The organism is Parajatrophihabitans canadensis, assembly GCF_053764775.1.
Genome location: NZ_CM132445.1, coordinates 171,936 through 285,912, shown reverse-complemented (window position 1 = coordinate 285,912; position 113,977 = coordinate 171,936). Strand labels below are relative to the sequence as shown.

The window sequence follows — 113,977 nt, the reverse complement described above, 5'->3', positions numbered from 1 at the left end:
CTGACGATCGCTCGAGCCGCCCATGCAGCCACTCCGTCGCCCGCACGCCCACCCGATCTACTTCTCGATGGCCTGACACTTGTGATTACGGACGGCTATGCCGCCGGCGCGCCGCTCTTGAAGCGTGCGGTGAACGCTTTCCGCACCGGAAAGCTGCCTACGGATGAGGCCATTCGGTGGCTATGGTTCGCCACTCACGCAGCCCACGATCTATGGGACGACGAGAGCTGGGAGCTGTTGTGCACCCGGCACGTCCGGCTCGCACGACAAGCGGGTGCGCTGGCAGTGCTCCCTCTCGCCCTCAGTGCACGGATCGGCCTGCACTTATTCGCGGGCGAACTCGCCTCGGCGAGTTCTCTGGTCGAGGAGGTCGCCGCGGTCACGGATGCCACCGGGAGCCTTCTCCCACCCTATGGCGCCATCGCCCTCGCGGCTTGGCAAGGTGATGAATCCACGGCCTCCCGGCTGATCGAGACCGCCATCGACGAGGTGGCAAGCCGAGGCGAAGGCATGGGCCTGACCCTTATCCAGCACGCAAAAGCATTGCTGTGCAACGCCCTCGGACAATTTCAGGAGGCGCTCGTTGCGGCAGAAGAAGGGGCCGCGTACGCGTCCGAACTCGCGTTCTACAACTGGTCGCTGGTCGAACTTGTCGAAGCAGCCAGTCGCAGCGGCCAGCCCGCCCGGGCTGCGCATGCGCTGCAGCAGCTAGTGCAAACCACGGGCCCCAGTGGCACCGACTGGGCGCTCGGAAGCGAGGCGCGCTCTCGCGCACTGCTAAGCACTGGGGACACCGCCGAAGGCTTCTACCGCGAAGCGATCCACTACCTCAGCCGCACACGCGTTCGAACAGAGCTCGCCCGTGCCCACCTCGTCTACGGCGAATGGCTGCGCCGCGAGAGCCGACGAACCGACGCGCGCGAACAACTTCGAACCGCCCACCAAATGTTTACGGCCATGGGCACCAACGCATTCGCCGCCCGCGCAGCCCGCGAGCTGCGAGCTACCGGCGAGATCGCGCGGAAGCGCAGCGTCGAGACCACCGCCGATTTGACCGCCCAGGAATCCCAAATCGCTCTGTGCGCACGCGACGGGATGTCTAACCCCGAGATCGGTGCTCACCTGTTCCTAAGCCCCCGCACGGTCGAGTGGCATCTGACCAATGTCTTCGCCAAACTGGGTATCGCCTCTAGAAGAGAACTCCGTGGTGTCCGGACGAATTTCGGACCAGACGCCGCATCGACGTAGCGGCGACGGCTTAGGCACCCACCGCTGCCGCCTGGCGACGTGGCTCCGAATACCCAATACTTGCCGGACCAATCCATCTGCACCCGTGCGGCAGATCGTCGCTTCCTACCGTCCCGTATGCAGCAAGGGCACCCATCCGCAGCTCAGGACGCAGGTGCTGCGGGCGGTTCCCACAATTCGATCGCATTGCCTTCGGGGTCATGTATCCGCGCGAAGCGTCCGACCTCGGGCGAGTCCCATTCGGGCTTGACGATCGCCGCGATGCCGTTGGCACTCAATTGTTCGAGCAGTCCGTCCAAATCTCTGACACGGAGGTTGAGCATGAACTGCTTGTCCACCGCCCAGTAATCGGTCTCCGTCTTGAAGGGCGCGAAGACGAGAGGGCCGCCCTGCACGTTCCAGGACCATTCGCCGGCTGGCCCGGTGCCCTCGGCGGCGCAGCCGGCGCCGACGCCAAGCTGCTCGCGATACCAGGCATTGAGAGCGTCCGGATCCTGAGCGCGAAAGAAAATTCCGCCGACTCCCAGCACTGGCATCGTCAATCTCCTCCCAAAGCATTTCGGCCAAGCAATGTTGGCCGCCGACCTGAGACTAATCGCGTGAACGGACCTGATGTTCAGGCTGTGTCGGTGTGAACGCACAAGGCGGTTGGCGCACGATCTGCAACTCGCTACCGTCCATCAGCGACTCAGGATCAGGTCGGCGACAGCAGTTGGCTGGGACAAAAAAGGGTGGTGCCCGGTGTTCAGCTCTACGACGCTTTGCGCACGACGGGCGAAGTCGCGCTGCGCGCCGGCAGGGGTGCCTCTGTCTCCGGTGCAGACGAGGTAGGTCGTCGGGACGTTCTGCCAGGCAGACGCCCGAACTGGCTGCTGCGTCACCGACAGGCTCTGCCGAGCCAGATGGCCCATCGCCGCCTGGCCGATCTCGGTCGAGCAGTCCTGCAGGAACGTGTCGATAAGGGCAGTAGGACGAACGGTGAAGGTGCCTCCCTCTGCATCGACATCGAGGAAGGGGGCCGGGGTGCCGTCTCCGAAGGAGGACAGACTCTGGCCAACCTCAGGCAGGTAGCTAGAGATCAACACAAGATGTTGCACCGTGTCTATGCCCGCCGCTGCCTCCGCGGCCACGATTCCACCGTAGCTATGCACGACAAGCACCGTTGACTCATCGCTACTTTGCAGCAACTGCCGAACCTCGGCGACGTCGTCGCTCAGGCCCGGGCCCTGTGCACCGGCCGATCTGCCGGTCTCACCACAACTCGGTAAGGCCGTAGCCACACTCGCAACGCCCCGCTCCTGCAGCACCTCGGCTGTGCGATGCCACCACCACGTGCCGTCCCGCACGCATGCCCCGTGCACGAATACCACTCGCATCTCCGGCCTCCTCAACCTCGAATCATCGTCGATCTTGACCGTAGACGTAGCGATCGAAGTTCTCAGACAGCCCGTCGCCGCCGCGAATACAGCCTGCTACCTTCGCCTTTGCTAACGAACCGATTCAGCTAACGAACCGATTCAGGAGAAGCCACATGATGTTGTTTCGCGCCCGGCGGCTTCGCCCGGCTACAACGACTGCAATCGCGTGGCTGGTCTTGATCGCTGCCTGCAGTGGCCCTCACGACGCCTCGAAGGCCGCTGCGACTGCTGCCCCAACGCCAGCGGCGAAGGTACCGCAATCGGCGACGACGCCGGCGAACGACCTTGCCCTTGGCGCAACCTCCACCGAAGTGGCGGCCGCGTTCGGTTGCATCATCGACCGTCCTGTAGTGAACTCTTTGTTCGGACTGGTCGGGCTGGTGCCGAGCCACGAAGCTCTGTGCCGGTTTGCCGATCACATGGTCTACATTTCAACGTGGCCTAGCGAAGCTGCTTTGGTCGGAGCGCAACGGTACCTGGCAGGACTCTTTGGCGGAGCCTCCCCCACACACGTTTACACGGCTACTGGGGATGGCTGGCTCGCACAGCCTCAAATTGGCCCAACAGAAGACATCGCGATTCAACTGCAGCTCGCTCAGCACATCGCGAGTCAGACTGGCGGCCACGTCGTCAAATACTGAGGCAGCCAGGTGAGGAAACGGAAAGCTGAGCTGTCCGCGTCAAATGGTCGCTGCCGCCGGCTCCGCCGCGGGGCGTCCGGACCAAGCCCGACGAGCGATGAACTTGCCGAGTTCCCACAGCACGAGCAGGGCGACCGCCGGAACGAGGGCCCATCCGAACTGCTGCAGATTCAGCTCGGTGGTGTTGAGGATTCGATTCAGGACCTCCACCTGCGTGACCAGCACCGCGAGCACGAACTCGCCCAACGTGACCCAGTTCATTTGCTTGCTGTCAAACGTGGACGGCGTCAGCACGCTTTCCGTTTCGCTGCGGCATTCGGCAGCAGCGACGATCAGACACAGCGCGAACGCCGTGAACGCGATCGACTGGCCGATCTGGAGGCTGCCAAAATGGCTAACGCCGAGTTCGATCAACAACAGCAGGCCAATGGTGACCACCAGCCCAACGAGACCGACCGTCAGAAGGAGCGGTTTCGTGAGCACGGACCCCCCTCGTGGTCGCGGCTTTCGGGCCATCAAGCCGCTGATCGCCTTATCGAAACCGAGCGCAAAGCCGAACGGTGCGTTGACCACGAAGTGGATCCAGAGGACCTGTGCGGGCGTGAATGGCTCGCTGTTCGCGATGTTGAACACTGTGGCGCCGAGGAAGGTCAGCACGAAGACGACGAGAAGGACGAGCACGAATCGGATGTACTTCGTGAGGTTGTCGTAGATCTTTCGTCCCTGTTCGACCGCGAACACGATCGTCGCGAAATTGTCGTCGGACAGGACCATTCGGCCGGCATTCTTTGCGACTTCGGTTCCGCTCCCCATCGCGATGCCGATGTCGGCAGCCTTGATCGCTGGAGCGTCATTGACTCCGTCGCCGGTCATGGCAACGACATCACCCTTCTGCTTCAGCGTGTTTGCAAGCAGCACCTTGTGCTCGGGGGCCACCCGGCCCACGACGCCGATGGTGTCGATGCGGGCGAGGCGGTCTTCCTCGGAGAGCGCGGCGAAGTCCGCGCCGAGGATCGCCTCACCCGGAATCTCGAGTTGCCTGGCGATGGCCGCGCCCGTGATCACGTCGTCGCCGGTAACCATCCGTACCCGGATGTGTGCTGCGTGGGCGCTTGCGATCGCCGCCTTCGATTCCTCACGTGGCGGATCGACCATGCCGACCAGGCTCGTCATTTGCAGATCCACGACATAGCCGAGAAGGTCACCGTTCGGATCGAACGACGCCGGGTCCAGATCTCGCATCGCCGCGGCCATCACTCGTTCGCCGGCGCGCTCCATTCGTTCCATATGCTCCCGGCCGCGCTCCGCGAGCGCGCTATCCCACGCCGTGGTCTCGCCGTCACGTAGGGCGGTCGCGGCTCGCGACATCACCGCTGGCGCCGCACCCTTGACAAAACACCGCACTACCGGCCGGCCAGCCGCGTCGACCGCGTCGTTGAAGGTCGCCATCAGTTTGTAAGTAGGGTCAAATGGCAACGTCGCCAACCGAGGCAACCTGTCACGGCTGGAATCGATATCCAGGCCGGCCTTCGAACACAGGACGAGTAACGCCCCTTCTGTCGGATCGCCTACGACCTTGCCATCGACGAGCTGAGCGTCGTTGGCGATCAGGTACGGCAGGATCGCGGACTCAATATCACCGGAAGAGCCGACAGCGTGATGGACCTTGCCTTCAAGGCCATACCCGATCCCGGAAATGGTGTACCGGTCCCCCGGGTCGACCACCTCGACCGCCGTCATCTGGTTCATGGTCAGAGTGCCGGTCTTGTCGGAGTTGATCGCCGAGGTAAATCCCAATGTCTCCACCGACGGCAGGTCCTTGACGATGGCGTTTCGCTTGGCGAGGTCGACCCCGCCAAGGGAGAGGATCGTCTGGCTGACGGTTGGCAACGCCTCGGGGATCGCGGCGATGGCTAGCGACACGGCGCTGACGAACAGCGCGTCCCATGCTTCACCACGGGCACGACCCAGCGCGAACATCACGATCATGGTGAGCCCGGCAGCAGCCGCGATCCATAAGGTCAACCGGTCGAGTTCCCTCGTCAGAGGCGACGCCTCTCGTGCCGTAGCCGACAGCATCCCGGAGATCTTGCCCAGTTCGGTGTCGTCGCCCGTACCGGTGACGATCATCGTCGCACTGCCGTGGGTAACGGGGGTGTTCATGAAAGCCATGTTCGTCTGGTCGCCTGGCCCTAGCTCAAGGGTTTCTCCCGTTTGGCCAACGGATATGGTCTCGGCGTCCTTGGCCGCCGGCACACTCTCCCCGGTCAGCGCCGACTCGTCGATCTGCAGAGCGTTGGCGGAGATGATGCGGCCGTCGGCGGGTACCTCATCACCGGCTGCGAGCAACACCACGTCACCGACCACCACCTCTTCGGCGGGTATCTCTGATTCTGTTCCGTCGCGACGCACCCGCGCTGTCGCCTTCATCATCGACTTGAGCGCGTTCATCGCGCTCTCAGCCTTGCCCTCCTGTCTCAGACCGACGACGGCGTTGAGGAGAGTTAGCACGACGAGGACGACCGCAGTCCCCCACTCCTTGATGAACAGCGAGACGATCGCCGCCACGACCAGGATTATCTGCATATAGCTGCGGTACTGCTCAAGAAAGCGGCGCCATTCCGGTTTCGGCTTCTCCTCCGGCAGCGCGTTCGGGCCATTTCGGCTCAGCGCCGCAGCGGCTGCCGCCGCGTTGAGACCGACTTCCGGGTCCACCGCAAGCTCTGATGCCACTTCACGCGGCGAGCGGGTGTACCAAACGACAGTAGGTGCGGCCGGGCGCTGCGGCCCAGCGTTGGTTTGGATCGCCATTTGCGGCCTCTAGGGGACACACTTGACCGCAGCTCGTGAGAGCCCGTATTCGAATCGTGTATCCCAATCGCCAAATACGCAAGGGATATCGTCTACGAGGCCCGCGTCCATCCTCGGCTCATCCGCTCCGGATGATGGGCGATGACCAAACGTCGGCAATCATCGAAGTGCGAGGTCAACGACTGTCGGATGGGCCGACCACCGCGACAACGACTAGGCGCTGACGAATGACCGAAAGGTGACGCACCATGTTCAAGGGTGAAGGCTGGCGGTTATTCGCTGGCACAATGCTCGGGATTGCCGGAATCATGCGTATCTTCGATGCCATCTGGGCATTTGCTTACAACGGCACGCTGCCGAGCAACCTCGAAGGCGCGATCTTCGGGCACAGCCTGACCACTTACGGCTGGGTGTACCTCATCGTGGCCATCATTTTGATAGTCAGTTCCATCGCAGTGGTCATGGGATCAGATGTAGGTCGCTGGGTGGGTATCGTCGCGGCCGCAATCGCTGCGGTCAGCGCGATCTGGTGGATGCCCTACTACCCAGTCTGGTCTCTGGCCTACGTCGGGATCAGCGTATTGGTGATCTATGCGCTGGCTGCCTACGGCGGACGCGAAGCGTTCGACGCCGCCGAGGCGGCGTACTAGCGCTAGCACATGTCCCGGCTATGTCCCGGCTAGCACATGTCCCGGCTAGTCCAGATTCCCCGGCGCCACATAACTAAACGACGGAACGGTTGTCGCGGATGGAAGGCGTAGCAGCTTTTCCGATCGGTTGAGAGCACAATCAAAGCAGCCTCAACCGCAGGAGGTCCGTGATGGCGACTGAACATTGCACCTTCGAGGGCGCCGAGACTCCCGTGGCACGAGCACTACATTGGCACGTCGTCGGCCAACGTGCCCGCCCACTCCACGAGCAATTGGCAGCGCTACGCAAAGCGATCGTGTGGACAGCGATAACCGGACAGCACCAGACTTCTTCGAGTCGATGCTCGCCTCGGAACACGCGGCCGAACTTCGCGGTCGCCTGTGTTGTACAGGATGCCTATGCCGTGCTGGTGATATCGGGAACGTTCGACGCCTCCGCACTGGTGCTGATTAGACAACATTTGCACGGCATACTTCGCAACGGAGCGGCGTGCATCGTCCTCGACCTGCAAGGACTCACCTCCTGCGACGGCAGGCTCAGTGGCTTGCTAGCTCAGGTCGAACGTCGCGCCCGAGCTTTCGGCTGCGAGTTCGTCCTCGCGAATGTTCCGACTGAGTTCGTCTCGGAATTCGACATTGGGAACTTGGGTGCCTCATTCGTGTCGCGCGCGACGGCAGCCACACCACCCCCTGCAACTGAACAGGCGTCAGATGGAGACGTGGCAGGTACGGTCTCACGACTGGATACAGCTGGTCCAGGCGCCGCGCGGCCGAGCAGCGCCGCAGGTCGAGATCGGTCGCGGTAGAAGGGGGTGTCGGCGAACATCCAGGGAGCGGCAATTCAAGCCGGGCCGAACGACAAGACGAAGGCAAATGCGCCGGTAGCTGTACTCCGGACCTGGCGTCCGACGGGGTCGCGGGTCTTGTCGCTGCTCGCAAATGCGGTCATTGCCGCAGGCGTTGTATGGGTTGTGCTATTGATCGCTCCCGGTATCACGACGACCAGCGATCTATCGATATTGGTCACGACCGTCGTATTGGCGGCGGTGTCGACACTGCTTCGGCCACTACTAGTGGCGATGGCTGCTCTGATGTCCCCGGTGGGCGCAATGCTGATCGGGTTGTTTGCGCAAGCCGCACTCACTTACCTGGCAATCTCGATCGCTCCCGGCGTGTCCGTATCTAGTTTCTGGTGGGCCTTGTTCGCTGCCTGGCTGACCGCGACCCTCACCGCGCTCATCGCCTGGGTCGGTGACGCTGACGAGGCGGACGCCCTAATCGCCCTGACGTTGCGGTCTTCGGCACGTGAACGGAACCTGCCCCGACCGGACGCCCGTCCCGGCGTTTTGATTGTGCAGATTGACGGGTTGTCAGCGCCGCTGCTGAACTGGTTGATCGTTGCCGGCAACCTGCCGACGTTGAGCCGATGGGTCCGCGATGGCAGCCATCGACTCGTCGAGTGGCACACCGGAATACCGTCAACCACACCGGCGAGCCAGGCCGGCATCTTGCACGGCGGCGCGCGACATGTTCCCGCATTTCGGTGGTACGAGAAACAATCCGGACGTCTCGTCGTGACCAATCGGCCAGCCGACGCGGCCTATGTCGAGACGTTGTTGAGCGATGGTGCCGGCCTGCTCAGTGGCGGTGGGGCAAGTATCAGCAATGTGTTCTCCGGAGACGCCGAATCAGCGGCACTCACGTTCAGTCGAGTGTCTCGCCGGAACAAGGCGTCTCGCGGATCCGCAATCTTCTTGGTGAGTCCCAATGGATTCTCCCGCGCCCTCGTCTTGACGCTCGGCGAGATGGTCAAGGAACTGTTCCAGGCGCGTAAGCAGCGACGCCGAGACATCCAGCCTCGCATTTCGCGGGCCGGTTCGTATGTCGCACTGCGAGCGGCCACCAATGTCCTCCTGCGCGAGCTGAACACGGTTCTGATCGCCGAGCAGATGGGACGCGGCGCCCCGGTCATCTATTGCGATTACGTGGACTATGACGAGATTGCGCACCACGCCGGTCCGACGCGACCGGAGTCGCTAGCTGCTCTCACCGGCCTCGATCGCGTCATCGGTCGGTTGGAGCGGCTTGCAAGAGAAGGACCAAATCCGTACGAGATCGTGCTGATCTCCGATCATGGGCAGAGTCAGGGCGCAACCTTCAGGCAACGCTATGGTGCATCGCTGGATGACGTCGCACGCGGTCTGATGTCGGGCCCGATTTCATCGTCCACCCATGACGAACGTGTCGAGGAGTGGGGACCGATCAACGCCCTGCTCACGGAGTTCACCGCGCAGAACGGCGTCGGATCTGCGATGGCCCGGCGGGGTCTTCGTGACCGTTGGCCGGCCGAGGATGTCAACAATGGCTCGAGCGATGGGCACAGCCCAGCCGACGTCGAGGCACGTCCGGATCTGCTTGTCGTCGCGTCGGGCAATCTCGCGATGCTGTATCTGCCTCGTTTTCCTGGCCGACTGACTCTTGAGCGTATGACCGAACTACATCCCGATCTAGTCGCCGGGCTCGCGAAGCACCCTGGAATCGGTTTTGTCGTCGTCGAGACCAATACCCGAGGACCGGTAGCCATCGGCATTGCGGGGCTCCGGACGCTGCGTGACAACACTGTGATCGGGCATGATCCACTGGCGCCCTACGGCGAACAGATCGCGGCGGATTTGCTGGAGCACTCTGGGCGTGACCACGTTGGAGACATCGTTGTGTGTAGTTTGCTCGAGGACGGCACGGACGAGGTCGCGGCGTTCGAGGAGCTCGTCGGTTGCCACGGTGGCGCTGGCGGTGCCCAAACCCAGGCGGTCTTGCTTCATCCCGCTTCTTGGGCATTGTCGGATCCTCAGCTGACCTCATCGGACCAGCTGCACCGGCAGTTGGTCCGTTGGCTGGAGATCTACGGCCGCCGCTCATCCGCAAAGGATGATTCCTGACCGGTTGAAAGGCGCGACGATCGTTTAGTTCGACTCCAAAGGTGCATGATATTGGTGCAAGAAAGCCGGTGAACGATGGTCAAAGGAGAGGGCTGGTGGATCTTTGCCGGCACGATGATAGGGATCGCCGGAATAATGCGCTTGTTCGACGCGATCTGGGCTTTCCGGTACGACGGGGTGCTCCCGAGCAACCTCGAAGGCGCGATCTTCGGCCATAGCCTCAACACCTACGGCTGGGTCTACCTGATCGTCGCCATCGTCTTGGGAATCGGTTCCGTAGCGATCTTCATGGGCTCCGCAGTCGGGCGCTGGATCGGGGTCATCGCGGCCGCGCTGCTGGCCATCAGCGCAGTGTGGTGGATGCCCTACTACCCGGTGTGGTCCTTGACCTACGTCTTCATCGCCCTGCTCGTCGTGTACGCGCTCGTCGTTTACGGCGGACGGGAAGCCGTCGAATCTCAGCACGCCGCCAAACAGCCGAGTCACACGCCCGCCGCGAGCTAAGAAGTGGCTGCAGATAGCTCAACAGGTCGGCCGTCCCCTGCACTGCGAAAAGTGCTCCTGCCGCTGGCGCTCGCCCAGTTCATCTGCAGCTTCGCCGGCTCGAACATGAACGTCATGATCAACGACATCAGCAAGGACCTTGACACGACGGTGCAAGGCGTCCAGGTCGCCATCACGATCTTCCTGTTGGTCATGGCAGCGCTGATGATTCCCGGCGGCAAGCTGACCAATCGCTACGGACGGGTGCGCCTGTTCAAGCTCGGCCTTGCCGTATATGGCGTCGGCGCAGTGTTGAGCGCCGTGGCGCCTGGCTTGGGTGTGCTTATCCTGGGAAACTCGATCCTCGAGGGCGTCGGCACCGCGATGCTCATCCCACCCGTCTACATTCTCGCGACCCTGTTCTTCACCGAATTCACCTCCCGCGCCCGTGCGTTCGGAGTCATCAGTGCGATGGGTGGTATCGGCGCGGCTGCCGGCCCGCTCATCGGCGGCCTCATCACCTCAGCGATCAGCTGGCGAGCAGCTTTCATCTTTCAGGCACTGATCATCGTCGTGATCGTCTTCATGAGCCGGACGATGAAGGATCCGCTACCGCCAGACCCGACGAGCTCATTCGACACCTTGGGCGCTGTGCTGTCCGCGGTCGGTCTGATATTGCTTGTCACCGGCATTTTGGCCGCCGATAACAACGGATGGTTGACGGTGGCGCTCATCGCCGCCGGAGTCGTCGTACTCGTCTGGTTCTTTCAGACGCAGCGGCAGAAGGAACGCGCCGGAAAGGAGCCGTTGCTGCCCACGGTGCTGTTCCGCAACCGGACGTCCAACCTCGGCCTCATTACCCAGAACATTCAATGGCTTCTGCTCCTCGGCGTGTCATTCACTGTTTCGGCGTATCTGCAGGTGGTGCGTGGCTATGACGCGATCCAGACCGGCGTCATCTTCACCGCAGCGACTGCTGGTTTGCTCATTTCTTCATTTGGTGCGGAACGATTCGCCAAGCGGCGAGCGCAGCGCACCCTCATTGTCGCCGGTTTCGTCATCACAATCGCCGGTGTCTTGCTGCTGATCGCCATGGCGCACGGCTCGCCCAGTGCGTGGGCGTTTGCACCCGGCCTGTTACTAATCGGATTCGGGCTCGGCGGGATGCTGACACCCTCGGTCAATATCGTGCAGTCGAGCTTTGGTGAGGCATTGCAGGGAGAGATTTCCGGCCTATCACGCTGCGTCTCGAACCTCGGCTCATCCCTCGGCACCGCAGTAGCCGGCACGATCCTGGTCGCAGGCCTGAGCAACGCTGCCTACGGGGCCGCGCTGATCACGATCGCCGCCCTCGGGCTTGTCGGCCTGGTGGCCGCGTTTCTCCTCCCGCGCGGCTCCGTTCCGGTCGCCACGGCCTCGCCCGCCCAACAACCCGCAGAGAGGTAGCACGCACCAAGGCACGCCCGCGGAACGGGCTTCGCGCGACGTCGCGCGCTCCAGACGCTAGGCCGCGGTTCGTGACGGACGGACGCTGCGGTCAGACCGGTGTCATCCCGGAGGGATGATGCACTTCACCACTCGGCGGGTCATCCTCGTAGACGATGCGGGCGGCGTCTCAGCCCAAGCCCGCAAGTCGTGACACCCGATGCCGGAAGGGCTCCACGATGACCACAGCGCCTGCTCACGTTGCCCGCCCCAGTGTTGATGAATTGCGGGCGCGCGGCAAACTTGCGCGAACGCACGCAGCCCAGGACAGCCACTCCGGATGGACGCCGAGCCCGGACCGACCCGATCCCATTGGACTGCTCAAGGAGCAGAATGCGAGCCGGGAACCCGACTTGATTCCGGTGCGGCACGGGCGGATGAGCGTGTCACCGTTCACGTTCTACCGCGGCACAGCCAAGATCATGGCTAGCGACCTGAACGGCACCCCTACGGCCGGTCTGAACGTTCAGCTGTGCGGTGATGCTCACCTGTCCAATTTCGGGGCGTTCGCCTCACCCGAACGGACTTTGCTGTTTGATCTCAACGATTTCGATGAGACGTTGCCTGGCCCGTTCGAGTATGACGTCAAACGGCTGGCCGCCAGCTTCACGATCGCGGCCCGCAACAACGGCTTCGGCAAGTCCGACGCGCGTGCGGCGACGATGTCGTCGGTGGCTGCCTACCGGCAGGCGATGGCCGAGTTCGCCGAACGTGGAGTGCTGGAGATCTGGTACGCGCGAATGTCGGACGACGATCTTCTCAATCTTGGCCTCGCTGCCACTGCCGGGAGCAGGAAGCAGAAAACTCTCCTAGCGGGTGCTCAGAGGCAGCTGGCGAAAGCCCGCACCCACGACAACCTGCAGGCGCTTTCAAAGCTCGCCGAGCACGTCGACGGCCGGTACCGCATCGTGAGTCAGCCTCCGATCGTCATCCCGGCGAGGGAATTGACTGAGGTCTTCGGCCCACGAGATCAGATCATGGAACGCATCGAGGGCCAGCTGCGCGCCTACCGAACCACCCTGCAGGATGACCGAAATCGACTGCTCGAAAACTACGAACTCGTCGATATCGCTCGCAAGGTTGTCGGTGTGGGCAGCGTGGGAACCAGGGCGTGGATCGGCCTGCTCGAGGGCCGCGATGAACACGATCCGCTGTTCCTGCAGGTCAAGGAAGCAACCGCGTCGGTGTTGGAGGACCACCTGCCCAAGAGCCGCTACCGCAACCACGGGCGCCGCGTCGTCGAGGGTCAGCGGATGATGCAAGCCGCCAGTGACATCTTCCTCGGCTGGACCGAAGGTGTCGACGTGAGCCGCAACTACTACTGGCGCCAATTACGCGATATGAAAGGCTCCGCCGAAGTCGAGGCGATGACCCCCATCGGCATGATGACCTACGCTCAGGCCTGCGGATGGACGTTGGCGCGGGCACACGCCCGTTCCGGTGACCGGGTCGCGATCGCCGCGTACCTCGGCAAGAGCGACAAGTTCGACCGTTCGGTCACGGACTTCTCCCAGCGTTACGCCGATCAGAACGAACGAGACTACGAGCAATTCGCGAAGGCCATCCGGACTGGCGAACTGGAGGCAATCCAAGGTGTCTGAGCTGTCCCAGCTGGCTACTAATCCGCCCCAACGCCTTCGCCCCCCAGACAACCTCGGCATCTGCCGCGTGGCCTGGTGGCAGGTACAGCAATCATCCGGTTAGGACGAGGAGCTAATGGCCTCGATTGATGGATCGTGATTGTGCCAGTTCAAGGGGGCCACCGCATGCCGTACGCGGATCAGATTCATCCCGGAGGCGACGCGCCGTCGCCTCACGCCAGCGAGTCGCGGCCGCGATTGGCGATCGGCATATCATTTTCCGGACGAACGGGACGTCAGTGACCCGATATAGTCCGAGCGATGCGGACCCGGGTGGTCCGCCGAGGCTTGAGGTTCGTTGGATCCGAGCCGGACAACCCAGCGCAGGAGTGCTGCAGTGGTTCGAGCGGTTTCCCACTCTGATGGAATCGCGCGATGACGACTATCTGATCAGCCCAGACCTGGTGGGGCTTTCGGTCAAGATCCGGGGCGGCGGGGCCCTGGAGGTGAAGGTGTACCAAGGGAGCCCGGGGCCGTTCGAGGTGCCCGGACGTGCGCAGGGTGTCATGGAGTTCTGGCAACGATGGTCGTTCCCAGTCACCTCAGCCGTGCGCAGCGCAGCAGGCTCATCGGGTTGGAAGCAGGTGCGCAAAGTCAGGCGGACAACATTTCTCGCGCTCGCCGGGGGGAGGCTATCTGCGTCAGTGACTCGGCCAGAGCTTGTCACCGTGTGCGCTGTCGAGCTCGCCCAGCTCGAGGTGGACGCTACGGCATGGTGGAGCCTTGGGTTCGAGGTCATGGGTGTGACGGACGAGCTCCAACCGCTCATCCACGAAAGCGCGGCGCTGCTGTTCCAACATCTACCGGCCGACAACGGGCAGTTCCTGTGGCAGGAAAGCGGTTCGTATCAAGGGTGGCTTCGCACGCAATTCGACGGTAACGGACCGGGCTCCAGCGAGGCTCGGCCGATGGGGTAGCTCCGCCCCGACACAATCCGCGCGGCACCTTGGTGTTTCTGAATTGGCTCGTCCGCCCAGCGGCTGCCCGTGACCTTAGCCCCAAGCGTCATTGTCGAAGGAAAAACGTAGGTCAGCGTTGATCAGTTCGTTCACGCGCTTGCGCATGTGACCTGCTTCAGTTGGCCAATCGTCGCCATCCTCCGGCTCGGTTGTTGGCGATGACTGCACGAAACAGCTCCAGCATCGCCCCCTCGTTGATCTCGTCGTCCAGACGGATCTGGACTGCTTTCGCCGTCGCGTTGTCGTGACCTTGATTGATGACCCCATGCGGGTCTGAAACGGTGGGGTCGTAAATGAAGACATTGACATGAGTTTTCGCAGCAAGCAGCGCGCAGATGTTGCCGTCGAGCACGAAATAGGGCTGGACGGATCGTTTGATGGTTTCTTCAACCGCGTCGTCTGCTGAGTGGACAATCGCTCGAATCCTCTGACATACCGCTTGCTGCCAATCAGGAAGGTTGGCGATGTAGTCATCAACCCGGGAGTCACGACGGGCGCTCATGTTGCCGAGTTCGTGTGGCCGGTCGAGCTCGCCTCTGGCGGGGTCGTGAATTCGCTGGGCTGAACGAGTACGCCGCGGCTTTGCAGCGTGAACAGCAAGGCGAAGGCCGGTCCGACGAGCGCCACGATCAAACCGAATAGGACGACGAGTGCCACGAGGGTGGCATGCGGCGCGCCGGCGTCCGACACGGTCACGGTCGTGCCAGGCAACAGCGTCGGGTACTGGGCGACGCCCCAGCCCCACACGACGGCCGCTACGCCGAGCGCGGCTATGAGCCGCACGCCCGTGCGACGTCCGATCGTCAGCAGCACCACCACAGCCAGCCCGCAACCCGCGGCGAGCACGACAAGCGGAACCGCGCGTCCGGTCAGTCGGTCGTAGAGCATTCGGTTCGAGCTGTGCAACTCGGCGAGCGTCGCCAGTGAGAGCGCCCCGGCCACGAGGGCGGAGAACTGGGCGCGGCGGGTGAAGTAAACGCGCAGCCGCCGGTCGTCGCGGCGGTCGGCTTCCCCCACGAGGTAAACCGCGGCGAGGTAGCCACAGGCGGCGACGAACAGAAACCCGATGAGTAACGAGGTTGCACTGGTCCACGCGGACAGGCTGGCATGGGTACCGTCGGCAGGCACGTGGCCAGTCGCGATAGCGCCGATGACGGTGCCCATGAAGAACGGTGTGATCAGTGAGGAGAAGGCGAACGTCGCGCCAGCGAGACGCTGCTGGCCGGGCGAGGTCAGCTCCTTGCGGAAGGCGAAGCCGGCGCCGCGCAGCACGATTCCGCCGACGGCGAGCCACAGCGGCACCGCCGCCACGCTCATGACCGGGGCGAAGGCGTCCGGGAACGCAGTCCAGAAGATCACCAGGACGAGAACCAGCCAGACGTGATTGGCCTCCCACACTGGGGTGATCGACTCGTCGATCAGGGCCCGCGGTGCCCGTCCCCACCGGGTGGTGCCGGCCAGTAGATCCCACAGGCCCCCACCGAAATCGGCACCACCGAGGATGGCGTACAGACTGACCCCCGCGAGCAGAATGCCCCCGACCGTGTCGGCGATCATCACACACCCACCGAGGTTTCGTCGGGCTTCGGCGTATCCGGCGTCGGTCCGTACGGGACGTCCACCTGATCGGCGTCGCCACGTCGCCAGCGCGCACTCAACATCCGAAGGACGAGGATGGTCGCGACCCCCAGCACCGCATAGCCGACGATGATCAGGGTCAGGGTTGTCACGACCCCGCCGTTTTTCGTAGCTGCGTCGGCCGTGGTCAGCAGCCGGTAGACGGCCCAGGGCTGCCGACCAACCTCAGTGACCACCCAGCCGGCCTCCATGGCAACGATCGCGGCCAGGCCGCTCACGGCACCGAGCAGCCAGAACAGCCGTTGTGATGGCAACTGCCGGTGCCGCCACCAGCTGTAGGCAGCCCAAAGCCCGACAAGTAACAGCAGGGAGCCCAGTCCGACCATGACGTCGAAAGAAAGGTGAATGAGCCATGCCGCTGGGGGCCGCTCAGCTGCGGGTACGGTCTCCCACCCGATCACCCTGGTGTTGGGGCTGAAGCCGACCAGCAGTGAATCCATATCGGGGATCCGGATACCGCCGTAGACATGGCCGTTGACGTAGACACCGCCGAGCCATTCGGGAACGTGCGTGGATGTCTTCGGCACATACTCCATCGCCGCAAACTTGATCGGCTGGTCGTGCGCGATCGCGCGGGCAGCGGTATCACCAACGAAGATCTGAAACGGAGTGAGAATTGCCGCCGGGACAAATCCAAGCGCGAATCCGGTGTAGTGGTAGGCATTCCGATGGCCGCGGAGAATGCCGGTCGCATACACCCCGGCGACGAGGAATCCGGCCACCATGTACGCAGCAAGGATCATGTGCGGCATCTCGTAGGCGGCCGCGCGGTTGAAGAACACCCGCCATGGATTGACCGACGTGATCTGTCCGTCCGCTTCGGTGAACCCACCGGGCTGGTTCATCCATGAATTCACAGCAACAACCGACATCGCGCCGAACACACCGCTGACCGCGATGGGCACACCGGACCAGAAATGAGCCCAACCGCGCAACCGCCCCCACCCATACAGATAGATGGCCGTGAACACGGCCTCGAGGAAGAAGAACAAACCTTCGACACCGAACGGCAGACCGAGCACCGCGCCGTATCGACGCATCAGCCCCGGCCACAGCAGGCCCATCTCGAACGACAACACCGTTCCGGTCACGGCGCCAACAGCCACCAGCACACCCATCGCTTGCGACCAGCGGCGCGCCAGGGTCATGGCGACCTCGTTGGAATGACGCAGACCGATGTACTCAGCAAGAAGCACGAACGTTGGTAAGGCGATCCCAAGGCACGCCAAGATGATGTGAAAACCCAACGTTGACGCCATCTGAGCCCGCGCCGGAACAACATCGCCACTCGCGGGGGCAGCTAGCAGACTGACAGCGTTGACGACCGTCATCTCACGCCCGCGGGCTGTCCAGCCGACGAGCTTTGGCGCCAGTTCGCGAACAGGCGCCGAGTTTGCCACAGTTCATGGCAGCGCCTCCTCGCTGAGCGTGCGACCGCCAATGGCACGGATCGTATAGCGCCTGACCGGCGACCGCGACCCTGACCAACTTGCTTAGACCGATCACCGGCATCACACGGTTAGACGAGCGCCGGCCGCGCGGTCGGTTGACGGCCGTAGCGCGATCAGTCGAGTCCACAGACGGACGTGCTTATTGTGGCTGGGTTGTATGGCGGTCGGGTGCTGCGTGCCGGGAAAGCACTTCTGCGCTCGTCTGTCGGCGCGGCGGCTGAGGCCTGCGGCACAAGGCTCTCGGGGTCGACCGTGGGACGGCGCCGACGTCAGCTGATGTCGATGTAAATGACTTCCACGGCATTGTTGCCGTAACCAAGTCGGTTCCACGGTGGAACGTCCGGTTGGACGTTGCCGGCAGCGTCGGTCGCCCGGGCGCGAAGTGTGTGCCTCCCGACCGCGGTGGCGTCCCAGTCGTAGGACCAGTCCTGCCACTGGTACGGGCCGCGGGGCGGCTGGAGCTGCGCCTCGTTCCAGTCGCCCTCGCCGGTGAGGCTGACCTCCACTCGGGTCACCGGCCCGGTTCCGGACCACGCCTTGCCACGCACGATGCAGGTGCCGGCGCGGATGATCGATCCTGCGGCGGGTTCGGTGATCCGCGCGCGCACCCTCATGTGGGCGACCGTCTCCGGAGGCCGGTCGGCCCATTGGTACATGTAGTGCCCAGTCTGGAACTCGCCAGAGAACGGCTCGGTCAGGACGTCGATCCGCTTGAGCCATTTCACCGAGGCGACGCCGTAGTAGTGCGGGACGACGATCCGGAAGGGTGCGCCGTGGTCGGGGCCCAGCTGTTCGCCGTTCATCTCATAGGCGAGCAGGATCTCGGCGCCCGGATTGGTTACGTGCGCCAGCGGAAGCGAACGGACGAAGGTTACGTCGGTCCGGCTGGTCTCCGGCAGGACTGGGGTCAGGTGGTACGCGCCGTGGTCGGCGCCCTCGAACCGGACTTCGACGCCGTCCGCTGACGGGTGCGCCTGAGCCAGGACCTCGTGTAGAAGTACACCGCCCCACCGCGCGGTGGATACTGCGTAGTCACCCCACGGCTCGCCCGTGGGCAGTGGACGCATCGCCAGGCGCCCGTTGCCGGCGCATTCGAGCGTGACCACGCGCTCGACCTTCGGCATGGCCCGGAGGTCGTCGACCGTCAGCGTTAGCGGACGTTCGACCGCGCCGCCGACCTCGACGACCCCGTCGTGCTCGGGCACGACGAAGTTGCTCCGCACGTAGTGCATCCCCGTGGGCGTGAGCTCACCGCTCAGCGCCTCCGGTGGCGCTTCGGCGTTGTACGGCGCCGGGTTGATCATCTGCAGTGCCGCGCGTCGCCGTTGGAGATCGTCGAGGACTGTCACGTCCGTGCCTTTCGTCGTCAGGTGTCGAGTTCGTTGTAGCGTGTCGGAAAGTTCTTGCCCGTCATCGGGGCGGACCGCGTGCTTGACGGGCTGCACGACGGTCGGGGATTGCTCGCGATCTTCTGGGCGATGGGATCGGCCGGGGCCCGCGGCCCGGAGATGTGATTGGACATCGTCCTCGGTCCGGGCTCGGCCGCTAGTCCGCTGTCGCCATCGCTTCTCCTCGGACTCCTCAACCAAACGAGATACGCGGCCAAACGCCCAATGCACCAGATCAGGACTACTTCGAGCATCACCGACACGCGGTCCGCCGTCCTCATCCACTGTGAATGATTGGAAACCTCGGTCGCAGCACGTCCGTGGCGCCTCCGCGCGGCTATGTTGAGTGGCCGTCGCCAGGGACCGCTGTCAGAGCGGCAAAGCTCGTGCCGAGCCGGTCGGCGATGCTGGACGAGGTGAAGGAGGCGCGTTTACCTGCGCTCAGAAGCACCCGGTTGGGCCTGGCATCACGGATGGAATGCCCGGGCCGAACCACGTTTCAGGGCGCTGAAGCGCACTTCATTCTGTTTGGGCGAGGTCGGCGGATGTTTTGCGGGAGTTAGCTCGGTGTATGCCTAACCGTGCTGCTCGCCGAACGTGGGTCTGCCGCCACTGCCGAGAACAGTGCGGCACTCAGCCGGCCGCAATCGAGGACAGCTCAGGGCGCCGTCTCGCTTTCACGGGAACCGGGTGTTTCATGCCGTACCGAAAGATCGCCGACAACTTCGCCACGCTCGGCCGCGAACTCGGCAGACAACCCACCCCGGATTCCACGCTCACCGCCGTAGTGGACTACGCGGTCGCCGCCATCGAGGGTGCCCAAGAAGCCAGCATCACGGTCAAGGCTCCGAACGGGCGTTTCCGGACCATCGCAACCACCGGCGACCTGCCCATGCAGGTCGACGCGATCCAGTACGAGGTAGGCGAAGGACCCTGTGTCGATGCCCAGCAGGTCCACCACGTGTTCCGTTCCGACGATCTCAGCACCGATGAACGGTGGCCCCTGTTCGGGCCGAAAGCCGTGGCCAGCACCGAAGTGCTCAGCATGATGGCCCACCGGCTGTATCTAGAAGACGACGACACCCTCGGAACACTCAACCTCTACTCACGACAACTCGCCGCGTTCGCATCCCTCGATCTGACCACCCTCGACCTGCTCGCCACTCTGTCAGCCATCGCCCTGGCCAAGGCAGCCGCACAGGATCAGACCGCGAACCTCCAGGAAGCGCTCGCCACCAACCGCGACATCGGCGTCGCGATCGGCATCGTCATGAAGGGCCTTCTCATCCCCAAAGACCAAGCCTTCGACCTACTCCGCGTCGTCAGCCAACGCAGCAACCGAAAACTCCGCGACGTCGCACTCGACGTCATCGACCGCGGAGAGCTGGAGGATGGACCGGCCGCCAGCACCATGCTGAATGAGATCGACTTGGTGCTACATCGACGTCCACGACTGGGGAGCCCCGTCCTCGGGGTAGCGAACCTGCGCGCTCACCTGAACGGGCAACCGATGCATACCCTCGGCGCATCGACGCTGACGGCGGCCGAATTACGCATCCTTCCGCTGCTGTCCACGCACCTGACGTTGTCTCAGGTAGCCGCCCGGCTTAACCTATCTCGTAGCACTATCAAGAGTCACGTGGAGTCCATTTATCGCAAGCTCCACGTGCACTCACGTGCTGAGGCTGTTGCCGGCGCGCAAGAACTTGGGCTGATCGGCGAGTCGAGCAGCGGACAGTGATGGCCGCAAGTGCGGACGAGGGTGAGGTGCGCGAGTTGATGCATTCACCTCCCGGCCGGCCGCTGGTTTGGGTACCGCCGAAGCCTGGCACCCTCCGACGGCTACTGGCACGAACTGCCGAGCCACTTTCGCCTTACGCAGCAAAGGCAAACCTCGCTGTCAGTCCCTTCAGTTCTCTAACGTATGCTGAGGTCGAGCCGTCGGGATCTTGCATCACGATGCAGACACCATTGATCGCATCGCTCGCGGGGTCCTAGATTCGTGTTCGTGCAGTTCGAGCGGATGATGGTGGGCACCAGGCAGCTATCGGTCGTGGCGGAGACTGCCGGCCAGCGGGATGGGTGGCCGGTGTTGTTGTTGCATGGCTTTCCCTACGATCCGTGGTCTTATGCGGCCGTCGCGGACGGACTCGCGGCTGCGGGCGGCCGGGTTGTCGCGCCCTATCTGCGCGGCTTCGGCCCGACCCGGTTTTTGCCGGAGGTGGTATCTCGGACTGGTCAGCAGGCGGCGATCGGGCAGGATGCGATCGAGGTGATCGATGGGCTCGGGCTCGACGGTGCTGTCGTGGTCGGTTTCGATTGGGGTGGCAGGGCAGCGTGCATTGCTGCGGCGCTGTGGCCTGAGCGGATCGGCGGCCTGGTCGCTATCGGCGGTTACGGGATCCAGGACATTGCGGGCTTCGCCGAGCCATCGGTGCCACTGGAGGAAAGCCGCGCCTGGTATCAGTACTACTTTCATGGCGAGCGGGGCCGCGCGGGTCTGGCGCGATACCGGCGTGAACTGACGGCGCAACTATGGCGCGAATGGGCTCCAGGCCGTCCGTTCCCAGTCGAGGATTTCGATCGCGCCGCGCTGTCCTTCGGTAACCCGGACTTCGTGGATGTGGTGATCCACTCTTATCGGCATCGGTATGGTCTGGCGCCTGGCGATCCGATGTATGACGGGATCGAGCGACAGTTGGCGGCCCAGCCGCAGGTCACTGTTCCGACAATCGTTCTGGACCCGACGGAGGATCCGATGGTGATGCCACGGAGCGTCCAGGCCCACCGCGAGCGGTTCACTCGGCTGATTGATCACCGACTTGTCTCAAGCGGGCACGACATGCCACACGACAATCCGGACGCTGTTGTGAAGGCGGTACTTGATCTTCACGAGCTGTCATAGGGCAGCGCCGATGGCGAGCCAGCTGCGCACGTACGCGGGCAGCGATTCCACGTACGCCTCGACCTCGACAAGATCGGCTCGCCGACGCTCGTCATCGCCGGTGACCAGTTCCGGAGGCCCGTCGAACACGTCCTTGTCCGTTGACGCCGATTCAACCAAGATCCGAGGATCGGTATGACCGGATCTAGGGGCGCCGAGCCCTGGTCCTCGCCGCTATACGAGCATCAGGGCGCCTAGCGCTGGGAGAATTCGACATCACCCGCCCGGGGGGTCAACCAACGGCAAGGCCCCAGCGCCCAGCCGGCCAGGGCCGCTCAAGCGCCCATGGCACGGGCTCTGCCGCCCATCTGAGAGAATGTCCGTCTGAGGGATTCGGATCTGGTTGCCCCTAGGGTTTTGCCCGAGGGTTTGGCCAACGATTTTCCGCATCCCCGGGGCCTCTAGCTCAATGGCAGAGCTGCGGACTTTTAATCCGTAGGTTGTGGGTTCGAGTCCCACGGGGCCCACATTTGTGGTGTCTTTCGTCGGCTGACGCCGGCGGGTGGGCCTTCGGTGATGTCGGCCGGTGTTTCGGGTGATGGGTTACAGATACTTCGGTTGATACGTGACAGTCGTGTTCCTGAGCGAGCTGTCTGGTTAAGCAGCTTGGAATCCCGCCGCCGTCGTGACCGATGATCTGGTGTGAGCTGATGGAACTTGAGGTGGTAGCAGCAACCCTCCTCGGGCACGCGAATTCCCTTGTGACTACCGGACATTCCCCGCCTCAGACCGTTCAACTTGCGACGTCAAGCAACGCCGATCGCGGGCGCGCGCGATCGAGGTCGCTTCGACGTCCTCAGCCTGCCCGGCCAGCCGTGGCCGCCTTACGCGACAGTTTTAGATTCTTCGAATCAGACCAAGTCTTGCTTCGACGGGGGGCCCCGGGGTCAACAGGCGAAGGAACCTGATCATAGATCTATTACCTGATCTAGCACGCTCAAACATGACTTCGACGAATGAACCGAGGTCACAAGTAAAGAGGAACTAGACTGGGTCTATATACCTGAGAGCGAGACCTGTGCGCCCACCTTGAACCGCGGCCACTAGAATCGCTGTAAAGTACCGTTCGGCCTCTTGGTCGTCTGGCGAAGATAGGAGGCCCGGTCGTGGATCAGCTGAAGCGCACGCCTCGGTCGGCGCCCGCCGCCAAGGATGCGAAAGTTGGGCCGAAGCGGTCCCAACTCGTACAGGAACGCTCCCGAGACACCCGGCAAAGCATCATCAAGGCCGCACTCGAGCTCTGGAGCGAGCGCGGCTATGAAACCGGATTCGACGACACCAGGGCAGACGAGATCGCGGCCCGCGCCGGGGTAGCAAAAGCCACGTTCTACTTCCACTTCGCGCGAAAAGACGACATCCTCCTCGAGGCCGGTTGGATCACGGCGAAGCGCTCATACGAGGACGCACTCACCACGCTTGCCCGCGGTGGCGTGACGGACGAGGTCATCGATGAATTGCTGATCAACCTCAGCTACCGCGTCGAAAAGAGCCCACGCATCGCGGTACGACGGATGGTTCAGGCTCAGGCGATGGCGGATCCGAACACCCCACGCGATCAAGACCATTTCGGCTTCCAGCGCGCGTTTTTGATCATCTTCATTCACGCCCAAGAGGTTGGCGAACTGCCGAAAACGGTTAGCGCGCAGAGCATTGCATCAATGCTCGAAGCACTGGCCTACGCGGCGATCCGCGAATGGGCCTACGTGGACGACGTTGATCTGCTGGGCCTGCTACGAGAACGAAGCAGCCTGGTCCTCGCCGGCGCACGCCATGTATCGACCGACAATCCCCCGGCAAAGTCACCTTCGAAGCGCAAAACCGGCTGACGCCTTGTCGCCAAAGCTAAACCGGCGGCGGCCAGGGCGCACCAACGGCCGTCCTGGCACGCATGTGACCCGCCTCGATCAGCCGAACACCGACGTCGGTCAAGAACGAGAGCAGATCCGCACGCTCGTCCTCGCTCACGTCCTGCCACGGGCGGGCCGCAAGCTCGTCCGTCCTCGTCTCGATACCGTCGCGCAATGCTCGACCACTCGAAGTCAGCGCACCTGACTCGTCCAGCACACCGCGTCTTGCGAGTCGCTGAACGGCAGCCCCCCAAACTTCGTCCGTGAGCTGTCGCGAGGCACGGAGCATCTCGGTGTCGATGTGGTCCGCGCCCCAGATCGCCGTCAGCGTTAGCGCCTCGCGAGCATCGAGGTCCGCTCCGAGCAACACGGCAATGTGACCGTCACCACGGTATTCGCGAAGTGTGTTGCAGGCCCGCCAGAATCTCGCCCACGGCTCTGCAGGAGCATCGACTGCTTGGTTTGCCGCCGCCAGCGGACGACCAGCGGTATCGAGATCTGCGACGACCGCAGTCAGCACATCAGCCAGCTGGCGAAGCCGATCGGTGTCGACCGTGCCATTGAGGGTTCTCGCCGCCGTCAGCGGTACAGACTCCCCGTGCACCCTGATCACAGCCGAGGGTGAAGCGTCCTTCCACAACGAGTCCCACGTCTGTGCCACGTACCCATGCGGCAGGCCGTGAAATGCTGCAGTGACGACGGCGCTGTCGGCACGTCCTAGCGGTGCCCCACGAACAGCGAAGAACGTGGCTGACGATGGCAGCCCAAGTGCCACGATTTCCGCGCGAATCTCGCGGGAAAACATCATGCTCAACGTGAACGGCTCGGCTGCCGCCCAGAACGAGCGCGACCATGCGACACGATGATCAACCGGCTGCAGCGGTACGTCCACGACTGGCCTCCAGAAGCTCAGTATTCGTCAAACAAGCGTGATTCGTGGCACTGAACGCTGACCGCTCGCCCGGTGACAGGTCATTGTGGCAGTAATTGAGTACGAGCGACGCAGCCGATTCGATGCGACGCTACGGCAACACGAACTGAGGGGTCATGTCCGAAGATATCGAGAATTCCGAACCATCTGCGCCCGGACCGAATTTGCTTGACCTGCTCGCGCTGACTGAGGTCGGGCAGGACCGTTACGTCGCCGAGCACTCGGTAGCCGCCCCGCAGACTGGTCTTTACGGCGGGCAGATCACCGCTCAGGCGCTGCTAGCGGCCGCACGCACCGTCACCGCCGATCGGGCAGCGCATTCCCTGCACCTCAACTTTCTTCGCCCGGGAGACTCGCAGCAGCGGGTTTCATTTGAGGTACAACGCGAACGCGACGGTCGTTCGTACTCCGCGCGTCGAGTCATCGCACGGCAAGGCGACCGGGTCATGTTCAACATGTCGGTGTCGTTCCAGGTTCCTGAGGACGGCCCGGATTTGCAGTCGGTGGAGATGCCCGCCGTCGCCAAGCCTGCTGATTCCGAGCCGATCACCACACATCTGTACGGGATCGAGGTTCGTGACCCCGAACCCGAAGCAAACCTGCATCACCCCAGCCGTGTCTGGCTTCGGTGCCAGAGCGAGATCGGCGCCGACGGCAACCGCAATGCAGCCGCGATGGCATACGTTTCCGACTTGTACAGCGGGATTCCGACGTTCGTTGACCTCAGCCCGAACATCACATTCACCAGCCTTGACCATTCGCTGTGGGTCCATCGTCGCGCGCGGATGGATCAGTGGGTGCTGATGGATCTCATCGGCGTATCTTTCGCATCGAATCGCGGCTGGTACACCGGTCATCTGTACGACGAGACCGGTGTCGTCGTCGGCGGGCTCGCCCAAGAAGTTTTGATCCGGCCGTTGGCATCATCTAGCTGAGGGCGAGACCGTCTGCGCCAGTCAGGCAGCGCGGCCAGCACCTACGCCTGCAGGAAGCTTTCGATCAGCGCGGCCAGCTTTGCCGGCTGCGCGGTCTGTACAGCGTGACCAGCCCCGGGCACGACCTCGGTCCGGGCCCCGGGACGCCTCCGCAGGAACTCCTCGACGTCTTTGTCGCTGACGAACTTGCTGTCACCGCCGCGGACGAGCGTGACGGGAATGTTCAATGATTCGAGGTCCTCCCACAACGGGTTCCAGTCCTTGGGATCGCGGGCGCGCATGCCGCCGGCCTGCATTCCAGCGATGTCGTAACGCCACCGCCAGCGGCCGTCCGGGAGCTGGCGGGCGTTGTTGAGTACGCCACGTCGAACGGCCTCGACAGTCCGACCGGGCGAGGCCTGCGCCGTGATCTCGACCATCTTGTCCAGGCTCGGGAAGAATTCCGACCCGGCCGTGAGGGCAGTCGTGCCACGATCCTCGGTCGTCATTTTGGCGGTATTCGTCAGCACACCTGGCGTCACATCAACGATCAAGGCCCGCTGCACCAGGTCGGGTCGTTTGGCGGCAAGTCGTATCGTCGTCAACCCGCCAAGCGACATGCCCACAACGGCCGCGCCGGCGGGCGCAACCACCTCGAAGGCCGACGAAATGGCCTCGGCGTTCTGGAACGGCGAATAGTCGTTGTCCTCGCGCCAGTCCGAATGGCCGTGACCGGGCAGATCCAGGGCTACCGCAGGACGGCCGAGCGTGACCGCGACAACGTCCCAGGTATGCGCGTTCTGGCCGCCACCGTGCAGAAAGACGATCTCAGGGTCGCCGGTGCCCCAGAAGATGCCACTCACCTTCTGCCCGTTCGACACCTCGATGTCGCGCCGGGCTACCGACGGAGCCTCACTCGGCGGCACTCCGAGATCTGCAAAGAGGTCGGGCAACGTGGCCCATTCGTCGTGCTCGGCAACAACACTGTCCGTCATCAGGGGCCTCCAGGCGCGATCGACACAGCAGACTTCAACGTCGAGTTGGATTCTGCTCCGCGCTCGGCCTGAGCGGGCTGAGGTGTGAGGTGTAGAACGCCGGAGGGCCGTCGGCCTCGCCGCCGGCTTGGCATCCGGCGCGGTGACTGAGCGCCGTCTCAGATAACCGTTCGTCCAGCATCTACCCGTAACGTCGCGCCGTTGATCGACTTCGCACGATCGGAGGCCAGAAAGCTGACCGCGTCGGCCACGTCCTCAGGCATGGCGAACCGGCCCATTGGCACGTGTGACAGCGCCGCCCGCCGAAACGATTCATCAGATAGTTCGGCCCGATTCAAGTCGGTCTCGATCATGCCGGGAGACACAGCGTTTGTGCGCACACCGAGCGGGCCGAGTTCGAGAGCCATCTGCTTGGTCAACATCGCCACACCGCCCTTCGCCGAGGCATACGCAGTGCAATCCGCGCTGGTGATCACATCGTTCGTGGACGAGATTTGGACGATCGAACCGCCTGCTCGCTCGATCATGATTCGGGCAATCACTTGGGACACGATGAAGTATCCGGTTAGGTTCGTAGCCAACGTGGCTTGCCAGTCAGCATCCGTGATGTCCAGAAAAGTGGCCCTGCGCATGATGCCGGCGCAATTCACCAGTACGTCGATCACGCCGAACTCACCAACCACCGCCCCCGCGGCGCGCTCAACCTCAGCCCGCCGGGTTACATCAACCTGTGCAGTCACAACATGGCCGCCCGCGTGGGTTATCGCCTTGCCAACGAGACGGGCGGCGTCGGAATCGCTGTGGTACCAGAGGACCGTCGTGGCGCCATCACCGGCCAATCGGCTCGCGATGGCTGCGCCCAGACCCCTGCTCGCCCCGGTGATCACGGCAACCCTGCCGGTGAGCGGCCCCGTTCCGGGCTTGGGGCCGCTCACCGGCAAGGAACTCATGGCAGCAACCTCACGAGAGGTTCAGCGCCGCCGTGGCCTTGTCCCACGACGTGATGTCGAACCATTGGCTCAGCGGGGGCGCGGTGGTGATCGCACCAACCTCCTTCGCGAGATCCTCTTGCTGCTGCGCGGATGCCGTCGAGAACACGTCCTTCTCAGCTGGGAAGGTATTGGCCGACTTCAGCTGGGTGTAGAGGTCTTGAGCTTCCTTTTCGGTTCCGCCACCGTAAGCGACCGAAGCCTTTACCCACTGGGCCTCGTCGGTGTTGAAGATCTGCGCCGCCTTGATCCACGCTTCGTCGACGGCCACCGCCAGATCAGGGTGGCTGCTGTACCACTTCGGCGAGGCCGAGAGGTAGGAGTCAGCAAGTTCAGGTGCAGCGTCCGACATCTTCGCCAGGTCGTTGAAGCCCGCGGAGGTCAGCTTCGGCACATCACCGACGTGCACGAAGGTCGCGTCGATGTGGTGGGTGAGCATCGCGCCAACCCGAACCGACGCGCCACCGGCAACGGTGACCTTCACCTGGGACGGCTGGATGTTGTTCTTCTTCAACAGGTCGGCAAACATCAGCGCTTCCACGCCGTGGATGTTCGAGGTGCCATAGATCTTGCCCGGAAGGTCGTTGATTGATTTCAGTGAAGGCGCACCGATGAAGTGGTAGTCCAGCCGAGGCTGGCTCGGACCGAAGATCTTCAAGCCTGAATTGATCGCGCCTGATACCGCGAAACTACCGAGATCAGCATCGCCGGCCAACACAACCCGCACCCCCGCCGGGTCACCGGTCTGGTTGATGATCTTCGTCTTTGCACCCCAGCCATCGAGGATCGTGGCCATCAACGCAATTCTGGAATCCTGCTGCTCCGGCGCGGCACCAACGGCAATGCGGATGCTCTGCCCGGTCAGGTTCGGCGTACCGTCGGCGTTGGTCTTTGCGGCGGCAGGCGCGGCGGAGGTACTGCTACCTGAACACGCAGCCAGCAGACTGACGGCGGCGGCAGCAGCGACGACAGCGCCACCAAGTCGCTTGGCGCCGCGTATGTGCGGTTTGATACCGTGCATCTCGAGTAACCCTTCATTGTCATGGCTCGTGGTGGCTAAAACCCGATAACGCATAAGGGCGATCGGGCCTATCGGAGGCGAGCTGGCAGCTGACCGCGGAGATCAGGCGAGCTCGAGAACGATCTGCAATACGTGGTCGCGGATCTTCGCGACTTCTGGATTACCCAACAAATCGGCATGGGTGCGCGGCTTGTTGAATGGCACCTCGACCGTTTCGCGGACGCGACCGGGCGACGTGCCCATGACGATGATTCGATCGGAGAAGAAGACCGCTTCGTCGACGTCATGAGTAACCAAGACTGTGGTGGCGCCGATCGAACCCAGGATTCCGGCGATGTCTTGCTGCAACCGCCTGCGGGTAAACGCATCCAGGGCTGATAGCGGCTCGTCCATGAAGAGCACGTCCGGGTCGCAAGCCAGCGCGCGAGCCAGACCAGCTCGTTGTTGCATACCGCCGGACAGTGCGTACGGGTAATAGTCCGCGAAATCCAGCAGATTCGTGAGGCGCAGCTTCTCTTCGATGATCGCCTTGCGATCAGCAGACGGCAGCTTCTTGTGCTCGAGTGCAAAATCAAGGTTGTCACGGACGGACCGCCAGGGCAGCAATGCCGGCTCCTGAAAGACAAAACCGATCGCGGGCGGGACACCGTTCACAGTCTGACCATTGACCTTGATATAGCCGGTATCGCCCTCGATTAGTCCGGACATCATTCTCAGCAACGTCGTCTTGCCGCAGCCCGAGGCGCCGATCAGCGAGACGAACTCGCCACGCTGCACGGTCAGGTTCACCGCGGCGAGCGCTGTGAACATCTCGCCTTTGCGTCCCTGGTGCCGGTAGGTCTTGGACACGTCGGAGACCTCGATGGCCGCCGTATTCGTGAATGTCATTGTTTCCTCTGTGATCTGGATCGGTCAGACGCGGGTGTGGGTATGGCCACCGGTGGACCACGGCGCAAGCTTGCGGCGCAGGACCTCGAGGACTATGGTGCCGATGACGCCGACCAGCGAGGAGCTGACAATCGCAGCAAGCAATGGCGCCGTTTGGAATGCGTCGCCGTAGTTGATGATCAGACCGCCAAGCCCCTTCAGGCTGATGTCCATCTCACCGATGATCACACCAATCAGCGCCTTCGCGAGCGCGATCCGCAGACCGGCGAAGATGTACGGAACCGCATTCGGCACCGCGACGTTGCGGACCACCGACCGTTCTTTCGCGTGATAAATCTTCGCCATATCAAGGAGAATCGGGGGCGTGTTCCGGGTACCTTCTGCGGTGTTGATGATTACCGACCACACCGATAGCAAGAAGGTGATCGTCACCTCCGCCTTGAACCCGATGCCTGTCCAGATCACGACCAGCGGGGTGAGTGCAATCAACGGCGTGGCCTGAAAGAAACTCACGTAGGGGTTAAGAATTCGCCACGCTATCTTCGACCGGCCCATCAGCACCCCGACGGCGATGCCGACGATCGCCGCCAGGCCGAACCCGACAACGAGCACTTCCATCGCCCGTAAGAACGCCGTGCCGAGCTCGCCGGACTTCAGGATGTCCCAGAAGGCCTTGGCGACATCGTCTGGTGTCGCTAGCAGGATCGGGTTGATGTGCGATCCGATGATCTGCCAGGCGCCCAGAAAGATGACGACAGAGATGATCGGAAGAACCGGTGGTAACAACAGGAACTTCAATACCGGGTTACGCGCCTTCTTGCGTACCGGCTTTTCCGCCGACGGAGCCTGCGCTTTGCTGTGCTTGTCGACCCGTTCTCGATCGGTAAGTGCCACGACGCCTCCTCGGACGAATGTCGGCTGGGTTGTCTATCAGTCGATCGTTGAGTTCCGAGCTACCGTAGCTTCGGCAGCACTTCGGTCCCGAGCAACTCGATTTGCTCGAACCACCGGTCGAACTTGAAGCGGAAATCGAACACGAGATGTTCGACGCCGAGGTCGGCAAACTTCTTTACCTCGGCAACCGCCTCGTCGGGGCTACCGGCAATGAGCTGGCCCTCGAGGTCTTCGACCGTTTCGAACGAGCCCGACGGTGGCTTGACTGCGAACTTTGCCTTGTTGGCCCAGGCGAGCAGGCCGGGGATGTTCACGTCGCGCAGGGCCTCTTCACGTGTCGCTTCGATCGAGGTCGGCGGGATGACGGCCAGAGTCGGCATCGCCTTGCCCTGCTCGGCCGACAGCTCGCGCATCGTGTCAATACGCTTGGCCATCGTGCCGAGTGAAATCCGGCCGGGCATCCAGCCATCGCAGAATTCCACGGCCAGCCGAGCCGAACGAGGCGTCGCACCGCAGTACCAGAAAGGAACACGGCCGCCGACCGGCTTCGGCTCGATGCTGATATCTGTAAAGCTGAAAATGTCATCTGAGTAGGTGACGTTGTTCTCGGTGAAGACTCGCTTGAGAATCTCGGCGTTCGACCGGACCATCTCGACTCGATCCTTGTCGCCCCAGCCAATTGCGTCGAACTCGTGATCGAAAGTGCCGGCGCCGAAACCGAGGATCAACCGCGGTCCGACCAGTTGGGTGATCGTGCCGGCCATCAGCGCCGTCAGCAGCGGGTGGCGGAACGGGATCAGCGAGCCCGTTCCGAGCTCGATGCGACTGGTCACGGCACCGATGGCGGTGAGGGTCGTCAGTGCGTCGTAGAAGGACTTGTTCGGCGCTTCCATCTCACCGTGCGGTTCGAAGGCCAGATGGTCACGTACCCAGACCGAATCGAACCCGAGCTCCTCGGCGCGCTGGGACCCGCGGAGCAGGTTGTCCTTGGAAGCGTGCTCGCCGAAGTGTGGAAGTAACAAGCCGAATTTCATTCGTGTTTCCTCATCTATGAGATCGTGCGGTGCAGCGTTGTTCAGTAGGGCCGGTCGCCAGCTTGTCGTGCAGTCGGTCAGCGCGTTACCGCGAGCCGTCCTTGGCCCGGTACCCCGACGACCTTGCCGTCTTGAAGAACGGCTTCACCGCGGACGTAGGTGTGTTCGATGTTGGCGTTGATCGTGCGCCCGTCGTACGGAGTCCAACCGCAGCGTGACAACACCCCATCGTTGGTGATTGTCCAGGGCGAGTCGAGGTTTGCGACCACGATGTCGGCATCGCGACCGACCTCGAGAGCTCCCTTGCTGGTGCCAAGACCGAACTTCGCCGCCGGCCGGTACGCAACGAGGTCGGTGACCCGGTCCAGGGTCAGCTGGCCTTTCGTCACTGCATCAAGCAAAAGCGGGTAGTAGTACTGGATCCCAGGAGTGCCGGTATGCGCGCTCCACATCTTGGTCCAGCCGACCTCTTTCTCCTCGCGCGTGTGCGGCGCGTGGTCTGAAGAACACATGTCGATCGTTCCATCGCGCATGCCCTCCCAGATCGCCGCGCGCCCCTCGTCCGGCACCCAGTAGGAAAGCGCGTACGGGCCGAGTCGCTCGACGTCGTCCCAGGTCGACAGGAACGGTCCCCAGTGGTTGACCTCGCACGTCACATCGATGCCACGCGCCTTGGCCCGACGGACGGATTCGAGCGAGCGACGCGTCTGCATGTGGGCGATGTGCACCGGGCAGCCTGAGGCCTCGGCCAGGCGCAGTACCACGTCGATGGCGGTGTCCCAGATGACGCCGTTGCGCTCGGCGTAGGCCTTGGCGTAGCCCTGCGGGGTGTTTTCGCCGCGCTCCCAGTACTGCTTTTCGATGTAGTCCATCAGAGCCTGATCGTGCGGGTGGATGATGAAACGCTTACCAGTGGTGGCGATCTGGTCCATCATGCGTAGCAGGTCACCGTGATCGTGCATACCGGTCCCTGCTGGGTGCGGATACTCGCGGCCGGTGTCGACGACCATGTAGACCTTGTACGCCTGGATACCGCGTTCGGCCATGGCCGCGATCTCGCCGGCCTGTGTCGCGGCCGGGTTGTGGTTGTAGTCGACGATCGATTTCTCTGCATACATAGCGAGAACATCATCGAGTGTCTGTGCGGTAGTCGTTGCCGGCTTGAGGTTCGGCATACCGAAGATCGTGGTCACCCCGCCGACGGCAGCTTGCTCGGTGGTGGTCCGGATGTCTTCCTTGTGCTCGTAGCCGGGCTCCCGGGTGTGCACGTGAACATCGACCATCCCCGGCAGCACATGGCGATCGGTGGCGTCCAGGGTCGCGTTCGCCTCAGCCGGCACCGAGCCGTCGACGAGGCCGACGATTCGGCCGCCATCAACGAGCACGTCGGCTCGAATGGTGCCCGTCGGGGTGGCGACAAGTCCGCCGCTGATCCGAAGATCGATGCTCACTGCGATACCTCCAAGTTTTCACTGCGGATTTCGACATCAACTGGCCTCACGTACCGGTCGAACCACTCGACCAGCCTCGGCGTAACTTCGGTCCAGTACCGGTCGTACGCGGCATAGTGTGTCGTTTTACGTTGCATGACAAGGGTTTTCGGTCCGACGGCGGCGTCGTACAGGCGCTGTGCATGATCGGTGGGCGTGGTCGCATCACCCTCGACACCGATCACCATCAACGGCGTCCGCAGGCCAGTCGCTGCATCTATCGGCCGGTACTCGAGAATCTCCTCGGCCGAACCCAACGTAACGGCGGTGGGGATCCGCTCGTCAACGTCGGATTTCACGGTGGTCGTGCGTCGTTCCGGCGTCGGGATCATGATCTGCTCCCGTGGGTGCACCAGACGCCCCTTGCCGGTGAGCACTCGATCGCGTCCGTCCTGTTCGAGATCGGCCAGGTACGCAAGCCATTCGTGCTCCTGTCGCATCCGATGCAGCCAGTCCCGACCGTCGGCCACCGGGACCTGGCTGACTGCGGCACGAATCCGGTCGTCGGCGGCGGCAAGCAAGATTGCGTTGCCGCCGCCGGTACCGCCGGTTCCGAAGACACCGATGGCATCTGCGACCACGTCATCACGCGTGGTCAGGTAGGTGACGGCGTTGCGCAGGTCCTGTAGCTGGCCTGACGGCGAGAGAACGCCCTGGTCACCTTCGGAGTCGCCGAAGCCGCGGTAATCGAACACGAGCACGCCGAAGCCTGCCTCGGTCAACGCCTCGTGATAGCGCACGTAGAGCTTTGCGTCCTTCAGGCCAAGCCAGCCGGGACCCTGAACGATCGCACGCACCGGGCCTACACTCGCATCGGGCGTTCGCCACAGGCCGCTGACCCGATACCCGTTGCTATAGAAGGAGATTGGTTCGGTCTTCAATGAGAGATCCTAAGTTTCATAGATAACCGCTTGACTACGGTATCCAATGTGCAAGGCGCGTATAGCCTCCGGCCGGGGCCGACAAGAGCTATCCGATATTTAGCTGTGGTCGTTACGCCGCCGAAACTCTAGGCCTCGGTGTTTACTTCAACGAAACGTGAGTTCCTGATTTTCCCCCATGACCGCTAGGGATTTCGTCTCAGCATGAGACGGAAAGGTCAGGCCTTCTGTCGCTTCGCGGGCACGACCGCGTTCTGGGCAACCATTTCTTCAAGCCCTTGGCGCACTTGTTCCAGATGCGCCAGCAGCAACTTCGTGGCCGCCTTGACGTCACCGTTGGCCACTTCGTCCACCAGTTCGGCGTGACTGTGATCGTGCGTCTGGGCAATTCGCCAGCCGAGCAGATATCGCCCGACCGAGCCGCGAAGGTCCTCGATGATCTTTACCAATTGCGGGTTGTTCTCGTTGTCATAGAGCTCGCGGTAGAACTCGATCCGCATCTCCAAGAATTCAGAGCCCTCGTGTTCCTTGTCGAGCTTCGCGGCGAATTCACGCAGCCGTTCGATCCGATCGACGGTCATCGACTTCATCGACTTGCGAAGGGCGTGTGGCTCGAGAACCTCACGGAGCTCGTAGATCTCGCGTAGCTGCTCGATGCTCAGCGAACGGACGACCGCACCGCGACGTGGATGGAAATTGACCAGTCCTTCGGCTTCCAGCTGCAGTAGCGCCGATCGCACTGGAATCCGGGAGACGCCGATGGCCGTGGCGAGCGCCTCTTGCCGCAGGCGCTCCCCGGGCGCGAAGACGCCGGCCACGATCGCTTCCCTGATGACCTCGTACACCATCTCGCCAATTGTCTTGTAACCGACGGTAAGACGGGCCGCGAGTTCTTCGAGGTGGGGCCTGCTGCGTTCGGTGGCGTCAATTGTCATATTTGGCCTCAGCTTCGACGTTGCGGTAGAGGTTCGAGGGTAGCGGTTGGCACCCCCGTAGTCCGGGCGGCTCACAGAAATCCTGCGACCCGACCTCGGTGGACGTAGTGTTCCCACATCTTCCCGGGTCGATGACCCAAACCGTTGTAGCTCTCGGCGATGCTCGCGATCTCCTCGGGCGTGAGCGGAAGCAGCTTGCCGCCAAGTTGCGTCGCCAGCAACTGGGTCCGCGCGTTCTCCTCGATGTCCAGGCAATCCATGAAGAGCACGTCGATCCGGGTCCCTACGACCACAGTGCCGTGTGAGCGCAATAGACAAGCGCTGGCATCGCCAAGGGTGGCCGCGACCGCATCACCCTGCTCGCGGCTTCGAATATGAGTGGTGTCGGGATGCACGACCAGACCGCTGGGGAACTTATAGGCGAAATGACGCATCGGCAGCAACGGGCGGTCGGTCATCGAGAACGTCGTGGACATCGACGGGTGCCCGTGGCAGACCAACGAGACGTCAGGCCTGGCGCGGTACACGCCGGTGTGAATTGCCGTTTCCGCCGGTGGCGGAATCTCACCTTCCACCAGGTTCCCGTCCAGATCGACGACTAGTAAATCCTTCGCCGACAACGCTGCCCGACTCTGATCGCGCGGCTGGATCAGGACGTGATCGGTGCCGGGTATTCGCGCACTGAGGTGACCGCTGTAGTCGAGAACGCCATGGTGAACCAGCAGCCGGGTGCAGGTGACCAGATCATCGCGCAGCTGCGCGATATCCGAGACAGGCATATTGACGGGTTCCATTCTCTGATAGAAACTTTTGGATACCGTATCCTTCTATACCAGCCTGGGCAAGATCTGAATCGGGGAATCGCGATGCCAAATCGTTCTTGGGAATACCTGCTCACCGACGAAGACAGAGTCGTCATCGAGAATTCAGGCTATGGCGGCCGGGGCGGTTTCGGCAGCCGTGTCGCACTGTTGATCATCGATGTCACTGTCGGATTCTGTGGCGATCAGAACGAAGACATCGCGGAGTCGATGAAGAAGTGGCGTAACAGCTGCGGCAAGGCGGCGTGGGCGGCGATACCTGTTATCAACGACCTGGCGAGCACTGCCCGCAGGCATCGCGTGCCAGTCTTCTATTCAACGGGCACCCCCCACACCCGCGCCGCTGGCGATGCATTCCGGGCGGTGGCTGTCCAAGAACACCCGCCGCTCTGAGGATTCGAGAGCCGATCAGACCCGCCGCTACGACATAGTCGAGCCGTTGACACCGCAGCCGTCTGATGTGGTCATCCAGAAGACGAAGCCCAGTGCCTTCTTCGGCACGCCGCTGTTGCCGTACCTGATCGATCTCGGCGTGGACACCCTGATCTGTTGCGGGACCTCGACGAGCGGTTGCGTCCGCTCTACGGTGGTCGACGCTTTCTCCAATAATTTAAGGGTCATCGTCGTCGAGGACGCGACCTTCGATCGGGTCCAGACCTCGCACCAGCTGAACCTGTTCGACATGGACCAGAAATACGCCGACGTGATGCCGTTTGCCGAGGTTCGAGATCATCTCGATGGCGTTACAGCGATGGGAACCGCCAGATGATCCTCTCCGCCGACGAGACCGGCCCGTTGCTGCTGAGCAATGCCGATGTCATGTCCGTCCTCGATATGCGCGACGCCGTGCAGGCACTGCGGATTGGCTATGACGACCTGCGCGACGGTATGGCTACGTACGTCCCACGAATCGATACCTTCGCTCCGACCAAGGATCCAGAATGGTTCTATCAATTCGGCAGCATGGCCGGTGTCTGCCGGTCACTCGGCTACTTCGCGATCCGAATGAAATCTGACGTCGTCTCCTGGCCAAAGGGCGAGCGCCAACAGAAATACGCAGTACGACCAGGCCTCTTCTGCGGTCTGATCATGATGTTCGAGATCGACAGCGGCGCCCCGGCGGCAATCATCCAGGACGGCTATCTACAACATCTACGGGTTGGCGCAGCGGCCAGCGTCGGCACCGATCTGCTCGCCAGAGCCGATGCCTGCGTGCTCGGATTGCTCGGCTCGGGCGGCATGGCCGAGACCTATCTGCAGGGCATCGCCGAAGCTCGCACCCTGAGCGAGGTGCGTGTCTACAGTCCGACCGCGGCCAATCGCGAGCGGTTCGCGGCCGCCCAGACCGCAGCCCTCGGCATCCCGGTACGCGCTTACGACAGCGCCGAGGCTGTAGTGCGGGGAGCCGATATCGTCGCCACTGCAACCGATTCGATGAAGCCGACCTTCGACCCCGATTGGCTGATGCCCGGTACCCACGTGGTGTGCGTGACCAGGCGCGAACTCAGCGCGGAGCTGCTCGAGCGGAGCAACGTGATCGTTCAACTGGGCTACGAATCCATACCCCGCGGCGTTGACATCCCCTTCTTGGATTGGAAGGCAGGCGGGATGGCCGCCTACGTAACCGGAACGGCCGAGCAGCGCGCCAAGATTCCCGCTGGGACGGCGGCCGAACGCGGTAGCTACCCGACGTTGCTCGAGGTGAACGCCGGCACGGCCGCAGGCCGCACCGACGACTCGCAGATAAGCCTTTTCGTCAATACCGGAACTCAGGGGCTGCAGTTCGCCGCGGTGGGTGCGCGCGCCCTCGAACTCTGCCGAGCGAAAACCTCGGGCGCGCGCTACCACTGGATTGGTTCGTCGAAGATATCCGCGACTGATGCTTCTCGCACCGCTCAGCGGTCAGCCGTCAGCGGAGCCGCGGCAGAATCTCTTTTCCGTACAACCGCAAAAAGCGCTCCTGGTCCGGCCCCGGTGCGTGAAAGACCAGGTGGTTGAAGCCTAAGTCGATGTAACGCTGGATCGCGGCCACATGCTCGTCAGGATCGCTGGACACGATGAACCGGCTTGCGGCTCGCTCGATGGGCAGTTCGTCGGCCAGTCGTTGCATCTCGACCGGATCTTCGACGCCAGTCTTCTCATCGGGAGACAGCGCCAGTGCGCCCCAGAAGCGGGTGTCGGTGAGCGCTCGATCAGCATCTGGGTCGAAGGAGACCTTGACCTCGATGAGCAGGTCCAGATCCTCGATGTTTCGGCCGGCCTTCTCGGCACCTTCGTGCACCGCAGGCAGCAGAGTGTCGGTGTAGAGCGTCTGCGGCTTACCGCTTGTAGTGATGAAGCCGTCGCCTTGACGGCCTGCGAGTCGGGTCGCCGCGGGGCCGGAGCCGGCAATGTAGAGCGGCACCGGCACCTCGGGTCGGTCATAGATCGTGGCGCGCTCGACGCGGTAATACGTCCCGTCGAAATCGACTCGTTCTTCAGCCCAGAGCAGCTTGATGAGCTCGATCGCCTCCTTGAAGCGGGCGAAGCGTTCTTTCGCGTCTGGCCACTCGATGCCGAGCGGAACTTCGTTCATCGATTCACCAGAGCCGATACCGAGAACGACCCGGCCCGGGAACAGGCAGCCGAGAGTGGCGAAAGCCTGCGCAACTACGGCCGGGTGGTAGCGAAAGGTAGGCGTGAGCACGCTGGTGCCAATGATCAACCGCTCGGTCGCGGCGCCAAGGGCGCCCAGCCAGGGCAACGCCGCCGGCGCATGACCGCCATCGTGCCGCCAAGGCTGGAGATGATCGCTGACGAACACAGAGTCGAAGCCAAGTTCTTCGGCGAGTACGCCGTATTCCAACAGTTCGCGGGGGGCAAACTGCTCCGCCGAGGCCTTGAAGCCGAGCTTGAGCACAGGGTGATCCTTTACACGAGAGCATTATTGGATACGGGATACGATAATCCATCGAGTGGTCATGTCAAGCAACTGAAGCCTGCAATGCCAGACCGCCGCACGCCAACGAGGCGTACGGCGGTTTGGCATTGCGGCTGTTCCGAAACGAGCGCGTTGTCTAGGGGGGCCCTATGACGTTGCTCCGAGCGATGGAAGAGATCTGCTAAGACGGATCACTCCGCCGTCATCAGCATCGCACCTGAGAACGGCCCGACTGCGTTGGCCCAAACCGCGACCTTCGCGTCCTCGACCTGGCGCTCACCAGACTGGCCGCGAAGCTGCTGGATGGACTCGATACAGAAGTTCGCCCCGTGGCGGCGTCCGACGTTGCATGCCCCGCCGTCGGTATTCACCGGCAACGACCCGCCCAACCTCGTGTTGCCCGCCTCGACGAACGGTCCCGACTCCCCCAAGCCGCAGAAGCCAAGTGCCTCCAGCCACTGGAACACAATGATCGTGAAACCGTCGTAGAGCTGGGCGCAATCGACGTCGGCCGGTGTCAGGTCGGTTCGCTTCCAAAGTTCGCGCGAGGCGTGGAACGGCGAACTCTGGCTCATGTCATCGAGGTTCTCGAACGTCGTGTACTTCACCGACGAGTAGGACGCCGCATCGACGAAGACCGGCTTCTGCTTGAAGTCGTGAGCACGTTCTGCCGTCGTGTAGATCACCGCCGACGCAGAATCGACCGGATAGTCGCAATCCAGAATGTGAACCGGCGTGCTGACGTAACGGGAGGCCAGATAGTCCTCCATCGTCAGCGGATCACGGAAGATTGCATCGGGGTTCATCGAGGCGTGATGACGCTGGGCGATGACGTGCGCGCCGAACTGTTCCTCGGTCGTACCGAAAATGTCCATATGCCGTTGGGCAGGCAGGGCGGCAATCGACTGCAGGGGTGATACCGAGCCGAACGGAGCAGTGAACTGTGCGTCGCCGCCGGCGTAAGTCGGTTTGCTACCGCCGTCATGTGCGAGTTGCTCGGCCGAACTCATCCGCTGGTTGATGATCCGCAGCGTCAATACGGTGTGGCAGAAGCCCGCCTTGATCGCCGCGACAGCCTGCAATGCGGGGCCGATATACGAAGGTCCCGCGGTCCCGTACCAGTTCAGCGGGCCCATGCCAAGCATGTAGCCGAGGTCCATCGGGTCCACGGTGTCCAGGCCGTCCGGTGCAGGCCCGGCCACGCCCCACAACAGGGCCACCCCGTCCATATCCTTCGGAGTCATACCAGCATCGGCCATGGCCGCCTTTGAGGCTTGAATGGCCAACTGCCAGGACGTGAGCCCGGTTCGACGTCCGGTAGTGGAGTATCCGACGCCAACCGCCGCAACCCGATCCGTGCCTTTCATTCGGAAACCTTCCCTGCGCTGGACTCGTTCGTGCTGGTAGCTGGGCGGAACAGCGGGAGCGTGAGACCGCTGACGACCTCGGTTATTGCGACTTCGAGGTCCATTCCAGTACGGACGTCCTCGCGTGGGCAGTCGATGATGTTGGTGGTCAGCCGCAAACCGGGCTGTTCGACAAGTTCGACCACCGCAATGTTGTAAGGGATCTTGTCGACGAAGTAGGGGTGAAAAGCCTGGGTGGCCCAGGTGTAGCTGTAAAGCGTGGCGCGACCTGACACCTCCTCCGGCTTGAGGTCCATCGCCTGGCAGTTGTCACAAATCGGCCGAGGGTAATGGACGAAGTGCCCACAGTTCTGACAGCGAAGAATCCGGAGCTTTCCCTCGGCGAGGGATTCCCAGAAGAACGCGGTGAGGGCATTGGGCAGCGGCAACGGTGGGGCAGTTTCTGCTGACAGGCTGGCAGTGACGGTCATCGATCACGCTCCGGCTCGAGTCCCCGGCGAAGGAATCGCCAGGGCAACACTCATACCGAGCTTCATACCGTAACGGACCTTCAGGACGCAATGAGTTGACCCACGCAGCATTGACACCGCTTAAGTGCCAGACCTAGTGTCGCCAACACCGGCCTCTTGGAAAGAAGTACATGAAGAACACTCCGCTCGGGCTTTTCCTGCTGCTGGGCGGCCTGTCTGCAATAGGTCCGATCTCTACGGACCTCTACCTGCCGGCGCTACCCACGATCGCACGCGAACAACACGCAAGCACATCCCTCGTTCAGCTGACCTTGACAGCGTGCCTGCTTGGGCTGGGCATCGGGCAAGTGATCGCCGGGCCGCTGAGCGATCGGCTCGGCCGCCGCCGCCCACTGCTCGTCGGAATGAGCCTGTTCGTCATCTCCTCTGCCGCGTGCGCCGTAGCCCCGTCGGTCGAGGTCCTCATCGCGACCCGCGGAATCCAGGGCCTCAGTGGTGCCGCCGGCGTGGTTATCTCGCGGGCGATCGTACGTGACATGTTCGAGGGACCAGCATTGGCCGCGATGATTTCGCGTCTGATGTTGGTAATGGGAACAGCGCCCATTCTTGCGCCCTTGGGTGGCTCATTGCTCTTGCGAGTGAGTAGTTGGCGGGGCCTGTTCGCGATCATGACGGGGTTCGGCCTGATCCTCGTCGTCGGCACTTATTTTGCGGTCCCTGAGACCCTGACCCATCACGCTGAAGCCGACGGGCAGAGTCTCGCCGCAGCTCACCCCGCGCACCAGCCCATCTCGGTGAGCCTCCGGATCCTGTTCACGAACTCGCGGTTCGTCGGGGCGGTCATCAGCGGCGCCTTCGCGATCGGTGGCATGTTCGCTTATATCTCCGGGTCTTCCTTCGTCTTCCAGGACGTCTTCAACCTGAGCCAATCCACCTACGCCGCTATCTTCGGGCTGAACGCCCTGGGTCTGATCGCTTTCAGCCAGGTATCAGCAGCCGTGGTGAATCGCTACTCCCCCCACACACTCCTGCTGACCGCAACTCTGCTGAGCAGCGCCGGCAGCCTCACGCTGCTCTTCGGGGCAATGGCCGGGGCGGGCCTACCACTGATCATTCCGGCACTTTTCCTGGCGATTTCTTCGGTCGGCCTGGCGTTGCCGAACGCCACTGCGATCGCGCTGTCGGGCCCGCGGCACCTGGCGGGAACGGCGTCTGCCACCCTCGGACTCGCCCAATTCGGAGTCGGAGCGGCCGTTGCGCCACTCGTAGGCGCCTTTGGAGTATCGGACGCAGTGCCGATGGCGACCGTCATCGCCAGCTGTGGCGTAATTGCCGTAACTGCCGCCGTCTTCACCGCCGGTCGCGCCCGTCGGTCACAGCCATCGATTCAGCTGGACCCGGTAAATCCACAGCTGGCCTGAATCAAGCCTGGCCGCACTACCTTGCAGCTACTATCGAACCGGATACGGTATTGCGCGAGGATGGAGCACCGCATGGCGGCACAGCCCAATGGAGTCTCGACACGGCCACGTCAGCGGCGTGCGCGGGGTTCGATAACGCCTGAAGAAGTCATTCGTGGCGCGTTCGAACTCTGTGAAACTGAGACTGTCGAGGGTCTGAGCATGCCCAGGCTGGCGCAGCACCTCGACGTCGGTGTCACCAGCATCTACTGGTATTTCAAGAGCAAAGAGGATCTGCTCAATGCGCTGAGCGAAGAGGCCTTCAAGCGCTTCTACGGTCAAATGCCCGCACTCGCCGGCCGCAAATGGGACGACGTCCTGCGCAGTTTCTTCACAAATTTCCGCGGAATTCTGCGCGAGGACGACGTCCTGTGCGATCTGACGATCATGCGCGGCGGCGTCTACGGCGACGACACGCTGGTACTTACCTGGCAACGAATCGAGGAGATCCTCGAGATTCTCGTTGATGCAGGCTTTAGTGAAGATTCGGCAACATATGCTTACTTCACTTTGTCCGTGTACACCCGCGGTTGCCTGTACATCGAGCGGTCGATGCGGCCAATGGGTATCGACCTGCAGGCGCCACACCGCCGGGCGACTCTGGCGTCGACGACGATGCCCGTGCTGGCCAGAGAATTGAAATCACACTCTTGGTACATGGTCAGCGACGACGACTTCGAGTTCGGGTTGGAGAACACCCTCCGCGGTCTACGGTCCCAGCTGGCAACCGATCGCAAGCAGGCGCGCAGCGGCGCCTAGCGCAGACGCACACTAGCTCGCAGGGACCGAGTTGGCGATGGCCGCCGCAGTCACGAGTTCGCGTCGCAAGATCTTGCCGGTTGGTGAATGCGGCAGCTCCTGGAGAAAGTAAATCTCCTCTGGTGTCTTCGACGATCTGAGCCGCTCCCGGACGAAGGTCTGCAGCTCTTCCGCGGCCGCCGTCAGCCCGGGTTTGAGCACTACGAACGCGGCGATCCGCTGACCCCATTCCTCGTCGGCCACGCCGACGACGGCTACTTCGGCAACCGCGCTGTGCTGCTCCAGAACGGCCTCGATCTCGGCGGGCGCGATGTTTTCCCCGCCACGGATGATCGTGTCATCGGCCCGTCCACGGACGAAAAGGTAGCCGTCGGAGTCCAGATAGCCTTCGTCCCGAGTGGCAAACCACCCCTGAGCATCGGTCAAGACGCCGCTCTCGGCGTATTCACCGGCAACTTGTGGACCCCGGACGAAGATCAGCCCCAGCTCGCCTTCCGAACATGGCTGCCCGTCGTCTGCTCGGATCTCGATCGTCACCGATGGCAGCGGGCGGCCCACCGAGCCGAGCCGAGCTCGGACCAACGGGTCGGTGCTGGCAAGCGCTTCCCGATGGTCCTCCGGACCCAGGACCGCGATCGAGGACGACGTCTCGGTCAGCCCGTACGCATTGACGAATCCGACCTCGGGCAGAACGGCCAGGGCACGCGCCAGTACCGAAGGCGACATCTTCGCACCGCCGTAGGAAAGGGCGCGCAGCGTTGTCGGGCGGACGGAGTCCGAAGCTTCCAGCTCATCGACGATACGCGCCAACATGGTCGGCACCAGCATCGCGTGGGTAACGTGTTCCGTCACGACCGTGTCGAGCCAGTCCCGCGCGGAGAACCTCTCCAGGTAGACAACCCGACGGCCGCTGTAGAGATTCGACAGCAAGTTCGCCACCGCGGCTATGTGATACGGCGGCACGCTGACGATCATTGCCTCGTCGGCGCCACTGCTGCTGAAGTCCACTGAGTTGAGCACGTACGCGGCCAGGTTGCGGTGGCGCAGCAAGGCGCTCTTGGGAGCGGCCGTCGTGCCGCTGGTCATCAAGATGACCGCCACCGCATCGGTGTCGGGTTCGACTGGCGGTTGGTCGGCCGCTGGCAGCTCGGCGCAGAGTTTGATCCAGTCCGAAAGGCCGATTGACTGCGTAACGTTGGGCAAACCGGCGACGGTCGCATCGTCGCTGATCAGCAGCACCGGCCCCAGCTTGCCGACTGCTGAAACGAGCTGCTCGGGTGCCAGCCGGTAGTTCAACGGAAGCATCGCAACGCCGGCCGCGGAGGCGGCAAACAAGGCCAATGGAAAGGCCAAACCGTTCTCGCCCATGAACACAACGGTTTCGGCGCCGCTGGCGAGGACACAGCTCGCTCCGGCGTAGGCCTGGCTACGCAACTGCGCCCCGGTGACGCCGCCGGCGAGTGGGCCGAGCGCGACCCGGTCGCCGTGCCCTTCGGCCACCATGTCGAGCAAGGTCAACAGGTTCATGATTACCTACCAATCAGTAATCGAAAAGCTTACCGTAATGACATCGATATCTCCAGGCAATGCAAATTTCTATCAGCACAAAGAGCAACCGCCCCGGCTGTAGCGGTACCAGCAGGGGCGGTTGCGTCAATATTGCGGGCGGCAGTGAGTGCCGATCAGGACGCGCGAGGGAAGTTGTAGAGCTTGCGCGCGTTCCACTCGACCATCTTCTGCGCCTCGTCGTCCGGCACATCCACCAAGGCCTCTTCAAGGATCTTGCGGGTGTGTGGCCAGTTGCTGTCCGAGTGTGGGTAATCGCTTTCGAACATCAGGTTGTCGACACCGATCAGGTGCCGGGCAAAGATGCCCGCGTAGTCGGAGATCCAGCATCCGTACAGGTGGTCCTTGAAGATCTCCGAAGGCCTGACCTCACGGTTGACGTCGTTGTACCAACGGTGCCGCTCCCACACATAGTCGATGCGCTCGAGCATGTACGGCATCCACCCGATACCGCCTTCGGAAAGTGCCATCTTCAGATTCGGGAACTTGTGAAACACCGGGGAGAGCAACAATTCAGCCGTTGCGCTCATGGAGTTCAGGCCGAACAGCGAGATCGCGACCGCAAAGTTCGAGGTCAGCGCCTCCGGCGAGGCCTGCGGCGAGCCAGAGGTACCGAAGTGCAGCGAGAGCGGCATGTTCGTCTCTTGTGCGGCAGCCAGCATCGGATCCCAGTGATCGGTGTGCCAGGAAGGCAGCCCGAGGCGGTCCGGCAGTTCCGGGAAGGTGAAGCTCTTGGCGCCCTTGGCCGCCGTGCGCTCGATCTCGGCCACGCTGGCCTGGACGTCCCAGTAAGGAACGATCATGAGCGGGATCTGGCGATCGGGGGCCGCGGCGCACCACTCGTCAATGATGAAGTCGTTGTAAGCCTTTACGACCTCCAGGCCGAGCACCTTGTCCTTCGACGCGGCCATGACCTTGCCGGCGAAACCGCCGAAGTTCGGGAAGCAGAGCTGGGCATGGACACCTTCGAGGTCCATGTCCTTGAGGCGGTCGGTGATGTCGTGGCAACCCGGCAGCATGTCGTCATAGCTGCGCGGATCGAGGCCGAAGTCGCGCGGGTCCTTACCGGCCACCGCGTTCAGCGCGAAGTTACCGGCAACTTCACCCTCATAGATCCACGAGTCGTTACCGTCGGGCATCCGCTCGATTCGCGGGGCGACATCGGCGTACTTGCTGGGCAAGCGATCCAGGAAAACTCGCGGATGTTCGATCACATGATCGTCTACGGACACGATCTGGGCATCTACAGGGAGCATTTCTCCTCCTCCGGGCTGGCGAACAGGCCGTCGAGCTCTTATCGCAACACTCGCGGTAATGCGTACGGTAACTCCAATGACCCTCAATGTCACCAGTGCGAAACAAAGTTCTACGCGCTTGATAACAACGCGGGCCGCTGTGACGAGTTTGTGACAAGTTCAACTCTATGCCTACCCGGGCGTGGCGGAACCTTGTCGAATCGAATAGGGGAGCGTTTACTACAGCCGCGGCGCTCGCCTGAGACAGCCGCATTTCCAGCTTATTTCGTATTCCGGAGGAATTGCCATGCGCTGCGAAGGGTCCGTCGCCGTCATTACCGGCGGGGCAAGCGGCTTGGGTGCCGCCACCGCCCGCCAACTCACTGAAGCCGGCGCCGCCGTCGTCATCATGGATCTGCCCAGTTCCGCCGGCCCCGCGGTGGCTGCAGAGATTGGGCCGCGCGTGGTGTTCGCACCCGCTGACGTCACCGACGAAGCCTCGGTGACGGCCGCCCTCGAGCAGGCGGATCAACTCGCCGAGCAAGAAGGGCCGATCCGGATCCTGGTCAACTGCGCCGGTGTGGCCACCCCCGGTCGGATCGTGGGACGGTCTGGGCCCTTGCCGTTGGCGACATTTGCCCAGGTTGTCGCGATCAACCTCGTCGGAACGTTCAACGTGCTGCGCCTGGCCGCCGTCCGCATTGCCGCCGCCGAGCCCATTAACGGTGAGCGCGGCGTTATCGTCAATACCGCCTCAGTCGCCGCCTTCGAGGGCCAGATCGGTCAGGCTGCCTACGCCGCGTCCAAGGGCGGCGTCGCCAGCCTGACGCTGCCAGCGGCCCGCGAACTCGCCAGCTCGTTGATCCGGGTCGTCGCGGTGGCGCCAGGGCTCTTCCACACCCCGATGCTCGACGGACTCCCGCAGGAAGCCCAGGACTCCCTGGGCCAGCAAGTACCGCACCCGGCGCGGCTCGGCGATCCGAGCGAATACGCCGCTCTGGTCCAGCACATCATCGAGAATCCGATGCTCAACGGCGAGGTGATCCGGCTCGACGGTGCTATTCGGATGGCACCACGCTGAGATCCGCTAGAGCAAAATCTTACGGTGCGTAGTACGGTGCGCCTTACTGTATTACGGCGACGTTACGCGTAGCTCTATCAGCGAGCCCGAGGAGTGGATCATGGCCAAACCGGTTCCAGCCTCGGGTTCAGCTAGCGCGTTCCTCTGGCAGGGCGCCGCCCGGCAATGCGGCGCGATGCTGCTCGCCCGCGGATAACAGGAGGACCGAGCAATGCAGACACAGGTCGGCCGGATCGCCATCGTCACCGGGGCAGGTCGCGGCGTCGGTCGAGAAGAAGCGTTGCTGCTTGCCGCTGAAGGCGCGAACGTTGTGGTGAACGATCTGGGCGGCAGTGGCGACGGCAAGGGCGCCGACACCGGCCCCGCTCAACAGGTCGTGGATGAGATCATTGCGGCCGGCGGCGCCGCCGTGGCCAACACCGACGACGTTGCCACCACCGACGGCGCGCAGAACTTGATCGACACTGCGGTGAACACCTTTGGCGGCTTGGACATCCTGGTCAACAACGCCGGCATCCTGCGGGATCGGATGCTCGTCAACATGTCTGAGGACGACTGGGATTCCATCATGCGGGTGCACCTTCGGGGGCACTTCCTGACGAGCAGGGCTGCGGCCCGCTACTGGCGCAACGAATCCAAAGAGGGCCGGGGCCGTGCGGCAGCGCTGGTGAATACCTCGTCGACGTCAGGGCTGTTCGGCAACGCCGGCCAGACAAACTACGGTGCGGCCAAAAGCGGCATCGCCAGCTTCACTTCGATCGCCAACACCGAACTCGAACGCTATGGCGTGCGTGCGAACTCGGTCTCACCATCTGCCCGTACCCGTCTGACGATGACCGTACCGGGAGCTGAGGAACGCTACGAGCAGCGGGCCGCTGCCGCTACAGCCGAGTTCGACGAGGATGACCCGGCCAACATCGCACCGTTCGTGGCGTACCTGGCAACAGCGGACTGCCCGATCGCCGGACGGCACTTCTTCGTTCGCGGCGGAAAGGTTTATCTCTTTCAGCCGTGGGCAATCGTCGATTCGATATCAGCCGATCATCGCTGGACGGTTGAAGAACTTCAGAAAGAAGCGGCACATTTTGCCGACTTCCCGTTCTCACTCAACAAGCCCTACTGAACTGACCACGTACGCGTGGAGGAGGTCACCCATGGCGTCACCCGTTCTGCATCTGCTGTGGTCCGATGAGCGGACCTCAGCCCAAACCGAGCCGCGCGAAGATCTCGATTATCGCCATGACGCCGAGCGGTCGGCAGAGATTCAGCCGCTGCCGCAGCTGCGGCGCTGCGAGCTGTTCGCATCGCTGGACGATGACGAGCTCGGGCAGCTCGCAACGGAGCTGAGCTTTATCGACGTGGTCGAGGGCGAGACTGTCTTCGAACAGGCCGAGCAAGCGGAGTACCTGTATGTCGTCATCTCCGGACGCGTAAAACTGCGTCGCCGGACGGCCGACGGCCGACTCGGACTCGCCGCCATCGCGGGGCCCGGGGACTGCTTCGGTGAGCTCTCGTTCCTCGATGCCGGCCCGCGTACTGCAGATGCCATCGCAACCACAAGCAGCAGGCTTGCCCGGGTTTCGCACGACGTCTTCGCCGACTGGTCGGCGCGAAGCCCCGGCCTCGTCCTGCAGTCGCTGAACTTCATCGCGCGGCGCGTAAAGCGCGCCTACGACGAGCGGGAGGACCTGCTCTTCGCCGACATCAGGACGCGCGTCTCGAAGCAGATCCTCGCCCTCTCCGATCGCTTCGGCTCGGTCGATGCCGAGAATCGCGTGGTGTTGCAGCACGGCCTGACCCAGCAAGAGCTTGCCCAGCTCGTGGGCTCCTCGAGGGAAACCCTCAGCAAGGTGCTGGCGGAATTTGTCCGTCGTGGCTGGATTCTCGTCGAAGGTCGGGCGATCGTCATCATCAATCGCCCGCGGCTCGAGCGGCGCGCCCGCTGTCGGCGACCCCCGCGCTGACCGCGGTCCACCCCCAAACTGGAAGGCTCGCCGATGAAACCCCTAGAGGGCATCAGGGTTCTTGATCTGACGATGTGGGCGTTCTGCCCCGCGGCGGCGGCAATCCTGGCCAGCTGGGGGGCAGACGTCATCCACATCGAAAATCCGGCATCGCCGGACCCGATGCGGTTGTTCTCCGGCGGTTCGTTGGAACCGGGCCGGGCGAACTGGATGTTCAAGCACTATAACCGCGGCAAGCGCGCCATCGCATTGAATCTGGCGAGCGATGAGGGCGTTGCCGTATTGCATCGCCTGGTCGCCGATACCGATGTATTCATAACGAGCTTTCTCCCCAGAACGCGCCAGAAACTGCATTTCGATGTTGACGATCTGCGCGCCATCAATCCGAATCTGCTGTACGCGAAGGGCACCGGGGCCGGCCCACTGGGACCGGAGTCGCACCGTGGCGGCTATGACGGTGCGTCCTGGTGGAGCAGGGGTTCGCTGTCGCACACCGCGATGGCGGTTACCGAAACCAATACACCGCCCGGAATGATCGGGCACGGCGACGGGATGTCCGGGCTGGTGTTCGCTGGTGGAATCGCTGCCGGTCTGCTGCAGCGTGAGCGCACCGGAGTAGCTCCGGTCGTCGACTCCTCGCTGATGGGTACCGCGATGTGGTTCAACGCGCCGGCGATCATCAGCAGCAAGTTCCCGCCGGGCGAGCAGTTCTTTCAGTCCAAACCTGCACGCGATCAGGTTCACTGGACTGGAAACAGCTACCGGACCTCGGACGGCCGCTTCCTGCTGCTCTCCCTGCTCGGCGATCACCAGAACGAGTGGATCGACTTCTGCCAACACGTCGAACGGACCGACCTGCTCGACGATGCCCGCTTCACAACTGCCCAAGATCGCGGGGCGCACAGCGCCGAATTGGTGGCGATCCTGGACGAGGTGTTCACCGGCAAGACGTACGCCGACTGGGGGCAGATCCTGCTCACGCTGCGTGGCGTCTGGGCACCCGTCCAGACTGCGGCTGAGATGCACGACGACCCGCAGGCGATTGCCAATCGCTTGATCTCTGACGTCGATTACCCGGACGGGCCGATGGCGCTCCCTTCGCCACCGGTGATGTTCGACAACGCGGCAACCACTGCCGAGCGTGCTCCCGACTTCGGCGAGCACACCGAAGAGGTGTTGGCCGCTGCCGGCTACGGAGCCGAGGCGATCGCGTCGCTACGTGCCGCCGGGGTCATTGCCTAAACCTCGTTGGGCCCTACGCAGCCAGCTCGATGAGGGCGCCGTGGGTGACGTCGGGGTCGATCAGCAGTGACAGTCGGCCGAATTGGGTGAACCGGATGTCTGATTCGACCAGGTAGCGCCGCGCCTTGTCGAAATCGGCGACCGTGAACGTCGTGCAGAACATGCGCGCACCGTGTCGCTCGATGAACCCGCCGATAAGGTCGGTCGTGCTGTTGGTTCGCGATCCGACGAATTCGAGGGCGTGGTCAGCAAAGGCAATTCCGTGCCCCATCGCGTTCAATTGCGGGCTTTCACGGGTGTACGTCTCACGTCCGACGAGGGCCGCGACATCGGCCGCTGCCACCGCGGGTTGCTTCGACGCGATCTTGATTGTGGCCGGCCCGGTGATGCCCAATGGATGCTCGTCTGACCAGTAGGTTGGCTGCCAGCCTGCTACATCGCGATCGTCGTTGTCGAAGTGGTGCTCGGTCAACTCGAGACAAACACCGTGCAGGTCCTTGGGATGAGTGAAGACATATGCGCCCTCCACCCGATCGGTAATGCGAATGCCGCGCTCGGTGATGGTCTGAATCGCCTCGTTCAGAGAGGGAACGGTCCATTCCATCGAGTGCCAACCGGGGCCGTTCTTGCCGACCCATTGGCCGATCGCGAGGTCGGGGCTGGTGGCAGCGAAGATCTCGATGCATGTTCCGCCGATCAGCCAGAGCGCATTCTTGCCACCGAAGGCGACTTCCTCCCACTCGCGAAACACCTTGGCGCCGAAAACATCACGATGGACTGCCAATACGGCGTCGTAGTCATCGGCGAACACGTTCACGTGACCCAGTCGTTCGACGTTCAGTGTGGCAGCCATTGCGGATCTCCTCTATCTGGTGGTTTCAGGTACTGCGGGTAGCTTGGCCGGCGCCGCTGACGGCGAGAACAGCCGGCCACAGACCAATGCCGGAATCGAGCACCAGTCGGCCAAGTCGTCGATTCCAGAATCGCTCGTCGCCGTAGTCTGCGCCCCAGGACCACAATCGCTTGGTGAGCTGACCCAACGGATACTCAGCACTGATGCCCATCGCACCGTGCACCTGATGGGCACTAGCGTTCGCTCGCATGGCCGCGGTGGTGCAGCGCGCCTTCGCTATCGCTGCTACTGCGGTGACGGCAGCGGAATCGGACGCCGAGCCACCGGCAGACCCCGCGGCAGACCCCACGGCAGACCACGTGTCAATGGCGAGCGTGGTGATGGCGGCCGCGGCCTCGGCCTCGGCCGCGATCAGCGCCAGGTGATTCGCCACCGCCTGAAACTCGGCGATCGGGCGGCCGAACTGAGTCCGCTGGCCTGCGTAACGGACGGTCATCGTCTGTACCGCCCGCAGCGCCGCAGCGCTTTGTATCGCACGGCCTAGAGCGGCCCGCGCCAACAGATGAGCAGGGGTCAGCAGGGGACCTGGGGATCCGATGTCACCCTCGGCGACGGGTACATCGAGCGCTATCAGCTCATCGCGCGGTTCGCCGGCGAGATTTGATCCGAACGCCACCTCGCATCGGCTGCGGTCCAGGCGGACTGCCCGGAACTGGCCACCGAGTGGCGCCAAGACCAGAAACTCCTCGGCGTGCCGGGCAAAGGGAACGCGTTGGACCCGTGCAGTGATTCGCCATCCATCCGCTGTTCGTTGCGCCGAAATCAGATCATCGGAGGCGACGGGTACCAAGGCAACGGTTAGCAGGCGATCCACCGGCAAGCCGCTCTGCTCAGCAAGCCAACCTGCCACGAAACCAGTTTCTACAACAGGGACGGACCGCGCACCGGCCGAAACCGCTTCGATGACAGCAACCTGATCGGCGATCTCACCACCGGCACCGCCGGCGTTCTCGGCTATGCCCACCCACGGCATTTCGGCCGTCGCCAGAAGGTCCCAGAGGGGGTCGAGGTTGCCCGTGTCAGTGGCTTCGAGCGCGGAGTCGAGTGTCGAATCCACCATGCTCGCAATAGTTTCGGTGATCAGATCGGTCATGACCGCCGGACTTCGCGAGAAACGATGCCGCGCAGGATTTCGTTCGTCCCGCCGCGCAAGGTGAAATTGGGTGATTGAAGCAGCGCCTCGTCGAGTAACCGCCGATACGTGAGGCTGTTCGCAGCGGGCAGCAGCTCGGCTGCCCGGCGGGCGACGTGTACCGAGGCCTGCTCGAACTGAGTGCCCAGGTCCTTGACCAAAGCCGCCTTTACCACGGGCGCGGGACCGTCCTGCAGATCTCGAGCAACGCCGGCCGACATCTCGCGCAATGTGACGAGGTCGGTCAGCAAAGCACCAATGTCCTCGATCAAACCGGGATCTGCGCCGTCCGCGGCTCGGCACAGCTCGCTCAGCAGCGGCATCGTCGACAGCAGGCGTTCCGGGCCACCACGTTCGAAAGCGAGCTCGGTCGTGACCTGGGACCAGCCGTTGTCGATCTCACCGAGCACCATCTCATCGGGCACGAGTACGTCGTCGAAGACCACCTCGTTGAAATGGTGTTCGCCGCTGATGGAACGGATCGGGCTGATCAACACTGCCGGATCGGGCAGCTCGACGATGAACTGGCTCAACCCGTCCGTCCGTCGCTCGCCGCGCGACGTACGCGCGAGCACCACGATCGCGTGGGCGCGGTGGGCACCACTGGACCATAGCTTCGTCCCCTGCAGGAGCCAGCCGCCATCGACGCGGCTCGCTCTTGTGCGCACGGCCGCGAGGTCAGATCCCGCATCGGGCTCGGACAGGCCGACCGCAAAGTAGGCCGTACCTGCCGTGATCCTGGGCAGCCAGTTCTGCTTCTGAGCAGCCGTTCCGTGCCGAACCAACGCCGGACCGATCTGGCGTTCGGCGAACCAGTGGGCAGCAACCGGCGCTCCAGCAGCGAGCAACTGCTCGACCACTACGAACCGTTCCAGTGATGTTGCGCCGGCGCCGCCGTACTCGCGCGGCAACGTCATACCGACCCAGCCCCGGCCGGCGAGGCGCTGGCTGAATTCCGGGTCGAAACCGGTCATCCAGGAATCACAGCTTGCCGTGAAATGCCCGTCAGCCAATTCTTCGCTGATGAAAGCGCAAACCTCAGCCCGCAAGCCCGTGGCCGAGTCCTGGATGGGGGGCAGAACGTCAGTCACGCTGCCTCCTCGGTAGCTACGGCAGCCACGTCAAGCAATTGGTGAGCGCCGCTGGCTGCCTGTGGGGCGAGGACCAAGCAATTGACGCGCGATGTCGACTCCGGTAGATCTAGGTGTCACAGTAGATATACCAGCGATAGAACCCCTACGCAATCGAAGCATTCAGCTCTGCCGGGGTACTGGAATTGAGCAGCGGCCGACCTGGTCACTACCTGAAAGCAACTACTCGAAACGGTGATATAGCGTGAGCGAAACCTTGGGAATCTTCGTCGACGGTCAATGGCGCGCGTCGAGTTCGCCGGCGACGATCGACGTCGAGAACCCGGCCAACGGTGACATCATCGCATCGCTCCCGGCCGGCAGCGAAGCCGATGTCGCCGCGGCCGCAGGCGCCGCACAAGCAGCATTCGCGTCCTGGTCACAGACAGATCGGGCCGAGCGGTTGGCTCATCTGCAGCGGTGGCAGGCCGCCTTCGATGACCGGAGCAAGGCAATCGTCGAGACGATCGTTGACGATCTGGGCGCTCCGACCAAGATCGCCGAGCGGGTGCACCTAGCGCTGTCGAGTTCCGTCATAGCGGACACGATCGAGATGCTCAGCGCTGATGAGCCCACCGAGCAGATCGGCAATTCGGTCATCGTGCGCGAGGCCTACGGCGTCGTGGGCGCAATCACACCCTGGAACTACCCGCTTTATCAAGCGGTGGCCAAGATCGTCCCAGCGATCGCCGCGGGTTGCACCGTCGTGCTCAAGCCGAGCGAGGTTGCACCGCTGGCCGCGTACGAGTTGATTCGATCGGCCGAGGACGCGGGCCTGCCGGCTGGCGTGCTGAACCTCGTGTCCGGCCGAGGCCCGATCGTGGGCGAGGCACTGGCGAGCGACCCACGGGTGGATCTGATCAGCTTTACCGGATCAACGGCAGCAGGCCGACGCGTAGGCGGCCTCGCAGGCGGTTCGCTGAAGAAGGTAACGCTTGAACTCGGTGGCAAGTCGGCCAACGTGCTGCTGCCGGACGCGGACCTCGGCAAGGCCGTCAAGGCCGGTCTTGGCGATGCGTACCTGAACTCCGGCCAAACGTGTCGGGCGTGCACTCGGATGCTCGTCCACGTCGACCAGTTCGACGAGGTCGTCGACCGGTTGCGATCAGAGCTTCCGTCCTGGTCGGTAGGTGATCCACGAGACCCTGCAACCCGACTCGGCCCGCTGGTCTCTGCGCTGCAGCGTGATCGCGTCGTTGGCTACCTCGACAAGGCCGTGGCTGAGGGCGCCGCCGTGATCGCCGGTGAGGTCGAGCAGCACACGCCGGCCGGTCCCGGGCACTTCGTGACGCCGGTCGTGTTCGGCCCGGTCAGCAGCTCGATGACGATTGCTCAGGAGGAGATCTTCGGCCCGGTGCTTTCAGTCCTGACGTATCGCGACGAGGACGAAGCTCTGCGAATCGCGAACGACAGCCAGTACGGGCTGGCCGGCAGCGTGTGGTCCGCTGATCCCGAACGCGCGACGAAGTTCGCTCGGGGCATGCGTACCGGACAGGTCGACATCAACGGCGGACGCTTCAACGCGCGGGCACCGTTCGGCGGCTACAAGGCCTCCGGCGTCGGGCGTGAGTTGGGACGCTACGGGCTGGAGGAATTCCAGCAGGTCAAGGCGCTGCAGCTCTGAATACCCGACTGTTGGGCGTCCCGCAGAGCGGGGGTGGCGTCAGGCGTGCGCGCTGGTGAAAGCCAGCATGCGCTGCCAGGCGTCACTGCAGGCATCGGCCCAGTCTCCGAACGACCGGTCGAAAAACGAGTGCGGCGCGCCTTCGTAGACGTACATCTCGTGTTCCTGGCCGCGTTCGGTCAAGCGCGCGTCCATCTCGTGGAACTCCTCCTGCGGCGTCCCGTCAGCTCCAGCGACGAGCATCAGGACGGGCAGGTGGATCGCGTCCTCGACGTCGGCGACCAGCGAGGGCCGGCCGTAGAACCCCATGCAGCCGTTCAAGTCGAGGTCGCTGGCCGACAACCGCCAGGATTGGCTACCACCAAAGCAGAAACCGACGCTGAACACCGGACCGGCCGCCTGCTCCTTGAGGTACGCCGTCGCCGCCTTGGCGTCGAGTGCAACGTGCTCGGGTTGCACCTTGCGAATTTCGGTCTGCCAATCAAAGCTGTCATCGCGCTGGCCGACGCCCAGAGTCCGCCCGAAGTAGTCGATCGCGACTGCGTTGAAGCCGGCCTCGGCGAACCGGATCGCGAGCTGCTCGTAGTACGTGTGCAGTCCGCGGACGTCGGGAAGAATTACCACGCTCTTGCCATTGGACTGCGCGGGGACGGCGCGATAGGCGGCGAACTGATTACCGTCGCTTGCCGTCAGGGTCAGCAGTCCGTGCTCTGACACCTCGCCGACCGTCGGCGGGCTGGGTGGGCGGCTGTCGTCGTCATGGCACATGGTGTCTGCTCCCCAAATCTGTGGCGGTCTTCGAAACGTGCGGTCGAGAAAACTCAGTAGGCAACGCTGAAACGTGATCGGACGTGCTTGGGGTCTTCTGCTTCGTCAATGATGGCGACGGCGAAATCTTCCTGCGATATCCGGCTGTCGGCTGGATCATCGACCAGCAGCTGATCGCCACCGATGCGAAAGACTCCAGTGCGCTCTCCAGGTTCGATCTTGAGCGCGGGCGAGACCGCAGTCCAGCTGATGTCTGAGACCTGCACGATCTTGCGATACGCATCAAGAGCCGCACCGGAAGTTGGCGCTACGAGGCCGCGTTCGGTGTTGTAGTCGAACAGCAGGCGTCCGTCGGTCATGATCAAGCTGCCGGCGCCGATCACGATGATCACGCGCTTGGCCGTCGAGGACCGCACGGCTTCGAGCACATCCTCGATCTGATTGGAGTTCCAGCGAACGCTGACTATCGCGACGTCGTGATCGTTCAAGGCAGCCGTCAGGCCCGTAACGTCGTGAGTGTCCGCCGCGTGCGGGGTCAACTGCGCCGAGACTGGCAGCTTGCTGGTGTCGCGAACGATGCCGGTGACCTGATGCCCCCGTTGCAGAGCCTCCGCCAGGACCTTGGACCCGATGTTCCCGGTCGCCCCGATCAATGCGATCGAAAGTGACGGAGTTGATGCCTGTGACGAGCCAGATGCGGTCATAAGACTGCCAGTATGTGACGCCCGGAGGATGCAGATCAACGGCATATGACGTAGCTCCCGTCGCCGTACTGGCAAACTGGCCACATGATTCCAGCGCGACTGACCACGCCGCCCCGTCCTTTGACCCTGGACGGCCACAGCCTGACCTCAGTGGGGAAGCTGCGGATGTACGTCTGCGGAATTACGCCGTACGACGTGACGCATCTCGGTCATGCGTCGACGTATGTGTGGGCTGATCTCGCTGACCGCGTACTGACCTGGCAAGGGCACACGGTCACGGTCGCCCGCAACATCACCGATGTGGACGACGTCTTGTACGAAGAGGCGCGTCGTCGGGGCGAATCAGCGACCATGCTGGGCGCGATGCAGCGAGCCTCGTTCGAAGAGACCATGGCCGTGATGCGGGTCCGCACGCCCGACCACCAGCCGACCGCGGCGCAGGCCATTGGCTACGTCATCCAGCTGGCCGCGGCACTTCTCGTGCAGGACAAGGCGTACGTGCGCGGCGGCAGCGTGTATGCGCGCACCGCGGCCGCCGGGGCCAGTGCCGGATTCGACGAGGCCACGGCGCTGCGACTGGCCGCAGAGTATCGGGATGCACCCGATGACCCCAACAAGGACCATCCCCTCGATATCGCTGTTTGGCGATCGACGGACGGCGACGGCGAGGTGTTCTGGCCAAGTCCGTGGGGTCCGGGGCGCCCTGGCTGGCACGCCGAGTGTGCTGCGATGGTGCTGTCGCTGTATGGGCCGTCGGTGGATCTTCATTGTGGTGGCGCCGACCTGGTCTTTCCGCACCACGCCTGCGAGCAGGCGCTCGCCGAGGGCGCCACCGGGGTAACGCCCTTTTCGCGCGCATGGCTGCGGGCCGGGACCGTTCAGATCGACGGCGCGAAGATGTCGAAGTCCACCGGGAACCTGATCCTCATCGACGATCTGCTTGCCGACTACTCCCCCGCTGCGATTCGACTGCTCTGCCTGAATCGCCCCTGGGCGCAGCCGTGGTCCTACACGCGCGAGGCGCTTGATGAAGCCGCGGCTTTGTTGGAGCAGCTTTACTCGGCCGGCAGCACCGTCGGCGGGCTCGGCTACGTGGCGGCGACCGCAGTTGAGACCGCGATCGCTGACGTACTGCTCGCCGATCTCGACGTCCCGGCCGCGGTGGCGCTTGCCATCGACAGCGGCGGCAGTATCGCCCGAATGTTGATCGAGCTGCTGGCCCTAAGCTGAGCACACGATGGCTGAGCCCGAACGCAGTGAACGGCTGAGGGTTCCACAACCGCTTATCAAGCGGCGGCTCCCCTCGGGCCGCGGCGCTATGGAGCAACCGAACAACACCAACGAGGGCGACGCTGCCCTGACGCCGAAATTCTGGCTGGCAATCGGGCTAACGGGAATCGCTGCCGGCCTGTTCGGTGATCTCATGATGGCGATTCTGTTCGCCGTTCAGCGTGCGGCTTTCGGCTACGACACCGGCAGCTACCAGGCCGGAGTCGAGCAGGCGTCGGGCGAGCGTCGGTTGATCGCGTTGCTCGTGGCGGGGGCCTTCGGTGGGGTGGCTTGGTATCTGCTGCGCCGGTACACCCGCGGTGAGAAATCTGAAATCGATGATGCGCTGTGGTCGGGCACCGGCACGCTCTCGTTTCGGCGCAGCTTCGGAACGTCGGTCATCTCCGAGATCGTGATCGGCGCGGGTGCTTCACTCGGACGCGAAGCCGCACCGAAACTGCTCGGCGGCGCCTCGGGAAGTATTTTCGCCGGGCGCGTGGGGCTGTCATCAGCACAGCGGCGGCTTCTCGTCGCCTGCGGCGGGGGTGCCGGACTCGCTGCCGTCTACAACGTTCCGCTCGGCGGGGCGCTGTTCACGGCCGAGGTGCTGTGCGGCAGCATCACGTTGCCCACGGTGTTGCCCGCGCTGGCGTGCTCATCGGTCGCGACGCTGACCGGGTGGCTCTACCTGCCGACGACGCCTACGTATTCCGACATACCCACTTACCACTCCAGCGGCCGAATCGTCGTGTGGTCACTGCTGATCGGACCTGTCGTCGGGCTGCTCTCCGCTGCCTACATCAGGTTGATCGGCTGGATCTCGCATCACCGGATCGGCGGCCTCAAGGCGATGTTCGCACCGATGGTCGCTTTCGGAGTGCTGGGGCTCATCGGTTTGGCCTATCCGCAGCTGTTCGGCAACGGCAAAGACATCGCCCACGATGCCTTTGTCGGCGTCGGAGGCCTACCCCTGCTGCTCGCGTTGTTCATTCTCAAGCCACTGGTGACCGCGATGTGTCTGGCCAGCGGCGCCTCCGGCGGCTTGTTCACGCCTGTGCTCAGCACGGGAGCACTCCTGGGCGCGCTGCTCGGATCCGCATGGAGCGAGTTATGGCCTGGTTCACCTGTTGGGGCGTACGCGATCATCGGTGCGGCCGCCACGATCGGTGCGGCCATGCAGGCGCCGCTGGCTGCCTTGGCGCTGGTGCTCGAACTGACTCACAGTGGCTTTCAGCTCATGGTGCCGATGATCGCGGCGACGGTTCTTGCCACGGCTGTCACGCGCCACATCGACGGGTACTCGATCTACTCCGCGAGGCTACCCGCGGCCGCCGGCGGGCACGGCTAGCTTCGGCGGTGCCGGCCCTTGGTCGAGGGGCGCCGGCCGGGATGTGGATCGGCGTGAATCAACCTTGCCAACAGACCAGTCGTAGCTTCGGTGTGCTGGTCGGATACCGCGACCTGCTCGCTAACCTGCTGGCCAACCTGCTGAAGGGACTGGGTAGGTAACCGCGCCGGCGCCGGCTGGCCAGCTTGTAGGTCGAACTGTCCAGCCTGCTGGGAACTCGACAGCGGCGTTGATTCGGCAGCCGGTTGCGCATTCAATTTGGGCGGCTCAGCCTGCGCTGTAGCCAACGATGGCGGCTGTTCGAGGCTGCGGAGTACGGCAGCCACCTGGATCGCAGTCAGGTCTGCTCGCTGTCCCCTGATGAATCGGCGCAGCGCGTCGAGCGGAACGAGCTCGACCGAGCCAATCCGGGTGCGGACGAGGTAGGCGGGTCCGGTGAAGCAGAGGACGGCAGTCGTCGAGTGCGACTCAAGGCCTGCGACTCGTTCGATTGCTCGGCAGGCGCGCTGCAATGCATCGACCTCCGATGACCGGTCGGTGCCGTTGAGGCGCAATATGTCGCCCTGCGCGTCGATCTTGCCCAACCAATGCTTGACGCCGATGACGAAGATGCCGCCTGGCCCGACCAAAATATGATCGACCGCGTTGGCCTGCTCGGGATAGGGGCCGACAAGCCCCTCGGCTGATGGCTGCGTGGCAAGGCTGTAGTACCCGTCCTCGGCGAGCGGTGAAACGACATCCGCGACCGCCTGGCGACCAGCCTGGCTGTTACCAGCTGATGCATTCATATCCATCGCGTCGCACCCCGCCTTCTGGTATCTCGGCCTTGCTCGCCGAGCCAAGACGTGCTCACGAAGCTATGAGAACGCTAACCCCGCCCCGACCACTCTGCAACGCTGCGTGTTCAAACTTTCACGGAATGTAACAAACAAGGGGATATTTCGTCATGTTGGTATACCGCTGAGTGGTCATGGCGACCTGGTCGTATACCAACCTCGGACACTGCATAGTCAAGATTGAATACTGCAAGATCATTGACCTGGAGGTCCTTCGTGATTCACGCCCGCGGGCTGTCCCGCACCTTCAAGACCAAGACCGGACCCGTCGATGCGGTGACCCCGATCGATTTCGACGTTGCCGAGGGCGAGATCGTCGGGTTACTCGGCCCGAACGGCGCGGGCAAGACAACCACCTTGCGGATGCTGACGACCTTGCTCGGCCCTACTGCGGGCTCTGCGGAGGTTGCCGGTGCCGATTTGCGGACTGAGCCGCGCGAGGTGCGGCGGCGTATCGGCTATGTCGCGCAGATCGGCTCCGCGCCCGCGCCGGGCTCCCGAGTCGCTGAGGAGCTCGTCACGCAAGGTCGGCTCCAGGGAATGTCGAAGCATGCAGCGGCCGAGCGGGTGTCCGCGCTGTTGCCACAACTGGACCTCGGTGATCTCGGCGGTAGGGCGCTGTCTGAGCTGTCCGGTGGTCAGCGCAGGCGTTTCGACGTGGGTATCGGCCTGGTCCACAGTCCGAAACTGCTGTTCTTGGACGAGCCGACGACTGGACTTGACCCGCAGAGTCGGGCGAATCTATGGCAGCACATCAGGTCGCTGCGCGACGATCACGGCGTAACGGTGCTGATCACGACCCACTACCTCGACGAAGCCGACGCTCTCGCCGATCGAATAATGGTCATGGACCATGGGCGAATCGTGGCCGATGACACCCCGGACGCCCTGAAGGCCGCAGTCTCTGGCGACATCATCTCCCTGACTGTGGACGGCGACCTGGCGGCGGCGGAGCAGGTCGCGCGGTCCGCCATCGAGGTCCGGCAATCGACTATCGACAACGATCAGTTGAGTTTGACGGTTGAACGCGGCGATGTCGCGGTCGCGCCGCTGCTGCGAGCACTCGATGCTGCTGGCCTGCCGATGCGATCGGTGACCGTTGCCAGGCCCACCCTGGACACGGTTTTCCTTACCCTGACTGGCCGTTCCCTTCGAGACGAGATCTGAGCATATGAATCCCATCGGCAAGATCGCTACCGAGACATCCGTCGTTTTCACCCGTCAGATGCGGCTGCTGCTGCGCAATCCAGTGTGGATCTTCTTCGGATTGACCCAGCCGGTCTTGTATCTGGCCTTGTTCGGACCGTTGCTCAAGAACGTCCGCAACGGGGGCCTCGGCGGCTCGGCATCGTGGTCGGTCTTCGTCCCCGGATTGTTGCTGCAGCTCGCGATCTTCGGCGCGGGATTCGCGGGGTTCGGGATCATCCAGGAACTACGCGAAGGTGTTATCGACCGGCAGCGTGTGACGCCGGCCTCGCGGCTGTCGCTACTACTCGGACGGACACTCAGCAACGTGGCCACGATCGGCGTGCAAGGAATCCTCTTGGTGCTCGTGGCAATCCCGTTCGGGCTTCGACCACAATGGGGTGGCGTGCTCATCACTTTGCTGCTGGTCTGCTTGTTGGCGCTGGGCATCTCGGCCGCGTCTTACTCGATGGGCCTCATCCTGAAAGAAGAGGATTCATTCGCCCCGTTCGTGCAGGGTGTCTCGCTACCCCTCTTGCTCCTTTCAGGTGTCCTGCTTCCGATGTCACTCGCCCCGAGTTGGCTGCGAGGTCTCAGCAAAGCCAACCCGCTCAGCTATCTCGTCGACGCGAGCCGGTCGTTGTTCGTCGGTCATTTCTCTGCGACCAACGTGCTCACCGGAGTGGTCGTGACCGCGTTGCTGACGGCCCTGCTGGCGTGGTGGGGAACTCGTACCTTCCAACGGTCGTCGGCCTGACACGGCGGCCAACCTGTCGGTGCCTACTGTTAGACCGGACAGGTGACCATCACGAACCTCGGAGCCGATATCAACCGCGCAGATCCAGTCTCAGTGAGCGCATCCGCTGATGAGCGGACGGCCCTACGCCTGCAGGCCGAGGTACACCTGCGCGCGCTCGCCGGGCCTGATGCCGTGCTGCGCGAAGATCAGTGGACGGCGATCGAAGCGCTGACCGTGGACCGTCGCCGCGCGCTCGTCGTACAACGCACAGGTTGGGGCAAATCAGCGGTCTACTTCGTCGCAACCGCTCTGCTGCGGGCAAACGGCTCAGGCCCAACCGTGATCATCAGCCCGCTGCTCGCATTGATGCGCAACCAGATCGCTGCCGCCGAACGCGCCGGAATCCGCGCGGCCACGATCAACTCCACCAATCTCGAGGATTGGACGAAGACATATGCATCGATCAATCGCGGCGAGGTCGACGTACTGCTCCTGTCACCGGAGCGCCTGAACAACCCCGACTTCCGTGACAACGTCCTGCCCGAACTCGCCGCCACCTGTGGCCTGCTGGTCGTCGATGAAGCCCACTGCATCAGCGACTGGGGCCATGACTTCCGGCCGGACTTCCGCCGCCTACGGACGCTGCTACCAGAGCTCCCGGCAGGAATCCCAGTGCTGGCCACGACGGCGACCGCGAACAGCCGAGTCGTCGAGGACATCACCGATGTGCTCGGGTTGCGGCACGAACCAGCAGCTTCGGGTCGGTCCGCTGCAGACGGCGTCCTGGTTCTGCGCGGCAGCCTCGATCGGCAATCCCTGCATCTCGGCGTGCTCCGACTGCCGTCCACAGCACACCGGCTGGCATGGCTCGCCGACCACCTGAACGATTTCGACGGATCCGGCATCATCTACACCCTCACCGTCGCCGGGTCGCAAGAGGTCGCCGCTTATCTCCGCGAACGCGGTTACTCAGTAGCGGCGTATTCGGGCCAGACCGAGCAGACCGAACGGCTCGCGGCTGAGGACGATCTCATCAACAACAAGGTCAAGGCACTGGTCGCCACCTCGGCCCTGGGTATGGGGTTCGACAAACCTGATCTGGGATTCGTCATCCACTTCGGCGCGCCGTCCTCGCCGATCGCCTACTACCAGCAGGTCGGACGTGCCGGGCGCGGCGTCGCCAGCGCGCAGGTCATTCTCATGCCCGGGACGGAGGACCAGGCTGTCTGGGATTACTTCGTTTCCGTCGGTTTCCCGCGGGAACAGCAAGTGCGAACGACCCTGGCGGCCCTCGAGGCCAACGGTGCGCCGATGAGCACCGCCGCCCTCGAGACTCAGGTCGACCTGTCCCGGTCCCGGCTGGAGATGATGCTGAAGGTCCTCGATGTCGACGGCGCAGCGAACCGGGTGCGTGGCGGCTGGATCGCGACCGGCGAACCGTGGAGCTACGACGAACCGCGCTACGCCAAGGTGACCGCGGTACGCGAGAGCGAACAAGCCGCGATGCGTGAATACCTCGCTCTGCGCACCTGCCGAATGCGCTATCTACGGCGCCAACTCGATGACCCGGCAGCGACCGACTGTGGGCGTTGTGACAACTGCGGCGGTATGACACTCAGCCAGGCGACTGATGATCAGACCGTTGCCAGCGCGTCCGCGCAACTCGCCCGGCCGGGCGTGATCATCGAACCTCGTCGTCAGTGGCCGACTGCCATGACCACGCTGGGTGTCGATGTGAAAGGCAAGGTAGTGGCGGCCGAATCCGCCGAACCTGGGCGTGCGGTCGCCAGATTTACCGATCTCGGCTACGGGCAACGTATCCGCTCGCTGCTGGCGGACTCGACGCCTGATGGGCCGATACTGCAGGAGTTGATTTCGGCGTCGATAAAGGTGCTCGCCGACTGGGACTGGGCGCAGCGTCCAGCAGCCATCGTGCAGGTCGGTTCGAATCGTCACCCCGAGTTGATCGCCGATTTTGCCCAGCAGCTCGGGCACATAGGTCGGTTGCCGGTGCTTGGGACGGTAACTCGCCGGCCGAATGCCTCAGGTCTGCAAAACGCAGCGCGATCCAACAGTGCGCAGCGACTGCGCGCTGTCTGGGCCGACTACGAGGTGCCCGCGGACCTGGCGTCGAGCCTCGACGGCGAGCATCGCGGAGTGCCGCTACTGCTGGTCGATGACTACACCGAGACCGGCTGGACGCTGACCGTGGTGACCCGACTGCTTCGACGATCCGGAGCCGGGCCGATCTGTCCGCTGGTGTTGGGAATGGCCGGCTGAGCGATGATTTCGGACTTCGCGCCTGCCATCAGGCAGAGTAGAGCTGTGCCCCAGACCGATCCGCCCGTAGTGCTGGCCGTGGACGGCAACTCGCTGGTGCACCGAAGCTTTCACGCCCTCGCCGGGACCGGCATGCGATCTGCGGCGGGCCAACCGATCTGGGCGGTCCGAGGCCTGTTGACTCAGCTGGTCGCAGCGGTGGCGCGAGTCAATCCCAGCGCGATAGTCGTCGGTTTCGATGATCCGGTCGCGAGCACCCGTCGCGAGCGATGGCCGCAGTACAAAGCCAACCGCACGGAGAAGCTCGCGACCCTGGTCGACCAGCTCGAGCTCGCCGTCGTGGTGCTTCGCGACCTCGGGGTGCACGTTGTCGTCCCTGATGGCCTAGAGGCCGATGACGTGCTGGCCTCGGCAGCCCTCAGCGCCGGGACGGCTGGGGCACGAACGGTGATCATGACGTCGGACCGCGATTCGTTCGCCCTCATCGACGAAACAACCAGCGTGCTCCGGATCATCAACGGCGGGGTTGAGGCCTCCCCGCTGCTGACCCCGGAGCGGCTGTTGACCATGCTCGGTGTTCGGCCCGAGCAGTACCGGGACTTCGCGGCGCTACGTGGTGACCCATCGGACAACCTGCCCGGAGTACGGGGCATCGGCCCGAAGACCGCGGCGAAGCTGCTGACGGCGTTGGGCAGTGCTCGCGGAGCATTCGACGACCTCGAGTCCGGAGGCAACCTCGTCGCTGCAGCCGTCGGCACCGGTGCTGCTGCGAAGCTTGCCGACCCCGCGGCCAGGCAGGCGTGGGAACTGAATTGCCAGGTGATGCGGCTGCACTCCTACCTAGATCTGGGCCTCGAATTTGAGGCCGACCTCGATCGCGAAGCTAACTGTGAGACCAATCGCGAGGCAGGTTCACCTCCCGCGGCGGCTAGCCGCAACCGCGTTGGCGCCCTGCCGCTGGACGAACACACCGTGCGAGCAGCGTTCACCGAACAGCAACTCCCGGCGACCCTTCCTTCGGCTCTTCGCGCATTGGCGCACGTCGAGGTGGCGGCTGACGCTCCGGTCATGGCAAGCGAACGCAGTTGGGCGTCATCGGCATCGCGAGACGCGGCGAGATCCCGAAACTGGCCGCCAGGCAGCTCGACCGGGGGCGCCACCGGCTGGTCACGCCAAAAGTACGGCCGGATACCCAAGAAACCTGAGCCGCCGAAGTCTGAGCAGCTGTCGTTATTCGGCTGATGTGCCTACGGCGACGGCGGGTGGTCGAGGAGCCGTGGAGGTTGGTCGAGGAGCCGTGGAGGTTGGTCGCGGGAGACCCGCCGAGCTCGCTAGGAAGCCGTGGAGTTGTAACGGCGCACCGATAGGTAGCCGAAGACCAGACCGATGCCGAGGGTCCACAACAATGACTGGATGACCAGCGACGTCGTGCTCAGGCCGTTGAAAAGGTCTTGCCGCTGGGCCTCGGACACATCACCGATCGTGAGCGAGCGCACCGCGTTGATGACGATGGTCACCGGCTGGTGATCGGCGAAGGCCTGCAACCAGCTAGGCATCGTAGAGGTCGGCACGAAGGCGCTGCTGGCAAACGTCAGCGGAAAGATCACCGGAAAGGTCGCCGCGTTCACGGTCTGCGAGTTACTCGCGTAGAGCCCGACCAGCGCGAAGATGAAACAGGTCGACAATGCGAACGCCAGCAACAGCAACATGCCGAGCAGCAGCCCGGGGATGCTCGACGGACGGAAGCCAACGGCAACCCCGACGAGCACGATGATCAGCAGCCCCATCGCATTGCTCAAGGTGTCAGCCGAGACGCGGCCGGTTAGCACTGCGCTGCGTGCCATAGGCAGCGATCGCAGCCGATCGATGAACCCGGTGCCTCTATCTTCGGCGAGGGCGAAGCCGCTGTTGCCGGCCGTGAAGATCGCGGTCTGAACGGCGATGCCGGGGATCAGATAATTCACGTAGTTGATGTCGCCGAGACCGTTGATTGCCCCGCCGAATACATACCTGAACAAGAGGGTGAACATGATCGGCGAGATCAGCGTGAAGACGAGCTGATCGGGCGCCCGCATCAGCCTGCGCACATTTCGACCCGCCATCGCGCGGCTGTCGGCGATCGCCCACCGAAGTCGACTGCCCGCCGCCGGTCGAACCAAGGTTGCCGTCGCGGTGGTCATGCGTCGTCCTTTCGTTTGCGCCGGCCGCGTTTCGGCGGGGCGGCTTCGTTTGTCTCGCTCGTGCTGTGACCGGTCAAGGACAAGAAGACGTCGTCGAGGCTCGGTTGACGCAGCTGCAACCCGATCGCCTCGAGCTCGGCGGTGTCGAGACGCCTCACCACTTCGGTCAGGGCCGCCGGCCCGGCGGACGTGGCGACGCGTACGACCTCACCGTCGCGCGTCGGACTTGCGTCGCCTGCCCCGTCCAGGGCCAGTTCGGCCTTGGCCGCGTCGGCCTGATTGGCGAGCACGACCTCGACCACCGTGCCCCCTAGCTTGGCTTTGAGTTCTGCGGAGGTGCCTTCAGCGATGACCCTGCCGTGATCGACCACGCAGATCTGGTTTGCCAACCGATCTGCCTCCTCCAGGTACTGGGTGGTGAGCAGCAACGTCGTTCCGTCAGCGACGAGCTCCTCGATTACGCCCCACAGATCGATACGGCTACGCGGATCGAGGCCGGTGGTCGGCTCGTCCAGAAACAGGATTGGAGGCCGTGCGACCAGGGCGGCTGCAAGGTCCAGCCGGCGTCGCATGCCGCCGGAGTACGTCTTGAGAGTTCGGCCCGCCGCGTCGGAAAGGCCGAACTGTTCGAGCAGTTCTGCTGAGCGCTGCCGCCGTACCGCCCGGGGCAGGTGGTTCAGGCTGCCGACCAACTGTAGGTTTTCATCACCCGTCAGGGCTTCGTCCACGGCGGCGTATTGCCCGGCCAGGCCGATCACCCGCCTGGTGCCCTCAGGGTCGGCCAACACGTCTATGCCTGCGACCCGGGCGCTACCGGAATCTGGACGGAGCAGGGTCGTGAGCACCCTTACGGCCGTTGTCTTGCCTGCGCCATTCGGGCCGAGCAGGCCTAGCACGGTGCCAGTTGGAATCTCGAAACTCACGCCGTCCAGAGCGCGGACCGAGCCGGAGAAGGTCTTGACGAGCGATTCGACGCTGACGGCTATCGACTGGCTCGGGACGCCCGACGGCGCGAGAAGACTAGACATGCGGCGCACGCTATCGGAAGCTGCCGACAGGTTCTCGAAATATAGGGGCCGCTCTCAGCCAATCTTCACCGTTCGTCCAAGGACCGGCTCACGAATCCAGCAGCTGGCTCAAGATGCGGTTCAGCGCCTTGAGATCGTCCACGCTCAGCGATCGCAATGCTGGCGGCGGCTCGTTGATGATCAAGCTGGCCGCCTTTGCGGTCTTGCGGCCGGCTGGGGTGATGGTGACGACCTTGGCCCGACGGTCAGACGGGTGCACAGTTCGCTCCAGAAGGCCACGTTGGTGCAGGTCATCGACGACGACCGATGTGTAGGGCGGGTCGGTCGCGAGCGCGGCAGCCAGCTCGCGCATGGTCATCGGACCACCCGTGAGCTTCAGCAAGGCCTTGGCCCGGATAAAGCTCATGCCGAGTGCCTCCGTCACCTCGGCCCGACGGTCATACAGGTCCAGAACCAGGCTCCGCGCCGCCAGCCACGCAGATTCGGCCAAGTCGTCAGCGTGGGCAGTCCCAGCCACGTTGAGGGCAGCGCTTTCATTCAGTTCGCTGGTCATCCTTTGCTCCCGATGGTGCTCCTGATGATCGCCGGCGCCGGCACGTCCTCTTCGAACAAGGCCGCAGCCCGCGCAGCACTGGCCCGACCGCGCTTGCCGCTCGTGGCGAGCCCGACGACCAACACGATCAAACCAAGTCCGGTGAGGATCCACCATGCGGGATGGGTAGCGGCAGCGAAGTCAGCAGACCCGGCAGCAGAGGTGCCCACCGCTGCTGCGGTACTCACCACCGAGCCGACGACGGCAACTCCGAGCGAGGTACCGACCTGCCGGCTCGTCGAGGCCACCGCGGAGGCGACGCCGGCCTGCGCACGGGGCATTCCAGAGACCGCCGAGTTCGTGATCGGCGGATTGACCGCCATGAAGCCGATACCGAAGATGACGTACGCACCGAGCAGCCAGCTATAGCTCGTATCTGTCTCGAGCTGGGTCAGGGCCAGCGCGCCGATGGCTAGGCCGAGACCCCCCACGATCAGTGGAATGCGGGGACCGCGTGCTCCCACGACCCGTCCACACAACGGCGAGAAGGCCAGCGTGATGATGGCGATCGGCAAGGTGAACAGGCCGGCATCAAGGGCGCTCAAACCCCGGACATCTTGCAGATACAGCGTATTGAGGAAGAGGAATCCGGCGAAGGCGCCGAATCCGCACACGGCGATGATCGTGGCACCTGAGAAAGGTGTGCTGCGGAAGAACCTCAGCTCGATCAAGGGATCGCGCCGTCGAGGTTCGTAATACAGCAATCCGGCAAGTGACGCGACGGACACGGCGATCAAACCCACGTTCTGCGGTGATCCCCACCCGACTCGAGGAGCGGCGATGATCGCGTACGTCAGGCTGAGCAACAGCACGATGACGAGTAGTTGGCCGACCGGGTCAAGGCGGCGGGCGCGAGGCGCCTTCGACTCCGGTACGAAGATTGCCGCCAGGATGAACGCGGCAACGCCGATCGGCACATTGATCCAGAAAATTGCCCGCCAGCCCACTGTCTCGGTGAGCAGACCGCCGACCACCGGCCCGATGCCGATGCTGACGCCGATCGCGGCTCCCCATACCCCGATCGCTCGAGCTCGCTCACGCGGATCGGTGAACACGTTGGTGATGATGGACATCGCCACCGGGTTCAGCATGGATCCGCCAACCGCCTGCATCATCCGAAATGCGATCAGCCAACCGAGGCCTGGGGCGACACTGCACAGCAGCGAGCCAAGGGTGAACACCGTCAGCCCGACCTGGAAGGTACGCCGCCGACCCAGCCGGTCAGCTGTCGAGCCGGAGAGGATCAGCAGGCTGGCCAACACCACCGTGTAGGCGTCGACCGTCCATTGAAGTCCGGACAGCGACGCATGCAGATCGGTTCGGATCGATGGCAGTGCCACGTTCACGATGCTGTTGTCCATACCGACGATGAGCAAGCTCATACAGCAGATGACCAGCACCAACATCCGCCGTCGAGCGCTCAGTTCAGGCACTGATTCCCCCAGGTAGTTGTAGGCAACTAATAATTGTACGCCTACAACTACCTACCGGTTAGGGGTTAGGGGTTAGGGGTTAGGGGTTAGGGGTTAGGGGTTAGGTGTCAGCCGGTCAAACTCGGTCGAGAACTCCCGATCGTGTAACGCTCGGCACCGTATCGATGCCAGGTGTTACGCGATTCGCCGAACTGAGCTTTCCGGGCCACCAGTTCGCTCGTCCCAACAGGATCATCAGCGAGGGCAGCAGCACGATCCGCACGACCAGCGCGTCGAGCAACACGGCTGCGGACAGCCCGATACCGATCTCTTTGAACTCGACCATCGACAGCGTCGCGAACACTGCAAACACCGAGACCATCACGACGGCAGCACTCGTCACCACACCGGCTGATCTGGTGATGCCGTATCGAACGGCGTCCCGGGTTGTCATGCCCTGACGAACGCCCTCGCGAATACGGCTGACCACGAAGACGTGGTAGTCCATCGACAAACCGAACAGGACGACGAACAGGAACATCGGAATCCACGCGATCACGCCGCCGCTCGAGCGGAAATGCAACAGCGATTCGGCCCACTTGCCCTGAAAGACCAGTACCAGAATGCCGAACGCGGCTCCCGCGGAGAGCAGGTTCACGGCGATCGCCGTGAGTGCGACCACGATCGAACGGAACGTCAGCAACATGATGACGAAGGTCAGCAGCAGCACGAACCCCATGATGATGGGCAGTTTTGCGCTCGCGAGATTGGAGAAATCGATGTTGGAGGCAACCTCGCCACCCACCGCGTAGCGCGCCTCCGGAATCGAGGACAGCGCGTTGGGCACGACGGTGGTTCTGAGTTGAGAAACGGTCTGCCCAGCCTGCTTCGAGTTGGGTGAATACGGCACCGCTACCTCGACGAGGTGTACGCGCTGATCGGCGGAGGCACGCACCTCGCCCACCGATGCCCCGGCAAACAGCGGGTCGCGATTCGACTGGAGCAGATCAGCCAGTGCCGCCTGCACCTGGCCGGCGTACTGCGAAGGCGCCTGCACCGCGACCTCGTGGCTGACACCCTTGTCCGGAAAGGCCGAAGTCAACTGGTCATAGGTCTGCACGATCGGTATCGAACGTGGCAGATCGTCGGAGGAGGACGAGTGCAGTTTGAGGTTGAGCGCCGGAGCGGCCAACAACAGCATGCCTGCCAGCGTGACGATCAGCGTCGTGCCAGGACGGCGTAGCGCCGGTCGCAACAGAGCGGGCCAGAGCCGGGGTTCGCGTTCGGGACGGTTGGTCAGCCGCCACAACACCGGCACCCGGGGGCGATCCACCGCGCGACCGAGTTTGGCCAGCAACGCCGGCAGCACGGTGAGCGAACCAATCATGGCCACCGCGACCACGATGATGGAACCGGTCGCCAACGATGCGAACGAAACGTCTGAGGCCAGGTACAGGCCCGCCATCGACACCATTACCGCGACACCCGAAACGAGCACGGCATGACCGGACGTCCGCGCAGCAACCTCGATAGCAGCTAGCCTGCTCTTGCCCTTGGCACGTTCCTCGCGCTCACGCTTGAGGTAGAACAGCGAGTAGTCCACCCCCACCGCCATCCCCATCAACAAGATCACCTCGTTGATGGTCGGGGTCGAAGGCAGGATGTGCGAGATCAGGCTGGACATGCCGATCGCGGCGAATACCGAGCACAGCGCCAAGATAACCGGCACCCCAGCGGCAACGATCGCGCCGAACGCGAGTGCCAGGATGAGTACCGTCAGCGGCAGGCTGATGGTGCTGGCCTTGGCGAAGCTCTTACCCAGCTCGTCGTTGATTCCGGCATCCATCGAGCCGTCGCCGACCTCGGCGATCTTCAATTCCGGGTGCTGGCGCTGAACCGCGGCAGTCGCATCGAGCAACGGTTGCACCCGATCGCCAGCGGTGTCGGGGTCGCCAGCCATCGTGATTCCGACCAGCAAAGCCTTTCCGTTCTCGGCCGTAATCGGTGCGGCCACCGAGGAAACCCCCGAAAGTCGCTTCATCGCGGCCGTTACGTCCGCCGCCGCTGACTGGGCAGCTGATCTGTCGAAGGCACCGGGGCCAGAAGCCGTGATCAGGACTTGCTCCTGAGCCGGGTCCTGCAGTCCCCCTGCGCGCACAATATCCGCCGCGCGCCCGGATTCACCCGTACCCAACTGGTGATCGCTGGGCTGCTTGGTGCCGCTGGCGCTGCCTGCCACGAAGCACACCGCGACAAACATCACCCAGATCACGATGGCGCGCCATGGGTGGGTCGCGCTCCATCTCGCCAGTCGTACTGTCGTCGATTTCTCAGCAGATCGCTTGGCCACGGTCGTTCCCCTTCATCTGGACTGTTCGGATGGACTGTTCGGATGGATGTAGCTCTGTCCCTGCTTCCACCCTGGTGTCCTGGACGCCGGTAAACACGGGTGGCAGTACCCAGGTCGGAGTGGACAAAACTCCACCGTGCCCACGCCGGGAACCCATAAGACTTGCCCCATGCGGGAAGATGAGATGGTCATGTCACATGCAGCGTTCGCACTCCGATGGCGCCTCTTGGCCTGGTCATTGCCCATGGCTGTTGTCGCCGAACTCGGAATCGGGCTGTTCTCGGTGTGGATCACCTGGGTTTCGGTGATCGTGGTGGGAGTCGGCATACCCCTGACGCTGATATCGACGCCAGCGGTGCGTTGGTACGCCAATCGGCATCGCAGCTGGGCGGCCAATGTCCTAGGGGAGCCGATTCCGCGTCCCTACCTGCCGATCCGCCCCGGTAGCGGTCCGCTGCTGCGCTTGTGGTCGATCATGAAGGATCCTGCAACCTGGCGGGACTGGTTCTGGCTTCTCGTGAACGCCTCGATTGGCTTCACCCTGTCGATCGTGTCGTTTTCGTTGTTCGCCGGTGGGCTGTTCTACCTGATCTATCCCTTCCTGTGGGCAGTCACGCCGCCGGAGGTGTTCGGCAATCCGTTCGGTTTCTTCCACATCAACCAGGTCTCCGATGCGTTCGTCCTCATGCCGCTCGGCCTCATCTTCTGGGTGATCTGGTGGTATTCCGCCGTCCCGCTGGCCCGGCTCAACGCCCGGATCATGCACAGTCTGCTGGCTCCGACGGACGCCGCACAGCTCGCCGTCCGGGTCCAGCAGCTGGCCTTTTCGCGGGCTGAAACGGTCGATACTCAGGCGGCCGAGCTGCGCCGTATCGAGCGGGACCTGCATGACGGCGCCCAGGCCCGGTTGGTATCACTGGGCATGAGCCTGGGCCTTGCCGCCGAACTGATGACCGATGATCCAGTGGCAGCGCAAAAACTGCTCACCGAAGCTCGCGATTCCACCAGTAGCGCGCTCTCTGAGCTGAGGGATCTGGTCCGCGGAATCCATCCGCCGGTGCTGGCTGACCGCGGTCTGGACGGCGCCGTCCGGGCGCTGGCGCTAGCCAACCCGATCCCGACGCATGTCACGGTTCAGATACCTGGACGCCTTCCCGCGCCGGTCGAATCGGCCGCCTACTTCGCAATAGCCGAATGTCTGACGAACGCCATCAAGCATTCGGGAGCCAGCTGGATCGGCGTCGACGTCACCTTCCAGGCCGGCGTCGCGCGAGGATCTGCCCAGCTGGCCATGCTGGTACACGACAATGGACATGGTGGCGCGGCGGTCGAGGGGGGTAGCGGGATCCGCGGCATCGAGCGCCGTCTGGCAGCATTCGACGGACACCTCACCGTCACCAGCCCGATCGGTGGCCCAACCCAGGTCAGGATGACGTTGCCGTGCGAGTTGTCATCGCCGAAGATCTCGCCCTCCTCCGCGACGGGTTGATCCGGCTACTCGAGGCGTATCAGTTCGAAGTTGTCGAGGCCGTTGACAACGGGCCTGCGTTGTTGCGCGCCCTGACCACCCACCAACCAGACGTGGCCGTGGTTGACGTGCGGTTGCCGCCGACGTTCACCGATGAGGGTCTGCGGGCAGCGATCCAAGCACGTCGTGAGGTGCCGGGGCTGCCGATTCTGGTCTTGTCGCAATATGTAGAACAGCTCTATGCACGCGAGCTGCTGTCTGATCGGGCCGGCGGCGTGGGCTACCTGCTCAAGGACCGGGTCTCCAACGTCGGCCAGTTCATCGACGCGGTGAAGCGGGTGGCAGGCGGTGGAACAGCCATGGACCCAGAGGTCATCTCTGCCTTGCTAGCCCGGCGGGCCAGCGATCAGCCGCTGACGACGCTGACCCCTCGAGAACGCGAAGTGCTCGAATTGATGGCGGAGGGCCGGTCGAACTCGGCCATCGCCGCTCGGATGTTCGTCACCGAAAAGGCGGTCAGCAAGCATTCGAACAACATCTTCTCCAAACTCGGCCTCGAACAGTCCGAGGAGGACAACCGCCGGGTGCTGGCAGTCCTTGCTTATCTAGAGGGTTAGTGCCTATCTAGAGGGTTAGGACTTATCTAGAGGGTTAGCACTCGCTACTGGCTCAGATGCCTTCGTGCGACCAGAATGGTCGACATGAGCGATCGCGCCGTATTCAGTAGCTACCGCGAGTTCTTTCCGTACTACGTCGCAATGCACTCCAAGCCGCTCACGCGCCAGCTGCATTTCGCCGGCACCCTGAGCGGCGCCCTGGTCGCGCTGGTCGGGTTGTTGACCGGTCGACCGAAGTTGATTGGGGCGTTGCCCCTGCTTGGCTACGGCGCCGCCTGGTCAGCGCATTGGCTCGTCGAAGGCAACAACCCGGCGAGTTTCGGGCATCCGCTGTGGTCGCTGCGTGGCGACTTCGACATGATCGGCTACCTGCTGCGCGGACGCGACAAAGATCTCAGCATCATCGCCCGCGATTGGCTGGATGCCCACCCTGAAAACCGCACGGCCACGAACTGGCACCCCGACCGGCTGCGGGTCGCCGCTTGAGGATCATCCGCACGCCGATAACGAGGGCAGCAACAGCCAGGTTTGCAGCAACAGCAGTAGCAGTAGGAGCCGCACTGCTCGCGACGGCGTGCAGTTCCGGGTCATCGGGTGACGGCGACACCACGAAAGCTTGCGCAGCCTTCAAAGCGGGCGATGCCACTACAACCAAGTTCGATTCCGTCAAGGACATCGCCAGCTTCAAGGCTCTCGTCGCAGAGCAGGTCGGGCACCTGAAGGATTTCGCTGACAACGTGCCGGCAACGATCAGGCCGGACGCGCAGGCTGAGCTCTCCGCGGCCAAGAACCTTCAGGGCGTCGTCGACAGCGCGCGCGATCTGAGCGATCTGTCGGCGAAATCGGCTGACGTCAAGAAGGCAACCGATGCTGCCTCGGGTAGCGAGAGCAAACTCACCGCCTGGACCACCGCACACTGCACTTAGTCCGAGCGCGAACGATCACCAGCGCGACGGACCGCTGATCTCTCGAACTGCTGGTCGCACGTCGGCCATGTAGACCGACGTCACGATCAGCGCGATGTACATGATGATGTTCAACGAAAGGACCGCGCCGCTCAGGACCAGCAGGGTGCTGATCACCGCCGGGATACCGGTCATCAGCAGCCATGCGGGTTTGGTCAGTTTTCCGGCAGCTGGAAACGCCGGGGCCTTGCGCGATAGACAATCGAGAAAAGCCCAGATCATGAAGATGCCTACGGCCCAGCCGAGCACCAGCAGCAGCCAGTACTCGATGTGGTTTATGGCCTGCACAACCCCAGCCTACTTAACTCGATGGGCACCTGCGCGCCACCCGAGCCCTCTGACCTGCCGATGAGCTCACTCTTACTCGGTGGATGTGTCGCCTGCCGGCGCCTTCCCGGCTGCAGTTCGCTTGGCAGGTGCTCGTTTGGCGGGTGCGGTTGAGCTTGCAGCGTTGTCCGCATCCGCATCCGCCTTCGCTACGGGTGCCTTCTTCGCGGGTGCCTTCTTTGCGGGGGGCTTGCTTGCTGGCGCCTGCGTTGCCGCCGACTCTTTGACGGCAGACCTGGTCGTCGGCGCCTTCACAGTGCCGAGCACGCCTTCGACGACGCCACCGACGATCGGGCGCACCTTCGATTCGACATTGCCAACGATTGGACGCACCTTCGACTCGACGCTGCCGACGACCGGCCGAACCTTGGCCTCTACACCGTCGGCGGCAACCCCGACTTCGGCGATCAGGCGAACAATGCGCGGATCGCTGCCGAATTCGTCGCGCAACGCGTCGAATTTCGCCTCCCCGCGGGTCGCGAGACTGTCGTACACGGCCTTGGCCGCATCGAGGTAAGCGGCGGACTTTTCTCTCGCGATCGATTGCACATCGGTGGATCGAAGCTGCCTCGCAGCGGACAGCCGATCGTCGAGCATGCTGCGCAAGGCCGAGACACGGGTCCCCGCTTCGTCCTGCACCTTGATCAGCCCAACGAGCGCTTCGGACGGCAATTCTTCGAGTCGGGCGGCCACCCGCTGAACCAGGAGGTCGGCTGCCCCAACGGCCGCGTAGGCCGGAGCGGCGATGGTCTTCGGGTTTGGAATCGCAGTAGCCATGAGCTATCTCCTTGGGTGCCGTTAGCTAGCGGGGTTGTCGGTGAATGAGACGTCGTTGGGATCGAGTGCCGTGCTTGGCACGTGGTTCTCGCGCCGAAACGACTCGTAGATATCGACGAGCACGCTCTTCTGCCGCTCGGTCAGCCCGTCGTCACCGAGAATCGCGCCGATCAGTTCATCGTCGCCATGCCGGTTTTCCAGAATGCCGGCGCGAACGTAAAGCTGCTCAGCAGAGATCCGGAGACCCTTCGCGATCTGCTGAAGGATCTCCGCACTGGGCTTGCGCAATCCGCGTTCGATCTGTGAAAGGTACGGGTTGGAAACTCCGGCCAACCGCGACAGCTGGCGAACCGAGACCTGGGCCTGCTCGCGTTGCTCACGGATGAAGTCGCCGATCGTGCCGACCTTGAGGGTCTGGGCCTTCGCGGCTTCCTTGATGTCATCGACGTTTACACCTCCAGAGTGCCGCAGGGTGCTAACTATTGCAAGCGCGACAGCAAGCACCCTGACCTATGCAGCGGAGCGGGACGAACCCGGCACTCCCGTAACGTCTAACCTGCCAGCGGCGGGGCATAGACCAGGCATAGAGGGGGACGTCATGGCTGACAGCGCAATTCGCTGGGGCATCATCGGGCCTGGCAAAATCGCCTCGTCCGTGGTGGGCGACTTCGAACACGTGCCCGGGGCCGAGCTCGTTGGGGTAGCTTCACGCTCTCTCGATCGTGCGCAAGCCTTCGCTGCCGCACACGGCATCGCACGCTCGTTCGGCTCCTACGCCGAGATCATCGCCGACGACGATATTGACGTCCTCTACATCGCGACGCCACATACCCACCATCACGCGATCGGCCTGGCCGCGGTCCGGGCGGGCAAGGCCATCCTGGTCGAAAAGGCGTTTACAGCCACGATGGCCGGTGCCACCGAGTTGGTGAACGAAGCCCGCGAACGTCAGGTTTTCGCGATGGAAGCGATGTGGACGAGATTCCAGCCGGCTGTCGTTCGCGCCCGAGAGCTCATCGCCGAAGGGGCGATCGGAGAGGTGCGCAGCGTGCAGGCCGATCTGGGGGTAGCCCGCGAATACCGGCCGGCCGACCGGAGCTTCGCCTTCGAGCTCGGCGGGGGCGCCCTGCTTGATCTCGGCGTCTACGTCGTTTCGTTCGCACAGATGCTGCTGGGCACGCCGACCACCGTGCACGCCAAAGGCATGCTCGAGCCGACCGGAGTCGATGCGGCCGCCACCCTGCTTCTCGGCTTCGGTGCCGGCAAAACTGCGGCGCTGATGTGTGATCTGCACAGTCCGACGCCCGGTCAGGCCAGAATCTTCGGCACCACCGGTTGGATCGATGTCCTGCCGCGCTTTCATCACCCGGACACGCTCGTTCTGCACCGTCAGTCGGCCGAACCTGAATCGATGCGCCGGACGCCGCTCGGTCGCGGCTACGCGCACGAATTCATCGAGGTCACCGAATGCCTGCGCGCGGGGCGCATCGAAAGCTCCATCATGCCGTTGGAGGACACTCTGGCGGTGCAGGCCGTGCTGGACGAAGCGTTGCGCCAACTGGGAATCGAATTCACCGAGTCCCCGAATGCCATGCTCGCCGAGGGGCAAAACTGACGATGCTCGCAACCCCGACCGGAACCGCTCCCTCCGGCCCGGCGCACCTGCGCACGATTGCGGTGATCTCGCTCGGCGGTGGCGTGGGCAGCATCGCTCGCTATGGCCTCGAATACGCCTATCCCGCGCGGCCGGGTCAGATCCCGTGGGCGACGCTCGGCATCAACCTCGCGGGCTCGCTACTGCTCGGAATGCTTGTAGTCGCCGTGACCGAGATCTGGCGACCGCACCCGCTCGTGCGCCCAGCACTCGGTACCGGTGTCCTCGGCGGTTTCACGACGTTCTCGACCTTCGCTGTTGAGGTGCGCGGGTTGATCGCCGACCACCCGATCACGGCTGCGAGCTATCTACTGGCGAGCGTGCTCGGCGGTCTCGCCGCGGCAGTGCTGGGAATGTCGCTGATTCGGCGGCTGGAACCGCGCCTTGCGATCGCCTCCGAACACGAATCCGTCGACCCCATCGACCCCGAGCTCCCGTGACCGTGTTGTTGGTATTTCTCGGCGGAGCGGTCGGCGGGCCGTCCCGCTACCTGCTCGACTCGTTCGTCCAAGCACGGACGGGTGGCCGCTTTCCGTACGGCATCCTGTTGGTCAACATCATCGGGTGTTTCATCCTCGGCCTGATCGCCGGCGCCGCCTTCGACGGCGACGCTTCGAAATCGCTGCAGTCGCTTGCCGGAACCGGCTTCTGTGGCGGCCTCACCACGTTCTCCACCTTCTCGGTCGGGGCCGTCGAGCTCGTCGAGAACGACCGGTCGATCGCGGCGGCGAGCTACGTCCTGCTCAGCTTGATCCTCGGTATCGGTGCCGCAGCGGCCGGTTACGCGCTGGTCTGAGCCGGCCCGAGCCGCCCGGCAAATCCCTCGACGAACACCACTTCGGCATCAGCTGGGTCCAGAGCGGCGGAGTGCCCATCGACGATCAAGACGTCCCCGAGCGAGACGCCGCGCTTCAGGACGGCCAACGCGATCGGTCCGAGTTCGTGGTGCTGCGCGGCGGTGCCGACGAAACCGATGGATCGCCCGTCCCGTTCGACAGCCGAACCAGCCGCAGGTAGCTGCTCGGAATCGCCCGACAGGTGCAGTAGGACGAGGCGGCGAGGCGGCTTTCCGAGGTTCTGGACCCGTGCGACCGTCTCCTGCCCCCGGTAGCAACCCTTGTTGAGATGCACCGCAGAGCCGATCCAGCCAACCTCGTGCGGCAACGTTCGATGATCGGTGTCCACACCGAGCCGCGGCTCGCGCCGTTCGATTCGCAGTGCCGCATCGGCCCAACTGCCAGCAGGCCGGGCACCGGCGCCGCGCAAGCGTTCGGCGAGTTCGAGCAATCGCGCTCGCTCGACGATCAGATCCACACCGCCACCCGGGCGCGGCCTGACGAAGCCGCGGCCGTTCGCCTCGGGCAACGGCAGCGCCTTGGTCGAAGGCACGGGTAACCCCGCGGTGGTGAGGACCTCAGCTGTATTCGGGCCGAGCACCGAGAGCACCGCGAAATCGGCGGTGACGATGGCTGGCTCAACGCGCTTGAGGAACCGCATCTTCAGCAGGTACCCGAGCACTTCGTCCGCGGCGCCGGCTTCGGTGTCGATCCATACCGTCGGCTCGGCGCTGGCGGGGCCGAAGCCGAGTTCGGTGAGCTGCCAGTGCTGTTCGACGTGGCCGTTCGGGGAGAGCACCAGCGACTCGGTCGAGTCCCCGTCCGCAAGCGTGGCCACGTGCTGGGAGATGATCGCGTGCAGCCAGTCCAGGCGATCTGGACCAGGCACGACGATGACATCGCGGTTGGAGCGGTCGACCAGCACTGCCGCGGTCGTCGCCGAGCGCTGCTCGCCGAGCGGATCGCCGTAGTGCCAGGCCGTCCCGGCATCAGGGCCATCGGCGGCAACCGCCGCGGGCCAATCGATCAGCGGTGAGTGGTAGTCGGTCATATCGCGGTGCCTCCTGCAGCACAATCGGCGCAGGTGCCGAAGACGGTGAAATGAGATCTGTCCAGTACGAACCCGCGCTCGCTCGCCAGCTGATCAGCCAGCTGGTCGACGAGGCCAGGGGGTGCATCGATGACAGCCGAGCAGCGATGGCAGACGACGTGCACGTGCTCGTCGCTGGCCAGCCGGTAAGACGCGGCGCCATGGCCGAGATGGGTGTGCGCGAGCAGGCCGATCTGTTCCAGAGTCTCCAGCGTCCGGTAGACGGTGGTGAGATCGACGTCCGGCACTGCCTCGGCCACTTGATCGGGGGTGGCGTGCACAAGTTGGGTCACAGCAGCCATAACGCTCACGCGTTGCGGAGTCATCCGCATGCCGCGCTCGCGCAACCGATCCGCCAGCTGTTCGGCCGAATCGGGCTGAGTTGCATGGAAGTGAGCCATCGTGAGTTCAATCGTAGTTGTCTTTACCCCCTCACCGCCCTTTATTCGGCAGGCTAGGCTGCCGGGCGTGACAAGACGGGCAGTGGCCGTAATGGGAATCGGCCTGGTGGATCCCGACGACACGGTAGTGGCCGCCGACGACTTGGGCCTGACCCGTGGCGATGGCTGCTTCGAAGCGACCAGGGTTGTGACGAGTCTGGACAGCGACCGCCGAAATACCCATCGCATCGATCACCTCGGCGACCATCTTCGACGCCTGCAAGCCTCAGCCGCCGCGCTCGATCTGCCCGATGTGGATGTCGAAGGTTGGCAAGACCTGATCGGCGAGATTCTCTTCGGCTGGGACTGCGTCGGCGAGGCGATCCTCAGACTGATGCTCACCCGCGGCCGGGAGTCCCTGCCGACCGCACCCCGGACGCCGACCTTGCCGGTGACTGGAATCGCGACGCTGACGCAACTCTCGGAGACCACCCTTCGCCAGCGTCGCGAGGGCGTCTCGGCTATCACCCTGAGTCGAGGCACCGCCTCAGATGCCTACCTTGATGCACCCTGGCTACTCGGCGGCGTGAAGACCCTCTCGTATGCGGTGAACATCGCGGCCGGACGGTTCGCATTAAAGCGCGGTGCCGACGATGTGATCTTCACCAGTTCCGACGACTTCGTCCTCGAAGGTCCAACGTCGGCCGTGGTGTGGCGCGAGTCCGGTCAGCTCTACACGACACCGACGAAAGGCACTGGCATCCTGGATTCGATCACCCAGCGTTCGCTGTTCGCAGCTGCGGGCGAAGTCGGCTGGAGCACCGGATACCGCCTCGGCACGGTTTCCGAACTCGCCGCCGCGGACGGTGTCTGGTTGGTGTCGAGTGGACGGGGCGCGGCGCAGGTGCACACGCTGAACGGTCGGCGGCTGCGAACTTCACGGGAGTTGACCACCCAGATTCAGACCTTGGCTGGGTTTTAGTTCCCTCACAAGAAAGTTTTAGTTCCGTCACAAGAAATCAGCCACGAGAAAAATGTGCTCGCAAACCTCGTCTTCGGGTCGTAGCGTATTGCTGGTAACGGAAAGGAGGTGGTCCAGAACTTGAAGAGCTCTCGGACCCAAAAGGAGGTAGCCGCTTTCTAGCGGTTGCACCCTTGAGCCCTCGAGTCGCCGAGCTTGTCCGATCGGCAATAGGTTCATCACGAACCGGCTCGGGGGCTTTTTAATGCCCACCGAAGGTCGCTAGCAGCAAACGAAGGCCAGCAGCAAACGAAGGCCAGCGGAGCTCAGGCCCGCAGGAGCTCGGCCTGTAGGTGCGGACGGAACTGCCCCGGCTCGATCGCCAACTCCTGTATGTACGCCAGGGTCTGAGCGGGCGGTGCAGCGCCGACCAAGGCGTACAGGCGTCGTTCACCCGCAATCTGTTTGGCAGTCGGGGTGAAACCCACCGCGCCGGTCGCGATCTCCCAGCGCTGGTCACCGGCTATTCCGGAGAAGACCTCGACGATTCCTGCGGCCGTGGTCAGCACCAGTTCCAGATCGTCCTGGCCTGGTCCGACCCGGAGAAAGCCGTTTTCGCGAAATGCCGGGCGCAACACGGAGCCGTCGAGGTTCAACAGCCACGAATGCGATGTGTAGCTCAAGAACGGCCGCCCGTCGTGGGCGAAGGTCGCGCGCTGCGCGAAGCTGAATTCTTCTTGAGTGTGGGGCGTTATGCCCGCCCCGTGGCCCGCCCAGCGACCGACCAGCGGCAGCACGGCCAGCAGACTGGGGTGGATCTCAGGGCCGGTCCGAAGGTCGGCGGTATCGACGACCTCGGGGACGCCGTCGGCCTCAGCCGGAGTGCTCACGGGCGACGTCAGCGCTGACCGGCGAACAGGTTCTTCAGGACGAGCACCGCCATGGCTCCGATCGCGAGAAAAGCGACGATGAGCAGCGTGACGTAGAAGGTCTCCATATCAGGAAGGATAGTGCCCATGACCAGCGCCGATCGCCCCACCCGTCGCACCCTCGTCGTGAAATGCACCGCAGGAGCAGGCAGTACGGACAGCGCCGAACGGTGCGCTCAGGCGTTCAACGTGGCCGCTACTGCGCTGGCGTCGGGCGTTCAGGTTTCACTGTGGCTGACCGGCGAAGCGTCGTGGTTCGGCGTGCCCGGCCGCGCGGAGGATTTCTCGCTGCCACATTCAGCGCCGCTGGCCGACCTGCGCGACACCGTTCTCGAATTCGGCACGCTCACCGTCTGTACCCAGTGTGCCCAGCGGCGCGGCATCACCGAGGTGGATCTGATCCCGGGCGTGCGTATTTCTGGTTCGACGACCTTCGTCGACGAGATCCTGCAACCCGACGCACAGGCGATCGTCTACTGACGACCCCCTCCGACCCTCCGGTCGGGACGACCCCCTCCGACCCTCCGGTCGGGACGACCCCCTCCGACCCTCCGGTCGGGACGACCCCCTCCGACCCTCCGGTCGGGACGACCCCCTCCGAATCGTGTAACGCTCGGCACCGTAGCGGTGCCGAGCGTTACACAATTCGCCCGAAGCGGGTTAGGGAGTGCGGTTAGGACAGCTGAAGCGAGGCCTCTACGAGCCCGGGAGCAGCGGCCGAGATGGTCTTGCGGACCGAACCGGAGTTGTGCAGCACCGACAGCGTCCATTCGCCCGGACGAGCGAAGAAGCGGTAGTCGCCGGTGGCCGAGGTGACGACCTCGGCGGTGAACTCACCCGTGCTGTCGAGCAACCGGACGTAGGCAGCCGGCACCGGCGCATCGTCCTTCGTCACGACGCCGTAGATGACGGTTTCTTTTTCGATGTCCACGTGCGCAGGCAGCGTGGGGGTCTGAGCAGGAGCTCCGCACATAGTTATCAGACGTCCTTTTCGATGGGAACGCCGACCAGCGAACCGTATTCGGTCCACGAGCCGTCGTAGTTCTTGACATTCGGGATTTCGAGCAGTTCGTGAATCGCGAACCAGCTGTGCGAGGAGCGCTCGCCGATCCTGCAGTACGCGATGGTCTCCTTGGACTGGTCCAAGTCGGCGTACAGCTCACGGAGCTGTACGTCGGACTTGAAGGTGCCGTCCTCGTTGGCAGCCTTCGACCACGGCACGTCGACCGCGCCGGGGATGTGGCCGCCACGCTGGCTCTGCTCCTGGGGCAGGTGTGCCGGTGCGAGCAGCTTGCCGGAGAACTCATCGGGCGAACGGACATCGATCAGGTTCTTCTTGCCGATGGAGGCAATGACCTCATCGCGGAAAGCGCGGATCGAGGTGTCCTGGTCCTTGGCCTTGTACTGGGTGGCCGGACGCTTCACCTCGTCCTTGGACAGCTCGCGACCGTCCAGTTCCCACTTCTTGCGGCCGCCGTCGAGCAGCTTGACGTCGCCGTGACCGTAAAGCTTGAAGTACCAGTAGGCGTACGCCGCGAACCAGTTGTTGTTGCCACCGTAGAGAACGACGGTGTCATCGTTGGAGATGCCCTTGGCTGACAGCAGGGCCTCGAACTGCTCCTTCGATACGAAGTCGCGAATCGTCTGATCCTGCAGTTCGGTCTTCCAGTCCAGGCGCACCGCACCCGCGATGTGGCCGCCTTCATAGGCGGAGGTGTCCTCATCGACCTCGACCAGGACCACGCCGGGGGTATTGAGGTGTTCTTCGGCCCAATCGGCCGTGACGAGCGCATCGGTGCGGCTCATTGTTTTTTTCTCCTTGGGTAGGTATCGAGCGATCTGAAGCTTGAACAAGTTCTGCGGGACTGCATTGAATTGCTATGGCAGCAGCGTTTGCGCACATCGGAACCCGGCTGGGCTGGGAGGCGGCTGGACAACTCGACTGGGCAGCTGCGCGCCCCATCTCGGACGCGGACGCGCCGCGGGAGTTACCCGATCAGCGCATTCGACAGAGGCAGCTGTCGACCCGGCACAGGTCGACCGCGCGACGGGAGGTCAGAAAGCGCGGCGTCAGCGAATACCCCATAGTGACTACAGACTAACTCAGACTGGCAACTCGGCGAACCCGTCAACCTGGCGTTGCCTTCCAGCTGATCACCCGATGATGGCGTTGACCAGAACGTACCCGGCAGGCGTGGCCAGGGCGATGCTGATCAGTGAGGCGGCTACCGGACGAAGCCTGGGCACGCCAGCCCACACGATCTCACCGTCCGGACCGCTGTCTGGCCCGCCTTCACCGTCAATCTCCCCGTCAATCTCCCCGTCAATCGCCCCGTCAATCTCCCTATCAATCTCCCGGTCACCCTGCTCGTCAATCTCCCGGTCACCCCGCTCGTCAAAGTCTGCGGCTGCATCAGCGCCACTTTCCGGCGAGCTGTCCGCGCTGGGCGACGACTCGTCGATGGAAGTCACCAGAGTGGGGGTGACAGGAGGAGGACCGATCATGGTCTGGGGCGTCAGCGTCGAGTGCATCCCGGCGAAGCTGGCCCCAATGGAGACGAGGCACGCGACGGCAGCGACGGTGGCACCGACGAACGCGGACCGGCCGCCGGCGAAATCGATGATGTCCCGCAAAATCAGGGTGCCGACTATGCCGCCCGCGATGACGCCGAGGACGACGGCCGGTAGCCCCCGATCGACCTCGGGGTCAAACCGCAGCGCAGGAAACACTGCGTCGGTCAGGTGAGATACCACCAGCCCAGCGGCGATGGCACCCGCCACAGCACCGGAGGTTTTGTCCCCGTTGCCCTGATAACGCAGCAGGATCAAGCCCCCGATCGCAACGACGGCAAGCAACATCACCGTGATGTCGGCGAGCGACTCGACTACTCGCGTGCGAACCACGCCGCGCGTCAGCTGGTGGATGAACATCAGCGGCAACGCCACGCCGAGCACGCCGAGGACGGGTTCATAACCCGTCTCGTGCCACTGCACGATGACCGCGTCGCTCGCGCCTGCGGCCAACACGCCCAAGATCAGCGCGCCGATTCGGCCTGGTAGTCCCGTCCCGAGCACCCAGCTGAGCACCAGCGCGACTTGTACGACTGCCACCGCGACGACCATTGCCGCGGTGCCGACGTACGCACCCGCCAGGAGCACCGCGCCGGCGAGCAGGCTGATCGTCGCAAGCGGAACCTGCGCGGCGTGCCCGGCGACCGATCCTTGTGAGCGCGCCGTGGCCGGATCGACCGCCCCGGAGGAAGCTGAGGCGATGTCGGTCGTCGAGCGGTCGGTCACCCGCTCATCGTCCCAGACAAACGTTCCCGCGAACCCAGTCATCGATCCGATCGAGCAGCTCAGGTCCGGTGGCACTCTCGGCGTGACCCATGCCGGCCTCGATCCACAGGTGTGCTCGGGGAGCGACGCTTGCCAGCATCCGCGGGTGTTCGAGCCCGAAATAAGGATCGGCATCGCCGTGCACGATCAGCAGCGGCACATCGATTGCTGCTGCGACCTCGACTGGCGAAACAGGTAACAGATCCCAGCCGCCACCGACCCGGATCTTGAAAAGCCGCCTGATTACGACTCGCCCGAGCCGGGTTTCGAGGCCGCGGTGCAGCCGGCGCATCGGAACAGTGCCGCGCTCGTACCATCTGCCGGGACCGCTGACGGCCACCACGGCGTCCGCGGAACCCGATCCCTGGCAGAGCCCCGCATGGCGAAGGACGATCGAGGCTCCCATCGAGAACCCCAACGCGGCCACCGCCGCCTCCGGATGACGCTCCCGAAGCCATTGCAGTCCTGCCGAGACATCTGCGATTTCGGTCACGCCGACACTGCTCGTCCCGCCTGAACCGCCGTGCCCGCGAAAGTCGATCACCAGCACGCAGGCGCCTCGCGAACGCAACTTCTGCGCAATCTCGATCACCTGAGGCCGGTGGCCAGACCCGGTGAAACCGTGACCTAAGAGATAACACGGGCCTGGTGTAACACCTGCGTAATAATGAGCGAGAAGGCTTACGCCGTCCGAAGAGATCAGGCGAACCTGTTCAGTGTCATGCTCAGCTTCCTGCATGGGGAGGGGAGCCTGTCCTTTCCGGCCAACGTGGCAGTGATGTTTTAGCAGTGATGTTGTAGCAATACCCGTTCGCAAGCATCGCCCCGAAAATCACCCCGACCCCGCCAGCGGGAGGCAACCATGGATCTAGTCCTCCTCACCACGGCAGCGCAGCCGACAACCGAGGTTCTTCCAGCCCTGGGCCTACTTGGGCACCAGGTCACTATCTCAGAATTCGACGTCAGCCCCCTGCTGACCAGTCACGCCGGTGCCGTCCTGATCGACGCCAGGTTCAATCTGGCCGGGGCGCGTGCATTCACGAAGGTGCTGGCCACCGCCGAGCTGACCCTGCCGGTATTGGCAGTCTTGAAGGAAGGCGGTCTGGTCGCACTCTCTGCGGACTGGGCCGTTGACGACGTCCTGCTCGACACGGCCGGACCGGCAGAGGTCGATGCGCGGCTCCGGTTGGCTCTGGCGCGACGTAGCGCCGTGGTCGACGGTGAGCCCGGCATGGTGAAGGTCGGCGACCTCACCATCGAAGAGACGACGTACACCGCGCGCTTGAAGACGGCCACCCTTGACCTGACCTACAAGGAGTTCGAGCTGCTGAAGTTCCTCGCGCAGCACCCGGGCCGGGTTTTCTCCCGCTCACACCTGCTGCAAGAGGTGTGGGGCTATGACTACTTCGGAGGCACCCGCACCGTCGACGTGCATGTGCGCCGGTTGCGGGCAAAGCTCGGGATCGAGTACGAAGCCATGATCGGCACCGTACGAAACGTCGGCTACAAATTCGTCAAGCCGGCCGAACCGGGCCTGCGGGCTCGAGGCGGCGACGCCGGCGATTCCACCGAAGCGGCCGAACGCAGTTCCGCAGCGCAGGACGCAGAGAGCGATTCCAAGTTCGCGGCGGCTGACTTCACCGACGGTGACTTTGCCGAAGGTGACTTTGCCGATGACGACTACGCAGAAGCCAGCTTTGCCGGCAGCACCCTCGATGAATTCGAGAACTGACGGCTAACGTGCATGCGTGAGCATTCCTGAACCAACACGCGTCCGGACCCCCTCGACCGAACAGGTCGGGGGGGTTCGTCGTCTCGTCTCGACTGCGCCGGACGCTGCTGACAACCCTCAGCTGAGCGAGCAGGCGCTGCTCCATCTGCAAGCAGGCGATCCCATACGCCATTTCGTGATCGAATCCGGCGGACGCCTGCTCGGCTACGCACAGCTCCAGCCAGCAGCCTCGGGTTCAGAATTCGAGCTGGAGATAGCCGTCGACACTGGCGAACCCCAAGCAGTTCAGGACGAGATCGCCAGCGGCTTGCTGCGCGGCGCCATTCGTGAGATCGAGGGAACGCCGCTGCTCGTCTGGGCACACGGCGACGCCAGCGCGCTCAACCGGGTTGCACCGGCCGTTGGCCTGCGAGCGACGCGATCGCTGTTCCAGCTGCGGTTGGATCTGTCCGGTTACGAGGCGGCACCCGTTGAACCGCCCGCCGGCGTGGAGATCCGGCCGTTCCGGCCCGGCCAGGACGACGAGGCATGGCTCGGAGTGAACTCCCGCGCGTTTGCCCACCATCCCGAACAGGGCAGCTGGACGCAGACCGACCTCCAGGATCGGATCGATTCGGACTGGTTCGACCCGGCTGGCTTCCTGGTCGCAACGCGCGGCAACGACATGATCGGCTACCACTGGACGAAGGTGCACGCCGCCACCGAATCCACACCGGCGATGGGTGAGGTCTACGTCCTGGGCGTCGATCCGTCGGCCCAAGGTCTGAAGCTCGGGCTGCTACTGCTCAATGCTGGCCTCAATCACCTGGCCGCGGCAGGTCTCGGGACCGTGCTGCTGTACGTCGACGAATCGAACACCACCGCGGTTGCGCTGTATCGCAAGCTCGGCTTCACAACGTTCGCAACGGACACCCAGTACGCGCTGGCAGGCGGGTGACGAGCAGACGTCGCTGCCCGTCACCCACCAAGGCCCATTTACCTAATTTAGCTCAGGTGGTAACGGTGCCCACGAACGACTTACACGAGTATGTCGTGCCAACGGTCCGGCAAAGCTCTACCGTCATTCCGGTCACCCTGACGTTGCCGAAGACACTGAATACGGGAGTCTTGGATTGCTGCACGCTCACGTAGTGCGCTTGGCCGTGGCGCACTGCATGGCCGTCCCAGTAGTCGTACTTGGTGTAAATGTCCCAGTCGCAGCCACCAGGCATTTTCGCGTTGTAGCCCTTGGTGATGACGTACTGAGCGAACCCGGGTTTGCTACCGGCGTTCAGATCCATAGCCTCTGCGTGCGCTTCGCAACCCTGGTAGGTGAAGTCGTGGCCGCCATTCACAATTACTACATGCGCGCTAGCCGATGACGCGGCCGCAATCATCGCCGCAGACGCGGCCGCTAGGACCAAGGCCGGAAGGACCTTCCGCATTCTCATTCTCCTGACTAATACACCGGACGTTGAACTACGCGAGCTAGGCTTGCACGCAGTCGGTCGGCCCGCAGGCGTTTCCAGAAATCCATGCCGTCCGGCTGGATCGAACGCATCTTTCTGTCGGTTCGATGCTGCCGCGACACAGAACTTCAACTCGGACTTGCCATCGAACCGCCAGCGGCGATGCGGAGCGTGGGTTCGGCTCTACACGCGGCTGGGGCAGGGCCGACGCCGTGGGTTCCGGCTCTCCGCGCACCGTTCGTCGCGAGGTGGACCGACCAAGAGGGTAGCGGCCGCGGCGACCCGACTCACCTGACCGGCCCGTCGAAGAGCCGTCTGAAGTCCAGCAGCGACGCCAGAACGAGCGACGCCCCAGCATTGCGCAGGTCCTGCTCACTGTGCGAGCCAGTGAGTACCCCGACGCCAGGGACACCGGCGGCAGCGGCACCCGCCATGTCCAGCGGGTGGTCGCCCACATAGCACCCCGCAGCATTCTGGCGCATCGCCGGTGCCTTCTCGGTCCCAGTCATGCCGCCAACGACGAGGTCAGCAGATAAGCCACATACGCGCAGTGCCGCCTCGGCAATATGTTGACGCCGCGACGTTATGACGATCGATTTGCCGCCACGAGCGGCGACCTCGGCCAGCGCAGCCGCCGCCCCAGGTAGCGGCTCCAGGAACTGCAGTCCCGTCCCCACAAAGGCAGCTCTGAACTGATCGGCAGCCTCGGCGAGGAGCTCGTCGGCGACCCAGCGGCTGAGCTCGGCCCGGATGGGTGGCCCGAGGCGTCTCACGAACTCGTCCACGTCGATCGCAGTGCCAAGCGATGCGTTCACCGATTCGAGGGCGAAGGCGGTCGCCTCGCGAGTGTCGATCAATGTCAGATCCAGGTCAAAGGCGATTCCGGGAGCGGGTTGGCCCGCGAACAAGGCGGTCATCGAGTGATGACCGTTGCGTAGGCGGTTTCCAACCTTGCGGCGATCTGGTCGGTCCCGATCAGATCCTCCAGCGGCAACAAGGACGCCGCGTTCGTTGTGACCAAGTGCCTGCTCGTTGGCCTACCACTTCGCTGGCCACAATCGGCACATCCAGCGTCATCGCCCCGTAAAGCGGGCATGTGTCTCGAGTGCGCTGTCGCCGCCGTTTGCGGTGGCTGACACGATTTCTAGCGGTACCCCACTTCCGCCGATCATTGTTCAGGTCGTGCACTACACGGGTCAGGTTTGCACGGACGCCATCGGCCCGCAGGCGTTTCCGGAAATCCATGGCGCAGCTCGGGGTTGTGGTCACATACCGCACGTTTGCCGAGAAAGCCATAGAGCCTTGAACTAGTTCACCTGCCGGACACGTGAAGAGCACCACAGCGTTAGCAAATATGGTCGCGGCATTCACCTTCCGTTCACCAAGCACTCCCCGACAGTCCATCTGAACTGCCTAGCGTCGCTGTCGACACAATCTGTCGACTCAACCTGTCGACTCACCGACCGGGTGATCACCACAGTCGGTGAAACAGTGACCAACGAAGGGACCACGGGTGCAGATCTACCGGATGGGCATTGCCGCCGGACTACTTGCGGGTGCCGTAGCGCTAACCGCTTGCAGCTCCTCCTCGAACAGCGATTCGTCGAGCACAACCTCGGCGGGCGCTTCGAGTGCTGCCTCAAGCGCATCGACAGTTTCGTGTAGCACGGGTTCGCTGAAGGCTGAAGGCTCGACCGCGCAGCAGAACGCGATTGCTCAGTGGATTCAGGATTACCAGAAGAAGTGCCCTGGAACCACGATCACCTACAACGGCACTGGTTCCGGTGCGGGCGTGTCGAACTTCATCGCCAAGCAGGACAACTTCGCCGGTTCTGACTCAGCACTCGATCCCGCCAAGGGCGAGGTCGCGAAGGCCACCACGGCCTGTGGCTCACCGGCACTCGACCTCCCGATGGTCACCGGGCCGATCGCCGTCGCGTACAAGGTCAACGGCTTGACCGACTTGACGCTGACGCCTGACGTCATCACCAAGATCTTCCTCGGCAAGATCACCACCTGGAACGACCCGGCGATCAAGGCCATCAACACCGGCGCAAACCTGCCCTCGACGAAGATCACGGTCTTCTACCGCAGCGACTCCTCGGGCACCACCCAGAACTTCGAGAAGTACCTGGCGGCGAACGACCCGACGGACTTCACCTCGACACCTGACAAGGACTCGTCCAAGGCTGGCTTCGTGGGCCAAGGCAAGACCGGCTCGCAGGGTGTGCAGCAGGCCATCAGTTCCACTGACGGCGCCATCGGCTACGTCGAATGGTCGTTCGCGGTCAGCGGAAACCTCGACACGGCCAAGGTCGACAACGGCGGCGGCGCAGTCGAACTGACGGCCGACTCGGCGGGTGCTGCGGTCTCGGCGGCAAAGGTTGCCAGCAACGGCGGCCAGGACCTGACCCTCAAGCTCGACTACGCGACCAAGGCACCGGGCGCATACCCGATCATTCTGGTGACGTACGAGATCGTCTGCTCCAAGTACTCCGATCCCGCGATCGGCAGCCTGGTGAAGTCCTTCCTCTCCTACACCTCCAGCGATGGCCAGGCATCCCTGAAGGATCTCGGCTACGCACCACTGCCGAGTGGCATCCAGACCCAGGTCAAGGCCGCAGTCGCCTCGATCAGCTAGGCAGCTCAGCTAGACGCAACACGAGAACTCGTAGATTCTGAAAACCAAACGATCACCCCGCCGGGCGTCTGCTGCCGGATAAGACCTAAGCAGCGAGACGTCCGGCGGGATTCTCGTGAGATGGAGCCCAGACGACGATGCCAGATCGAGAGAGCATGACTGATCGCAAAGCCCGGCAACGGGACGGGCGCGACGGCAGCGGGCCGGAGATCGCGGGCCCGATACCCGAGTTGCAAGTCGAGGAGCAGGCCGGCGGTGCCGATGCGGGCCAAGGCCTGGACAACTTCGGCGAGCGTATCGTCGTAGCGTCGAGTGAACCGCTCGCGATCGGCACGCTCGACGGGTCGCCACCCGTCTTCGGGGCTGGCGAAACCTCAATCGGTGGTAACGGCAAGGTTCGCATCGGTGACCGCGTCTTCCGCGGGCTCACCGAGGGCGCCGGGCTCTTCGTTGTCGTACTGATCGCTCTCGTCGCGCTCTTCTTGATCGTCAAGGCGGCTCCGGCGATCTTCGACGACAAGTCGAACTTCTTGTTCTCTCGCAATTGGGACGTCGACGGCAGCGTCCTCAATTTCGGCGTGCTCCCGTTGCTGTGGGTCACGGTGCTGATTTCGGTGCTGGCCATGGTCATCTCGGTGCCGATCGCGATCGGTATTGCGCTGTTCATCTCGCAGTACGCGCCGAAGCAGCTCTCCCGCCCAGTCGCGTACGTCATCGATCTGCTGGCCGCAATCCCATCCATCATCTACGGCATCTGGGGCATCACGGTGCTCGCGCCGAAGATTCAGCCGGTCGCCGACTTCTTCACCGATAACCTCGGATGGTTCCCACTCTTCAAGGATTACAACGTTCGTGGCGGCACGATCTTCACCGGTGGCGTCGTTCTCGCGGTGATGATCTTGCCGATCGTCACCGCCATCTGCCGGGACGTCTTCGAGCGGACGCCGCGCGCCAACATCGAGGCAGCCTGGGCACTCGGCGCGACCAGGTGGGAAATGATCCGGCTCGCGGTATTGCCGTACGGCCGTCCCGGCCTCGTCAGTGGCGCCATGCTCGGCCTCGGTCGCGCTCTAGGCGAGACGATCGCGATCTCATTGATCCTGTCGAAGGTCTCCAACACTGGCGCCTTCTCCTGGTCGATCTTCAATGGCGGTGAAACCTTCGCATCCAAGATCGCCAACAACGCCTCGGAGTTCAACAGCCCGAAGCAGACCGGCGCTTACATCGCGGCGGGCCTGGTGCTGTTCATCCTCACCTTTGCCGTCAACGCAGCTGCTCGAGCCGTCGTCAATCGCCGCAAGGAGTTCTCATGACCGCACTTGCCACGGCTCCCGGCCCATCGACCCTGGCCAGCTCTGGCGGATCGGCCAGCCGAAAGTTCAAGAACAACCTAGCTACCGTCTTGGTGACGGCGTCCTTCCTGGTTGCGCTGATCCCGCTGGTGTGGCTGCTATGGACAGTGCTGGACCGCGGTTTGCACGCGATCACCGAAGCGGGTTGGTTCACCGGCACCCAGCGGGGTATCACCTACCGTGATCCGGGCGGCGGCGCCTGGCATGCCATCCTGGGGACGCTCGAGCAGGTCTTGTTGACCGCCGTCATCTCGGTGCCGATCGCGCTGCTCGTGGCGATCTACCTGGTGGAGTACGGCAGCGGGCCACTCGCCAAGGCGACCACCTTCATGGTCGACATCCTGACTGGTATTCCGTCGATCGTCGCCGCGCTGTTCATCTACGCGGTGTTCGTCACGACCCTCGGTGGCCAACGGGCCGGCTGGCTCGTCTCGCTGGCCTTGGTGATGTTGATGATCCCGGTAGTCGTCCGCACCACGGAAGAGATGTTGAAGCTGGTGCCGAACGAACTGCGTGAGGCGTCTTACGCACTCGGCGTTCCGAAGTGGAAGACCATCGTCAAGATCGTGCTGCCCACCGCGATGAGCGGCATCGTCACCGGCATCGTCCTCGGCATAGCCCGGGTCGCCGGCGAGACCGCTCCGTTGCTGATCCTCGTTGGCTACTCCCCCAACAAGAACGGCAATCTGTTCTCCGGGCCCCAAGGATCGCTACCAGGCATGATCAAGGACCAGTTCACCAACATCGGTAACACCACCATCCTCAAGAACGGCCACAAGACCACAGTGCATTACGCGGCCGACCGGATGTGGGGCGCGGCCTTGACGCTGATCATCCTGGTCATGGCCTTGAACCTGCTGGCCCGGCTCATCGCCCGCCGGTCGAAGGTCTCCAACTAACTCCGCCCCGCTACTGCTGCTGTTCACTTGTAAAGGATCTCGGACCCATGGCCAAGCGCATCGAAGCGAAGAACGTCAACATCTACTACGGCAAATTTCTCGCCGTCTCCGAGGTGACCTTCACGATCACGCCTCGGTCTGTAACCGCCTTCATCGGGCCATCGGGCTGTGGCAAGTCAACCGTGCTCCGCACGATCAACCGCATGCACGAGGTCATCTCCGGCGCTCGGGTCGAAGGCGACCTGCTGCTCGATGGCGAGAACATCTACGGCTCGGGTATCGACCCAGTGGACGTCCGCCGCACGATTGGCATGGTATTTCAGCGCCCCAACCCGTTCCCGACCATGTCGATCTATGACAACGTCGTCGCCGGGCTGAAGCTGCAGTCGGGCCGGTTGAAGAAGTCCGAGCTCGATACGACGGTGGAGAAGTCGTTGCGCGGTGCGAACCTCTGGGAAGAGGTCAAGGACCGGCTGAACAAGCCCGGTGCTGGGCTATCTGGTGGCCAGCAGCAGCGGCTGTGCATCGCCCGCGCGATCGCCGTCGAGCCGCAGGTACTGCTGATGGACGAGCCCTGCTCGGCCTTGGACCCGATTTCTACCCTGGCCATCGAGGACCTGATTCAGAGCCTCAAGGAGAAGTACACGATCGTGATCGTCACCCACAACATGCAGCAGGCTGCACGCGTCTCGGAGCGGACCGCGTTCTTCAACCTGGCCGGCGTCGGCAAGCCCGGCCAGCTCGTCGAGATCGACGAGACCCAGAAGATCTTCTCCAACCCGTCGGACCAGCGCACGGAGGACTACATCTCAGGCCGCTTCGGCTGAGCCGCTCGTCTCATCCGTTCCGGCTGGCAGGATCTCCAACAGTGTCTGCCACCGCATTCAGCGCGGTGGCCATGCCCTCGAGGTTCTCGTAGCCGGTGCCTGCCAGGGCCGCCGTCAGCTGGGCCGCTTGCGTTTCGATAGCGGCAGCAATGGCCAGTTCGCCATTGGGCGTCAGCGACAGGATCACGCTGCGGCGGTCATAAGGATTGGGCTTGCGGACGAGATACCCGGCCTGCTCGATACGGTCCAGGATTGCGGTCGTGCTACCCGTGGTGACACCCAGCCGGTCGCCGATATCTTTGGGCGTCAACTCGCCCGATTCGTGCAAGTGTCCCATCACCGCCAGTTCGATTGTGCCCACTCCCATCGTCTTGGCCAGCGAACGCCGGTGGTGCTCGGTGCCGAGTAGCAACTTGCGCAGGGCCAGCAATACCGACGCGGTATCCGAGCTCTGCTGACTCAAGGACTGCTCCTCGGCGAGTGCGGGCTGAGCGGGGCTGACATCACCGGAGGAGTCTACCGAGTGGTTACCCTGCGTGAACCTCTCTGGTGTCGGATCCTTGCGGGGCCGGCCACGGGCTTGCTGTAAAACTTGCCGGTATGAGCGAGAAGAAAAGACTCTGGATTCCTCGGTCTGCGGCCGACGGCCATACCCTCGGACGGGACGCCTTGCTCAGCCTGGACGCCAAGATCAAACCGGACTTCAGACGAGCCGTCAGCGCCGGCATTCTCGCCGTCATCTGCCTCGCGGTGGGCAACAATCTGGGCGGCGTGGACCGGCACAATCACTGGAGATATCTGGTCATCGGCCTCACGGTCGCGTTCGGGCTCCTCGGGATTGGTGCGGTGCGATCTGCTGCGCGCGAGGCATTTCGGATCAGCAACATCCGTGGGGGCCCGTCCACGGCCTCGGCGTTGCGGCTCATCATCTCGATCGTCGGTTACGGACTTGTGGCGCTGGGTCTGCTGCAGCTGCTCGACGTCGATCTGCGCAGCCTTCTGGTGGGCGGTGCGGTCACCGGCGTGATCATCGGTATCGCCGCGCAGCAGTCGCTGGCCAATTTCTTCGCCGGCCTGGTTCTGTTGTTCGCCCGTCCCTACATTCCGGGCCAGCGGGTGAAGGTCTATTCCGGTGGGATGGGCGGACCCTTCGAAGGGACGATCATCGCCGCGGGATTGCTGTACACGACGATGATCACCGAAGACGGACCGATCAACCTTCCCAACGCCGGCTTGCTGGCGTCCGCGGTCGGACCGGCTCCCGAGCCGACGGATGACGATCCCGCAGAGAACCCGGACGCGAACCCGGACCCGAGCCCGGACCCGAGGACGGACGCGAGCCCGGCCGACTGAGCGCTGGTCGATGCTGGTCGCGAGCTTGGGCCCGCTGGTGGAGGCCCGCTGGTGGAGGCCCGCTGGTGGAGGAAGGGCCTGACGGTGTTGACTTGAGGCATGCCTCTCTCTGGTGAATACGAACCCAGCCCAGCCGCCTGGGTACGCGATCAGGTATCCGAATATGAATCCTCCGGCGGTACCAAGGGGACCACGCTGCGAGGAATGCCCGTCATCGTGTTGACGACGCTCGGCGCGAAAAGCGGCAAGATCCGCAAGAGCCCGCTGATGCGGGTCGAGCACGACGGCGTGTACGCAGTCGTGGCCTCGCTAGGTGGCGCGCCCAAGAACCCCGTCTGGTACTACAACGTGCTCGGCAACCCGCAGGTCGAGCTGCAGGACGGCCCCGTCAAGCGGGAGATGGTCGCGCGCGAGGTGACCGGGTCAGAAAAGGACGTCTGGTGGGAGCGTGCCGTCGCGGCGTACCCGGACTACGCCGATTACCAGAAGAAGACGGACCGGCAGATCCCGGTTTTCGTCCTCGAACCGCCCGCACACTAACCCCCCTTTTTGGCGAATCGTGTAACGCTCGGCACCGCATCGATGCCGAGCGTTACACGATCCGGGGGTTTGGCGGTTAGTAGATGGCCTGCGCGCCGCATTCGGCACAGCGGAACAGGTGCGCTTCGACCGACTCCATCTCGCCGTGTGCGACGCAGCTAGGTGTGCCAGCCGCTGACAGGACGACGTTTCCGAGGCTGACATCCCAGCCGCCCTCGACGTCCATCAACCGGACGCGATCCGGACCCGAGACCTCACGAGCGTGGTGCAGCGCGCGGACCGCGCTTACGGCGGCCCGGAACGATTCCGAGCCCGGTGACCAGCCCGGCAAGAGGTTTGCGCCCGGCACGCCTGCCTCACCATCGCGAAGGCACATGACGACATTGCGCTCTTGGCCGCCTTCCACCAGGAAGTACAGCGAATAACAGCCATCCTCGGCGAGCGCCTCGATGCGGCTAAGCAACGGATCCACGATACTTAGCATGTACCTTACAGAGTCACAACACCAGCCTTACGGTCAAATCTGGTGATCAGCGCGACGGTGTCTAACCCCTTCAGTGCTGCAAAAAGGACTGGACGGTATCGATCGTGTCCGCCTCTGCTGGCGGTTTGTCGTCGCGATAACGGACAACTCGGGCGAATCTCAGCGCGACGCCACCGGGATACCGCGATGATCGCTGCACACCGTCGAAGGCGATCTCGACCACCTGCTCAGGCCGGAGCGTGACAACCCACTGATCTGTCGGGCCCTCAGCTAGCGACAGAAACCGCTCGGTCTGCCAGGCGAGCATCGCGTCGGTCATCCCCTTGAAGGTCTTACCGAGCATCACGAAGCCGTCGCCGTCTTGCTCGCGGGCGCCCAGGTGAATGTTCGAAAGACGGCCCTTTCGACGTCCCGAGCCCCATTCGACGGCCAGCACGACCAGGTCGAGAGTGTGGACGGGTTTGACCTTCAGCCAGCCGGCACCTCGACGACCTGCCTCATACGGCGCCGACAGCGATTTCGCCACCACGCCTTCGTGGCCGTGGGCGAGGGCATCGTCGAGAAAGGCCCTGGCCATCGCCGGGTCAGAGGTGACCAGCCGAGGCACCCTGGCCGAATCGGGCACGATGGCATCCAGCGCCAGCATCCGTTGCGACATCGGCTCGTCCAGCACATCGACACCATCCACGTGCAGTACGTCGAACAAGAATGGCCTCAGCCCCACGCCTGCAGCTGCCGTTGCGCGGCTGCCGATCCGAGACGCGGTCACCTGAAACGGCTGCGGTCGGCCGTCGGCCCTGAGCGAGATCACCTCACCATCGGCGACCAAATCGCGAACGGGCAGGGCCAGGACGGCGTCGACTACTTCCGGCATGCGAGCTGTCACGTCGTCCAAGCTGCGAGTGAAAATGCGAACGATGTTTCCTGCTCGATGGATCTGAATTCGCGCGCCGTCGAGCTTCCATTCGAACGCGGCCTGGCCGCGCAGTCGCTGCAACGCGTCGTCGGTGTCAACGGCTGACTGGGCAAGCATCGGGCTGACCGGCCGGCCGACCTGCAAATGAAAGGCCGCTAACGCCGCATCGCCGCCTTGAAGTGCCTGCCGCGCGACCAGCGATAGATCGCCGCTGAGCATCGCTGCCCTTCGCACGTCGACGATCGGTAGCCGGGCGGCCCGTGCCACCGCGTCGGTCATCAAGCCGGCCAGCGCACCTTGCCGGAGGTCACCGGTGAGCAGACGCTTCAAGAACGCCTGCTCGGTCGCGGTCGCAGCCGCGAACAAAGCCTGCAACAACGTACGGCGTCGACCTTGCGAACCCTCACCGGCCAGCGCACCGATCTCGGCAAAGATCGTCTCGACGTCTTGCACGGTCAGGGTAGCGGCGGGCGCGCTCTCGCCCAGCTCGCGGAGCGAGGCCCAGCCGACGCCGATCTGCCTTTGCGTCAGCTCACCGGACAGCCACGACACGACCACGGCTGCGTCGACCGGATTCGCATCGGTGAGCAGCGCAACCAGCTGCTCGACTTTGGCGCCCCGCCCCGGCGTCAATCCGAGAGAATCCGATGTGGCTGCCACGGCCTGCAGGGTCATGGCTGAAGGCATGAGCAGAGCCTTGCACGCGGTACTGACACTCGCCACAACGGACGGATCAAGCGAGGTCGGTTGCTACATTCTGTGCATATCGCGCGAGACGAGACGCCTGAAGTTGGCGGTCAATCTGAAGTGGGCAGTCGATGCAGTTACCAGCGGCACGTGAAACGCTGAATCGCGTGCGGGTCGACGGGCCGGTGATGCATCGGTTGGGTCAGCAGCTATGGCCAGCAGCTCCGCAAGTTCTGCGGATAGTCATCGCCGCGGCCGTCTCCTGGCAACTCTGTATCTGGCTTGGCGCGAGCCACCCGCCTGTGTACGCCGCGGTCGTTCCATTGGTCGCGCTGCGTGATGATCCGTACTCCGCCTTCAACGTGTCGCTGGATCGGCTGATTGGCGTGGTCGGCGGTCTCGCGCTCGGGCTTGTCGTGGTGCATTGGCTCGGGCCGACCGCGGTCTCGGTTGCCATCGTCCTAGCGGTGGGATTGTTCGGCGGGTCGATTCTGCGCATCGGTGGGTCGCTCAACGTTCAGGTCGCGGTGTCGGCGTTGCTGGCTTTCGCCAGCAGCGATCCAAGCGCGTATGCCTACGCCCGGTTGTGGGAAACCGCTGTCGGGGCGGCGGTTACGGTGGTGCTGGCACCGCTGCTTCGGCCACCGAACGCCCGAGCGACCATCACCGCCTCGCTGCGCAGCGTTGGAGAGGACCTCGCCGCAACTCTCGACAGCGCGTGCAATCAGGTCACGGCGGTGATGTCGGTGGCGACAGCCGACGTCGCGGGACCGGCGCTGGAGAAGATCCGCGACCAATGCCGACTGGTGGAGGACCGCGCCCGCGCCTTACCGGCGGAGTACGCGCGAGCTGAACACTCCGTGCGGATCAACCCCCTGCGGCGATCGGACCGGCAGCCGATCGCCGCCTTGGCGTGCCCGATCGCGATTGCGGTCGAGCTGGCGCGTGGTACTCGCCAGTTCGTGGACGAGGTAGCAGATCTATCCAAGCGTGAGGATCTTCGAGCGGATTGGCCCTCGCTGGGCAACCCGCTAGCCGGCCTCGTCACGCCGATCGCGGAGACGATCCGCATTGGGCTCAAACCCCCGGCCGATGTCGATGCCGCGCAGTTCGCTGCCACGATCGCCACGGCTGAACAGTCCCTGACCGACTGGCGCGGCGCCGATCACCGTCAGATAAGTGCGGTACTTCGACGCCCGCTGCGCAGGCTGCTGGCCGAACTCCGTCGCCTGCCCGTCGAGGCCTCGTCCACAGCGGCGGGGGCTGCCGTCAGTCCGAGCCGGAACGACAGCTGATGTTGCTTGTTGATAAGGGTAATCGCCTTCAGGAGCGAGCTATCCGCGGGTGTAGCTGTCGACGCGCACCGCCACGGTCACCGAGGTGAGTTCTGGCAGTGCCGCGATCTTCTCTTGCAGCTCCGCGGGGGCCGCATGGCTGGCAGTGGGGCCCATCCCGACGATTGCTGCGACGGAAGGATGATCCAGCCGTAGTGGGTAGGTCAATCGTTCAGAGGCGATCTGGTGCAACCGTGCGAAGGTCGCAGCTTGTCGCGCTGACTTATCCGGGTCCACGCTGAGCGTATCGAGCGGTTCGAGGAGTTCGTGCAAGTGCTCGGGCGTCGGAGAGACGACTATCAGTTGGCCGGTATTGGTCAAAATTCGTTCGATCTCAGTCGCGTTACGTGGACCGAAGACATTGATGATCACGCTCGCGGCCGCCGTCCTGATCGGCAACGGCTGCCAGACATCGGCACCGACCGCGGCAGCGCGCGGGTGGGCGCGGGCCGCCCGTCTGAGCGCCGCGGCGGAGACGTCGACGCACAGACCCATGGCGCGAGTGAGGCGATCGAGAACCGCGGTGAGGTAGTAGCCCGTGCCGCCAGCGAGATCTACAACCAAGCCGGTATCGCTTTCTTCAGCCTCACCAGAAGATGCGCGCACCGCCTGCGCGGCTACCAGGTCAGCGATCGGCCGGTAATGACCGCCGCCGAGAAACAGTTCCCGAGCGATCACCATCTCGGACGTGTCGGCCGTTCCAGGTGCTGCGTTGCCGACGGTCAAGTTGGCATAACCCTGACGGGCTATATCGAAGCTGTGACCGACTGCGCACAGCAAGCGATGCGCATCAACGCGGAGCGCGGCTTTACAGGTCGGGCATTGAAGATAGCGGACGACGCCGCGCAAGGGACCGTACTGAGGGTGGACAGTCTGAGCAGTAGACACGCATGTCCCGTCGGATCGTTGCAGCCGGTCAACTGTATCGCCTGTGCTGTGCTGATCCCGCGGGTCGAAAGGCAAGGTGTGCCGTCCGCGCGATCTGGCCAGCTCGCACCGTCGCGGCAAACGAAAGCGAGGGCCACGGATTCGCGTGGCCCTCGCTTGTCGTTGTCGAGCTTGTCGTTGTCGAGCTTGTTGTCGAACCGGTCTTCACTCAGCCTTTGAGCGGTACGACTCCGGCGCAGAATGGTGATCCCTTGACCGTCTTGAACGTGGTGCCTTCGAGCTGCACGTAGTTGCTGCAGACCGTTGACGGGCGGTAGTTGGCGAAGTCCACCTTCAGCGGCGCGAGCAGTCCCTCGGCGTCGAAATTGTTGATCGCCCGCAGCGTGCTCGAATACTTCTCCCGTGACGGGTTCGGCCCGGTGGCCGTGAGTCCGGCAGCGAAACCGGCCATTGCCAGGTACGCCTCTTGCTCGGCGAACGTAGGCGGCCCGGTTACTCCGACCGCGGCGAGATTCGCAGCCCGCTTCTGGGTCGCCGGGGTGTTGGCTTCAGCAGGCAAACCGACGGTGCTGAAGAAGTCGCCCTGCGCTGCTGAGACGGCAGCGGAGGACTGCAGCAGGTCGCCACCGTAGCCGGTCGGCAAGGAGGCCACCTTCAGGTTGACACCCAACTGCTTGAGCGCCGCGTTCGCCGCGAAGGCAGTATTCGGGACCGTGGAGTAGAACAAGCCATCCGCACCGGCGTTCTTGATCTGGATCGCGATCGCGCCCATATCGGTGCTGCCGAACGGCACGTTCTGGGTGTAGACCGGCGTTATGCCCGCAAGCGTGGCCGACTGGTTGAAGGCCTTTACGCTGGCCACCGAGCTCGAGGAACTCTCATAACCGATCGCGGCGGTCTTCGTGACGCCCTGGGACTTGAAGAACTGGCCCTCGGCCAGCGGCACATCGGCGTAGTTGGTGACACCGACCGCGTCGAAGAGGTTGGTGTTCTTCGGGTCGGTCCACAGCAGGCTGTCAAAGCCACCGCCGACGACCGGAACGCCTTCCTTCAACAGGAAGTTCTGCGCGCCGTAGAACAGCGCCGAAACCTCGACGATCGCGAACACCTTGTCCTGCTGGACCATCTTCTGCGCCGCCGTCAGCGCGCCGGCAGGGGTTGACGCCGTGTCACCCATGACGTATTCGATCTTCTGCCCGTTGATGCCGCCAGCCTTGTTCACGGCGTCGGCGTAAGCCTTGATGCCTTTCTCGGTAGTGATGAACCCGGACGACGCCGAACCGGTCAAGTCCGTCAGGACGCCGATCTTGATCGTTCCACCACCCCCACCCGTGGAGCTGGCCGACGCACCGTTATTGCTCGATGTGTCGGACTTCTTCGAGGAGCTACAGGCCGCCATGCCAATCGTGGCTGCGATCACCGCGACCGTAGCTACCAGAACTCTTGCTCGCATACGCCAAACCCTTCGGTTGGCCGATGGCCCGAGCCCGGTCGCTGCTGCGACGCGGTTCTGGGGCCTTCGGAGGTTCGATCAGATCCTCGGACGAAGGACGCCCGGGGAACACTGACTAGAAAGTCGCGTCGCTTCGAGAATCGACGAAGCATTGCGGGTACCGAGACGCTATGGCGCCTATCACAACGCTGTCAACGGCATAAAGGTAACGGAGTGATACCGTTCCGAGTCTTTTCTCGAGACGTAGTTTTGCGATGTCATGCGACGAATATTTACGGTGTAGACGAACAATATTTTACGGTGTAGAGTACCCCCGTTACGAAGCGATTCGGGTGCTGCAGGAGTCCGACGTCAACGGGCACAAACGCCCACCGAGCACGTTTCATCTCAAACTGCAGGGGGTTTGGCGCAGCCGTCGATCCGGACATGATGACCAGACTGAGTACGTGAACTTCCGCGAAAGGGGTGCGCCTCGAGTGCGGCCAAACGCGGCAGAGCTTGCGCTGGGCGTGACAGTAAAAGCCGGTGCCGCGTATTGCACCTGCACCGCTCGGCAGAATCTGGATGCCGATAAATGTGTTTACAAGATCAAAAGGAGCATTAACCTAAAGCGCCCGACCAGTATTTCGCGAAGCTGATCAATTTCAGCGCGACCTACTACACACCTTCGCCCACGCCGGGCGCGCCCGACCCGATCGCTCGTGCCAACAAGTCGTTACGCAGCGCCTCGACCGCCGCTTCACGAGCCCCGGCAAGCGACGGCTCGGTCGTCAACAGAGCGTGCTCAATGCGCACCGGGCGCTGCATCGTTGCCGCGGCATCGACTATCACTCGAAGCGGTATGAGGATTCCGCGCACTAGATTTCCCACGAAGCGAGCAATAGCCGAAGGTTGAACGCCGCCGGCTTGGTGCGGGAGCGAACGAACGCCGCCGCTCAGGCCCAGGTGTCTGTTGCGGAATGGGCGCGCGCGACGGCGGCGGCCCGGTTCGACACGTCGAGTTTGCGGTAGATGTGTTCGAGGTGCTTGGCCACCGTTCGAGGGCTGACGCCGAGAGACTGCGCGATAGACGCATTGGTTCGACCGTCGGCCACCAGGTTCAGGACGGCACGCTCGCGGGGCGATAGCTCATTCAGGGGAGACGTTGCTGCTTGCTGCCGCAGTCGAGTACGCATCAGCGCGGTCAGCAGCGGACGTCGAAGGATCGTAAGGATGGCGCGGTCGATGTCGTCGAATTCCTTGCGGGTCCGATTCAGGGCAAGGCCGACGACCATCGATCCGGGGGCGTTCAAGCTCAGCGACAGCTGATGCTCGACCGGAATGGGGCGGAAGAACTCGGCGTACAAGTCAAGGCGGTGGAACTGGCTGGTGGTCAGGAAGTCGCTGATCATCACGGGCCTGTTGTCGCCGGTGCGGCGGAAATGCTCGATGGACGGATGCTGGTGGGCTAGCCGGGCGAAGGTCTGCCGAGTATGCGGATTCAGCGACTGCGGAGGCCAGTCTTCGTAACGCACCGACGCAGGTGTTGTTCCGATTTCGTTGTAAGTGACAACGTCGCAGCCGATGAGCTCATTCAATGCAGGCAGCACGACCGACGCATAGTCGACCGGGTCGCTCACCTCGCCGAGTTGCTCGACCAGGCGCACGCACCGTTCCAGCGTCTGAATAGCGACGAACATCGCGGCCCCAACCGTGCGCAATGTGCGTATTGACAGTGACCGGGCTGGCTGATGTTGTCAAGGTTGGAACACAGCAACCTGCCCTGCAATTGACCGGGCAATTGTCGATTGACCATGCAATTGACTGGGCGCCACAACGTGGAAGGAGCGCTGAGTCAGATGACCCGCAAAGTAGCCGACTGCCGGGACATGCCCAGCGAGAACGGGTGCACGCTGACCATCTCCGGCGAAGAGGACGAGGTCGTGACCGCCGCCACCCAACACGCGGTCGCCTCACACAACCACGAAGACACGCCGGAATTGCGCGACATGATCCGCGGCGGCCTCAAAGACGAAGTCTCGGTCTGAGACGGCGTTCTTCCAGATCACCGGGCCCGACACCGCAATCGCCTCCTACCACGCTGAGCAGCCGCACCAATGACGTCCATACGAGGCGACTCTGAAGGAGCTGCTATGACCACCACTGCGACCGCACCGTTGTTGAACGATGACATGCTGCGCCGCTTCGACGAACGCGCGCCCCGCTACGACCGGGACAACACCTTCTTCACCGAAGACTGGGAGGAGTTGAAGGCATCGGGCTATCTGCTCGCCGCGGTGCCAGTCGAATTCGGCGGTTCTGGTCTGGGGCTGGACGAATACGTCGAACTGGTGCGCCAGGTCGGCTACCGGGCCCCAGCCACCGCGTTGGCGACCAACATGCACTGCTACTGGACCGGCGTGGCCGCCGACCTGCTCAAAGCAGGCGATACCTCGTGCCGTTGGTTACTGGAACTCGCAGCCCAAGGCGAGGTGTTCTGCGCACTGCACGGCGAAGCCGGCAATGACATCCCGTTGCTACTCGGAGTGTCCACCGCCACTCGGGCCGATGGCGGCTGGGAAATCTCCGGACACAAGATCTTCGGCAGCCTCGCTCCGGTCTGGACCTACGGCGGATTCCATGCCATGGACAGCTCTGACCCGGACAACCCGAAGATCGTGCACGGCTTCGTACGCCGCGACACCCCGGGCGTGCAGGTTATCGATACCTGGGACACCCTCGGCATGCGCGCCACCCAAAGCCAAGACACCGTGCTCGACAAGGCATTTGTCCCGGACGACCGGATCACGCTGGTCTGCCCCGCGGGTTTCGCCGGCGCAGGCCCGTTCCAGCTGTCGATCTTCGCCTGGGCGCTGATGGGGTTCTCGGCAACGTACCTCGGCGCGGCCCGCCGGGCACTGGACATCACCATCGAACAGCTACCCAAGCGCAGCTCGATCGCGTTGACCACCTCGATGGCCCACCACCCCGAAGTCCAGCACCACGTGGCCGAAATGCGCGTCGGCTACGACGCCGCCGAGGCGCTGCTGGAGAAGACCTGCCGAGACTGGGCGGCCGGAGCCCAGCATGCCGACTGGCCAGCGCGGCTAGTCGGGACCCGCCACTTCGTGATCAACCAGTGCTACGACATCGTCGACCGCGCGCTCGATCTGACCGGCGGCGCCGGGGCCTTCAAACGCAGCCGCATCGAACAGCTGTTCCGCGATATACGGATGGGACGATTCCACCCCGGCAATCGGCTGCTAGCCCCCGAGATCATCAGCAAGGTCACGCTCGGCATCGACCCGGACGCTCAACCACGCTGGGGCTAGCGGGTATCGATCGGCGGCCGCCAAAGCCCGGAACAATCAGCCTGCCCGCCCGGTATGGCGATATCCGGTACGGCCAATATACATAACATTTGTGCGCTCGGAGGGATTCGAACCCCCAACCTCTTGATCCGTAGTCAAGTGCTCTATCCGTTGAGCTACGAGCGCGTCACGACCGAACGCTTACTCTAGCGGGTCGGTACGTGCCCACCAAAACGGACCCAAAGTGCGACGAAATCGAAGATGCCCCGGTCCATTGGACCGGGGCATCTCCACCTGCGGAGGCTCGGGGATTTGAACCCCGGATGGGCTTGAGACCCAAACCGCATTAGCAGTGCGGCGCCATAGACCGGACTAGGCGAAGCCTCCTTGGTACGAACACCATCAGCCGCACAGCTTACTGGTCACCAGGCGCATTAGGTGATCGGACCCCGGCCGCGGTGATCACCCCTGCCATGTAGCGAGCTACAGCCGAACAGTCATGCCCCGATCGCGGGCATGACGAACGCGTCCAAGACCCTTTCGAGCTCAGCCTTCGTCGGACGTTGGCGGAGCAACAAGATGCGATGGATCAGCATGCCGGCAATCATCTCGGGCATGAAATCGTCCAAAGCGGCTTCGCGCACCTCGCCGCGGTTGATGCCCCGCTGAAGTACATCGAACAGCGCTTGCTTGCGAGGATCGTAGAAATCGCATTGAAAGCTGATCGAGAAGCTCTCATCGCGCAGCGATTCACTCATCACCGAGCGCATCGCGTCGCCTTCAGGGCCCATCATTACCGCCGAGACGTCGAGCAGCAGTTCGAGCAGCGCATCGCGCGTGCTGACGTCGTCGCCGTAGTTGCGATCACCAAGCCGCATCATCGGGCCGGCCATCACACAGTTCACCGAATCAAGAACGAGCTCCTGTTTCGTTGGCCAGCGACGATAAATCGAGGCTTTGCCTGTCTGCGCGCGGGACGCGACGGACTCGATCGTCAGACTTCCGTAGCCGACTTCGGCGAGCTCTGCCATGCAGGCAGCTCGGATCGCGTTCTCAAGCTCCATACCGCGGCGTCGAGAACGCACCACATCGTCAGCCGGACTCAGGTCTCCCGCCGCGGCTTCGACGCGCGGCTCAACCGGTGCACTCAGCAAGGACGCGTTGTCAGAGGTCTCTGCAATATTCGGTGGTGCGGAGGTCATCGGTGCGAGCATCCTTTCTCAGATGGGCTGTCCTGTGATCTGGCTGAGGACGAAACTTAGGGGACGTTTGCGTTTCTTATTCTAAGTCAATTAGTGTACCAAATTAGGAACGGACGCGTTCCTTAATCGAGACCATCTGAACATCCGCCGGGTGCATCAATCGGACCTGGCGCCTCCAAGCAGGGAGAGTCGTGACCACGACGGAATCGGCGAGCCAAGGGACCGCGGCGACAACGCGTAAGTCCCGAAAGGCAGCCCACCCCGCACTCGCTTTGCTGATCATTGCGGGCGCGCAACTCATGGTCGTGCTGGACGGCACGATCGTCAACATCGCCCTTCCGAAAATGGGCGACTACTTCGGCAAAAACCAAACCGACATGACCTGGGCGATCAACGCCTACACCCTCGCCTTCGGCGGCCTGCTGCTACTCGGTGGACGAGCCGGCGACATTCTCGGCCGACGGCGCATGTTCATGGTCGGTCTCGGACTGTTCACGCTGGGCAGCCTGCTGGCCGGTCTGGCTCACAGCTTCGAATTCCTACTCTTCGGACGCGTCATTCAAGGCGTCGGTGGCGCGATCGCCTCGCCGACTGCGCTATCTCTGATCACCACCGAATTCGACGAAGGCCCCGAACGGACCAGAGCATTCGCGGTCTTCTCCGCGGTCGCCGGCGCAGGCGCAGCCCTGGGTCTGCTTCTCGGTGGTGTTCTGACCGAATACCTCACCTGGCGCTGGGTGCTCTTCGTCAACGTCCCGATCGGCATTGCGCTGATCATCGGCGCGGCCTTCTTCCTCAGCGAGTCCGACCGCCTCAAAGGCAGATTCGACTGGTGGGGCGGCTTGCTCTCCACCGTGGGTATGGCCTCACTCGTCTACGGTTTCATCAGCGCGGCTAAACCTGGCTACGGCTGGTCCGACCCGATCACGGTGACCGCGTTCGCCCTCGCGATCATCCTGCTAGCAGGGTTTGTACTCCTCGAGAGCAGATTGTCGTATGCGATGATGCCCTTGCGTGCGCTGCGAAATCGCGATCGATCGGGCGCCTACATCGTCATGTTGATCATCGGTGCGGCAATGTTCGGCATGTTCTTCTTCGTCACGTACTTCGTCCAGCTCGTGCTCGGGTACTCGGCGTTGAAGTCCGGTCTGGCCTTCTTGCCAGTCGCCTTCACCATCGGTACGGCTGCCCAGGTTTCGGCGACTCTGCTACCGAAGCTCGGGCCACGCAACCTGATCCTGTTCGGTGCAACCATGATGGCCGGCGGCCTGTTCTGGCTCTCCTCCATCACGGCCAATTCGAGCTACGTCGGGCACCTCTTGCCGTCGTTGCTGATCATGGCCTACGGCATCGGCAGCATCTTCGTACCGATCACTACCGTCGCGGTCTCCGGTGTCGAACCGCATGAGGCAGGCCTGGCGTCTGCGTTGCTCAACGTCGGCCAACAGGTCGGCGGCTCGATCGGCCTGTCCGTCCTGACGACGGTGTTCGCCACGGCCTCGGTCAACGAGGGCAAGCATCAGGCCAAGGAGCTCGGGCAACTTGTGCAGTCCGGTCAGGAGCAACCGTCCGTCCTGCAGCACTTCGGCGAGCTGACTGCGCAGGCCACCGGCAACGTCAAGGCATCTGCCGAGGCGCTGGTCGACAGCCGAGCGGTGCAGTCCTTCCACGAAGTTCTGGCCCACGGCGCCTCCCGAGGTTTCTTGACCGCGGCGATCTTCGCTGTTGTCGGCGTGCTGGTAACGCTGACGATGATTCGGGTCGGCAAGGACGACGTCTCGGTTACGGCCGGCACGCCGGGTGCCGTCGGTGGCGCCGTAGCGACCGACGACTCTGCCGGTACCGACGACCTGACGTCAGCCGTACCGGTGCACTAGGTCTGGAACAAGAGTCTCAGCTACAACAATCGAAAGCGCTCAACGCAAAGGGCCGGCCATCTTGACGGTGGCCGGCCCTTTCGTGCTTCGGAGGCATCGCTCGGCCGAGGCGGCCTAACGTTTGACGACCGAGGCAAGCAGGTTGGCGTACTGCGCGGCGCCCGGCGGCCTCAGATGCAACCCGTCCTCGTAGAACCACCCCTGGTTACCGTTGGACCGTCCGAACCAGTCGAGCACGACCGCGTTCTTGAACGACTTCGCAACCCGCTTGATGGTGGCATTATTCGGCCCCTGCCAATCCATTGGCACCCGGTCGGTCAGCAACACCACTTGGCGCCGGTCGGCCAGCGCCGACAGGGTGTCGCTCAGATCCGAGCTGCGGATGATGCCGTTGTTTCCGGTGTGAATCACCACCACGGCGCAGAGCTGGTGCGCGGCCTGCAGGTCACGCACTTGTTGCAACGTCACGTACGGCTGCTGGCCCTCGACGGCACGAACCTGACTGTGCGGAAAGGTCGCGTCAATCGCCGGTTGGGCACCGAGCATCACCGAATCGCCGAACGCACTGACCGCGGGCTCCACTGACGGCGGTGGCGGTGGCGGCTTCACGCTCGGCTTCACGCTCGGCTTCGCGCCCGGCTTCAAGGCGGACTTCGCGCTCGGCTTCGCGCTCGGCTTCACGGCGGCTATCGGCCCTGTTGGCTTCGCCGATATCAAGGGACGAGCGCCCGCGCGTTCCGTGGCGCCCAGACCCTGGACAGTGATCTGCTGCACCGCCGCGGTTCGGTTGAGCGCTGCTGCCGGACGAGGCCTGGCGGTCGGGCTCGCAAGCAGGGCGAGCAAACCCAGCGCTAGGGCGCTCACACCAACCAGCCGCGGGGTGACCAAGCGACGCCGCCTCCGTACCGGTAGCGGCTCCTGTCCCGTCCCTCCAGCGGCCGCGACACTTGCGGTACCCCTTGGGTTGCGGCGGGCGTCGAGCCACGCCGTCCCGGCTTGGCGCATCGGACGCTCGACGTAGGCGTAACTCAAGCTTGCGAGCACGAGTGGTATCGATACCCGCAGGGCGTCGACCAGAAGCCGGTTCGCGGGCAGGTCCACGCCGGGGCGAGTGACCACCACGATCGGCCAATGCCAAAGATAGATCGAATACGAGCGGTCACCGATCCAACGCAGCGGGCGCCAGTCAAGGGCCTTACCAAGCAAGCTTGCCGGGCGGGTGACCGTCGAGACAACCAGAACCGCGAGGGCACTCACCCCCAGGAATCCGCCGCGATAGAGCCCCTCGGAGAACTCATCGACCCGCAGCAACACCACGATCAGTGCCGCCAGCGCGAGCGCGCCGACCACGTCTGTCACCCAGGGCCTGACGCGCCAGGAACGCTTGGGCTGAAAGTCGAGCCGCTCCGCGATCGCACCCATTGCCGCGCCGAGTAACAAACCCATCGAGTGCGTATCGGTGCCGAAATACACCCTCGACGAATCGGCTGCGAACGGCACGCCGTCTCGAATGGAAAGCCCAGCCATCACAGCGGTCGACAACACTGCCAGTCCCGCGGCAGCTGCAGCGACCCACCCGTAGCGGCGGCGTCGAGACGTCATCAGGAGCAAAAGCACCGGCCAGATCAGGTAGAACTGCTCCTCGATGGCCAGCGACCACAGATGCTGCAACATCGGCGGGCGACCGGAGGACACGAAATATGACTGATGGACGTCGATCAGCCACCAGTTACCCGCGTAGCCCACGCTCGAGATGACTGAACCTCGCAGGGTCGCGAGCTCGTCCCGCCAGACGAACATCGCGGCCAACGTCACCGCGACGAGAACGAGGAGCAGCGCGGGCATCAGCCGCAACACCCGGCGCAGGTAGAAGCGGACCAGATCGATGCGGCCGGTGTGGCCCAATTCCGACAGCAACAACCGGGTGATCAAGTAGCCGCTGATGACGAAGAACAGGTCTACGCCGAGAAAGCCGCCCGGTAACAGCGCCGGATCGGCGTGAAACACCACCACGGCGACCACCGCGAGGGCCCGTAATCCGTCAAGCCCCGCGAACCGCCGTTGCCGCACTCATCCATCCGATCCACCGTCGAAAATGCCCGTCGCAGCGGATATTTCCACGCCCGCAGCCGCTGTTCCGGGTGCCGCGCCGAGGTGATCGCGTTGGTGACGCGATCCGACGTACTCAGAATTCGTAGGTCAACTTCGCCTCTCGCAGGTGAATGATGAGTAGATGGGCCGTCGCCGAGACGAGGAGAGCAGCGAGCGAGGCCGCGGCGCCACTCCGCCCGAGGAACCCGGCGTCGAATGGCTGCAGGTGGTAGACACCCCCGACCTCGAGCCGGCCGGTGCTACGCCGCGACTCCGTCCTGGCCGCTGGTACCTGTTGGTGCTAGCCGGTCTCGTGGTGCTGATCGTCGTCGGCCTCATCCAACACAGCCGGCGCACATCGTCCACAGCGGATCCGGCGCCATCGACAACGGCAAGCTCGAGTCATAGCGCCTCATCCAGCCCTCCTAGTTCGTCGCGTGCGTCGACGCCCACCGCCGTTCAGGTGACGGACCTGCATCGCGCCTTACTTGACGTGCCCGCCGGGTGGGAGCTCTTCGCCCGCGGGCCACAGGTTCTGCTGCGTATCGACCTTGCCCATGGTCGGATCACCCGAACTGCGGTGCCGCAACTCAGCAGCAGCGGGCCGGTGTCTTTCGTCGCGGGACCCGACCGCGTCATCATTCGTCCCCAAGATTCGGTGGACGGCTATGTCGTGCCGGATGGCCGGCCCGCGAGCGTCCTGTCCCCCAAGATCTTCGGAACGGGGCAGATCCTGCCTGGACCTGACCGGCAGCATGTATGGGTTGAGGCCGACGATGGCAACGCGATGGTGCTCTCGGATTTCGAGGGACACGTCGGCAACCACATAGTCGTGCTTCCGGCCCGTGGCGCCCTGGCTGATCAACGAGGTTATGCCCTGTTTCAAGACATCAGCGGCTTCTACGCCAGCGGGCCAGCAGGGGTGCGCCGGGTCACCACCGGTGTGGTGTTGGCAGCCGGGCCGACGCGGTTCCTGATCGCAGAATGCGATGACCAGCATCGGTGCGGCACGGACGTCGTCGACCGCGCGAACGGCGCACGACACACCATAAGTTCGGTCCTGAGCTATGGCTTTTTGCCGGGTGTCATCTCACCCGACGGCAGCATGGCGGCGATGTTCAGACTCGGTGACAACGGGCCCGAACTTCATCTCATCGATCTTGCCACGGGCGCTGATCGTGGCACCAACCTCTCGATCGACCCGAGTGCGATCGACGCCTCGCTCATCTGGTCGCCCGACAGCCGCTGGGTCTTCGCGACTGGAAAGAACGGCCTGGCCGTGCTGGATCGATCGGGCCGGATACATAACCTCGGGGTGCCGTTGCCGATTGTCACCCAGCTGGCCGTTCGCCTCCCGCAGTAGCCAGCCGGCTCAGCACTCGATGACGTTGACCGCGAGACCGCCGCGCGACGTCTCCTTGTACTTGACCTTCATGTCAGCACCAGTCTCACGCATGGTCTTGATGACCTTGTCCAGACTGACGATATGGGTGCCGTCACCGCGCAGGGCGATCCGGGCGGCGTTGATGGCCTTCACAGCGGCCATCGCGTTGCGCTCGATGCACGGCACCTGAACCAGACCGCCGATCGGATCGCAGGTCAGACCGAGATTGTGCTCCATACCGATCTCGGCGGCATTCTCCACCTGCAGCGGCGTGCCTCCCATGACCTCGCACAGCGCGCCGGAGGCCATCGAACACGCCGACCCGACTTCACCCTGGCAACCGACCTCGGCACCCGAGATCGAGGCGTTCTCCTTGTAGAGAAGGCCAATCGCACCCGCCGCGAGCAGAAACCGCACCACGCCGTCATCGGAGGCGCCTGGCACGAAACGGGTGTAGTAGTGCAGCACGGACGGCACGATTCCCGCTGCCCCGTTGGTCGGCGCGGTGACCACGCGGCCACCGGCCGCATTTTCTTCATTGACTGCAAGGGCAAACAGGTCAACCCAGTCCATCACCCGTAGCGGATCTGTCGAGAACTGGTCGTTGGTCAGATGCCGGTACAGCTCGGGCGCTCGACGGCGGACTTTAAGACCACCCGGCAAGACCCCCTCGCTGGCGATACCGTTAGTCACGCATTCCTGCATCACGCGCCAGATATGGAGTAATCGCTCGCGGATCTCTTGCTCGCTTCGCCACACCTTCTCGTTCTCAAGCATCACCTGAGAGACCGACAGGCCTGAATCCGCACAGCATTGGCACAGTTGGGCGGCCGTGGTGAACGGGTACGGCAAGACCGTGTCGTCGACCTTGATCCGGTCTGCTCCTGCCGCGTCCTCGTCGATGACGAACCCGCCGCCGACGGAGTAGTACGTGCGCTCACGCAACGGTTCCGCGCCGTCGTCGGAGTAGGCTGTGAACCGCATTCCATTGGGATGGAAGGGCAAAGTTGCCCTGCGATTGAACACCAGGCTTTCATCGTCGAGTATCACCGAACGCTCGCCGAGCAGGTTGACCTGTTGGGCCAGCTTGACTGCCGCAACACGCTCGAGCACGGTGTGGGTATCAACGCCTTCAGGGGTTTCGCCCTCGAATCCCAGAATGATCGCGCGATCCGAACCATGGCCACGTCCAGTAGCGCCTAAAGAGCCGAAGAGCTCAGCTCGAACCCGAACTACCTGATCGAGCAGGCCGTCCTGTTGTAGGCCAAGGGCAAAGGTTCGGGCCGCTCGCATGGGACCCACCGTGTGCGAGGACGACGGCCCGATACCGATGGAGAAAAGATCGAACACGCTGATAGCCACACGCACCATCATGCCCTCTCTCGGGCACGCCCGGTGCGGATCTACCTAACTCACCTAACCGGCGGCGGGCCTACCGACTGCCGCGGTTGGGCGATCGGCACCAGAACCTTTCGACGGCTGCGTTTGCCATCGTCGATAGCCCGGACCGTGCGCTCCACGACGGAGGCAACGAGGAGTTCGATGGGCCAGCGATAGCTCGACAACGGCGGCGTCAGCAGGCCGGAGACCGGATTATCGTCATAACCCAATACCGAAAGGTCATCTGGTACTTGCAGGCTCAGTTCCCGGGTCGCTGCGTACACCCCGTATGCCATGGAATCGGCAAGGCAGAAGAAGGCAGTGGGGGGATCGGTGCCGAGCAGAACCGTTCGAGCCACCGCATGAGCACCGTCCAGATCGTGTGGTGTGGTGTGCAGTGTCGCGGTTATGCCCAGCTCGGCCGCCACCCGGTGCACGACGGCCTCGGCCGGCCGATCGGGCGTCGCTATCGCCGCCGGGGTCAGCACCGCGATGTTGCGGTGCCCGAGCCGCACGAGTTGTGTAAGCGCGCTCGTCACCGTTGCCTCGTTGTCGAACACGACCTCTGCGGCCGTGGACACCCCCGGAAGCCCATCGCCGATCGAGACCAGGACGGTGCGCTCGGCGATCTGCTTCCAATGTGCCGCTGCAGGATCCACCGGCAGGCAGATCAGTCCATCGACTCGCTGGTCGACAAGCTGCATCGCCAGCGACGCCTCGAGCACTGGGTCGTTGGAGGCATCGACGATCAACGCCTGCCGGGATGCCTGCAGCAACCCCCGCCCGAGAGCTGCAGCGATTCCCTGCTGCCAGATGTCGCCCAGCGAGCCGCACAGCACGCCGACGTTGCCGGTCCTGCCCGATGCCAGGGCCCGGGCGATCGGGTCGGCCTGATAGCCAAGCCGTTCTGCCACCTCTTGGACGCGCTCCTGCGTCTCGAGCGGAACCTGTAGTCCGCGCATCGCGTAGGAGACCGCGGCCAGCGACAGCCCGGTCTCATCGGCGATATCGCGCAACGTCACGCGACGCGGTCGGGTCGACACGGACTGACAGTAGCGCCGGACTTGACAACGGCTGTGGTGAAGCGGTTCACTTCGAGTAGGTGAAGCGGTTCACAACACGAGCTGACGAGGTTGGTATGAGCACAGGTCGCCATGGCGACTCAGACGTATACCAACCTGAACGGATGGGGATCGGGACGTGTCGGCCCGAGTCCGCCGCCATCGATGTCCACCAGCACCTGTGGCCGCCGCAATTCATCGAGGAGCTGCGACGGCGATCGCAGCCGCCGATGCTTCGGGGCTGGACGCTACTGACGGCCGGCGAGGCCCCGTACGAGATCGATCCGGACGACCACGACGTCCCGAGGCGGCAACAACTCGACCGCGACTGTGCACGGGTGCTGCTGTCCATGTCTGCGCCGCTCGGCGTGCAATCCCTCGACCCTGCGCAGGCCCAGCCACTTCTGAATGCGTGGCACCACGGTGTCGAAGAGCTGCCGGCGCCATTCGCGGGTTGGGCGGCCGTCTCAGAGACCGAACCCGACCTGGACGGGCTGAGCAGCGTCCTCAAATCGAACTTGTTCGTCGGACTGCAGGTCAGTGCGACCGCCCTTGCTGATCCCGCGGCGGTCGAGTCTCTGGCGCCGGTTCTGCGCCGATGCGAACAGCTCGACAAGCCCGTGCTGGTGCATCCTGGTCCGGTCGACCCGCCTGCTGACCCGGTATCGAGGACGCCGAGCTGGTGGCCGGCGATCGTGCAGTACCCCGCGCAATTGCAGGCCGCCTGGTGGGCATGGCAGGTTGCTGGTCCCGCGCTGCTGCCGGACTTGCGAATCTGCTTCGTGGCGGGCGCCGGTCTGGCTGCCGTCCACCATGAACGTTTCGCCGCCCGTAGCGGTCAACCGGCGACCTTGGATTCAAACGTCTACGTCGAGACCTCGTCCTACGGACGGCAAGCGATCGACGCGC

General features: G+C 63.6%; 111 protein-coding genes and 3 tRNA genes (2 of these 114 only partly in view). 53 read left to right on the top strand and 61 right to left on the bottom strand.

Annotated features, from left to right (window positions below):
* Nucleotides 1-1,248: the end of a helix-turn-helix transcriptional regulator gene (locus ACSMXN_RS01320; RefSeq protein WP_022915321.1), read on the top strand. The gene continues 1,503 nt to the left of window position 1, outside the view; the window shows 1,248 of its 2,751 coding nt (coding positions 1,504-2,751); its start codon lies off the left edge, out of view; the stop codon is at nt 1,246-1,248.
* A 143-nt stretch (nt 1,249-1,391) separates the two neighbouring features.
* On the opposite strand, the gene ACSMXN_RS01315 is transcribed toward ACSMXN_RS01320, so the two are convergent.
* Together ACSMXN_RS01315 and ACSMXN_RS01310 are read right to left on the bottom strand one after the other, a co-directional pair.
* A complete protein-coding gene (locus tag ACSMXN_RS01315) occupies nt 1,392-1,784 on the bottom strand; it encodes a VOC family protein (protein WP_022915320.1) in 393 nt (130 codons plus the stop codon).
* Between the two features lie 144 nt (nt 1,785-1,928).
* Entirely contained in the window at nt 1,929-2,624 is a 696-nt protein-coding gene (locus ACSMXN_RS01310; protein WP_022915319.1) for an alpha/beta hydrolase, read from the bottom strand.
* 155 nt (nt 2,625-2,779) lie between these two features.
* On the opposite strand from ACSMXN_RS01310, the gene ACSMXN_RS01305 reads away from it, so the two are divergent.
* Nucleotides 2,780-3,307 (top strand): hypothetical protein, encoded by a 528-nt coding sequence (locus ACSMXN_RS01305; RefSeq protein ID WP_022915318.1) that lies wholly within the window; start codon nt 2,780-2,782, stop codon nt 3,305-3,307.
* Nucleotides 3,308-3,346: 39 nt separating this feature from the next.
* Here the strand turns inward: ACSMXN_RS01305 and ACSMXN_RS01300 are convergent, their stop codons facing one another.
* Entirely contained in the window at nt 3,347-6,118 is a 2,772-nt protein-coding gene (locus ACSMXN_RS01300) for an HAD-IC family P-type ATPase (protein WP_027139927.1), read from the bottom strand.
* Between the two features lie 248 nt (nt 6,119-6,366).
* On the opposite strand from ACSMXN_RS01300, the gene ACSMXN_RS01295 reads away from it, so the two are divergent.
* The 7 genes from ACSMXN_RS01295 (at nt 6,367) to ACSMXN_RS01265 (ending at nt 14,232) form a co-directional block, all read left to right on the top strand.
* The gene (locus ACSMXN_RS01295; protein WP_022915316.1) at nt 6,367-6,768 is read left to right on the top strand and encodes a DUF7144 family membrane protein; all 402 of its coding nucleotides are present in this window, start codon (nt 6,367-6,369) and stop codon (nt 6,766-6,768) included.
* Nucleotides 6,769-6,938: 170 nt separating this feature from the next.
* Complete coding sequence (locus ACSMXN_RS01290) at nt 6,939-7,574, top strand: STAS domain-containing protein (protein WP_022915315.1); 636 nt, start codon at nt 6,939-6,941, stop codon at nt 7,572-7,574.
* A gap of 6 nt (nt 7,575-7,580) precedes the next feature.
* Nucleotides 7,581-9,707 (top strand): phage holin family protein, encoded by a 2,127-nt coding sequence (locus tag ACSMXN_RS01285; protein WP_022915314.1) that lies wholly within the window; start codon nt 7,581-7,583, stop codon nt 9,705-9,707.
* 75 nt (nt 9,708-9,782) lie between these two features.
* Entirely contained in the window at nt 9,783-10,211 is a 429-nt protein-coding gene (locus ACSMXN_RS01280; protein WP_455407673.1) for a DUF7144 family membrane protein, read from the top strand.
* Between the two features lie 51 nt (nt 10,212-10,262).
* A complete protein-coding gene (locus tag ACSMXN_RS01275; RefSeq protein ID WP_022916054.1) occupies nt 10,263-11,636 on the top strand; it encodes an MFS transporter in 1,374 nt (457 codons plus the stop codon).
* A 218-nt stretch (nt 11,637-11,854) separates the two neighbouring features.
* A complete protein-coding gene (locus ACSMXN_RS01270; protein WP_022916053.1) occupies nt 11,855-13,276 on the top strand; it encodes a DUF2252 domain-containing protein in 1,422 nt (473 codons plus the stop codon).
* A gap of 278 nt (nt 13,277-13,554) precedes the next feature.
* Nucleotides 13,555-14,232 carry a hypothetical protein gene (locus ACSMXN_RS01265; RefSeq protein ID WP_155958617.1) on the top strand — a complete coding sequence of 226 codons (678 nt, stop codon included), beginning with the start codon at nt 13,555-13,557 and terminating at the stop codon, nt 14,230-14,232.
* A 157-nt stretch (nt 14,233-14,389) separates the two neighbouring features.
* On the opposite strand, the gene ACSMXN_RS01260 is transcribed toward ACSMXN_RS01265, so the two are convergent.
* From ACSMXN_RS01260 to ACSMXN_RS01245, 4 genes are all read right to left on the bottom strand, one after another.
* Complete coding sequence (locus ACSMXN_RS01260; RefSeq protein ID WP_022916051.1) at nt 14,390-14,776, bottom strand: DUF1801 domain-containing protein; 387 nt, start codon at nt 14,774-14,776, stop codon at nt 14,390-14,392.
* Nucleotides 14,773-15,831 carry a cytochrome d ubiquinol oxidase subunit II gene (locus ACSMXN_RS01255; RefSeq protein ID WP_022916050.1) on the bottom strand — a complete coding sequence of 353 codons (1,059 nt, stop codon included), beginning with the start codon at nt 15,829-15,831 and terminating at the stop codon, nt 14,773-14,775. Before ACSMXN_RS01255 ends, ACSMXN_RS01260 begins: the two co-directional genes overlap by 4 nt.
* A complete protein-coding gene (locus tag ACSMXN_RS01250; RefSeq protein ID WP_022916049.1) occupies nt 15,831-17,312 on the bottom strand; it encodes a cytochrome ubiquinol oxidase subunit I in 1,482 nt (493 codons plus the stop codon). The genes ACSMXN_RS01255 and ACSMXN_RS01250 overlap by 1 nt, the downstream gene beginning before the upstream one ends.
* A gap of 320 nt (nt 17,313-17,632) precedes the next feature.
* The gene (locus tag ACSMXN_RS01245) at nt 17,633-18,712 is read right to left on the bottom strand and encodes a sulfite oxidase (RefSeq protein ID WP_455407672.1); all 1,080 of its coding nucleotides are present in this window, start codon (nt 18,710-18,712) and stop codon (nt 17,633-17,635) included.
* 736 nt (nt 18,713-19,448) lie between these two features.
* Here ACSMXN_RS01245 and ACSMXN_RS01240 point away from each other — a divergent pair.
* Entirely contained in the window at nt 19,449-20,492 is a 1,044-nt protein-coding gene (locus ACSMXN_RS01240; protein ID WP_022915377.1) for an ANTAR domain-containing protein, read from the top strand.
* A gap of 267 nt (nt 20,493-20,759) precedes the next feature.
* Entirely contained in the window at nt 20,760-21,656 is an 897-nt protein-coding gene (locus tag ACSMXN_RS01235; protein ID WP_455407671.1) for an alpha/beta fold hydrolase, read from the top strand.
* Here ACSMXN_RS01235 and ACSMXN_RS01230 read toward each other — a convergent pair.
* Complete coding sequence (locus ACSMXN_RS01230) at nt 21,651-21,815, bottom strand: hypothetical protein (protein ID WP_022915380.1); 165 nt, start codon at nt 21,813-21,815, stop codon at nt 21,651-21,653. The two genes, ACSMXN_RS01235 and ACSMXN_RS01230, sit on opposite strands and share 6 nt — an antisense overlap.
* A gap of 275 nt (nt 21,816-22,090) precedes the next feature.
* Here ACSMXN_RS01230 and ACSMXN_RS01225 point away from each other — a divergent pair.
* Nucleotides 22,091-22,162, top strand: a tRNA-Lys gene (locus ACSMXN_RS01225).
* Nucleotides 22,163-22,801: 639 nt separating this feature from the next.
* A complete protein-coding gene (locus ACSMXN_RS01220) occupies nt 22,802-23,521 on the top strand; it encodes a TetR/AcrR family transcriptional regulator (RefSeq protein WP_022915381.1) in 720 nt (239 codons plus the stop codon).
* A gap of 16 nt (nt 23,522-23,537) precedes the next feature.
* Here ACSMXN_RS01220 and ACSMXN_RS01215 read toward each other — a convergent pair whose 3' ends face one another.
* On the bottom strand, nt 23,538-24,434 hold the full coding sequence (locus tag ACSMXN_RS01215) for an SCO6745 family protein (RefSeq protein WP_022915382.1): 897 nt from the start codon (nt 24,432-24,434) through the stop codon (nt 23,538-23,540).
* A gap of 155 nt (nt 24,435-24,589) precedes the next feature.
* On the opposite strand from ACSMXN_RS01215, the gene ACSMXN_RS01210 reads away from it, so the two are divergent.
* Complete coding sequence (locus ACSMXN_RS01210) at nt 24,590-25,408, top strand: acyl-CoA thioesterase domain-containing protein (protein WP_022915383.1); 819 nt, start codon at nt 24,590-24,592, stop codon at nt 25,406-25,408.
* A 41-nt stretch (nt 25,409-25,449) separates the two neighbouring features.
* Here the strand turns inward: ACSMXN_RS01210 and ACSMXN_RS01205 are convergent, their stop codons facing one another.
* The 10 genes from ACSMXN_RS01205 to ACSMXN_RS01160 form a co-directional block, all read right to left on the bottom strand.
* Complete coding sequence (locus ACSMXN_RS01205) at nt 25,450-26,382, bottom strand: alpha/beta fold hydrolase (protein ID WP_022915384.1); 933 nt, start codon at nt 26,380-26,382, stop codon at nt 25,450-25,452.
* Nucleotides 26,383-26,540: 158 nt separating this feature from the next.
* Nucleotides 26,541-27,332, bottom strand: a complete 792-nt coding sequence (locus ACSMXN_RS01200; RefSeq protein WP_022915385.1) for a glucose 1-dehydrogenase — start codon at nt 27,330-27,332, stop codon at nt 26,541-26,543.
* A gap of 10 nt (nt 27,333-27,342) precedes the next feature.
* Nucleotides 27,343-28,392, bottom strand: coding sequence for an ABC transporter substrate-binding protein (locus ACSMXN_RS01195; protein WP_196811439.1), 1,050 nt, complete (start codon nt 28,390-28,392; stop codon nt 27,343-27,345).
* Between the two features lie 102 nt (nt 28,393-28,494).
* Entirely contained in the window at nt 28,495-29,280 is a 786-nt protein-coding gene (locus ACSMXN_RS01190) for an ABC transporter ATP-binding protein (protein ID WP_027139947.1), read from the bottom strand.
* A gap of 24 nt (nt 29,281-29,304) precedes the next feature.
* Nucleotides 29,305-30,174, bottom strand: a complete 870-nt coding sequence (locus ACSMXN_RS01185; protein WP_022915386.1) for an ABC transporter permease — start codon at nt 30,172-30,174, stop codon at nt 29,305-29,307.
* A gap of 59 nt (nt 30,175-30,233) precedes the next feature.
* Entirely contained in the window at nt 30,234-31,208 is a 975-nt protein-coding gene (locus tag ACSMXN_RS01180; RefSeq protein ID WP_022915387.1) for an LLM class flavin-dependent oxidoreductase, read from the bottom strand.
* Nucleotides 31,209-31,285: 77 nt separating this feature from the next.
* A complete protein-coding gene (locus ACSMXN_RS01175) occupies nt 31,286-32,659 on the bottom strand; it encodes a dihydroorotase (RefSeq protein ID WP_022915388.1) in 1,374 nt (457 codons plus the stop codon).
* Nucleotides 32,656-33,579 carry a CocE/NonD family hydrolase gene (locus tag ACSMXN_RS01170; RefSeq protein WP_022915389.1) on the bottom strand — a complete coding sequence of 308 codons (924 nt, stop codon included), beginning with the start codon at nt 33,577-33,579 and terminating at the stop codon, nt 32,656-32,658. Before ACSMXN_RS01170 ends, ACSMXN_RS01175 begins: the two co-directional genes overlap by 4 nt.
* A gap of 218 nt (nt 33,580-33,797) precedes the next feature.
* On the bottom strand, nt 33,798-34,514 hold the full coding sequence (locus tag ACSMXN_RS01165; protein WP_022915390.1) for a GntR family transcriptional regulator: 717 nt from the start codon (nt 34,512-34,514) through the stop codon (nt 33,798-33,800).
* A 71-nt stretch (nt 34,515-34,585) separates the two neighbouring features.
* Nucleotides 34,586-35,293, bottom strand: a complete 708-nt coding sequence (locus ACSMXN_RS01160; protein ID WP_196811440.1) for a class II aldolase/adducin family protein — start codon at nt 35,291-35,293, stop codon at nt 34,586-34,588.
* Between the two features lie 87 nt (nt 35,294-35,380).
* Between ACSMXN_RS01160 and ACSMXN_RS01155 the strand changes: the two genes are divergently transcribed.
* The 3 genes from ACSMXN_RS01155 to ACSMXN_RS01145 are packed head-to-tail and all read left to right on the top strand — an operon-like array spanning nt 35,381 to nt 37,333.
* On the top strand, nt 35,381-35,728 hold the full coding sequence (locus tag ACSMXN_RS01155; RefSeq protein ID WP_455407670.1) for a hypothetical protein: 348 nt from the start codon (nt 35,381-35,383) through the stop codon (nt 35,726-35,728).
* Nucleotides 35,685-36,104 (top strand): isochorismatase family protein, encoded by a 420-nt coding sequence (locus tag ACSMXN_RS01150; protein WP_455407669.1) that lies wholly within the window; start codon nt 35,685-35,687, stop codon nt 36,102-36,104. The genes ACSMXN_RS01155 and ACSMXN_RS01150 overlap by 44 nt, the downstream gene beginning before the upstream one ends.
* On the top strand, nt 36,101-37,333 hold the full coding sequence (locus ACSMXN_RS01145; protein WP_455407668.1) for an ornithine cyclodeaminase family protein: 1,233 nt from the start codon (nt 36,101-36,103) through the stop codon (nt 37,331-37,333). Before ACSMXN_RS01150 ends, ACSMXN_RS01145 begins: the two co-directional genes overlap by 4 nt.
* On the opposite strand, the gene fgd is transcribed toward ACSMXN_RS01145, so the two are convergent.
* The 3 genes from fgd to ACSMXN_RS01130 form a co-directional block, all read right to left on the bottom strand.
* Nucleotides 37,245-38,234, bottom strand: a complete 990-nt coding sequence (fgd, locus tag ACSMXN_RS01140) for a glucose-6-phosphate dehydrogenase (coenzyme-F420) (protein WP_022915394.1) — start codon at nt 38,232-38,234, stop codon at nt 37,245-37,247. The two genes, ACSMXN_RS01145 and fgd, sit on opposite strands and share 89 nt — an antisense overlap.
* Nucleotides 38,235-38,446: 212 nt before the next feature.
* Nucleotides 38,447-39,622: a thiolase family protein gene (locus ACSMXN_RS01135; protein WP_022915395.1), complete on the bottom strand. Its 1,176-nt coding sequence runs from the start codon at nt 39,620-39,622 to the stop codon at nt 38,447-38,449.
* Nucleotides 39,619-40,092 (bottom strand): OB-fold domain-containing protein, encoded by a 474-nt coding sequence (locus ACSMXN_RS01130; protein WP_022915396.1) that lies wholly within the window; start codon nt 40,090-40,092, stop codon nt 39,619-39,621. Before ACSMXN_RS01130 ends, ACSMXN_RS01135 begins: the two co-directional genes overlap by 4 nt.
* 170 nt (nt 40,093-40,262) lie before the next feature.
* Here ACSMXN_RS01130 and ACSMXN_RS01125 point away from each other — a divergent pair, with 170 nt between their 5' ends.
* Both ACSMXN_RS01125 and ACSMXN_RS01120 read left to right on the top strand, forming a co-directional pair.
* The gene (locus ACSMXN_RS01125) at nt 40,263-41,513 is read left to right on the top strand and encodes a multidrug effflux MFS transporter (protein WP_022915397.1); all 1,251 of its coding nucleotides are present in this window, start codon (nt 40,263-40,265) and stop codon (nt 41,511-41,513) included.
* Nucleotides 41,514-41,585: 72 nt separating this feature from the next.
* A complete protein-coding gene (locus tag ACSMXN_RS01120; protein WP_027139951.1) occupies nt 41,586-42,311 on the top strand; it encodes a TetR family transcriptional regulator in 726 nt (241 codons plus the stop codon).
* Nucleotides 42,312-42,323: 12 nt separating this feature from the next.
* Here ACSMXN_RS01120 and ACSMXN_RS01115 read toward each other — a convergent pair whose 3' ends face one another.
* Nucleotides 42,324-43,838 (bottom strand): class I adenylate-forming enzyme family protein, encoded by a 1,515-nt coding sequence (locus ACSMXN_RS01115; RefSeq protein WP_022915399.1) that lies wholly within the window; start codon nt 43,836-43,838, stop codon nt 42,324-42,326.
* 155 nt (nt 43,839-43,993) lie between these two features.
* Nucleotides 43,994-45,133, bottom strand: coding sequence for an amidohydrolase family protein (locus tag ACSMXN_RS01110; RefSeq protein ID WP_022915400.1), 1,140 nt, complete (start codon nt 45,131-45,133; stop codon nt 43,994-43,996).
* A gap of 286 nt (nt 45,134-45,419) precedes the next feature.
* Here ACSMXN_RS01110 and ACSMXN_RS01105 point away from each other — a divergent pair, with 286 nt between their 5' ends.
* From ACSMXN_RS01105 to ACSMXN_RS01090, 4 genes are all read left to right on the top strand, one after another.
* Nucleotides 45,420-46,193: an SDR family NAD(P)-dependent oxidoreductase gene (locus ACSMXN_RS01105; RefSeq protein WP_022915401.1), complete on the top strand. Its 774-nt coding sequence runs from the start codon at nt 45,420-45,422 to the stop codon at nt 46,191-46,193.
* A 211-nt stretch (nt 46,194-46,404) separates the two neighbouring features.
* On the top strand, nt 46,405-47,316 hold the full coding sequence (locus tag ACSMXN_RS01100) for an SDR family oxidoreductase (RefSeq protein WP_022915402.1): 912 nt from the start codon (nt 46,405-46,407) through the stop codon (nt 47,314-47,316).
* Nucleotides 47,317-47,347: 31 nt separating this feature from the next.
* Complete coding sequence (locus ACSMXN_RS01095; protein ID WP_455407667.1) at nt 47,348-48,157, top strand: Crp/Fnr family transcriptional regulator; 810 nt, start codon at nt 47,348-47,350, stop codon at nt 48,155-48,157.
* 33 nt (nt 48,158-48,190) lie between these two features.
* Complete coding sequence (locus tag ACSMXN_RS01090; RefSeq protein ID WP_022915404.1) at nt 48,191-49,399, top strand: CoA transferase; 1,209 nt, start codon at nt 48,191-48,193, stop codon at nt 49,397-49,399.
* Between the two features lie 13 nt (nt 49,400-49,412).
* On the opposite strand, the gene ACSMXN_RS01085 is transcribed toward ACSMXN_RS01090, so the two are convergent.
* Genes ACSMXN_RS01085 through ACSMXN_RS01075 form a run of 3 tightly spaced genes read right to left on the bottom strand, consistent with a single transcriptional unit; the run spans nt 49,413 to nt 52,535 of the window.
* Complete coding sequence (locus tag ACSMXN_RS01085) at nt 49,413-50,252, bottom strand: VOC family protein (RefSeq protein WP_022915405.1); 840 nt, start codon at nt 50,250-50,252, stop codon at nt 49,413-49,415.
* 25 nt (nt 50,253-50,277) lie between these two features.
* Nucleotides 50,278-51,405 carry an acyl-CoA dehydrogenase family protein gene (locus ACSMXN_RS01080; protein WP_022915406.1) on the bottom strand — a complete coding sequence of 376 codons (1,128 nt, stop codon included), beginning with the start codon at nt 51,403-51,405 and terminating at the stop codon, nt 50,278-50,280.
* The gene (locus ACSMXN_RS01075) at nt 51,402-52,535 is read right to left on the bottom strand and encodes an acyl-CoA dehydrogenase family protein (protein WP_022915407.1); all 1,134 of its coding nucleotides are present in this window, start codon (nt 52,533-52,535) and stop codon (nt 51,402-51,404) included. Before ACSMXN_RS01075 ends, ACSMXN_RS01080 begins: the two co-directional genes overlap by 4 nt.
* A gap of 244 nt (nt 52,536-52,779) precedes the next feature.
* Here ACSMXN_RS01075 and ACSMXN_RS01070 point away from each other — a divergent pair, with 244 nt between their 5' ends.
* Nucleotides 52,780-54,198, top strand: a complete 1,419-nt coding sequence (locus ACSMXN_RS01070; protein WP_022915408.1) for an aldehyde dehydrogenase family protein — start codon at nt 52,780-52,782, stop codon at nt 54,196-54,198.
* Nucleotides 54,199-54,237: 39 nt separating this feature from the next.
* On the opposite strand, the gene ACSMXN_RS01065 is transcribed toward ACSMXN_RS01070, so the two are convergent.
* The gene (locus tag ACSMXN_RS01065; RefSeq protein ID WP_022915409.1) at nt 54,238-54,966 is read right to left on the bottom strand and encodes a dienelactone hydrolase family protein; all 729 of its coding nucleotides are present in this window, start codon (nt 54,964-54,966) and stop codon (nt 54,238-54,240) included.
* Between the two features lie 53 nt (nt 54,967-55,019).
* The gene (locus tag ACSMXN_RS01060) at nt 55,020-55,670 is read right to left on the bottom strand and encodes an NAD(P)H-binding protein (RefSeq protein ID WP_022915410.1); all 651 of its coding nucleotides are present in this window, start codon (nt 55,668-55,670) and stop codon (nt 55,020-55,022) included.
* Nucleotides 55,671-55,754: 84 nt separating this feature from the next.
* On the opposite strand from ACSMXN_RS01060, the gene ACSMXN_RS01055 reads away from it, so the two are divergent.
* Both ACSMXN_RS01055 and ACSMXN_RS01050 read left to right on the top strand, forming a co-directional pair.
* Entirely contained in the window at nt 55,755-56,900 is a 1,146-nt protein-coding gene (locus ACSMXN_RS01055) for a cysteine--tRNA ligase (protein ID WP_022915411.1), read from the top strand.
* 7 nt (nt 56,901-56,907) lie between these two features.
* The gene (locus ACSMXN_RS01050; RefSeq protein WP_022915412.1) at nt 56,908-58,287 is read left to right on the top strand and encodes a chloride channel protein; all 1,380 of its coding nucleotides are present in this window, start codon (nt 56,908-56,910) and stop codon (nt 58,285-58,287) included.
* Here the strand turns inward: ACSMXN_RS01050 and ACSMXN_RS01045 are convergent.
* Nucleotides 58,284-59,081, bottom strand: coding sequence for a nuclease-related domain-containing protein (locus ACSMXN_RS01045; RefSeq protein WP_081649351.1), 798 nt, complete (start codon nt 59,079-59,081; stop codon nt 58,284-58,286). The genes ACSMXN_RS01050 and ACSMXN_RS01045 overlap by 4 nt on opposite strands.
* Nucleotides 59,082-59,339: 258 nt before the next feature.
* Here ACSMXN_RS01045 and ACSMXN_RS01040 point away from each other — a divergent pair, with 258 nt between their 5' ends.
* The 4 genes from ACSMXN_RS01040 to ACSMXN_RS01025 all read left to right on the top strand — a co-directional run bounded on the left by ACSMXN_RS01040 (nt 59,340) and on the right by ACSMXN_RS01025 (nt 64,569).
* Complete coding sequence (locus ACSMXN_RS01040) at nt 59,340-60,290, top strand: ATP-binding cassette domain-containing protein (RefSeq protein WP_022915414.1); 951 nt, start codon at nt 59,340-59,342, stop codon at nt 60,288-60,290.
* Between the two features lie 4 nt (nt 60,291-60,294).
* Complete coding sequence (locus ACSMXN_RS01035) at nt 60,295-61,065, top strand: ABC transporter permease (protein WP_022915415.1); 771 nt, start codon at nt 60,295-60,297, stop codon at nt 61,063-61,065.
* Nucleotides 61,066-61,158: 93 nt separating this feature from the next.
* Nucleotides 61,159-63,327: a RecQ family ATP-dependent DNA helicase gene (locus ACSMXN_RS01030; protein WP_027139956.1), complete on the top strand. Its 2,169-nt coding sequence runs from the start codon at nt 61,159-61,161 to the stop codon at nt 63,325-63,327.
* 45 nt (nt 63,328-63,372) lie between these two features.
* Nucleotides 63,373-64,569 carry a 5'-3' exonuclease H3TH domain-containing protein gene (locus ACSMXN_RS01025; RefSeq protein WP_196811441.1) on the top strand — a complete coding sequence of 399 codons (1,197 nt, stop codon included), beginning with the start codon at nt 63,373-63,375 and terminating at the stop codon, nt 64,567-64,569.
* An 89-nt stretch (nt 64,570-64,658) separates the two neighbouring features.
* Here ACSMXN_RS01025 and ACSMXN_RS01020 read toward each other — a convergent pair whose 3' ends face one another.
* The 5 genes from ACSMXN_RS01020 to ACSMXN_RS01000 form a co-directional block, all read right to left on the bottom strand.
* Nucleotides 64,659-65,507: an ABC transporter permease gene (locus tag ACSMXN_RS01020; protein ID WP_022915418.1), complete on the bottom strand. Its 849-nt coding sequence runs from the start codon at nt 65,505-65,507 to the stop codon at nt 64,659-64,661.
* On the bottom strand, nt 65,504-66,535 hold the full coding sequence (locus ACSMXN_RS01015) for an ATP-binding cassette domain-containing protein (RefSeq protein WP_022915419.1): 1,032 nt from the start codon (nt 66,533-66,535) through the stop codon (nt 65,504-65,506). The genes ACSMXN_RS01020 and ACSMXN_RS01015 overlap by 4 nt, the downstream gene beginning before the upstream one ends.
* Before the next feature lie 88 nt (nt 66,536-66,623).
* On the bottom strand, nt 66,624-67,088 hold the full coding sequence (locus ACSMXN_RS01010) for a MarR family transcriptional regulator (RefSeq protein ID WP_022915420.1): 465 nt from the start codon (nt 67,086-67,088) through the stop codon (nt 66,624-66,626).
* Entirely contained in the window at nt 67,085-68,560 is a 1,476-nt protein-coding gene (locus tag ACSMXN_RS01005; RefSeq protein ID WP_081649352.1) for an MFS transporter, read from the bottom strand. Before ACSMXN_RS01005 ends, ACSMXN_RS01010 begins: the two co-directional genes overlap by 4 nt.
* Before the next feature lie 115 nt (nt 68,561-68,675).
* Nucleotides 68,676-70,889: an MMPL family transporter gene (locus tag ACSMXN_RS01000; protein ID WP_022915990.1), complete on the bottom strand. Its 2,214-nt coding sequence runs from the start codon at nt 70,887-70,889 to the stop codon at nt 68,676-68,678.
* 169 nt (nt 70,890-71,058) lie between these two features.
* On the opposite strand from ACSMXN_RS01000, the gene ACSMXN_RS00995 reads away from it, so the two are divergent.
* The 4 genes from ACSMXN_RS00995 to ACSMXN_RS00980 all read left to right on the top strand — a co-directional run bounded on the left by ACSMXN_RS00995 (nt 71,059) and on the right by ACSMXN_RS00980 (nt 73,900).
* Entirely contained in the window at nt 71,059-72,378 is a 1,320-nt protein-coding gene (locus tag ACSMXN_RS00995; protein WP_022915991.1) for a sensor domain-containing protein, read from the top strand.
* Nucleotides 72,330-72,974, top strand: a complete 645-nt coding sequence (locus tag ACSMXN_RS00990; RefSeq protein ID WP_022915992.1) for a response regulator transcription factor — start codon at nt 72,330-72,332, stop codon at nt 72,972-72,974. The genes ACSMXN_RS00995 and ACSMXN_RS00990 overlap by 49 nt, the downstream gene beginning before the upstream one ends.
* 84 nt (nt 72,975-73,058) lie before the next feature.
* Nucleotides 73,059-73,460 (top strand): DUF962 domain-containing protein, encoded by a 402-nt coding sequence (locus ACSMXN_RS00985; RefSeq protein WP_051149099.1) that lies wholly within the window; start codon nt 73,059-73,061, stop codon nt 73,458-73,460.
* Nucleotides 73,457-73,900 carry a hypothetical protein gene (locus ACSMXN_RS00980; RefSeq protein WP_022915994.1) on the top strand — a complete coding sequence of 148 codons (444 nt, stop codon included), beginning with the start codon at nt 73,457-73,459 and terminating at the stop codon, nt 73,898-73,900. The genes ACSMXN_RS00985 and ACSMXN_RS00980 overlap by 4 nt, the downstream gene beginning before the upstream one ends.
* A gap of 15 nt (nt 73,901-73,915) precedes the next feature.
* Here the strand turns inward: ACSMXN_RS00980 and ACSMXN_RS00975 are convergent, their stop codons facing one another.
* The 3 genes from ACSMXN_RS00975 to ACSMXN_RS00965 form a co-directional block, all read right to left on the bottom strand.
* Nucleotides 73,916-74,227, bottom strand: a complete 312-nt coding sequence (locus tag ACSMXN_RS00975) for a DUF2516 family protein (protein WP_022915995.1) — start codon at nt 74,225-74,227, stop codon at nt 73,916-73,918.
* Nucleotides 74,228-74,299: 72 nt separating this feature from the next.
* A complete protein-coding gene (locus ACSMXN_RS00970) occupies nt 74,300-75,043 on the bottom strand; it encodes a hypothetical protein (protein WP_022915996.1) in 744 nt (247 codons plus the stop codon).
* 21 nt (nt 75,044-75,064) lie between these two features.
* Complete coding sequence (locus ACSMXN_RS00965) at nt 75,065-75,547, bottom strand: helix-turn-helix domain-containing protein (protein WP_022915997.1); 483 nt, start codon at nt 75,545-75,547, stop codon at nt 75,065-75,067.
* A gap of 94 nt (nt 75,548-75,641) precedes the next feature.
* Between ACSMXN_RS00965 and ACSMXN_RS00960 the strand changes: the two genes are divergently transcribed.
* Genes ACSMXN_RS00960 through crcB form a run of 3 tightly spaced genes read left to right on the top strand, consistent with a single transcriptional unit; the run spans nt 75,642 to nt 77,493 of the window.
* A complete protein-coding gene (locus tag ACSMXN_RS00960; RefSeq protein ID WP_022915998.1) occupies nt 75,642-76,658 on the top strand; it encodes a Gfo/Idh/MocA family protein in 1,017 nt (338 codons plus the stop codon).
* Between the two features lie 2 nt (nt 76,659-76,660).
* Nucleotides 76,661-77,137 (top strand): FluC/FEX family fluoride channel, encoded by a 477-nt coding sequence (locus tag ACSMXN_RS00955; protein WP_081649405.1) that lies wholly within the window; start codon nt 76,661-76,663, stop codon nt 77,135-77,137.
* Nucleotides 77,134-77,493: a fluoride efflux transporter CrcB gene (gene crcB, locus ACSMXN_RS00950; protein WP_022915999.1), complete on the top strand. Its 360-nt coding sequence runs from the start codon at nt 77,134-77,136 to the stop codon at nt 77,491-77,493. Before ACSMXN_RS00955 ends, crcB begins: the two co-directional genes overlap by 4 nt.
* On the opposite strand, the gene ygfZ is transcribed toward crcB, so the two are convergent.
* On the bottom strand, nt 77,478-78,584 hold the full coding sequence (ygfZ, locus tag ACSMXN_RS00945) for a CAF17-like 4Fe-4S cluster assembly/insertion protein YgfZ (RefSeq protein WP_022916000.1): 1,107 nt from the start codon (nt 78,582-78,584) through the stop codon (nt 77,478-77,480). The two genes, crcB and ygfZ, sit on opposite strands and share 16 nt — an antisense overlap.
* Nucleotides 78,581-79,024 carry a Fur family transcriptional regulator gene (locus ACSMXN_RS00940; RefSeq protein ID WP_022916001.1) on the bottom strand — a complete coding sequence of 148 codons (444 nt, stop codon included), beginning with the start codon at nt 79,022-79,024 and terminating at the stop codon, nt 78,581-78,583. The genes ygfZ and ACSMXN_RS00940 overlap by 4 nt, the downstream gene beginning before the upstream one ends.
* A gap of 91 nt (nt 79,025-79,115) precedes the next feature.
* Here ACSMXN_RS00940 and ACSMXN_RS00935 point away from each other — a divergent pair, with 91 nt between their 5' ends.
* Nucleotides 79,116-79,985, top strand: a complete 870-nt coding sequence (locus ACSMXN_RS00935; protein WP_051149097.1) for an aminodeoxychorismate lyase — start codon at nt 79,116-79,118, stop codon at nt 79,983-79,985.
* A gap of 305 nt (nt 79,986-80,290) precedes the next feature.
* Here ACSMXN_RS00935 and ACSMXN_RS00930 read toward each other — a convergent pair whose 3' ends face one another.
* The gene (locus ACSMXN_RS00930) at nt 80,291-80,854 is read right to left on the bottom strand and encodes an FABP family protein (protein ID WP_022916004.1); all 564 of its coding nucleotides are present in this window, start codon (nt 80,852-80,854) and stop codon (nt 80,291-80,293) included.
* A 126-nt stretch (nt 80,855-80,980) separates the two neighbouring features.
* Here ACSMXN_RS00930 and ACSMXN_RS00925 point away from each other — a divergent pair, with 126 nt between their 5' ends.
* Nucleotides 80,981-81,373 carry a DsrE family protein gene (locus tag ACSMXN_RS00925; protein WP_022916006.1) on the top strand — a complete coding sequence of 131 codons (393 nt, stop codon included), beginning with the start codon at nt 80,981-80,983 and terminating at the stop codon, nt 81,371-81,373.
* Nucleotides 81,374-81,566: 193 nt separating this feature from the next.
* Here the strand turns inward: ACSMXN_RS00925 and ACSMXN_RS00920 are convergent, their stop codons facing one another.
* From ACSMXN_RS00920 to ACSMXN_RS00900, 5 genes are all read right to left on the bottom strand, one after another.
* Complete coding sequence (locus ACSMXN_RS00920; protein WP_022915498.1) at nt 81,567-81,866, bottom strand: DUF1416 domain-containing protein; 300 nt, start codon at nt 81,864-81,866, stop codon at nt 81,567-81,569.
* A 5-nt stretch (nt 81,867-81,871) separates the two neighbouring features.
* Nucleotides 81,872-82,699 carry a sulfurtransferase gene (locus tag ACSMXN_RS00915; protein WP_022915499.1) on the bottom strand — a complete coding sequence of 276 codons (828 nt, stop codon included), beginning with the start codon at nt 82,697-82,699 and terminating at the stop codon, nt 81,872-81,874.
* Nucleotides 82,700-82,889: 190 nt separating this feature from the next.
* Complete coding sequence (locus ACSMXN_RS00910; protein ID WP_455407666.1) at nt 82,890-82,979, bottom strand: putative leader peptide; 90 nt, start codon at nt 82,977-82,979, stop codon at nt 82,890-82,892.
* 68 nt (nt 82,980-83,047) lie between these two features.
* The gene (locus ACSMXN_RS00905) at nt 83,048-84,232 is read right to left on the bottom strand and encodes a hypothetical protein (RefSeq protein ID WP_022915501.1); all 1,185 of its coding nucleotides are present in this window, start codon (nt 84,230-84,232) and stop codon (nt 83,048-83,050) included.
* Nucleotides 84,195-84,968, bottom strand: coding sequence for an alpha/beta fold hydrolase (locus tag ACSMXN_RS00900; protein WP_022915502.1), 774 nt, complete (start codon nt 84,966-84,968; stop codon nt 84,195-84,197). The genes ACSMXN_RS00905 and ACSMXN_RS00900 overlap by 38 nt, the downstream gene beginning before the upstream one ends.
* 123 nt (nt 84,969-85,091) lie before the next feature.
* Between ACSMXN_RS00900 and ACSMXN_RS00895 the strand changes: the two genes are divergently transcribed.
* Nucleotides 85,092-85,961: a winged helix-turn-helix domain-containing protein gene (locus ACSMXN_RS00895; RefSeq protein ID WP_022915503.1), complete on the top strand. Its 870-nt coding sequence runs from the start codon at nt 85,092-85,094 to the stop codon at nt 85,959-85,961.
* Between the two features lie 16 nt (nt 85,962-85,977).
* A complete protein-coding gene (gene mshD, locus ACSMXN_RS00890) occupies nt 85,978-86,898 on the top strand; it encodes a mycothiol synthase (RefSeq protein WP_022915504.1) in 921 nt (306 codons plus the stop codon).
* 52 nt (nt 86,899-86,950) lie between these two features.
* Here mshD and ACSMXN_RS00885 read toward each other — a convergent pair whose 3' ends face one another.
* Nucleotides 86,951-87,385: a hypothetical protein gene (locus ACSMXN_RS00885; RefSeq protein ID WP_155958553.1), complete on the bottom strand. Its 435-nt coding sequence runs from the start codon at nt 87,383-87,385 to the stop codon at nt 86,951-86,953.
* Between the two features lie 311 nt (nt 87,386-87,696).
* Nucleotides 87,697-88,326, bottom strand: coding sequence for an HAD hydrolase-like protein (locus ACSMXN_RS00880; RefSeq protein ID WP_022915506.1), 630 nt, complete (start codon nt 88,324-88,326; stop codon nt 87,697-87,699).
* Between the two features lie 596 nt (nt 88,327-88,922).
* Between ACSMXN_RS00880 and pstS the strand changes: the two genes are divergently transcribed.
* From pstS to pstB, 4 genes are all read left to right on the top strand, one after another.
* Nucleotides 88,923-90,050 (top strand): phosphate ABC transporter substrate-binding protein PstS, encoded by a 1,128-nt coding sequence (pstS, locus tag ACSMXN_RS00875; RefSeq protein WP_022915508.1) that lies wholly within the window; start codon nt 88,923-88,925, stop codon nt 90,048-90,050.
* Nucleotides 90,051-90,205: 155 nt separating this feature from the next.
* Nucleotides 90,206-91,363 carry a phosphate ABC transporter permease subunit PstC gene (gene pstC, locus ACSMXN_RS00870; protein WP_022915509.1) on the top strand — a complete coding sequence of 386 codons (1,158 nt, stop codon included), beginning with the start codon at nt 90,206-90,208 and terminating at the stop codon, nt 91,361-91,363.
* A complete protein-coding gene (gene pstA / locus ACSMXN_RS00865; RefSeq protein WP_022915510.1) occupies nt 91,360-92,301 on the top strand; it encodes a phosphate ABC transporter permease PstA in 942 nt (313 codons plus the stop codon). Before pstC ends, pstA begins: the two co-directional genes overlap by 4 nt.
* Before the next feature lie 47 nt (nt 92,302-92,348).
* Nucleotides 92,349-93,128 carry a phosphate ABC transporter ATP-binding protein PstB gene (gene pstB / locus ACSMXN_RS00860; RefSeq protein ID WP_022915511.1) on the top strand — a complete coding sequence of 260 codons (780 nt, stop codon included), beginning with the start codon at nt 92,349-92,351 and terminating at the stop codon, nt 93,126-93,128.
* Nucleotides 93,129-93,138: 10 nt separating this feature from the next.
* Here pstB and ACSMXN_RS00855 read toward each other — a convergent pair whose 3' ends face one another.
* The gene (locus ACSMXN_RS00855) at nt 93,139-93,591 is read right to left on the bottom strand and encodes a MarR family transcriptional regulator (protein ID WP_022915512.1); all 453 of its coding nucleotides are present in this window, start codon (nt 93,589-93,591) and stop codon (nt 93,139-93,141) included.
* Between the two features lie 137 nt (nt 93,592-93,728).
* Here ACSMXN_RS00855 and ACSMXN_RS00850 point away from each other — a divergent pair, with 137 nt between their 5' ends.
* Nucleotides 93,729-94,481: a mechanosensitive ion channel domain-containing protein gene (locus ACSMXN_RS00850; RefSeq protein WP_022915513.1), complete on the top strand. Its 753-nt coding sequence runs from the start codon at nt 93,729-93,731 to the stop codon at nt 94,479-94,481.
* A 99-nt stretch (nt 94,482-94,580) separates the two neighbouring features.
* Nucleotides 94,581-95,021 (top strand): nitroreductase family deazaflavin-dependent oxidoreductase, encoded by a 441-nt coding sequence (locus ACSMXN_RS00845; RefSeq protein ID WP_022915514.1) that lies wholly within the window; start codon nt 94,581-94,583, stop codon nt 95,019-95,021.
* A gap of 76 nt (nt 95,022-95,097) precedes the next feature.
* Here ACSMXN_RS00845 and ACSMXN_RS00840 read toward each other — a convergent pair whose 3' ends face one another.
* Nucleotides 95,098-95,493 (bottom strand): hypothetical protein, encoded by a 396-nt coding sequence (locus ACSMXN_RS00840; RefSeq protein ID WP_155958554.1) that lies wholly within the window; start codon nt 95,491-95,493, stop codon nt 95,098-95,100.
* An 82-nt stretch (nt 95,494-95,575) separates the two neighbouring features.
* Nucleotides 95,576-97,096, bottom strand: coding sequence for an ATP-dependent DNA ligase (locus tag ACSMXN_RS00835; protein ID WP_022915516.1), 1,521 nt, complete (start codon nt 97,094-97,096; stop codon nt 95,576-95,578).
* A 143-nt stretch (nt 97,097-97,239) separates the two neighbouring features.
* Here ACSMXN_RS00835 and ACSMXN_RS00830 point away from each other — a divergent pair, with 143 nt between their 5' ends.
* Nucleotides 97,240-98,403: an aromatic acid exporter family protein gene (locus tag ACSMXN_RS00830; RefSeq protein ID WP_081649361.1), complete on the top strand. Its 1,164-nt coding sequence runs from the start codon at nt 97,240-97,242 to the stop codon at nt 98,401-98,403.
* 39 nt (nt 98,404-98,442) lie between these two features.
* Here the strand turns inward: ACSMXN_RS00830 and ACSMXN_RS00825 are convergent, their stop codons facing one another.
* The 4 genes from ACSMXN_RS00825 to ACSMXN_RS00810 form a co-directional block, all read right to left on the bottom strand.
* A complete protein-coding gene (locus ACSMXN_RS00825; RefSeq protein WP_022915519.1) occupies nt 98,443-99,330 on the bottom strand; it encodes a putative RNA methyltransferase in 888 nt (295 codons plus the stop codon).
* 208 nt (nt 99,331-99,538) lie between these two features.
* A complete protein-coding gene (locus tag ACSMXN_RS00820; protein WP_022915520.1) occupies nt 99,539-100,783 on the bottom strand; it encodes an ABC transporter substrate-binding protein in 1,245 nt (414 codons plus the stop codon).
* A gap of 657 nt (nt 100,784-101,440) precedes the next feature.
* Nucleotides 101,441-101,653: a hypothetical protein gene (locus ACSMXN_RS00815; RefSeq protein WP_155958555.1), complete on the bottom strand. Its 213-nt coding sequence runs from the start codon at nt 101,651-101,653 to the stop codon at nt 101,441-101,443.
* Nucleotides 101,654-101,718: 65 nt separating this feature from the next.
* A complete protein-coding gene (locus ACSMXN_RS00810; protein ID WP_022915522.1) occupies nt 101,719-102,462 on the bottom strand; it encodes a response regulator transcription factor in 744 nt (247 codons plus the stop codon).
* A gap of 159 nt (nt 102,463-102,621) precedes the next feature.
* Between ACSMXN_RS00810 and ACSMXN_RS00805 the strand changes: the two genes are divergently transcribed.
* Both ACSMXN_RS00805 and ACSMXN_RS00800 read left to right on the top strand, forming a co-directional pair.
* Nucleotides 102,622-102,810, top strand: coding sequence for a DUF1059 domain-containing protein (locus ACSMXN_RS00805; RefSeq protein WP_027139988.1), 189 nt, complete (start codon nt 102,622-102,624; stop codon nt 102,808-102,810).
* Between the two features lie 105 nt (nt 102,811-102,915).
* The gene (locus tag ACSMXN_RS00800; RefSeq protein WP_022915524.1) at nt 102,916-104,094 is read left to right on the top strand and encodes an acyl-CoA dehydrogenase family protein; all 1,179 of its coding nucleotides are present in this window, start codon (nt 102,916-102,918) and stop codon (nt 104,092-104,094) included.
* 92 nt (nt 104,095-104,186) lie between these two features.
* Here ACSMXN_RS00800 and ACSMXN_RS00795 read toward each other — a convergent pair.
* The 3 genes from ACSMXN_RS00795 to ACSMXN_RS00785 form a co-directional block, all read right to left on the bottom strand.
* Nucleotides 104,187-104,259 (bottom strand) — tRNA-Arg (locus ACSMXN_RS00795).
* Between the two features lie 111 nt (nt 104,260-104,370).
* Nucleotides 104,371-104,460: transfer RNA gene (locus ACSMXN_RS00790), tRNA-Ser, on the bottom strand.
* A 110-nt stretch (nt 104,461-104,570) separates the two neighbouring features.
* The gene (locus tag ACSMXN_RS00785) at nt 104,571-105,275 is read right to left on the bottom strand and encodes a TetR/AcrR family transcriptional regulator (RefSeq protein WP_196811447.1); all 705 of its coding nucleotides are present in this window, start codon (nt 105,273-105,275) and stop codon (nt 104,571-104,573) included.
* A gap of 191 nt (nt 105,276-105,466) precedes the next feature.
* Between ACSMXN_RS00785 and ACSMXN_RS00780 the strand changes: the two genes are divergently transcribed.
* Nucleotides 105,467-107,152, top strand: coding sequence for a DHA2 family efflux MFS transporter permease subunit (locus ACSMXN_RS00780; protein ID WP_022915526.1), 1,686 nt, complete (start codon nt 105,467-105,469; stop codon nt 107,150-107,152).
* A 114-nt stretch (nt 107,153-107,266) separates the two neighbouring features.
* On the opposite strand, the gene ACSMXN_RS00775 is transcribed toward ACSMXN_RS00780, so the two are convergent.
* Nucleotides 107,267-109,222: an acyltransferase family protein gene (locus ACSMXN_RS00775; RefSeq protein ID WP_027139989.1), complete on the bottom strand. Its 1,956-nt coding sequence runs from the start codon at nt 109,220-109,222 to the stop codon at nt 107,267-107,269.
* A 163-nt stretch (nt 109,223-109,385) separates the two neighbouring features.
* Here ACSMXN_RS00775 and ACSMXN_RS00770 point away from each other — a divergent pair, with 163 nt between their 5' ends.
* Nucleotides 109,386-110,606: a hypothetical protein gene (locus ACSMXN_RS00770; RefSeq protein ID WP_022915527.1), complete on the top strand. Its 1,221-nt coding sequence runs from the start codon at nt 109,386-109,388 to the stop codon at nt 110,604-110,606.
* A gap of 9 nt (nt 110,607-110,615) precedes the next feature.
* Here the strand turns inward: ACSMXN_RS00770 and ACSMXN_RS00765 are convergent, their stop codons facing one another.
* Nucleotides 110,616-111,989, bottom strand: coding sequence for an L-serine ammonia-lyase (locus tag ACSMXN_RS00765; RefSeq protein ID WP_027139990.1), 1,374 nt, complete (start codon nt 111,987-111,989; stop codon nt 110,616-110,618).
* Between the two features lie 50 nt (nt 111,990-112,039).
* Nucleotides 112,040-113,050 (bottom strand): LacI family DNA-binding transcriptional regulator, encoded by a 1,011-nt coding sequence (locus ACSMXN_RS00760; RefSeq protein WP_022915529.1) that lies wholly within the window; start codon nt 113,048-113,050, stop codon nt 112,040-112,042.
* Between the two features lie 95 nt (nt 113,051-113,145).
* Here ACSMXN_RS00760 and ACSMXN_RS00755 point away from each other — a divergent pair, with 95 nt between their 5' ends.
* A protein-coding gene (locus ACSMXN_RS00755; RefSeq protein WP_196811449.1) for an amidohydrolase family protein crosses the window boundary here: on the top strand, nt 113,146-113,977 show its 5' portion. Its footprint extends 146 nt past the window's final position; the window shows 832 of its 978 coding nt (coding positions 1-832); the start codon lies at nt 113,146-113,148; its stop codon lies off the right edge, out of view.

Bases quoted from the DNA above. Each gene is read 5' to 3' on its own strand.
- ACSMXN_RS01315 (WP_022915320.1), bottom strand. From the start codon at position 1,784: ATGCCAGTGCTGGGAGTCGGCGGAATTTTCTTTCGCGCTCAGGATCCG.
- ACSMXN_RS01310 (WP_022915319.1), bottom strand. From the start codon at position 2,624: ATGCGAGTGGTATTCGTGCACGGGGCATGCGTGCGGGACGGCACGTGG.
- ACSMXN_RS01305 (WP_022915318.1), top strand. From the start codon at position 2,780: ATGATGTTGTTTCGCGCCCGGCGGCTTCGCCCGGCTACAACGACTGCA.
- ACSMXN_RS01300 (WP_027139927.1), bottom strand. From the start codon at position 6,118: ATGGCGATCCAAACCAACGCTGGGCCGCAGCGCCCGGCCGCACCTACT.
- ACSMXN_RS01295 (WP_022915316.1), top strand. From the start codon at position 6,367: ATGTTCAAGGGTGAAGGCTGGCGGTTATTCGCTGGCACAATGCTCGGG.
- ACSMXN_RS01290 (WP_022915315.1), top strand. From the start codon at position 6,939: ATGGCGACTGAACATTGCACCTTCGAGGGCGCCGAGACTCCCGTGGCA.
- ACSMXN_RS01280 (WP_455407673.1), top strand. From the start codon at position 9,783: ATGGTCAAAGGAGAGGGCTGGTGGATCTTTGCCGGCACGATGATAGGG.
- ACSMXN_RS01270 (WP_022916053.1), top strand. From the start codon at position 11,855: ATGACCACAGCGCCTGCTCACGTTGCCCGCCCCAGTGTTGATGAATTG.
- ACSMXN_RS01260 (WP_022916051.1), bottom strand. From the start codon at position 14,776: ATGAGCGCCCGTCGTGACTCCCGGGTTGATGACTACATCGCCAACCTT.
- ACSMXN_RS01255 (WP_022916050.1), bottom strand. From the start codon at position 15,831: ATGATCGCCGACACGGTCGGGGGCATTCTGCTCGCGGGGGTCAGTCTG.
- ACSMXN_RS01240 (WP_022915377.1), top strand. From the start codon at position 19,449: ATGCCGTACCGAAAGATCGCCGACAACTTCGCCACGCTCGGCCGCGAA.
- ACSMXN_RS01210 (WP_022915383.1), top strand. From the start codon at position 24,590: ATGTCCGAAGATATCGAGAATTCCGAACCATCTGCGCCCGGACCGAAT.
- ACSMXN_RS01205 (WP_022915384.1), bottom strand. From the start codon at position 26,382: ATGACGGACAGTGTTGTTGCCGAGCACGACGAATGGGCCACGTTGCCC.
- ACSMXN_RS01200 (WP_022915385.1), bottom strand. From the start codon at position 27,332: ATGAGTTCCTTGCCGGTGAGCGGCCCCAAGCCCGGAACGGGGCCGCTC.
- ACSMXN_RS01195 (WP_196811439.1), bottom strand. From the start codon at position 28,392: ATGCACGGTATCAAACCGCACATACGCGGCGCCAAGCGACTTGGTGGC.
- ACSMXN_RS01190 (WP_027139947.1), bottom strand. From the start codon at position 29,280: ATGACATTCACGAATACGGCGGCCATCGAGGTCTCCGACGTGTCCAAG.
- ACSMXN_RS01180 (WP_022915387.1), bottom strand. From the start codon at position 31,208: ATGAAATTCGGCTTGTTACTTCCACACTTCGGCGAGCACGCTTCCAAG.
- ACSMXN_RS01165 (WP_022915390.1), bottom strand. From the start codon at position 34,514: ATGACAATTGACGCCACCGAACGCAGCAGGCCCCACCTCGAAGAACTC.
- ACSMXN_RS01160 (WP_196811440.1), bottom strand. From the start codon at position 35,293: ATGCCTGTCTCGGATATCGCGCAGCTGCGCGATGATCTGGTCACCTGC.
- ACSMXN_RS01155 (WP_455407670.1), top strand. From the start codon at position 35,381: ATGCCAAATCGTTCTTGGGAATACCTGCTCACCGACGAAGACAGAGTC.
- ACSMXN_RS01150 (WP_455407669.1), top strand. From the start codon at position 35,685: ATGCATTCCGGGCGGTGGCTGTCCAAGAACACCCGCCGCTCTGAGGAT.
- ACSMXN_RS01145 (WP_455407668.1), top strand. From the start codon at position 36,101: ATGATCCTCTCCGCCGACGAGACCGGCCCGTTGCTGCTGAGCAATGCC.
- ACSMXN_RS01135 (WP_022915395.1), bottom strand. From the start codon at position 39,622: ATGAAAGGCACGGATCGGGTTGCGGCGGTTGGCGTCGGATACTCCACT.
- ACSMXN_RS01130 (WP_022915396.1), bottom strand. From the start codon at position 40,092: ATGACCGTCACTGCCAGCCTGTCAGCAGAAACTGCCCCACCGTTGCCG.
- ACSMXN_RS01125 (WP_022915397.1), top strand. From the start codon at position 40,263: ATGAAGAACACTCCGCTCGGGCTTTTCCTGCTGCTGGGCGGCCTGTCT.
- ACSMXN_RS01120 (WP_027139951.1), top strand. From the start codon at position 41,586: ATGGCGGCACAGCCCAATGGAGTCTCGACACGGCCACGTCAGCGGCGT.
- ACSMXN_RS01115 (WP_022915399.1), bottom strand. From the start codon at position 43,838: ATGAACCTGTTGACCTTGCTCGACATGGTGGCCGAAGGGCACGGCGAC.
- ACSMXN_RS01110 (WP_022915400.1), bottom strand. From the start codon at position 45,133: ATGCTCCCTGTAGATGCCCAGATCGTGTCCGTAGACGATCATGTGATC.
- ACSMXN_RS01105 (WP_022915401.1), top strand. From the start codon at position 45,420: ATGCGCTGCGAAGGGTCCGTCGCCGTCATTACCGGCGGGGCAAGCGGC.
- ACSMXN_RS01100 (WP_022915402.1), top strand. From the start codon at position 46,405: ATGCAGACACAGGTCGGCCGGATCGCCATCGTCACCGGGGCAGGTCGC.
- ACSMXN_RS01095 (WP_455407667.1), top strand. From the start codon at position 47,348: ATGGCGTCACCCGTTCTGCATCTGCTGTGGTCCGATGAGCGGACCTCA.
- ACSMXN_RS01090 (WP_022915404.1), top strand. From the start codon at position 48,191: ATGAAACCCCTAGAGGGCATCAGGGTTCTTGATCTGACGATGTGGGCG.
- ACSMXN_RS01085 (WP_022915405.1), bottom strand. From the start codon at position 50,252: ATGGCTGCCACACTGAACGTCGAACGACTGGGTCACGTGAACGTGTTC.
- ACSMXN_RS01080 (WP_022915406.1), bottom strand. From the start codon at position 51,405: ATGACCGATCTGATCACCGAAACTATTGCGAGCATGGTGGATTCGACA.
- ACSMXN_RS01065 (WP_022915409.1), bottom strand. From the start codon at position 54,966: ATGTGCCATGACGACGACAGCCGCCCACCCAGCCCGCCGACGGTCGGC.
- ACSMXN_RS01060 (WP_022915410.1), bottom strand. From the start codon at position 55,670: ATGACCGCATCTGGCTCGTCACAGGCATCAACTCCGTCACTTTCGATC.
- ACSMXN_RS01055 (WP_022915411.1), top strand. From the start codon at position 55,755: ATGATTCCAGCGCGACTGACCACGCCGCCCCGTCCTTTGACCCTGGAC.
- ACSMXN_RS01050 (WP_022915412.1), top strand. From the start codon at position 56,908: ATGGCTGAGCCCGAACGCAGTGAACGGCTGAGGGTTCCACAACCGCTT.
- ACSMXN_RS01045 (WP_081649351.1), bottom strand. From the start codon at position 59,081: ATGGATATGAATGCATCAGCTGGTAACAGCCAGGCTGGTCGCCAGGCG.
- ACSMXN_RS01035 (WP_022915415.1), top strand. From the start codon at position 60,295: ATGAATCCCATCGGCAAGATCGCTACCGAGACATCCGTCGTTTTCACC.
- ACSMXN_RS01020 (WP_022915418.1), bottom strand. From the start codon at position 65,507: ATGACCACCGCGACGGCAACCTTGGTTCGACCGGCGGCGGGCAGTCGA.
- ACSMXN_RS01015 (WP_022915419.1), bottom strand. From the start codon at position 66,535: ATGTCTAGTCTTCTCGCGCCGTCGGGCGTCCCGAGCCAGTCGATAGCC.
- ACSMXN_RS01010 (WP_022915420.1), bottom strand. From the start codon at position 67,088: ATGACCAGCGAACTGAATGAAAGCGCTGCCCTCAACGTGGCTGGGACT.
- ACSMXN_RS00995 (WP_022915991.1), top strand. From the start codon at position 71,059: ATGCGGGAAGATGAGATGGTCATGTCACATGCAGCGTTCGCACTCCGA.
- ACSMXN_RS00985 (WP_051149099.1), top strand. From the start codon at position 73,059: ATGAGCGATCGCGCCGTATTCAGTAGCTACCGCGAGTTCTTTCCGTAC.
- ACSMXN_RS00970 (WP_022915996.1), bottom strand. From the start codon at position 75,043: ATGGCTACTGCGATTCCAAACCCGAAGACCATCGCCGCTCCGGCCTAC.
- ACSMXN_RS00960 (WP_022915998.1), top strand. From the start codon at position 75,642: ATGGCTGACAGCGCAATTCGCTGGGGCATCATCGGGCCTGGCAAAATC.
- ACSMXN_RS00955 (WP_081649405.1), top strand. From the start codon at position 76,661: ATGCTCGCAACCCCGACCGGAACCGCTCCCTCCGGCCCGGCGCACCTG.
- ygfZ (WP_022916000.1), bottom strand. From the start codon at position 78,584: ATGACCGACTACCACTCACCGCTGATCGATTGGCCCGCGGCGGTTGCC.
- ACSMXN_RS00940 (WP_022916001.1), bottom strand. From the start codon at position 79,024: ATGGCTCACTTCCATGCAACTCAGCCCGATTCGGCCGAACAGCTGGCG.
- ACSMXN_RS00935 (WP_051149097.1), top strand. From the start codon at position 79,116: ATGGGAATCGGCCTGGTGGATCCCGACGACACGGTAGTGGCCGCCGAC.
- ACSMXN_RS00925 (WP_022916006.1), top strand. From the start codon at position 80,981: ATGACCAGCGCCGATCGCCCCACCCGTCGCACCCTCGTCGTGAAATGC.
- ACSMXN_RS00920 (WP_022915498.1), bottom strand. From the start codon at position 81,866: ATGTGCGGAGCTCCTGCTCAGACCCCCACGCTGCCTGCGCACGTGGAC.
- ACSMXN_RS00915 (WP_022915499.1), bottom strand. From the start codon at position 82,699: ATGAGCCGCACCGATGCGCTCGTCACGGCCGATTGGGCCGAAGAACAC.
- ACSMXN_RS00910 (WP_455407666.1), bottom strand. From the start codon at position 82,979: ATGGGGTATTCGCTGACGCCGCGCTTTCTGACCTCCCGTCGCGCGGTC.
- ACSMXN_RS00905 (WP_022915501.1), bottom strand. From the start codon at position 84,232: ATGACTGGGTTCGCGGGAACGTTTGTCTGGGACGATGAGCGGGTGACC.
- ACSMXN_RS00900 (WP_022915502.1), bottom strand. From the start codon at position 84,968: ATGCAGGAAGCTGAGCATGACACTGAACAGGTTCGCCTGATCTCTTCG.
- ACSMXN_RS00895 (WP_022915503.1), top strand. From the start codon at position 85,092: ATGGATCTAGTCCTCCTCACCACGGCAGCGCAGCCGACAACCGAGGTT.
- ACSMXN_RS00885 (WP_155958553.1), bottom strand. From the start codon at position 87,385: ATGCGGAAGGTCCTTCCGGCCTTGGTCCTAGCGGCCGCGTCTGCGGCG.
- ACSMXN_RS00880 (WP_022915506.1), bottom strand. From the start codon at position 88,326: ATGACCGCCTTGTTCGCGGGCCAACCCGCTCCCGGAATCGCCTTTGAC.
- pstC (WP_022915509.1), top strand. From the start codon at position 90,206: ATGACTGATCGCAAAGCCCGGCAACGGGACGGGCGCGACGGCAGCGGG.
- pstA (WP_022915510.1), top strand. From the start codon at position 91,360: ATGACCGCACTTGCCACGGCTCCCGGCCCATCGACCCTGGCCAGCTCT.
- pstB (WP_022915511.1), top strand. From the start codon at position 92,349: ATGGCCAAGCGCATCGAAGCGAAGAACGTCAACATCTACTACGGCAAA.
- ACSMXN_RS00850 (WP_022915513.1), top strand. From the start codon at position 93,729: ATGAGCGAGAAGAAAAGACTCTGGATTCCTCGGTCTGCGGCCGACGGC.
- ACSMXN_RS00845 (WP_022915514.1), top strand. From the start codon at position 94,581: ATGCCTCTCTCTGGTGAATACGAACCCAGCCCAGCCGCCTGGGTACGC.
- ACSMXN_RS00835 (WP_022915516.1), bottom strand. From the start codon at position 97,096: ATGACCCTGCAGGCCGTGGCAGCCACATCGGATTCTCTCGGATTGACG.
- ACSMXN_RS00830 (WP_081649361.1), top strand. From the start codon at position 97,240: ATGCAGTTACCAGCGGCACGTGAAACGCTGAATCGCGTGCGGGTCGAC.
- ACSMXN_RS00820 (WP_022915520.1), bottom strand. From the start codon at position 100,783: ATGCGAGCAAGAGTTCTGGTAGCTACGGTCGCGGTGATCGCAGCCACG.
- ACSMXN_RS00810 (WP_022915522.1), bottom strand. From the start codon at position 102,462: ATGTTCGTCGCTATTCAGACGCTGGAACGGTGCGTGCGCCTGGTCGAG.
- ACSMXN_RS00805 (WP_027139988.1), top strand. From the start codon at position 102,622: ATGACCCGCAAAGTAGCCGACTGCCGGGACATGCCCAGCGAGAACGGG.
- ACSMXN_RS00800 (WP_022915524.1), top strand. From the start codon at position 102,916: ATGACCACCACTGCGACCGCACCGTTGTTGAACGATGACATGCTGCGC.
- ACSMXN_RS00785 (WP_196811447.1), bottom strand. From the start codon at position 105,275: ATGACCTCCGCACCACCGAATATTGCAGAGACCTCTGACAACGCGTCC.
- ACSMXN_RS00770 (WP_022915527.1), top strand. From the start codon at position 109,386: ATGGGCCGTCGCCGAGACGAGGAGAGCAGCGAGCGAGGCCGCGGCGCC.